Origin of the sequence: Notoacmeibacter marinus, assembly GCF_002238045.1 — a bacterium.
GTDB lineage: Bacteria > Pseudomonadota > Alphaproteobacteria > Rhizobiales > Rhizobiaceae > Notoacmeibacter > Notoacmeibacter marinus.
Window position 1 is genome coordinate 1,580,001 of the sequence record NZ_NBYO01000001.1, and the last position, 114,787, is coordinate 1,694,787.

The 114,787-nt window shown below is 59.9% G+C and carries 100 protein-coding genes, 1 tRNA gene, 2 rRNA genes and 2 pseudogenes; 53 read left to right on the forward strand and 52 right to left on the reverse strand.

Features of this window, described 5'->3' with window-relative positions:
• Positions 1-284: 284 nt before the first annotated feature.
• The 3 genes from B7H23_RS07610 (at position 285) to B7H23_RS07620 (ending at position 4,369) form a co-directional block, all read left to right on the forward strand.
• Positions 285-3,097: ribosomal RNA gene (locus B7H23_RS07610) — 23S ribosomal RNA — on the forward strand.
• Positions 3,098-3,599: 502 nt separating this feature from the next.
• A 5S ribosomal RNA gene (gene rrf / locus B7H23_RS07615) occupies positions 3,600-3,715 on the forward strand.
• A 577-nt stretch (positions 3,716-4,292) separates the two neighbouring features.
• A tRNA-Met gene (locus B7H23_RS07620) sits at positions 4,293-4,369 on the forward strand.
• A 529-nt stretch (positions 4,370-4,898) separates the two neighbouring features.
• Here B7H23_RS07620 and B7H23_RS16225 read toward each other — a convergent pair.
• The 6 genes and pseudogenes from B7H23_RS16225 to B7H23_RS07650 all read right to left on the reverse strand — a co-directional run.
• A pseudogene (locus B7H23_RS16225) lies at positions 4,899-6,020 on the reverse strand (recombinase family protein); the annotation flags it as partial.
• 183 nt (positions 6,021-6,203) lie between these two features.
• Positions 6,204-6,644 (reverse strand): hypothetical protein, encoded by a 441-nt coding sequence (locus B7H23_RS07630; RefSeq protein ID WP_094076683.1) that lies wholly within the window; start codon positions 6,642-6,644, stop codon positions 6,204-6,206.
• 11 nt (positions 6,645-6,655) lie between these two features.
• Positions 6,656-6,952: a hypothetical protein gene (locus B7H23_RS07635; protein WP_143534739.1), complete on the reverse strand. Its 297-nt coding sequence runs from the start codon at positions 6,950-6,952 to the stop codon at positions 6,656-6,658.
• Positions 6,945-8,657 (reverse strand): type IV secretory system conjugative DNA transfer family protein, encoded by a 1,713-nt coding sequence (locus B7H23_RS07640; RefSeq protein WP_094076685.1) that lies wholly within the window; start codon positions 8,655-8,657, stop codon positions 6,945-6,947. Before B7H23_RS07640 ends, B7H23_RS07635 begins: the two co-directional genes overlap by 8 nt.
• Entirely contained in the window at positions 8,654-9,034 is a 381-nt protein-coding gene (locus B7H23_RS07645) for a hypothetical protein (RefSeq protein WP_094076686.1), read from the reverse strand. Before B7H23_RS07645 ends, B7H23_RS07640 begins: the two co-directional genes overlap by 4 nt.
• Before the next feature lie 2 nt (positions 9,035-9,036).
• A complete protein-coding gene (locus B7H23_RS07650; RefSeq protein ID WP_094076687.1) occupies positions 9,037-9,624 on the reverse strand; it encodes a hypothetical protein in 588 nt (195 codons plus the stop codon).
• Positions 9,625-10,291: 667 nt separating this feature from the next.
• Here B7H23_RS07650 and B7H23_RS15875 point away from each other — a divergent pair.
• The 4 genes from B7H23_RS15875 to B7H23_RS07665 are packed head-to-tail and all read left to right on the forward strand — an operon-like array spanning position 10,292 to position 12,835.
• Positions 10,292-10,936 (forward strand): hypothetical protein, encoded by a 645-nt coding sequence (locus tag B7H23_RS15875; protein WP_143534740.1) that lies wholly within the window; start codon positions 10,292-10,294, stop codon positions 10,934-10,936.
• On the forward strand, positions 10,897-11,568 hold the full coding sequence (locus B7H23_RS07655; protein WP_094076688.1) for a hypothetical protein: 672 nt from the start codon (positions 10,897-10,899) through the stop codon (positions 11,566-11,568). The genes B7H23_RS15875 and B7H23_RS07655 overlap by 40 nt, the downstream gene beginning before the upstream one ends.
• On the forward strand, positions 11,568-12,467 hold the full coding sequence (locus B7H23_RS07660) for a hypothetical protein (RefSeq protein WP_094076689.1): 900 nt from the start codon (positions 11,568-11,570) through the stop codon (positions 12,465-12,467). Before B7H23_RS07655 ends, B7H23_RS07660 begins: the two co-directional genes overlap by 1 nt.
• Positions 12,467-12,835: an ankyrin repeat domain-containing protein gene (locus B7H23_RS07665; RefSeq protein ID WP_094076690.1), complete on the forward strand. Its 369-nt coding sequence runs from the start codon at positions 12,467-12,469 to the stop codon at positions 12,833-12,835. The genes B7H23_RS07660 and B7H23_RS07665 overlap by 1 nt, the downstream gene beginning before the upstream one ends.
• A 19-nt stretch (positions 12,836-12,854) precedes the next feature.
• On the opposite strand, the gene B7H23_RS07670 is transcribed toward B7H23_RS07665, so the two are convergent.
• A complete protein-coding gene (locus B7H23_RS07670; RefSeq protein WP_094076691.1) occupies positions 12,855-13,403 on the reverse strand; it encodes a recombinase family protein in 549 nt (182 codons plus the stop codon).
• A gap of 188 nt (positions 13,404-13,591) precedes the next feature.
• Here B7H23_RS07670 and B7H23_RS07675 point away from each other — a divergent pair, with 188 nt between their 5' ends.
• From B7H23_RS07675 to B7H23_RS07690, 4 genes are all read left to right on the forward strand, one after another.
• Entirely contained in the window at positions 13,592-13,939 is a 348-nt protein-coding gene (locus B7H23_RS07675) for a hypothetical protein (RefSeq protein WP_094076692.1), read from the forward strand.
• Positions 13,939-14,691, forward strand: a complete 753-nt coding sequence (locus B7H23_RS07680; protein WP_094076693.1) for a hypothetical protein — start codon at positions 13,939-13,941, stop codon at positions 14,689-14,691. The genes B7H23_RS07675 and B7H23_RS07680 overlap by 1 nt, the downstream gene beginning before the upstream one ends.
• Positions 14,692-14,975: 284 nt before the next feature.
• Positions 14,976-15,212, forward strand: a complete 237-nt coding sequence (locus B7H23_RS07685) for a hypothetical protein (RefSeq protein WP_143534741.1) — start codon at positions 14,976-14,978, stop codon at positions 15,210-15,212.
• Positions 15,209-15,823 carry a TRM11 family methyltransferase gene (locus tag B7H23_RS07690; protein WP_143534742.1) on the forward strand — a complete coding sequence of 205 codons (615 nt, stop codon included), beginning with the start codon at positions 15,209-15,211 and terminating at the stop codon, positions 15,821-15,823. The genes B7H23_RS07685 and B7H23_RS07690 overlap by 4 nt, the downstream gene beginning before the upstream one ends.
• Positions 15,824-15,877: 54 nt before the next feature.
• Here B7H23_RS07690 and B7H23_RS07695 read toward each other — a convergent pair whose 3' ends face one another.
• On the reverse strand, positions 15,878-16,702 hold the full coding sequence (locus B7H23_RS07695; RefSeq protein WP_094076696.1) for a hypothetical protein: 825 nt from the start codon (positions 16,700-16,702) through the stop codon (positions 15,878-15,880).
• 399 nt (positions 16,703-17,101) lie between these two features.
• On the opposite strand from B7H23_RS07695, the gene B7H23_RS07700 reads away from it, so the two are divergent.
• The 3 genes from B7H23_RS07700 (at position 17,102) to B7H23_RS07720 (ending at position 21,978) form a co-directional block, all read left to right on the forward strand.
• Entirely contained in the window at positions 17,102-17,665 is a 564-nt protein-coding gene (locus B7H23_RS07700; RefSeq protein WP_094076697.1) for a hypothetical protein, read from the forward strand.
• Between the two features lie 249 nt (positions 17,666-17,914).
• Positions 17,915-18,844 (forward strand): hypothetical protein, encoded by a 930-nt coding sequence (locus B7H23_RS07705; protein ID WP_206608861.1) that lies wholly within the window; start codon positions 17,915-17,917, stop codon positions 18,842-18,844.
• Positions 18,845-19,578: 734 nt separating this feature from the next.
• Positions 19,579-21,978, forward strand: coding sequence for an AAA family ATPase (locus tag B7H23_RS07720; protein ID WP_094076700.1), 2,400 nt, complete (start codon positions 19,579-19,581; stop codon positions 21,976-21,978).
• A gap of 76 nt (positions 21,979-22,054) precedes the next feature.
• On the opposite strand, the gene B7H23_RS07725 is transcribed toward B7H23_RS07720, so the two are convergent.
• The 15 genes from B7H23_RS07725 to B7H23_RS07795 form a co-directional block, all read right to left on the reverse strand.
• Positions 22,055-23,125 carry a Fic family protein gene (locus B7H23_RS07725; protein WP_240535001.1) on the reverse strand — a complete coding sequence of 357 codons (1,071 nt, stop codon included), beginning with the start codon at positions 23,123-23,125 and terminating at the stop codon, positions 22,055-22,057.
• A gap of 188 nt (positions 23,126-23,313) precedes the next feature.
• A complete protein-coding gene (locus B7H23_RS07730; protein ID WP_094076702.1) occupies positions 23,314-24,561 on the reverse strand; it encodes a relaxase/mobilization nuclease domain-containing protein in 1,248 nt (415 codons plus the stop codon).
• Positions 24,558-24,950: a hypothetical protein gene (locus tag B7H23_RS07735; RefSeq protein ID WP_094076703.1), complete on the reverse strand. Its 393-nt coding sequence runs from the start codon at positions 24,948-24,950 to the stop codon at positions 24,558-24,560. Before B7H23_RS07735 ends, B7H23_RS07730 begins: the two co-directional genes overlap by 4 nt.
• Positions 24,951-25,215: 265 nt before the next feature.
• Positions 25,216-26,226 (reverse strand): class II aldolase/adducin family protein, encoded by a 1,011-nt coding sequence (locus B7H23_RS07740; protein WP_094076949.1) that lies wholly within the window; start codon positions 26,224-26,226, stop codon positions 25,216-25,218.
• A 10-nt stretch (positions 26,227-26,236) separates the two neighbouring features.
• Complete coding sequence (locus tag B7H23_RS07745) at positions 26,237-27,742, reverse strand: glycerol-3-phosphate dehydrogenase (RefSeq protein WP_094076704.1); 1,506 nt, start codon at positions 27,740-27,742, stop codon at positions 26,237-26,239.
• A gap of 7 nt (positions 27,743-27,749) precedes the next feature.
• Complete coding sequence (locus B7H23_RS07750; protein WP_094076950.1) at positions 27,750-28,754, reverse strand: 2-hydroxyacid dehydrogenase; 1,005 nt, start codon at positions 28,752-28,754, stop codon at positions 27,750-27,752.
• 28 nt (positions 28,755-28,782) lie between these two features.
• Positions 28,783-30,348: an FGGY-family carbohydrate kinase gene (locus B7H23_RS07755; RefSeq protein WP_094076705.1), complete on the reverse strand. Its 1,566-nt coding sequence runs from the start codon at positions 30,346-30,348 to the stop codon at positions 28,783-28,785.
• Positions 30,348-31,472, reverse strand: coding sequence for an ABC transporter ATP-binding protein (locus B7H23_RS07760; protein WP_240535002.1), 1,125 nt, complete (start codon positions 31,470-31,472; stop codon positions 30,348-30,350). Before B7H23_RS07760 ends, B7H23_RS07755 begins: the two co-directional genes overlap by 1 nt.
• Positions 31,469-32,560 carry an ABC transporter ATP-binding protein gene (locus tag B7H23_RS07765; protein WP_094076706.1) on the reverse strand — a complete coding sequence of 364 codons (1,092 nt, stop codon included), beginning with the start codon at positions 32,558-32,560 and terminating at the stop codon, positions 31,469-31,471. The genes B7H23_RS07760 and B7H23_RS07765 overlap by 4 nt, the downstream gene beginning before the upstream one ends.
• Before the next feature lie 3 nt (positions 32,561-32,563).
• Entirely contained in the window at positions 32,564-33,421 is an 858-nt protein-coding gene (locus B7H23_RS07770) for a carbohydrate ABC transporter permease (RefSeq protein ID WP_094076707.1), read from the reverse strand.
• A gap of 3 nt (positions 33,422-33,424) precedes the next feature.
• Positions 33,425-34,348: a carbohydrate ABC transporter permease gene (locus B7H23_RS07775; protein WP_094076708.1), complete on the reverse strand. Its 924-nt coding sequence runs from the start codon at positions 34,346-34,348 to the stop codon at positions 33,425-33,427.
• A 116-nt stretch (positions 34,349-34,464) separates the two neighbouring features.
• Positions 34,465-35,907, reverse strand: a complete 1,443-nt coding sequence (locus tag B7H23_RS07780; RefSeq protein WP_094076709.1) for an ABC transporter substrate-binding protein — start codon at positions 35,905-35,907, stop codon at positions 34,465-34,467.
• Positions 35,908-35,936: 29 nt separating this feature from the next.
• Positions 35,937-36,899 carry a sugar-binding transcriptional regulator gene (locus B7H23_RS07785; protein WP_094076952.1) on the reverse strand — a complete coding sequence of 321 codons (963 nt, stop codon included), beginning with the start codon at positions 36,897-36,899 and terminating at the stop codon, positions 35,937-35,939.
• A gap of 268 nt (positions 36,900-37,167) precedes the next feature.
• The gene (gene glpD / locus B7H23_RS07790; RefSeq protein ID WP_094076710.1) at positions 37,168-38,745 is read right to left on the reverse strand and encodes a glycerol-3-phosphate dehydrogenase; all 1,578 of its coding nucleotides are present in this window, start codon (positions 38,743-38,745) and stop codon (positions 37,168-37,170) included.
• An 18-nt stretch (positions 38,746-38,763) separates the two neighbouring features.
• On the reverse strand, positions 38,764-39,717 hold the full coding sequence (locus B7H23_RS07795) for a sugar-binding transcriptional regulator (protein ID WP_158215791.1): 954 nt from the start codon (positions 39,715-39,717) through the stop codon (positions 38,764-38,766).
• A 170-nt stretch (positions 39,718-39,887) separates the two neighbouring features.
• Here B7H23_RS07795 and B7H23_RS07800 point away from each other — a divergent pair, with 170 nt between their 5' ends.
• The 8 genes from B7H23_RS07800 to B7H23_RS07835 all read left to right on the forward strand — a co-directional run bounded on the left by B7H23_RS07800 (position 39,888) and on the right by B7H23_RS07835 (position 49,255).
• Positions 39,888-40,763, forward strand: coding sequence for a carbohydrate ABC transporter permease (locus B7H23_RS07800; RefSeq protein ID WP_240535003.1), 876 nt, complete (start codon positions 39,888-39,890; stop codon positions 40,761-40,763).
• Between the two features lie 2 nt (positions 40,764-40,765).
• Positions 40,766-41,647: a carbohydrate ABC transporter permease gene (locus B7H23_RS07805; RefSeq protein ID WP_094076953.1), complete on the forward strand. Its 882-nt coding sequence runs from the start codon at positions 40,766-40,768 to the stop codon at positions 41,645-41,647.
• 31 nt (positions 41,648-41,678) lie between these two features.
• Positions 41,679-43,175, forward strand: a complete 1,497-nt coding sequence (locus B7H23_RS07810) for an ABC transporter substrate-binding protein (protein ID WP_094076713.1) — start codon at positions 41,679-41,681, stop codon at positions 43,173-43,175.
• Positions 43,176-43,247: 72 nt separating this feature from the next.
• A complete protein-coding gene (locus tag B7H23_RS07815; protein ID WP_094076714.1) occupies positions 43,248-43,973 on the forward strand; it encodes an SDR family oxidoreductase in 726 nt (241 codons plus the stop codon).
• An 11-nt stretch (positions 43,974-43,984) separates the two neighbouring features.
• Positions 43,985-45,070 (forward strand): ABC transporter ATP-binding protein, encoded by a 1,086-nt coding sequence (locus tag B7H23_RS07820; protein WP_094076715.1) that lies wholly within the window; start codon positions 43,985-43,987, stop codon positions 45,068-45,070.
• Positions 45,071-45,073: 3 nt separating this feature from the next.
• Positions 45,074-47,110 carry a bifunctional aldolase/short-chain dehydrogenase gene (locus tag B7H23_RS07825; RefSeq protein WP_094076716.1) on the forward strand — a complete coding sequence of 679 codons (2,037 nt, stop codon included), beginning with the start codon at positions 45,074-45,076 and terminating at the stop codon, positions 47,108-47,110.
• 109 nt (positions 47,111-47,219) lie between these two features.
• Complete coding sequence (locus B7H23_RS07830; protein WP_094076717.1) at positions 47,220-48,461, forward strand: FGGY-family carbohydrate kinase; 1,242 nt, start codon at positions 47,220-47,222, stop codon at positions 48,459-48,461.
• The gene (locus B7H23_RS07835; protein WP_094076718.1) at positions 48,458-49,255 is read left to right on the forward strand and encodes a TIGR01459 family HAD-type hydrolase; all 798 of its coding nucleotides are present in this window, start codon (positions 48,458-48,460) and stop codon (positions 49,253-49,255) included. Before B7H23_RS07830 ends, B7H23_RS07835 begins: the two co-directional genes overlap by 4 nt.
• 9 nt (positions 49,256-49,264) lie before the next feature.
• Here the strand turns inward: B7H23_RS07835 and B7H23_RS07840 are convergent, their stop codons facing one another.
• Positions 49,265-50,755: a xylulokinase gene (locus B7H23_RS07840; protein ID WP_094076719.1), complete on the reverse strand. Its 1,491-nt coding sequence runs from the start codon at positions 50,753-50,755 to the stop codon at positions 49,265-49,267.
• A complete protein-coding gene (locus tag B7H23_RS07845) occupies positions 50,748-51,710 on the reverse strand; it encodes a sugar-binding transcriptional regulator (protein ID WP_158215792.1) in 963 nt (320 codons plus the stop codon). The genes B7H23_RS07840 and B7H23_RS07845 overlap by 8 nt, the downstream gene beginning before the upstream one ends.
• Before the next feature lie 100 nt (positions 51,711-51,810).
• Between B7H23_RS07845 and B7H23_RS07850 the strand changes: the two genes are divergently transcribed.
• From B7H23_RS07850 to B7H23_RS07860, 3 genes are read left to right on the forward strand one after another with little or no spacing between them, the layout of a single operon-like run.
• Positions 51,811-53,139, forward strand: coding sequence for an iron-containing alcohol dehydrogenase (locus tag B7H23_RS07850; RefSeq protein ID WP_094076721.1), 1,329 nt, complete (start codon positions 51,811-51,813; stop codon positions 53,137-53,139).
• A gap of 3 nt (positions 53,140-53,142) precedes the next feature.
• Positions 53,143-53,937: an HAD family hydrolase gene (locus B7H23_RS07855; RefSeq protein WP_094076722.1), complete on the forward strand. Its 795-nt coding sequence runs from the start codon at positions 53,143-53,145 to the stop codon at positions 53,935-53,937.
• An 11-nt stretch (positions 53,938-53,948) separates the two neighbouring features.
• Positions 53,949-54,605 (forward strand): class II aldolase/adducin family protein, encoded by a 657-nt coding sequence (locus tag B7H23_RS07860; protein WP_094076723.1) that lies wholly within the window; start codon positions 53,949-53,951, stop codon positions 54,603-54,605.
• Between the two features lie 106 nt (positions 54,606-54,711).
• Here B7H23_RS07860 and B7H23_RS07865 read toward each other — a convergent pair.
• From B7H23_RS07865 to B7H23_RS07895, 7 genes and pseudogenes are all read right to left on the reverse strand, one after another.
• Positions 54,712-55,606 (reverse strand): annotated as a pseudogene (locus tag B7H23_RS07865) (IS3 family transposase).
• 50 nt (positions 55,607-55,656) lie between these two features.
• Complete coding sequence (locus B7H23_RS07870) at positions 55,657-56,469, reverse strand: NAD-dependent epimerase/dehydratase family protein (protein WP_094076724.1); 813 nt, start codon at positions 56,467-56,469, stop codon at positions 55,657-55,659.
• Complete coding sequence (locus tag B7H23_RS07875) at positions 56,457-57,416, reverse strand: aldose epimerase family protein (RefSeq protein ID WP_240535005.1); 960 nt, start codon at positions 57,414-57,416, stop codon at positions 56,457-56,459. The genes B7H23_RS07870 and B7H23_RS07875 overlap by 13 nt, the downstream gene beginning before the upstream one ends.
• The gene (locus B7H23_RS07880) at positions 57,413-58,408 is read right to left on the reverse strand and encodes a substrate-binding domain-containing protein (RefSeq protein WP_094076725.1); all 996 of its coding nucleotides are present in this window, start codon (positions 58,406-58,408) and stop codon (positions 57,413-57,415) included. The genes B7H23_RS07875 and B7H23_RS07880 overlap by 4 nt, the downstream gene beginning before the upstream one ends.
• A gap of 53 nt (positions 58,409-58,461) precedes the next feature.
• Positions 58,462-59,448, reverse strand: coding sequence for an ABC transporter permease (locus B7H23_RS07885; RefSeq protein ID WP_206608881.1), 987 nt, complete (start codon positions 59,446-59,448; stop codon positions 58,462-58,464).
• Positions 59,449-59,450: 2 nt separating this feature from the next.
• The gene (locus B7H23_RS07890; protein WP_094076727.1) at positions 59,451-61,013 is read right to left on the reverse strand and encodes a sugar ABC transporter ATP-binding protein; all 1,563 of its coding nucleotides are present in this window, start codon (positions 61,011-61,013) and stop codon (positions 59,451-59,453) included.
• Positions 61,014-61,158: 145 nt separating this feature from the next.
• On the reverse strand, positions 61,159-61,830 hold the full coding sequence (locus tag B7H23_RS07895) for a GntR family transcriptional regulator (RefSeq protein ID WP_094076728.1): 672 nt from the start codon (positions 61,828-61,830) through the stop codon (positions 61,159-61,161).
• A 109-nt stretch (positions 61,831-61,939) separates the two neighbouring features.
• Here B7H23_RS07895 and B7H23_RS07900 point away from each other — a divergent pair, with 109 nt between their 5' ends.
• From B7H23_RS07900 to B7H23_RS07960, 13 genes are all read left to right on the forward strand, one after another.
• Positions 61,940-62,809, forward strand: a complete 870-nt coding sequence (locus tag B7H23_RS07900) for an SMP-30/gluconolactonase/LRE family protein (protein ID WP_094076729.1) — start codon at positions 61,940-61,942, stop codon at positions 62,807-62,809.
• 26 nt (positions 62,810-62,835) lie between these two features.
• A complete protein-coding gene (locus B7H23_RS07905) occupies positions 62,836-63,870 on the forward strand; it encodes a sugar ABC transporter substrate-binding protein (protein WP_094076730.1) in 1,035 nt (344 codons plus the stop codon).
• 87 nt (positions 63,871-63,957) lie between these two features.
• Positions 63,958-65,487: a sugar ABC transporter ATP-binding protein gene (locus B7H23_RS07910; RefSeq protein ID WP_206608862.1), complete on the forward strand. Its 1,530-nt coding sequence runs from the start codon at positions 63,958-63,960 to the stop codon at positions 65,485-65,487.
• A gap of 41 nt (positions 65,488-65,528) precedes the next feature.
• Positions 65,529-66,485 carry an ABC transporter permease gene (locus B7H23_RS07915; protein ID WP_206608863.1) on the forward strand — a complete coding sequence of 319 codons (957 nt, stop codon included), beginning with the start codon at positions 65,529-65,531 and terminating at the stop codon, positions 66,483-66,485.
• A 1-nt stretch (position 66,486) separates the two neighbouring features.
• A complete protein-coding gene (locus B7H23_RS07920) occupies positions 66,487-67,275 on the forward strand; it encodes an SDR family NAD(P)-dependent oxidoreductase (RefSeq protein ID WP_094076732.1) in 789 nt (262 codons plus the stop codon).
• Between the two features lie 22 nt (positions 67,276-67,297).
• On the forward strand, positions 67,298-67,792 hold the full coding sequence (locus tag B7H23_RS07925; protein WP_094076733.1) for a lactoylglutathione lyase family protein: 495 nt from the start codon (positions 67,298-67,300) through the stop codon (positions 67,790-67,792).
• A complete protein-coding gene (locus tag B7H23_RS07930; RefSeq protein WP_094076734.1) occupies positions 67,785-68,816 on the forward strand; it encodes a C-terminal binding protein in 1,032 nt (343 codons plus the stop codon). The genes B7H23_RS07925 and B7H23_RS07930 overlap by 8 nt, the downstream gene beginning before the upstream one ends.
• A 12-nt stretch (positions 68,817-68,828) precedes the next feature.
• Positions 68,829-69,518: an RraA family protein gene (locus B7H23_RS07935; RefSeq protein ID WP_094076735.1), complete on the forward strand. Its 690-nt coding sequence runs from the start codon at positions 68,829-68,831 to the stop codon at positions 69,516-69,518.
• The gene (locus B7H23_RS07940) at positions 69,499-70,419 is read left to right on the forward strand and encodes a 2-dehydro-3-deoxygalactonokinase (RefSeq protein ID WP_094076736.1); all 921 of its coding nucleotides are present in this window, start codon (positions 69,499-69,501) and stop codon (positions 70,417-70,419) included. The genes B7H23_RS07935 and B7H23_RS07940 overlap by 20 nt, the downstream gene beginning before the upstream one ends.
• Positions 70,416-71,042 (forward strand): 2-dehydro-3-deoxy-6-phosphogalactonate aldolase, encoded by a 627-nt coding sequence (locus tag B7H23_RS07945; protein WP_094076737.1) that lies wholly within the window; start codon positions 70,416-70,418, stop codon positions 71,040-71,042. Before B7H23_RS07940 ends, B7H23_RS07945 begins: the two co-directional genes overlap by 4 nt.
• A complete protein-coding gene (locus B7H23_RS07950) occupies positions 71,039-71,740 on the forward strand; it encodes an SDR family NAD(P)-dependent oxidoreductase (RefSeq protein ID WP_094076738.1) in 702 nt (233 codons plus the stop codon). Before B7H23_RS07945 ends, B7H23_RS07950 begins: the two co-directional genes overlap by 4 nt.
• Positions 71,741-71,750: 10 nt before the next feature.
• Positions 71,751-72,266: a 2,4'-dihydroxyacetophenone dioxygenase family protein gene (locus tag B7H23_RS07955; protein ID WP_094076739.1), complete on the forward strand. Its 516-nt coding sequence runs from the start codon at positions 71,751-71,753 to the stop codon at positions 72,264-72,266.
• Positions 72,247-72,660 (forward strand): methylglyoxal synthase, encoded by a 414-nt coding sequence (locus tag B7H23_RS07960; RefSeq protein WP_094076740.1) that lies wholly within the window; start codon positions 72,247-72,249, stop codon positions 72,658-72,660. Before B7H23_RS07955 ends, B7H23_RS07960 begins: the two co-directional genes overlap by 20 nt.
• Positions 72,661-72,683: 23 nt before the next feature.
• Here the strand turns inward: B7H23_RS07960 and B7H23_RS07965 are convergent, their stop codons facing one another.
• The 4 genes from B7H23_RS07965 to B7H23_RS07980 all read right to left on the reverse strand — a co-directional run bounded on the left by B7H23_RS07965 (position 72,684) and on the right by B7H23_RS07980 (position 76,734).
• A complete protein-coding gene (locus B7H23_RS07965) occupies positions 72,684-73,829 on the reverse strand; it encodes an alpha-hydroxy acid oxidase (RefSeq protein ID WP_094076741.1) in 1,146 nt (381 codons plus the stop codon).
• Positions 73,830-73,876: 47 nt separating this feature from the next.
• Positions 73,877-75,160, reverse strand: a complete 1,284-nt coding sequence (locus B7H23_RS07970) for a TRAP transporter large permease (RefSeq protein ID WP_094076742.1) — start codon at positions 75,158-75,160, stop codon at positions 73,877-73,879.
• A 10-nt stretch (positions 75,161-75,170) separates the two neighbouring features.
• Complete coding sequence (locus B7H23_RS07975; RefSeq protein ID WP_206608864.1) at positions 75,171-75,632, reverse strand: TRAP transporter small permease; 462 nt, start codon at positions 75,630-75,632, stop codon at positions 75,171-75,173.
• Positions 75,633-75,735: 103 nt separating this feature from the next.
• Positions 75,736-76,734 carry a TRAP transporter substrate-binding protein gene (locus tag B7H23_RS07980; protein ID WP_206608865.1) on the reverse strand — a complete coding sequence of 333 codons (999 nt, stop codon included), beginning with the start codon at positions 76,732-76,734 and terminating at the stop codon, positions 75,736-75,738.
• Between the two features lie 124 nt (positions 76,735-76,858).
• Here B7H23_RS07980 and B7H23_RS07985 point away from each other — a divergent pair, with 124 nt between their 5' ends.
• The 3 genes from B7H23_RS07985 (at position 76,859) to B7H23_RS08000 (ending at position 81,023) form a co-directional block, all read left to right on the forward strand.
• On the forward strand, positions 76,859-77,530 hold the full coding sequence (locus B7H23_RS07985; protein WP_094076957.1) for a GntR family transcriptional regulator: 672 nt from the start codon (positions 76,859-76,861) through the stop codon (positions 77,528-77,530).
• Positions 77,531-77,985: 455 nt separating this feature from the next.
• On the forward strand, positions 77,986-80,103 hold the full coding sequence (locus tag B7H23_RS07995) for a 4Fe-4S binding protein (RefSeq protein WP_206608866.1): 2,118 nt from the start codon (positions 77,986-77,988) through the stop codon (positions 80,101-80,103).
• Positions 80,100-81,023, forward strand: a complete 924-nt coding sequence (locus tag B7H23_RS08000) for an FAD:protein FMN transferase (RefSeq protein WP_094076745.1) — start codon at positions 80,100-80,102, stop codon at positions 81,021-81,023. The genes B7H23_RS07995 and B7H23_RS08000 overlap by 4 nt, the downstream gene beginning before the upstream one ends.
• Positions 81,024-81,122: 99 nt before the next feature.
• Here B7H23_RS08000 and B7H23_RS08005 read toward each other — a convergent pair whose 3' ends face one another.
• Positions 81,123-82,844 carry a PQQ-dependent methanol/ethanol family dehydrogenase gene (locus B7H23_RS08005; protein WP_206608882.1) on the reverse strand — a complete coding sequence of 574 codons (1,722 nt, stop codon included), beginning with the start codon at positions 82,842-82,844 and terminating at the stop codon, positions 81,123-81,125.
• 420 nt (positions 82,845-83,264) lie between these two features.
• Here B7H23_RS08005 and B7H23_RS08010 point away from each other — a divergent pair, with 420 nt between their 5' ends.
• The 3 genes from B7H23_RS08010 to B7H23_RS08020 are packed head-to-tail and all read left to right on the forward strand — an operon-like array spanning position 83,265 to position 85,610.
• Positions 83,265-84,236: an ABC transporter substrate-binding protein gene (locus B7H23_RS08010; RefSeq protein ID WP_094076960.1), complete on the forward strand. Its 972-nt coding sequence runs from the start codon at positions 83,265-83,267 to the stop codon at positions 84,234-84,236.
• The gene (locus B7H23_RS08015) at positions 84,217-84,987 is read left to right on the forward strand and encodes an ABC transporter permease (protein WP_094076746.1); all 771 of its coding nucleotides are present in this window, start codon (positions 84,217-84,219) and stop codon (positions 84,985-84,987) included. Before B7H23_RS08010 ends, B7H23_RS08015 begins: the two co-directional genes overlap by 20 nt.
• Complete coding sequence (locus B7H23_RS08020) at positions 84,984-85,610, forward strand: ABC transporter ATP-binding protein (protein ID WP_094076961.1); 627 nt, start codon at positions 84,984-84,986, stop codon at positions 85,608-85,610. Before B7H23_RS08015 ends, B7H23_RS08020 begins: the two co-directional genes overlap by 4 nt.
• Here the strand turns inward: B7H23_RS08020 and B7H23_RS08025 are convergent.
• Genes B7H23_RS08025 through B7H23_RS08050 form a run of 6 tightly spaced genes read right to left on the reverse strand, consistent with a single transcriptional unit; the run spans position 85,607 to position 90,539 of the window.
• Positions 85,607-86,215: a tetratricopeptide repeat protein gene (locus B7H23_RS08025; protein ID WP_206608867.1), complete on the reverse strand. Its 609-nt coding sequence runs from the start codon at positions 86,213-86,215 to the stop codon at positions 85,607-85,609. The genes B7H23_RS08020 and B7H23_RS08025 overlap by 4 nt on opposite strands.
• A gap of 47 nt (positions 86,216-86,262) precedes the next feature.
• Positions 86,263-87,036 carry an ABC transporter permease gene (locus tag B7H23_RS08030; protein ID WP_094076963.1) on the reverse strand — a complete coding sequence of 258 codons (774 nt, stop codon included), beginning with the start codon at positions 87,034-87,036 and terminating at the stop codon, positions 86,263-86,265.
• A gap of 44 nt (positions 87,037-87,080) precedes the next feature.
• Positions 87,081-87,806 (reverse strand): ABC transporter ATP-binding protein, encoded by a 726-nt coding sequence (locus B7H23_RS08035; RefSeq protein WP_094076747.1) that lies wholly within the window; start codon positions 87,804-87,806, stop codon positions 87,081-87,083.
• 12 nt (positions 87,807-87,818) lie between these two features.
• A complete protein-coding gene (locus tag B7H23_RS08040) occupies positions 87,819-88,340 on the reverse strand; it encodes a cupredoxin domain-containing protein (RefSeq protein WP_206608868.1) in 522 nt (173 codons plus the stop codon).
• A gap of 20 nt (positions 88,341-88,360) precedes the next feature.
• Entirely contained in the window at positions 88,361-89,335 is a 975-nt protein-coding gene (locus B7H23_RS08045) for a YVTN family beta-propeller repeat protein (RefSeq protein WP_094076748.1), read from the reverse strand.
• A gap of 1 nt (position 89,336) precedes the next feature.
• Positions 89,337-90,539 (reverse strand): ABC transporter substrate-binding protein, encoded by a 1,203-nt coding sequence (locus B7H23_RS08050; RefSeq protein ID WP_240535006.1) that lies wholly within the window; start codon positions 90,537-90,539, stop codon positions 89,337-89,339.
• A gap of 162 nt (positions 90,540-90,701) precedes the next feature.
• Between B7H23_RS08050 and pedF the strand changes: the two genes are divergently transcribed.
• From pedF to B7H23_RS08065, 3 genes are all read left to right on the forward strand, one after another.
• Positions 90,702-91,415: a cytochrome c-550 PedF gene (pedF, locus tag B7H23_RS08055; RefSeq protein WP_173861888.1), complete on the forward strand. Its 714-nt coding sequence runs from the start codon at positions 90,702-90,704 to the stop codon at positions 91,413-91,415.
• Positions 91,412-92,311 carry a substrate-binding periplasmic protein gene (locus tag B7H23_RS08060; RefSeq protein ID WP_206608869.1) on the forward strand — a complete coding sequence of 300 codons (900 nt, stop codon included), beginning with the start codon at positions 91,412-91,414 and terminating at the stop codon, positions 92,309-92,311. Before pedF ends, B7H23_RS08060 begins: the two co-directional genes overlap by 4 nt.
• 78 nt (positions 92,312-92,389) lie before the next feature.
• On the forward strand, positions 92,390-93,091 hold the full coding sequence (locus B7H23_RS08065) for a response regulator transcription factor (RefSeq protein WP_420814468.1): 702 nt from the start codon (positions 92,390-92,392) through the stop codon (positions 93,089-93,091).
• Positions 93,092-93,111: 20 nt separating this feature from the next.
• Here B7H23_RS08065 and B7H23_RS08070 read toward each other — a convergent pair whose 3' ends face one another.
• The 6 genes from B7H23_RS08070 to B7H23_RS08095 form a co-directional block, all read right to left on the reverse strand.
• Entirely contained in the window at positions 93,112-94,467 is a 1,356-nt protein-coding gene (locus B7H23_RS08070; protein ID WP_094076751.1) for an ATP-binding protein, read from the reverse strand.
• Positions 94,464-95,639 carry an FIST N-terminal domain-containing protein gene (locus B7H23_RS08075; protein WP_094076752.1) on the reverse strand — a complete coding sequence of 392 codons (1,176 nt, stop codon included), beginning with the start codon at positions 95,637-95,639 and terminating at the stop codon, positions 94,464-94,466. Before B7H23_RS08075 ends, B7H23_RS08070 begins: the two co-directional genes overlap by 4 nt.
• 386 nt (positions 95,640-96,025) lie before the next feature.
• Positions 96,026-96,457, reverse strand: coding sequence for a universal stress protein (locus tag B7H23_RS08080; RefSeq protein ID WP_094076753.1), 432 nt, complete (start codon positions 96,455-96,457; stop codon positions 96,026-96,028).
• Entirely contained in the window at positions 96,454-99,063 is a 2,610-nt protein-coding gene (locus tag B7H23_RS08085; protein WP_094076754.1) for a TRAP transporter permease, read from the reverse strand. Before B7H23_RS08085 ends, B7H23_RS08080 begins: the two co-directional genes overlap by 4 nt.
• Positions 99,064-99,177: 114 nt before the next feature.
• The gene (locus B7H23_RS08090; protein WP_094076755.1) at positions 99,178-100,146 is read right to left on the reverse strand and encodes a TAXI family TRAP transporter solute-binding subunit; all 969 of its coding nucleotides are present in this window, start codon (positions 100,144-100,146) and stop codon (positions 99,178-99,180) included.
• A gap of 32 nt (positions 100,147-100,178) precedes the next feature.
• The gene (locus B7H23_RS08095) at positions 100,179-101,081 is read right to left on the reverse strand and encodes a MurR/RpiR family transcriptional regulator (protein WP_158215793.1); all 903 of its coding nucleotides are present in this window, start codon (positions 101,079-101,081) and stop codon (positions 100,179-100,181) included.
• A 177-nt stretch (positions 101,082-101,258) separates the two neighbouring features.
• Here B7H23_RS08095 and B7H23_RS08100 point away from each other — a divergent pair, with 177 nt between their 5' ends.
• Genes B7H23_RS08100 through B7H23_RS08110 form a run of 3 tightly spaced genes read left to right on the forward strand, consistent with a single transcriptional unit; the run spans position 101,259 to position 105,000 of the window.
• On the forward strand, positions 101,259-102,041 hold the full coding sequence (locus B7H23_RS08100; RefSeq protein ID WP_094076967.1) for an enoyl-CoA hydratase/isomerase family protein: 783 nt from the start codon (positions 101,259-101,261) through the stop codon (positions 102,039-102,041).
• Between the two features lie 13 nt (positions 102,042-102,054).
• Positions 102,055-104,199 (forward strand): acetate--CoA ligase family protein, encoded by a 2,145-nt coding sequence (locus B7H23_RS08105; protein WP_094076757.1) that lies wholly within the window; start codon positions 102,055-102,057, stop codon positions 104,197-104,199.
• On the forward strand, positions 104,200-105,000 hold the full coding sequence (locus tag B7H23_RS08110) for a crotonase/enoyl-CoA hydratase family protein (RefSeq protein ID WP_094076758.1): 801 nt from the start codon (positions 104,200-104,202) through the stop codon (positions 104,998-105,000). It abuts the gene before it with no gap.
• A 7-nt stretch (positions 105,001-105,007) separates the two neighbouring features.
• On the opposite strand, the gene B7H23_RS08115 is transcribed toward B7H23_RS08110, so the two are convergent.
• The 3 genes from B7H23_RS08115 to B7H23_RS08125 form a co-directional block, all read right to left on the reverse strand.
• Positions 105,008-107,287: an NADP-dependent malic enzyme gene (locus B7H23_RS08115; protein WP_094076759.1), complete on the reverse strand. Its 2,280-nt coding sequence runs from the start codon at positions 107,285-107,287 to the stop codon at positions 105,008-105,010.
• A 185-nt stretch (positions 107,288-107,472) separates the two neighbouring features.
• A complete protein-coding gene (locus B7H23_RS08120) occupies positions 107,473-110,913 on the reverse strand; it encodes an indolepyruvate ferredoxin oxidoreductase family protein (protein ID WP_094076760.1) in 3,441 nt (1,146 codons plus the stop codon).
• 141 nt (positions 110,914-111,054) lie between these two features.
• Positions 111,055-112,005: a LysR substrate-binding domain-containing protein gene (locus B7H23_RS08125; protein WP_094076761.1), complete on the reverse strand. Its 951-nt coding sequence runs from the start codon at positions 112,003-112,005 to the stop codon at positions 111,055-111,057.
• 98 nt (positions 112,006-112,103) lie between these two features.
• Between B7H23_RS08125 and B7H23_RS08130 the strand changes: the two genes are divergently transcribed.
• The 3 genes from B7H23_RS08130 to B7H23_RS08140 all read left to right on the forward strand — a co-directional run.
• Positions 112,104-113,168, forward strand: a complete 1,065-nt coding sequence (locus tag B7H23_RS08130) for a saccharopine dehydrogenase family protein (RefSeq protein WP_094076968.1) — start codon at positions 112,104-112,106, stop codon at positions 113,166-113,168.
• The gene (locus tag B7H23_RS08135) at positions 113,158-114,351 is read left to right on the forward strand and encodes a pyridoxal phosphate-dependent aminotransferase (protein WP_094076762.1); all 1,194 of its coding nucleotides are present in this window, start codon (positions 113,158-113,160) and stop codon (positions 114,349-114,351) included. The genes B7H23_RS08130 and B7H23_RS08135 overlap by 11 nt, the downstream gene beginning before the upstream one ends.
• Positions 114,348-114,787 (forward strand): acyl-CoA dehydrogenase family protein (locus B7H23_RS08140; RefSeq protein WP_173861889.1); only part of this gene is annotated, 440 nt, incomplete at its 3' end. The genes B7H23_RS08135 and B7H23_RS08140, both read left to right, overlap by 4 nt.

Sequence of the window (114,787 nt, forward strand, 5' to 3'; positions counted from 1 at the left end):
GGGTGTCCGGTGCGCATTGCGGCATGCTCATTAGCCGCATGCATATGTTCGCCACTTAACCGCGGCGATCGGGCGGATCTCTGGAAGCTGGTCTTTCTGCTGATGATCATAGAGCGCTTCGGTCTGCACCTGATCTCCTAATGGAGGTCTTGCGGCAGCCAGAGCGCAAGCGCGCGACGTCGCTTATGCGACGCGCCGTCCGCAGGCCAGGCACCGATAAGGTGCCGAACGGCCGTGAGGACATGAAAATCGCGCGTAGCGTGATGATCATTGGCAATGAGAACGATCAAGTGTCTTAAGGGCAATTGGTGGATGCCTTGGCATGCACAGGCGATGAAGGACGCGATACGCTGCGATAAGCGTCGGGGAGCTGCGAATAAGCTTTGATCCGGCGATTTCCGAATGGGGAAACCCACCCTTGAGCCATAGAAAATCGGATGAGCCGTTCGCACTTTGTTGCGGGTGGCTCATGCGGTTTCTATGGTTCGATATAAGGGTATCTAATGCTGAATACATAGGTGTTAGAAGCGAACGCGGGGAACTGAAACATCTCAGTACCCGTAGGAAAGGACATCAAACGAGACTCCGCTAGTAGTGGCGAGCGAACGCGGATCAGGCCAGTAATCATGGTGAGCCAAGCGGAACTGTCTGGAAAGGCGGGCCGTAGTGGGTGACAGCCCCGTACGCATAATGCGAACCATGGTTCTTGAGTAGGGCGGGACACGTGAAATCCTGCTTGAATATGGGGGGACCACCCTCCAAGCCTAAGTACTCGTGCATGACCGATAGTGAACAAGTACCGTGAGGGAAAGGTGAAAAGCACCCCGACAAGGGGAGTGAAAGAGTTCCTGAAACCGGTTGCCTACAAACAGATGGAGCCCGCAAGGGTGACATCGTACCTTTTGTATAATGGGTCAGCGACTTAGTGTGTCGTGCAAGCTTAAGCCGATAGGTGAAGGCGCAGCGAAAGCGAGTCTGAATAGGGCGAACAGTACGACGCATTAGACCCGAAACCGAGTGATCTAGCCATGGTCAGGCTGAAGGTTGGGTAACACCAACTGGAGGGCCGAACCCATACACGTTGCAATGTGTCGGGATGAACTGTGGCTAGGGGTGAAAGGCCAATCAAACTCGGAAATAGCTGGTTCTCCGCGAAATCTATTTAGGTAGAGCGTCGCTTTTATACTCTCGGGGGTAGAGCACTGGATGGGCTATGGGGACTCACCGTCTTACTGATCCTAACCAAACTCCGAATACCGAGAAGTACTGAGCGGCAGACACACGGCGGGTGCTAACGTCCGTCGTGGAGAGGGAAACAACCCTGACCTCCAGCTAAGGTCCCCAAGTCACGGCTAAGTGGGAAAGGAAGTGAGACTCCCAAAACAACCAGGATGTTGGCTTAGAAGCAGCCATCATTTAAAGAAAGCGTAACAGCTCACTGGTCTAAATAAGGGGTTTTGCGCCGAAAATGTACCGGGGCTCAAGCCGTGCACCGAAGCTGAGGGCTTGTCTTTATGGCAAGCGGTAGCGGAGCGTTCTGTAAGTCTGCGAAGGGATAGCCGTGAGGCGTCCTGGAGATATCAGAAGTGCGAATGCTGACATGAGTAACGATAAAGGGGGTGAGAGACCCCCTCGCCGAAAGTCCAAGGGTTCCTGCTTAAAGTTAATCTGAGCAGGGTTAGCCGGCCCCTAAGGCGAGGCCGAAAGGCGTAGTCGATGGGAACTGGGTGAATATTCCCAGGCCAGGTGGTAGTGACGGATCGCGTATGTCGTCAATCCTTAACGGATTGGTTTGGCGGCGAAGCGGTCCCAGGAAATAGCTCCACCATGAGACCGTACCCGAAACCGACACAGGTGGACAGGTAGAGTATACCAAGGCGCTTGAGAGAACTATGTTGAAGGAACTCGGCAAATTGCACGCGTAACTTCGGAAGAAGCGTGACCCTTTTTTACGCAAGTGAAGGAGGGTGGCACAGACCAGGGGGTAGCGACTGTTTACCAAAAACACAGGGCTCTGCGAAGTCGCAAGACGACGTATAGGGTCTGACGCCTGCCCGGTGCTGGAAGGTTAAGAGGAGAGGTGAGAGCCTTGAATTGAAGCCCCAGTAAACGGCGGCCGTAACTATAACGGTCCTAAGGTAGCGAAATTCCTTGTCGGGTAAGTTCCGACCTGCACGAATGGCGTAACGACTTCCCCGCTGTCTCCAACATAGACTCAGTGAAATTGAATTCCCCGTGAAGATGCGGGGTACCTGCGGTTAGACGGAAAGACCCCGTGCACCTTTACTATAGCTTTGCACTGGCATTTGTGCCGACATGTGTAGGATAGGTGGTAGGCTTTGAAGCCTCCGCGCCAGCGGGGGTGGAGCCACCCTTGAAATACCACCCTTGTCGGCATGGATGTCTAACCGCGACCCGTTATCCGGGTCCGGGACCGTGCATGGTGGGTAGTTTGACTGGGGCGGTCGCCTCCTAAAGAGTAACGGAGGCGCGCGATGGTGGGCTCAGAACGGTCGGAAATCGTTCGACGAGTGCAATGGCATAAGCCCGCCTGACTGCGAGACTGACAAGTCGAGCAGAGACGAAAGTCGGTCATAGTGATCCGGTGGTCCCGTGTGGAAGGGCCATCGCTCAACGGATAAAAGGTACGCCGGGGATAACAGGCTGATGACCCCCAAGAGTCCATATCGACGGGGTTGTTTGGCACCTCGATGTCGACTCATCGCATCCTGGGGCTGGAGCAGGTCCCAAGGGTATGGCTGTTCGCCATTTAAAGCGGTACGTGAGTTGGGTTCAGAACGTCGTGAGACAGTTCGGTCCCTATCTGCCGTGGGTGTAGGAATATTGACAGGATCTGTCCCTAGTACGAGAGGACCGGGATGGACGTATCTCTGGTGGACCTGTTGTGGCGCCAGCCGCATTGCAGGGTAGCTATATACGGACGGGATAACCGCTGAAGGCATCTAAGCGGGAAACCCACCTGAAAACGAGTATTCCCTATCAGGGCCGTGGAAGACGACCACGTTGATAGGCCGGGTGTGGAAGCGCTGCAAAGCGTGAAGCTTACCGGTACTAATTGCCCGATCGGCTTGATCGTTCTCATTTGCCAATGATCATCGTGAAACGATGATCATTGGACCGGCAGCGACCTGGAAAGTTGCAGACTTTCTGGATCAGGACTGCCGGCCATAAAAGATCATTGTTTGTTTTGTCCTCGCGGATCGTATCGCACCCTGCCGGGTGCTGATCCTCCGGACGGGGTGCGCCACAAGGCGCGGCGGCCCTTGACCTTGCGGACCTTTTGGTCCGAAAGATCAATCGCCGGACGAAACGACTCGTCGGACCTCCGGTCTGGCGGAGCGGCGCAAGCCGCCGGAAAGACACCAGCTTCCAAAATGTTCTCAGCCTCGGTCGCGGTACGTGCAAGCGTCCCGATCAAAGGCGGATCGCCCGGACACAGATCCCGTGTCCGAGCCCGCAAGGCGGGCCGGAGCTTTTGCTCCGCGTGGTTCGCAGGCTCAGCGCCCGGTAGGGCGCGGTATGAGCCGTGAGAACGAAAACAAAAGGCTTCGCTTGGCGAAGCCGATGCATTTTATCGACCTGGTGGTTCTTGCGGAGCTTCAAACACCCGACCCCATGCCGAACTCGGCCGTGAAAGGCTCCAGCGCCGATGGTACTCCGTCTTAAGACGCGGGAGAGTAGGTCGCTGCCAGGTCTATAAAGTGCATCGGTCGCCGTTCCGGCCATCGTCAAACGATGGCTGGCCAATGACGGCAGCCCCCGGGCGCACCCGCTTCCAATATCTTCTCATCACAATCGCACCTTGCCGGAAACGACCCTTTGCCGTCTCCGGCCTGCCGGACGAGATCCATTCTCGCCGACGGGGTGTCTGTTCGAAGGTCCGAAAGCCCAACAAGGGGCAAGGACCAGCGGTCACAGGCGCAGACAAAGACCGGGCACCACACACCGCCCGGTAGAAATGGTGACGCGGGCGAGGAGCCGCCCCGCACCGCCCGCAGCAGGCAACGCCCTGCCAGGACGGGCAGACGAAGAAGACGGGCTGCCTCACAGCGCCCGAAACTTGGTGACGCGGGCGAGGAGCCGCCCCGCACCGCCCGCAGCAGGCAACGCCCTGCCAGGACGGGCAGACGAAGAAGACGGGCTGCCTCACAGCGCCCGAAACTTGGTGACGCGGGCGAGGAGCCGCCCCGCACCGCCCGCAGCAGGCCAGGACCTGCCAGGACGGGCAAACGAAAAAGACGGGCTGCCTCACAGCGCCCGAAACTTGGTGACGCGGGGTGGAGCAGCCCGGTAGCTCGTCAGGCTCATAACCTGAAGGTCGTAGGTTCAAATCCTACCCCCGCAACCAGCGTTTCCTGCCACATGGATATTTCCTTTAATTTCAAAGGATTATCCTTATGCGCGGCGAAGTTCAGAATTCCCGCAAGATCGCCGTACAAGTCTATCAGCAGCCCGGTTCCGTCCGGGTCCGGCTTCAGGACAATTTTATCGACAAGCTTGCGAAGAAGCTGTGACGCTTCCGCGCGATGATCGGGATCATTCAGGGTTCGGACAAGGTTTGTTACCTCCTCTTTATATCGCAACGCCATCGAAGGATGCAGGATCGGCGGCGGCGCTGCCAGGTTTGTCAGTAGAAGTTTCAGCTCGCTTTCGCGTTCACAGATGGAGTCCAGCTCCTCTTTGAGGCGCTGGTTGGCGAGACCGGCTTTAATGGCTTCAATGATGTTATCGGTCTGCTTGTCGAGCTCGCGAAGTTCCCGCTCGTATCGCGCCCGCTGCGTCGTCCGCGATTTGATCAAGTGATTCATATGCGCGGTATATTCCTCGCAAAAACGCTCGCAGAGTTCCGCATCCATCAAGTGCGTTCGTAGCGCGTTAATCACCGCTTCTTCCAGCGCATCCTGCTTGATCGCGCGGCGATTGGTACATGTGGCTTTGTTGCGCGCTGTCGAGCAGCCGTAATGGGTATTGGAGATTTTTGAGAAGCCTCCACCGCATTCGCTGCATTTGAGAAGATGGGAGAGAAGTTTTGGCGGTCTTGGGCATTTTCTGAAATCGCCCTTCTCGGCAAGCTCGTCCTGAAGCCCTTTGACCCGCTGCCAGAGTTCGTCATCGACAATGCGCAATTCCGGTACGTCGGTCGTAAGCCATTCGGATTTTGGATTGAGGCGTGAGACGCGTTTTCCGGTATCAGGGTCCTTGATATAGCGAAGCCTGTTCCAGACCAGCTTTCCGATATAGAGATCGTTATTCAGAATTCCGTTGCCGCGCCGACGATTGCCATAAATGGTCGATGCCCCCCACTCTTTTCCCCGTGGTCCCGGAATCTTCTCCTCATTAAGTCCTGCAGCGATCGCGCGAGGCGAATGTCCGGCAGCAAATTCCATGAATATACGGCGGATGATTTCGGCCTCTTCCGGAATGATTTCGCGGTCGCCACGGATCGGCTCGCCTTTCGCGTCCAGCTTCTTGACAACCTTATAGCCATAGGAGTTGCCACCCCCGGACTTGCCAGCCTCTACACGCCCACGCAGGCCACGCCGCGTCTTTTGCGCAAGGTCTTTCAGGAACCGGGCATTCATCGTGCCTTTCAGGCCAATATGCAGATCGTTGATCTTGCCGTCCGACAACGTATGGATCTCAATATCGGCGAAGCTCATCCGCTTGTAGAACCCGGCAATATCCTCCTGATCGCGCGACAGCCGGTCGAGGTCTTCGGCCAGCACCACGTCGAAGTTGCCTGCCGCGCCATCCTGCATCAGCATTTGAATGCCGGGCCGCATCAGGCTGGCCCCGCTGATCGCGTGGTCGGTATAGCAGTTGATGACAGCCCAACCTTCACGCTCCGCACGCTCGCGGCAAACGCGAATCTGATCCTCGATCGAGGCTTCGCGTTGCTGGTCGGAAGAATAGCGAGCGTAAATGGCGGCGCGGATCATATCAAAAGGTGTTCCTTTCTGGCTTATCGACGGCTCCCCGGTGCTTCTCCTCCCAAGCATCGTAATCGGATTCGGCAGCGCGACGAGCCATGAAGCGCACAAATTCGACGAGACGGGAATCGAGGCCCAAAGGATTGGCCTTCATGTTTCGTTGTTTATTATTGTCGCTCTCTCTCGTCATATTAGTCAAATCTTTCAATACAAGTATTATAGGAATATTTACTTCATGTCAAGAAGTAATTCCTAAGTATTGATTGTGAATGGCGGCGTTAAGTCATCCGGTTCGGGGCCATGAGGCGTTCCACCAAGTTTTACGCGCATACCTTGTGCGGTTTCGCTCAGCTTCGATAGCCGTTTGCTACAGCGGGCCTCCACCTCTTTGACGGCGCGCTGCGTCAGTCTCGCCTTCGAATAATAAGGACCCGCGCTCCCGGCGATCATGTTGTAGTTTTTCTGGAAGATCGTGGGATTTTTCTCGCTGATTTTCTCAAGCTCCTTGGCTTCCCACGCGGGAGAATGCTTTTCGAGATGAGACTTCAGTTTTTCCTGCACGTGGCGGACGCGCTGGTCATGGGCGACAAGCGCCTTTGGTTGATGGGGATAGTACGGCCCCTCTTTCCTGGCTTCGTCAAAAGCCGCGCGCACCTCGCTTTCGCGCGCGGACGTAAAGAGGTCATCGGCCATGTCAGGCTCCTCTATTCAGCAATCATCTTGATAAGCGGACAGCGGCCATCGCCGGGGCGAACCTGACGGCTATGCAGTCCGAAATAGGCGCAGTGCGTATAGAAGGGTTCGCCGCCGCGCTGGTAATACTCGTAGCTCAGCAGGACATGCGGCGTGCCTATCTGCCCCACCGCGAAAGGCAAACAAAAGAGAGGGACGATCCAAACGAAATAGCGTCCGCCACGCCAAAACCGGGCGAGAAAGCTATCCTTGGTCTCCGTTCGATACGCCCGTCGGTAGTCGACACCGGTGATTTTCATCTCACGCATCGCTTGTCTCCCCGTATTCGATTCCGAACCGCGTAGGCGCTTTGAGGGGCGGCCCCTCCAGCGGGTTGTCGGCAACCCAGCCATCCCGCCACGGGGAGACTTCGCCATAGTGGATAAGCTTCAGGCGCATCGGCCGCAGGCCCTTCACAAACACCCATGCTTCATCCTTCGACATGGCGAGGGTTTCGTCAGGCGTCATCAAACGGCGTGCATGTTCCTTCGAGCTGACATTAAGGTCGTCAGGGTGCAGCTTGTGGGAGTAATCCTGCGATCGAACCGTCATGTCCGAGAGCATGTCCGAAACGGCTTTGGCGCGTTCGTACGAGTTCAGACCTGCGTAGATCTTCAAATCGCAATAGTCATTGATCGCGGCAGCCGTCTCCTTGCCATACTTCCGCACCAGTCCGGAAAACGACTGGATATAGAAATCCGCCGTCATCTTCAGGCCCCGCATCGTCTCCAGGTCGGAGGCGATATCGGCGAATTTGAAGTTCAGGAATTCATCCACGATCAGCCGGATGCGTCTGCCGTTGGGATATCGCTTGGCCGCCGCCATCAGATTATTGTTCAGCATCGAAGTGAAGGATGCGAATTCCCGCGCATGGCTGAGCGGCGTCATGATGAAGACGATAATCTGCCGCTCGCGTAGATCGGCGATGTTGAAGAACGCGGTCTCGCCATATTCGGCCAGGCGGCCCGCTTGGTGATACGGGGCAAGCGCCTGCGTGGCCCATTCAACAAAAGAACCGAATTGCTCTGCGTTGTTTTTCATCAGGCCAAGCAGGCTGCTGGCCTCGCTTTTAAGATACCGAACGACCGGATCGTCCTTGCGCATGCCGGTCAGGTGATCACGCACAAATCGAAGTGTCTTCTCCAGATTCTGCGGATCGTTCAGAAGGTCATGACAGTTGGCGGGCGTGCATTTCGACGGGTCGGTATAGGCGAAAAAGACCGGCCCGAAGGTGAGCAGCTTCTGCGCGCCGCCGACGAAAAAGCTGTTCTTCTCGTTACCCTTGTCACTGGGCAATTTGAGGATCGCGAGGTCGCGCGAAATCGAAACGGCATCCTTGCGAAACTCATCGTCGGCGCATACCGCGTCGATGACGGCCTGATAAGGATTGATTTCGACGATCGGCAAATCGCCGGACTGGATGCCCAAGGGATCGACGCACCACACTTCGTAGCCAAGCTTTACAAGCTGAGGGACGCACATGATCGCCAATTCGCGCTTGATGTCTGCAACAGCCACACTCTCGCCCCGCATCGCGCTCTGGAAAATATTGGCAATGACCAACTTGATGCTCTTGCCGCCGCCGGAGGTGATTTCCGTGAGGCTGAAGGGCGCATCCTGCGGCGCAAAGACGGGATACAGATTGCGATAGAGACCGAGAAACGTGCCGCTGGCCGGAAGCGACATTCCCCGCGCAACGATCTCTTTCCAAGTTGCCTCGCGCGCGGAGCCGTGACTGTCCGTTGCCTCGCGTGATTTCCGGATGGCGCCTTGCAGCCGCGCATCGCGATAGAGCTTTTTCAGCGCATCGAAACCCGTGAGAAACGCGCCTGCCGCGAACATGTACGGGAAAAGGCATTCGTAAAACCCGTATGTGTCGGGCCAGAAATACCATGCGGCCCACCCAAGCGTGGCGGCAATGAGAAACTGTCCGTTGATCTGCCACGCCCCCGCGTGGCCCGCGCGCGCACTCATGACGCCACCTCACGGCGCTCATCCATCGCCTGCTCTATCGCGCGGCGAACCTGCAGCAGCCGTGAAAACCGGCCATAGATAGTGCCGCCTTCGTCGTCGCGCAAAGCCAGACTGTCGACCTTGAGCGTACCCACCTGCCAGGTCACGGCCAGCACCACAATTGGAAGCGCGATCAGCGCGACCTGCTCGCCCGCATACAGATACCTCCAGAAAGAGAGCCCCAACCCCAGCAGACCAAGCGACGGAAGCGCGCACATCAGGAAGAGATTGCGCTTGAGTGAAACGGACTCGATCTTCCCGACATCAAAGGATTTCTTCGGCGTCCGCACGAGGCGGTGGGTCACCTCCCAGCCGCCGCCTTTGTAAAATACGGTCATGGTCAGCCTCCCGCTTTCTGGCATGCGCCGCCACGGGCAGCGTTGCTCATCAACTTTCCGATGTCGGTGATGGCGGGGGGCTTGTAGAAGGTCAGCGTCCCGGCATAGATCGCCCAGTCATTACGGTTGTTTTGGACGACTTCATCGGCAAGGCATCCACAATATCCCGCCGTCTCGCCCATCCGGCTTGCGGTAGCGGCTTTCACCGCATCGACTTTGTCTTGATAGGCCTGCTGCGCCCCCGCCAGAGGGGCCGTGGCGATCGCGCCGATCGAGTCCGTCGAAAGCCCGCTCTGTCCCAGCACATCATTGAACTGGCGACCGAACTGCGATTTGCTGAATGCATCCAGAAAGGCCAAGCCGGTCTGCTGCTGCGGGGTCAGCATCGGCTTAGGGATATTTCTGATGGCAGCCTCGGCCTGCTCTTCGACTTGCTGCTCGACCAGCTTCGTGCAGCCGTTCAGATAGCCGTCAGCGCGGATAATGCGGGAGCCGAGTTCCGGGCCGGTTATCGCCCAAGAAACGGCTCCGTAAACAAGCGCACCGGCGATGACGGCCTTGGGCGCGATGTCTCCAAATTGGGAAATCATGACATACCTCCTCTGTTCGCTTCAAAGGACTCAAACCTCAGAAGACGTTGGGGGAGGCGGCGGAACTCACCGCCGCCTAGTTGTGCTGTGTTCAGGACTGGCGGACTAGAAGTGTCCAGTGTTGCTCAATGCAGTAAAGATCTCTGGCGGTCTTTGATGCGTCACACATTCGGCAGGGTTCATCACCGGCGGAACGACGATCACAGCCGATCCCAGGTGTGAACTCCGGGCAACGCCGGGCGCGGCGGTTGCGCTGTGGAAAGCCGGGAGTTACTTTCTTGCTCATCAAATTGGTCCTTGCGTGGATCTGATTTGATTAGGTCGGCCAACGGTGCCAGCCGCTGGTCGACCGGCTCGCTCTACTTTTTAGAACCCGCTGCGTATCCTTTGAGGTAGTTCTGACGCGCAAGGTAACTCTCGTTGCGCTGCGGCCTGATGGGGCGGGCGAGTTCGGCGTCACTTTTACCGTTCGAGTAACTCATGATATTGTCCTTTCTGACCAGCGTTACTGTTCCAATTTAATCCGCAGACTATCTATGACTGCGATGTACGCCGTACCGGGAAATGAACTCCAGAGCCGACGAGTTTTGTCTGATAGCGCAAAAAATGTAGCGCTACCTGGAAGCCAGTTGGAAATTCGTTTTGCGGGTCGTGACGGAGAATAGCCTTGGTCAATTCGCGCGAGCAGTTCGCAGAGCTTTTGGAAGCCTTTCACGAGGCTTGGGCTGAAGAAGGTAAGCCGGCGGACATGGCGACGCCAGCACTCAAGACTTTTGTAGAGGACTCTCGCCCGTTTAAAGGAAAAGGAGAGCGATTTCTCGCCGGTAAAGTACCTAATATGCAATCAGCATTTGAACGAGGTGAGTTTCAAACAAGCGGAATCGCAAAGGCGAAAGAAAGGCCTGACCACGATCCGACCATTCTAGAGATTGCATGCGGCTTGGGAGCAAACTCTCAGTTAGAAAAGCTCATGGCGCGAGTTGCGGTTTATGCATCCCAACATGCGCGTGATGAGGCGAATGCTGTGGCTTTCAGCACCTTTATCACGGTAGATGATCAGTATCGTCAAAATTTTTTACGAAAAATTTTCTTCAGAAGCCGCAAGGCGCGCTATCGACTAATGAAAGATTATCTTCAACACCTTGTTGGGCAAGATGGTGAGCATTATTTGTCAATGTTATTTCCTACAACGATCAAAAATTTCAACATCGAACACGATGGTTTCACAGCTGTAGTAATTGCATGTGTTGAATTCTGGCAGGAGTACGGTGAATGGCGAGAAGTATCCTTATCCGGATCTGGCAGTGGCTGAGAAAATCAGCCGACAAATCCGTTGAAGCAGACGAAGCCGACGATTTTACGCCAAAGACAGCTATTACGATGGTAACTTTGGCTGGATGGACAGATTGGAAAAAGTTTGGGCGTGCAGTCCCTGCGAATAACATGCCCCCGATACGAGTTTTCCATCGAACCTCTGCGAAAAACATACAGCGAGACCACAACGTAATCTACGTGGAAGAGTTTTCGTCCGATCAGCTTCAGAAACAGATTGACGCCGCTATGGCATCGCTGAAGAAGGCGCAGATAGATAGTCTCCCTGTAAAAGAACGCAGTCAGGTGCTGAAACTCTTATCGCATCTAAGGTCGGAACATGGTGACGAGGGATGCAAACGGTTTTGCGAGCTGTCTCATCTCGCCTTTCGAGAAATCGCGGAAAACGGAATGGCAAACGAAGACCCATTGGCCTCTTTCTGGGCCGATTTTCGTACTTTTATTGACGTAGAGAAAGCCACTCAGCGCGGACACCCTTTTAGTATCGAGCATTTTTCCGGCGAGATATTTGTCATTAATGACGAAAAAGGTGCGCGGTTTGAACATAGCAGCGGCTCATCAATTCAACTAAGTGTCTTACAGCAAATGATGCGCGGTCAAAGCTCTATATAATGAATTTACGAATAGTACCGAGCAGAAAAGAGATAATTCTTCGGCATAGCTACGACGCCTGCACCAAATTTGATGTTATCAAAAGATTTACTGCAGAATATCAGCGATTTTTGGCTTTGGACCTCCGCAACGCTGGCCGGGAAAGCTTTAAGGAATATGTATGCAGCACCATACATTCACATCTGGAAGTTGAAAAATTTGTTGACGCAGAAGGTAATATATTTGACCTTGATCCCGAAGAGGATGTTACTGCTGAGACACTAAAAAATTTACTTACCAAAAAGAGTGATCAAGTCGCTCGTATCCATGATGCGACAATTCGTATAATTCACGCGTTTAACTCGGTGGTTAGTGGCATGAATGTTGGTTTTAACAGGCCCTCTTTCGTGGAAACGTTGGGGGCCTCGACTTCTATGCAATACGCTTCGCCGATCTCTGTGAGCGATATTGACGATACGATGAAGCTCTTTGACGACAAAATCTTCATTTATAAGGGGTCGACATCGTCGTTCCCAGCCTCACTAGACTCGGAATGTGTTCTGATGTGGTTTCGCCAGCTGCCGGCTGAAAGTTTTCTCTATACACGCTTCATAGCCAGCCCCTCTGCGCTTGAGTTCTCTCACTTTCTGATGACGAAGGCGGACCGCAGTGACTGGCAGGACAATCATTTCACAGGTGTGGCCGTCCGTACTCGGGAAGGTTTAAGCTGTCATTTGGCAAGTCTCAACCTGCGTATCCCAGCCTATGCGCTTATAAAAATCGCTGAAACCGGCGGATTAACTTGCGCTCTTCATTCTTATCAGACGCCAGGATATTTATTAGATTATTCTGAAATATCGCCTGTCGAAGATGATGATGTATTAGAAAAATTTACGCATTGGCCTTGGAAAATTTTATAATGTATAATTTAGTCTTAGACCTTTCACATTTAATTACAAATAGAGGAGTTGTGGAAAATAATATATTGGAAGCTGCACATTACGGAGATTTGGATACGATAAAGGCGGCTGTTGCCGAGAACGCGGATTCCGTTAATTTTTTCGATAAATTTACAGGTAGCACCGCTCTGCATATATCGGCAGGATCTGGTAATTTTAGCTGCGTTGAATTCTTGGCAAAATGTGATGGAATAGATCTCTTCCGCGCTGACAATGATGGAAAGGAAGCCGTTCACTATGCCTATGAAATTGGACACTATGTTATCGTGGATTTTCTAATGGATAGAATGTATCCCGCCCGTCTGAAAATTAACAAACTGGACTTTTAGAGAATTACTATTCAATTTATTAAAGTCTTTTAAAGTTTCGCCGAAGAGTACTGGAATGTACTCCGAGTTTGCGGGCCAAAGTGGAAAGGCTTTTGCGTCCCGAGCCGCATTGGGCGGCAGCTCCCTTTACTTGAGATTTAGTTAGCTTGTAAGGGCGACCAAGTCGTACTCCTCTTCGCCGCGCGGCTACCAATCCCTCCTTCGTCCTCTCGGAAAGCCGGTTGCGTTCATGCTCCGCGAAGGCGGCGATAACGGTGAAGATGAGTTTGCCGTCTGCAGTTGAGGTGTCCACGCCAAGATTGACGATCTGGAAATGTACGCCGCGTGAGCGCAGGGCTTCGGCCTGGGTGAGGGCGTCCACTGTGGAGCGAAAAGCACGGTCGAGGCTGGCAACGACGAGTGTATCCCCGGGAGCTAACGACGCCAACAGCTCATCGAAGACTGGGCGTCTTTCGGCCACAGCCGAAACGGTTTCGATATGTAATCGATCGCAGAGCAGCCTCAAACCATCAATTTGTCGGTCATGAACCTGTTCTTTTGTGCTGACGCGTATATATCCAATTTTCATATAAATTCAATGCCTTACGAGGTTTCAGAACACATCCGTATGTCACGAAAACGTTCCTTTTCTCGCTTAGCTATTCGTAAAGGCAGGGCGGATGTTCTGATCTCGCTAAGGCCTTGTTATTTCAATATTATAGAACAATTATAGCAAATTTCGGAGCCCAATGTAAAATATTGCGTAATCGAACGATTATGCACCGCTCGAAAGACAGCAAATCTCTGGTACCTGCATTGCCTGCGGCTTCCATCGCGCTTTCCCTTGCTGTTGCGCCGGCCAGCGCACAAACCGCTGGCGACATTATGAGCAAGCTAGAGCCGGAGAAACGCTACAGCTACGTCACCGGCGTTATCGAGGGATTGGCCATCGCCCGCTACCAGAATGACAAGCCGGACGTGACCGGTATGAAATGCATTTATGACTGGTTTCATTCTGATGCGAAACGCCAGTGGGAAGTCATCCGGACCTGGTTTGAACGCCATCCCGATCAGTCGCCCGGGGCACTCTTGTTTGTGCTCACCAAAAAGGAATGCGGGGCGTAATGATTCAACTGGCCAGCCACTTCAGCCATAGCGTAGCAAATTCGACGCTCCTTCAGCAGCAGCGTACTATTGAGTTCGCGCGGGTGTCTCGGGAACGGGACCGGAAGAAAGACGAGGCCGCCGATCGTAGCGAAGCCGAACTCATGGATCTGGCCGGTACCGTCCTCATGGCCACCGATCAGCAGATCGCGGAATTTGAAGTGAAGCTGGAGCGCTATGATGAGGCCACGGTCAAAGCTCTCATGAAAAACGGTGAACGTATCGAGGAATTGCAGGCCGAGCGCCAAGCCATGCTTGAGGACGCGCATGTGCTGGAAGATGGCCGCCGCGTGTTTAAGACGGAAGACGGAACGCGAGTGTATGATGAGCACGGCCAGCGTCTTTCTGAAGAGTCAGTCAATCCTGACGCAATCGCCGACTACCGACCGCGGGCGGAATCGTATCTCGAAAATGAAGCGGCCCTAACATCCTTGGAGCAACAGCGCGCCGCTATTCTCGAATTCCAGAACCATGTCGACGAGGCGCACGAACAGATCGCCGAAGGCGGGATTTCGGAAAAAGACCTGGATGAACTCGATAGCGAGCTGAAGGAAATGATGCCCGATGCGGTTCGCGCCGAAATGCCTGGCTACGTACCGGCAGAACCTGTTCAGAAACTTGGCGGCCAGTTTACGAAAGCCGCTGCTCCGGTGATGCCTGCTGACCTCAATCCCGCGAACATAGTCCCTGATATGCAGGGGCCTGGCCTCTAACGGGTAACGGCCTCAACCCTTTTCTCTGCATTGCCCATCAATGCTGAGCGTGCATAACGCGGCGGTTTTCCACTCATATGAGCCCATCACCTTTTCGGCTTGCCGGACCGTCCTCATCCGACCGTATTCGATGCGCGTGACCGACGGCGCCGACGCGTCAATGTCCTGCCCGCTCCATTCGCCCTTCGGGCTCCCGTGTTGTCCGTGACGCGGCGGCTATGCCGCGCGGTCCTTTCCGCTGCATCGGCCGGATGGTCCGGCCGGACAAACGAAAGGAAAATGACATGACTACAAAGAAAGAAAAACCACCTTACCGACTGACCTTCTCACGTATCACCGGCAAGGACGAAAGTGGCCAGGATGTGCTCTCGCGCCCTTACGAAATCGGCGTTGCATGGGCTCGCAAAGGCGGCAAGAAGGGATGCGTCATCTCGATCGAGATTATCCCGACCGACCTTGTGAACCGAAACGGCGTCCTGTTTCTGGTGCCTACCGAGCCGGATGAACGGGGGTTCGCATGAGCCTCCCTCAACCTGAAACCTTGCGCTCGCCATTAATGGCGGGCGCAAGCCTCGGTCCCAACCGCGCAGCGAACGAATATTACCCGACACCGCCGGAGGCGACCCGCGCCCTGCTCAATGCCGAACACTTTGAGGGATCGATATGGGAACCCGCTTGTGGCGAAGGCTGGATCTCAAGCGAACTGACAGCGGCGGGATATTTCGTCGTATCAACCGATATCGACGATTACGGTTTCGGCACGCCCGACACGGATTTTCTAAGCACGCGCATACCGCGTGGGAAGAACATCATCACCAATCCGCCCTATGGTCGCGGCCTGGCCGATCGGTTCGTCCGGCAGGCGCTCCATTTCTGCGAAGGGACCGGTGGGCGTGTGGCCATGTTGCTCAACATCGCCTCGCTCTGTCATCCGGACCGCCACGGCAGTTTTACCCGGCGTCCGCCCTCGGTTATCTACGCGCTCGATGATTGCGTCTGCTATCCAAACGGAAAACCGGAACAAGCAACCCGCTATACCAACACGCACCGATATTGCTGGGTGATATGGGAACCGGAGCACACGACCCGAACGGAATTCCGCTGGCTCTCCACTGCACCGTTCAGGAACTAGGCGAACTATCTTCCAATGCAGCGACCACCCCGCCGCTGCATCAGCCTTGATAGATCATGCGGTCAGTTCCGTCACTTCCGCAGGACATTTGAAGAAAAATACTCGGTCAAAATCTGTGTCAATCGGTGTTGGCACTGATACCCCGTAAAAGGTCGATGCCATGGAAGGGAGCAAAATTTTCGGCGGCTCTTCGAAAAGATAAATGGGCGGCACCTGACCTGCCACAATGATGAGCCATTGCTCATCGCATTGGCTATAGCCTCTAAGCGCGTCATGCTTTCTCTCCAGCACGCTCCTCAGGTCGTCTTCAGTATAATCGTGCACAGTTCCCCCACGACTCCCCGAGATCGAAGTAAACGTCTGCCCGTCGTTGAATAATTGTATATGCTGGAGAAAGGCCGGAATTTCGGGGCAGACATGTTTCGGATGGTCGCTGAAAGAGATGTCATCTTCGGCGCGCACAAGCAGCTCTACCGAATGACCCGCCATTCCACCTGATACTTCATCGATTAAATCAGCGACAATGCCGAGCGCTCGTTTCGCGCTTGGTTTGTCAACAGCGACCTCATCGTTGAGTATCAACCCGATGTCTAAGTGAAGTTTTGGAGCTACGGCCTTCAGGAGCTCTTCAGCGAACTGTCTTTGGGCTGCTTCAATTTGATATGCTGGAAAAGCTGACCCAGGTAACGATCGCTGTGCCATCGTAACTTCGACGCCAATAGACTGCTCACCACGTTTCATCACAAAATCAGGGCGTTCGCTAAGTGCGAGGTAATCGTATTCGACGTCCCACATTTTGCTGAACCAATGAAAGGCGGCAAGCTCCTCCATTTTCTTCGGATCTTCTGTGGCGAGCTTCTTCAAGTCGAAAGCCATCATGTGGCTAACTTATCGAAACTTCGCATGATTGTCTCGCCCGGCATCCAACCTTTGCCGCGCTCGCGGCAACCGGTCATCCGACCGGAAACCATTTTGCGAGGACCGAGAGGAAGTCTTCACTCTTGCGCATATTGCAAGCTCAGTGAACCGTCGCACGACAATGTTTGATCTTCAGATTCCTGAATTAACGCGCTCCGCAAGATGTGTTTTGTAGTACAAAACCCCCTTGGGAAGGGGGCCCGCTGCGCGCCCCCGTTCCATCCCCCCGGCCCTTGGCTCCTCTAAGGCATTGAACCCAATTCAGAGCCAGTAGACCGTATCGCCGATTTATCGCAATGCAGGTTGAATTCGTCAGCAGAAGAAAGTTTTAAAATAAACCTTCCAGAGGTAGAGTACCGCATGACCGATACTACCGAAGTGCTTTTGGATGCGGAGACGCTTGCGCCATTATTCAAGCGCGCCCTAGAGAAGTTTGTGCATGGCGAGCGCGATCATATTCTTAGCGGCGTCTCGGAGCAGAACTTGTGCTTTCGGCTAGCTCTGGCGCTGGAGCACGAGCGTGAGGCTGCTGGACTTGCTGACTATGCGGTGGACACAGAGCATAATCGCAATGGCGGACAGCTCAAGACGATCCTCGACGATCAGATGCATCCCATTTCGATCCGCGTCGATATCATTCTCCATTCGAGGGGCAATGTTCGAGTCCAAGACAACCTCATTGCTGTTGAGATGAAGCGTCTTGAGCATCCGGCGGAAGAGAAAGAAAGGGACCGCATGCGCCTTCGAGCTATGACGAAGGCGAGTTACGACAATCTATGGTCTGCTGACGGTGTCACCCTCCCTGAACACGTCTGTGGCTACGTGCTCGGCTATTATCTGGAACTTGATAGGTCCAAACCCGCTTTTGCTGTCGAAGTTTTTGAAAAAGGCAACCAAACTATGACGTTCGAGGTCGCATTCTAATTAACAATGTAAATTTCAGATATCATTCCCACCGACGGCCAACCACAGCGCATCTATTGCGACAACTGTAAGTCACACTCCGAGCTTGCCTATATCGACTTCAACGAAATTGTCTCAGGTGTTTCGATTAGCATTGAAGGTTTACCGGTTTTGCGGTGTCCTAGCTGCGCCAATGAGCAGATGCCAGATCGATCGCGCTTCGCAATAGTGCAACTCCATCAAGACGCCGTTCGGCGGTCGGCCAACAAGGTGACCGTAAACCGCAAGAAGGATGTTACTGATTTTGGATTTACGAAAATCCGATTTCTATACGATCCTGACGAATATTTCTATTTTCCTGGCCTCTATCGTTCATTCGATGAAGGATTCTTGCAGCCTGTATATTTCAAGCGACAGGTGCTCTTCAAGTACGACAACACTCCCGGTAATCGGGTGAAATTCGCGTCCACCACTTACGGTACAATTGATGCTGAGGACAACTACATAAGCTTTGGCATCAACCGTCACGGCAATGTCGTCATGTGGCTGGGCGACATTGCAAAGCTGCCGGAGAGCGAACAGTACTACCTCCGCTCGGAGAACATCCCCTCCGACCACGCGCTCGGTAGCGAATTCTATGACGGCCAGATCGAGTTGGTCTTCACGCCCAAAACCAAGGAAGACAAACTATTCAGTCTACGGTCGATTTTTTTAGACAAGTGTCTGACGCGCTTTGGAGTGTCCTTTGGTCACCTGGAGGCGGAAGCCTTTGATCTTGCCCTTTCCTTCAACCCGCCCCTCGTGGACACTCTGAAGGAACGCAGGCACGTCGCCGATACACTCAATAAAATTTACCTTGAATCGCTCGACAGCAGTGCGCTCGGAAAAGTCGTCACAAGTCTTGGCGCCAAATCACCAGGCACTGGCAGTCTCAAGCAACTGCAAACTATTCTCCAGACGATCGCTCCCAACGATGATATTGGGACTCTCATGTCGCCCCTCTACGTCCTCTATGACCTTCGTGTAGTCTATTCCCACCTGACCAGGGGCGCGATTCCATCCCAGCTTCTTGCAGTTACAAAACGACTTGATCTCGCACCCGACGCCTCTCTTGCCGACATCTATGCCAAGCTTACCGATGGCCTTGTCGACACCTTCACTGGAATGGTGAAGGTAGTCGACCCTAGTTTTCTTGCGTGATGTAGAGGTGGCTACTTGCCGCGCCTGTTAGTTTTAAGTCAGCCTCTAGCTGAAGAAATCCCAGTCCACCTCGGCCGAAATACCATTCGATACATCTGCTATTTCGCGTCCGCCCTGGCCATTGCAGATAGGATACGATCCATGATGACTGAGGAAATTACTCAAGAAAAATCGCTCCATATCATAGATATTTTCTGGGCCGTAACTCCGTAATACATCTGCCGAGTAGTATGTGAATTTTAAATTGTGGGTATTGGCATAGTTCATAACGCCGAGGTTGCCCGATTGGCCTGTTAAGTGTCCCCGAAGTCGCATTGCTATGCTGTTTTGATTGGATCCGCTCATCCCGATGTAAATCAAGCGCGAACTTGCAAAAGGATACGTTATGCCTGGAGTCGCCAGAAATATAAAGTAGATACCGACTACCCCGCGAACAAGCTTGATCTCATGCTCACTTAGGTTGTACATTTGTGCGAATAGTATGCGCATAATATTATTATAGGGGAGGTAAAAGATTGTGACTACTGAGAAAATCAAATCGGCTAGCGAAGTTCTCACAGACTTCCTGGATGCGCAGGCAAAAAAGGCGGGAGTGGACTCAGGGACGATTGTGGCCATACGTGATTTGCGATCCGAGAGCAAACTCACAAAGACAAACCTTCTTCGGAAGCTTGAAGACACCCGAAAAGCCGCGCTGAAAGGTGCGAAACCGCCAGCCGAGGAGGATGCGGGGAATGACTAAGCTCAGGCACCTGAAAGCGTCGGCCTTTCGGGGCGCGAGGTTCGATCTCCCGCTCGATTTCTCCAAGGAGAATAGAAGCGTAGCGATATTCGGCGAAAACGCGGCCGGCAAAAGCACGATAACAGACGCGCTCGAATGGTTCCTTTATGATCGTGTGGACCACCTATGGCGCGAAGACTGCAAACAAGATTCACTCCGTCACGTCCTCACAGACGACGCCGACGCCAGCGTTGTTGAGATCCAGTTCGACGGCAAAGATCAGCACGGAACAAAAAGCCTATCGGTCGATCTGAAGACGACTACGAGTTACGCCAACGACAATGCTGGATCGTTGGTAAGCGAACTCAAAGGCGACAATATCATTCTGCGACACGCAGATATCGTCAATTTTCTAGACCGGGCTAAAGGCAGCAAGCGCGAGGCAATTGCTAAGATCATAGGCTATGAAGAAATCACGCAGTTCAGGTCGGTGATCCAACAGGCAAGAAACAGCCTTCAAAAGGAAGGAGCCTATACGACTGCGAAACAACAGTCTCAAACGCTGCAATCCAATATGGTCGAAGCTACCGGCCAGATAGTCCCGGATAGGGCAGCATTTCTTGAAATTGCAAAAAGCGTTGTTGAGCCATTCGGACTCAAGACATCCATAACGGATGAAAAATCCTACGAAGACGCTTTGAAAGAGCTTCGCGGTCATGGCAGTAGCGCCGATAAGATCAAAGCCGCTGAGCGTCTAGGCCAGCTCGAAAAGGCATGCGACGCCCTTAAACGAGACATCGACCAACTTCTGAAAGGTGCCGAGGCTTTTGCCGGCGGTTTTAACGCGCTTGCGAAGGAGCGAGAGAACGTTAACCAGCTTCGACTCAGCGACTTTCTCGCTAAGGGCAAGGCTGTCATCGATGAAGAAATCTTCACTGATGAGCAGTGTCCTTTTTGCTTAAGTCCTTACGACCTTTCCGATCTTCAATCCGAGGTGGCGAAACGGCTTGCCGAAATGGCCGAACTTCAGACCAAACTGGAGGCCACTAAGGCCCTGAAAGACACCCTGATTGAATCAGTTAACAGCACGGGCCTCAAAGCGAAGGCGTTGGTCGCAGATCATGCCGACCTGGACGGTTTCTCTGAATTAATTGATTGCGCGAAGGCCGCATTGGGCATGCTCCGCGATTACCACAAAGCCATAACATCTGCGTTTGCGGCCATCGAAATATTTGAGCCCCCAAACGACTTCAGCGGCACAATCACCGATCTTCGTGTTAAATGCGAAGCGTCCCACACCAAGGCGCGCGAAAGCGCGAATAAGCTCGATCTGACCGATCTTGAAAAGCAGGTGGCAGAGGCACTTACAAAGCTTCAAACCCTAAGCCAACAAGTTGACGCCTATGAAAAGTGTCGGGGCGTCATCAGCGCTTACGAAGCGCAAATTATCACTCTTTCTACGATTTTCGACGAGTTCATACTTGTTCAGAATGCAGCGCTACAAGCCGTGCTCGATAAGATCAGCGACGATGTCGGCATCTTCTACCGGAAGCTTCACCCAAAGGAGGCGGTAGATAATGTCCGTCTTGCGATGGTAGGGGAAGAGGGGGTCGAATTTGAATATTCGTTCCATGGTAAGGCCACCCAACCGCCGCGCAAATATTTGAGCGAAAGCCATCTGAACAGCTTAGGTATCGTTCTATTTCTGGCCAACGCCAGGATATTTAACAAGAAAGCAAAATTCCTGGTTCTTGATGATATCGTTACTAGCTTCGATACAAACCACCGGCGACGCCTGCTGCGACTGCTCAGAGACGAATTTTCCGATTGGCAGATCATTATCCTTACACATGAAAATATCTGGTTTGATTTAATCAAGAAAGAAATGGATCACAAAAGCTGGCGCTTCCGGGAGGTTTATGCCGACGACGATAACGGCATTCTGGTCGATGAAAGCCCAGCGACGCTGACAGCGATTATCGAGAAAAAGAAGGGCAAAGAAGACGTCACCAATGACCTTCGAAAGCTCCTTGAAGCTGTACTGAAGGAAATCAGTTCGGCCCTTGAGGTCAAAGTTTCGTTTCGGTTCAACGAAACCAACGAAAAACGCATGCCTGACGAACTCCTTGGCCGCCTTCGCGCAACCTTGAACGAGAAGTCGCCGGAGTTGGCTAAAAACAAGCTATTCTCCGATCTTGCGGGTTCGACGTTGATCGCCAATCTGGATTCGCACGATAATCCTGGCAAAATCACAGGCGGAGACATCGACGTTCTCCTAGAGGACATCGAGAAGCTTTCATCGCTCTTCATATGCGCGGATTGTAACCGGCCCGTGCGTGCCGACATTCCTGTCGCAGGAGCAAAGGAAGTTTCTTGCAAGTGCGGAAAGGCCAAAATTTCTTGGAAGCGGTAAATTTCAACAGGCTGTGTGTACTTCGTGCAGTATTGTCGCCGGCTGCTTCCACTTTACCGACGTTAATTATTCATCGTCACCGTTGCGGATCTCCTTGACTATACCACGTTCCCTTGCCAATGCCATGCTGCACAATGTGATTGGCTGCAACCAATGCGGCGAGATGTTTCTTGATCGTGTTGCGGTTGGCTCCGGTGATCTTGACGATCTCGCCGATGGTGATGTGGCCGCGATCTTTGACAGCTTCGAGGATCTGAAGCGATAGCTCCGGCAGCGTATCCATGACGATGCGCTCACGCTCAATCTTCTTCTGCAATCGCTGTTTTTGCTGCTGAAGCGCACGCAGGAAATAGACCGTCCAGGGTTGCCAGTTCGGTTTGGGGCTGCGGATTGTCCGCTGCGTCTGGCGGAGGGCGAGATAGTAGCCTTCCTTGCTGTTCTCCACGATGCTTTCGAGTGAGGAATACGGCACATAGACATATCCGGCGCGCAACAGAAGCAGCGTCGTCAGGATGCGGGAGAGGCGGCCGTTGCCATCCTGAAACGGATGGATCTCTAGGAAGACCACCGTGAAGATGCCGATGACGAGCAGCGGATGAAGTTTGGCTGTGTCCAGGGCGGCGCTGGTCCATTGGATGAGCTCTGACATCAAGCGAGGCGTATCGAACGGCGTCGCCGTCTCAAACACCACGCCGATTTCCTTGCCCTCCTCATCGAAGGCGCTCACATGGTTCGTATTGGTCTTGTACTCACCGCGGTGCCGTTCGTCCTTGGCGCTATGCGCCAGCAAATCCCGGTGAAGCTGCTTGATATGGTTTTCCGTGAGCTCGATCGCGTCGAAATTCGCGAAGACGGTTTCCATCACCTGGGCGTAACCGGCGACTTCCTGCTCGTCACGCGTATCGAATTTTCTGATTTCGATATTGGTGAGAAGCTGCTCGACTTCCTTGTCGGAGAGTTTCGCACCTTCTATACGCGTGGACGAGCCGATGCTTTCGATGGTGGCCACGCGCCGAAGCGCTGAGAGCCGCTCCGGTGCTAGGGTGCCGAGCGCCCGCCATGCTCCCTTGAATTCATCGATCTCAGCGATCAGAGAGAGAATTTCCGGCGTAATTTCCAGTGTGTCGGCTTGCAGACCCATACCCATAAATTTACCCAAAAATACCCAAAGATGCAACTGGAATAGGATCTATATCCAAATGTTGACCCGCAAATACCCAAACGGGAGCTAGGATCAGGGTTTCCGGCTCACCAAAAAGCAAGCCAAATTGCTTTTGCGGAGCCACCCCACGACGGGCGAAGGCGGCTCCGAAAAGCAATTTTCGACCAGCACCATCATTGACGCAATTCAGGCTTGTGATCTGCCCTCGCGGGTTTGAGCGTCGGGCTGAATTTGAACGTATCGGCGATGGCAACCATCTCCTGTTCATACAGCCTCTTCACCTGCTGCATCTCTTTCAGAAGCTGACGGCGGTGCCGAAGGTGGGCTTCGATAACGGCCTGCTTTTCCACGAGCAGCTTTTCGCGCATTAAATCCGCCTCAGCCTTATTTTGCTGGCGGATACGGGCATATCGTCCGGTCAATCTGAACCAGACAGCCTTTAGACCGTGCGGCAGGCGCGCCTGTCGAATCTTGGTAGCCGCTACCCAACGGCTGCGCTGATCGGTCTTCAACTCTGCCCTTTCGGTTCGCTGTTTCTGCAAAAGCTTATCCCGTTTTGCCTGTATTCCCTGGGAGGCTTGCGCAAAATGCTCTTCGGCTTCGGATTTGAGACGCAGGCGTGTTCGCTCGTTCGTTTCGACCAGTCGGGATTTGACCATATCGACTGATGGCAGATCAGTCGGGTTTCCCAGTTTGGCCTGGACTTCCTTGGACCTTTTTCCGCACCAGCGGCCGACCGCGTAAACCTCGCCCCGCCAGTCGAGCGCGACAAAGCCCCGTCGATCACCTTTCGCCAGATAAAAGCCCCGCGCTTCCAGCGCATTGCGAAAAGCTTTGAGGCCGTCCGACGTCGCCCAGCAATCGAGGAAGACATCCTTGATGGCTTTGGGGTTGAGTTTCAGCCGCTTCGCCTGCTGCCATTCGGCCAGTGAAAAATTAAGCGGGTTCACCTCCTCGCTGTTCATGAGCCCCATCGGCAAATTCCAATCGTTGTCGATGTAGAGTTGCCGCGACACGTCCCGCAATTTCAGTTTGAAATATGGAAGGTTGATTGCCCTCATCGTGTCGGCATCGATACGCGACCAAACACAATGAGCGTGACGACGGCCTTCCTTCTCATGAAAAACAACGGCACGTGGCTGGCCGGTCAAGCCAAGCTGGTTTTCAATATCGGCGAGTGCTTTCTCGAAGACCTTGATCGGCACGGCCTCCGATTGCGGAGGACTCAGGCTCAGCGAAAAGAGGAATTGCTTGCAGCGCGTCCCGCGACTGATCGCGTAAGCTTCTTTCAGAGCGCCCGTCAGATTTTGCGCAAGAAAGCCCCGGAGCTCATGCAACTCGACATGATCGTTCTCATCCGTCCTGAGCAAATGAGCTGCCAACTGACCGCCGCCGCCTCGTTGCGTTCCCTTTAAAATCATTCTGTCCCTCCTTCCTTGAGGCCAAGAGCCTGCAAAAGAAGGGAGCGAATTTCCGCAATATCGGCGCAGGCGCGGTGGATGGACGCGACCGTCTCATCATCCAACAGTAGCGCCCCGTCACGCGCGTCCTCGGCGAGTGATTGCAAACTGGCGCCCAGGCCGGAACGGCCAAGCCGCGCGAGAACCTGGGCAAGATGCGTCTCGCTGGCGATCGGATCGCGTGTCCGGTTTTGCCGGAGCGTCGTCGCATCGCCGAACAGTTTCTTCCGGGCGTACACGGAGAGCGCGGTGCCATTAGCGGCTTTCAAAAGCGCCGTACGCTCGGTGTCGCTAAGACGGATCGAAAGAGGTGAATTTGCCTTTGAATTTGATTGGGTTTGGGTGGTCATGTGCCTGCTCGCAAGCAATGACCTGAAACACCGACAGGATGTCGCGCCGCACGAGCACGAGCGAGTTATCCAATGAAATCATGGATGTGGGCCAGGTTTCAGATCAATGGATGAGACTAGCAGGTCCAGCGTATTGCGAACCCCCGCAACCAAACATTCCCCCAAGAATACAACTACCTCCAGATGTCGCATCGGTAACGCCGACATCGCTGAAATCCCAGATTATCGCTATCCCGGCCGTGCCGACAGCGCGGCGAAAAACAGTTCAGGCGTTCAGTTTCGACCGGTATTTTTCCGCGTCCCAGTCCAGCAACTCGGCATTCTGCTCAAGGGTGAGATAGTTGAGAGTGGCTTCGCGCGGCACCCGCAGCAGGACATTGCCGAGGCAGTTCATCAGGGCTTCGGCCCCTTGCGAAGCATCTGCGCGCAGGACGGCGCCCCGACCCGGAACCAGAACGAAGACCGGCGCCTCGGGTGCATCGGGAAGATCGGCTTCGGCCACGGTCGCGCCGATGCCGCAGAAAATGACGTGATCGGGATAAAGGCTGCCGCCGCAGGCCTGGCGCATCCGGTCCGGATCGAGCGCCAGCTGATGGACCGCAGCGCCCGGCTCCGCCACGCGCCAGCCGGGGGTGAGGAGGGTTTCCAGAGCGCCGGTATAGACGGCCCTTGACGGGGCCGGCATCACCCTCAGGGCGTCCACCACACGGTTCAGAAGCTCCTGCGTTTCGGCGACGGTCTCACCGGCCACGATGAGCCCGTGATTGACCAGAAGGACCACATTCGTCTTCGGTCCCAGCCGGGTTCTCACCTGTTCGGCTAGCTGGGCTCCGGGTTTCGTATAGGGCACCAGGCACCAGTCGAACGTTGCCAGCCGCCTGTCCAGCAGGGTCCCGGCGTCCTGCCGCACCACATGGGCGAGAGTGTTCACGCAATGGACATGCAACACCACGCGCTGCGTAAAGACGGCGTGCAGGCTTGTCTCGATGGAGGGGCGAAGACTCGTGTCGCCGAGGGCAAACCGTTCCGTCCGGTCGGCATCGGCGTCGGGATCGTCCAGCGCGGCTTGCATGGCTGGCAGATCGACAGGCACGAAGATCTCCCTGTCGAGGGCCTCGGCCAGCCGGGTACCCGACGCCTTGATCCACATGATATCGCCGTCCTTGACCGAGGTGTTTCCGCCCGCCGCCTGAATCAGGAGCGGATCGGACCCCACGCGGGCCGAGAGGATCGCGAGATCGTGAAGATCGGCGGGTTTCGTCGGATTGGTCGTCATGTCCATCCCTTCATGCGGATTTTGCCAGCGCGCCGTCGAACCAGTCCGTGAATGCGCGTTGCTCGTCGCCGCTCATGTGAAGATAGGCCTTCGTCCGGCGGAACAGGATGTCCTCGGCCGTCAGCGCCCATTCGTTCTCCGCCAGATAGCGGGCCTCGACTTCGTAGAGCTGCCCGCCGAAATGCCGTCCCAGCCCTTCCACAGAGATTGCGTCCCTGACGATCCGGCTCGTGCGCGTGCCATAGGTGCGGGCGAAGCGGGTGCGCAGCGGCCGGGGCATCCAGGGATAGTCGGCCTTCAGCCTGTTGAGGAAGGTGGCATAGTCAGCATTCTCGATGTCGCCGCCGGGCAGGGGGGCGTCACGGGTCCAGTCTTCCTTCATGTCGGGGAAGAATCTGGCCAGCCGCTGCATGCCGCGCTCGGCCAGTTCGCGGAATGTCGTGATCTTGCCTCCGAAGATGTTCAGAAGCGGCGCGCCCCCGGTTTCGTCGATGTCGAAGACATAGTCGCGCGTGACGGCCGAGGGGTTGCCCTTGCCATCGTCGAAAAGCGGACGGACGCCGGAAAAGCTGGCCAGAATATCCCGGCGGTCGAGCTTCTCCTTGAAATAGCGGTTCACGACGTCGATCAGATAGCCGATCTCGTCGTCCGAAACGGCGACGTCCTCGGGCGCGCCGTCGAAGGCGACGTCCGTGGTGCCGATCAGGGCCATGTCGCCCTCATAGGGGTTCACGAAGATCACTCGCTTGTCGTCGTTCTGGATCAGATAGGCGTGCCGACCCTCCCAGAATTTGGGCGTGACGATATGGCTGCCCTTGACCAGCCGCACGCCGCGCGACGAATTGGCGCCGGCGACCTGCGCCACCACGTCGCCCACCCACGGACCGGCCGCGTTGACGAGGACGCGCGCGCGATGTGTCGCGGTCTGTCCGGTCATCTCGTTGCGGGTGGTGACCGTCCAGACGCCATCCTCGCGGCGGGCGCGGGTCGCGGCATGGCGCGTCAGTATGGTGGCGCCGCGCTCGGCGGCATCCAGCGCATTCAGCACCACGAGGCGCGCATCGTCGACCCAGCAATCGGAATATTCAAAGCCGTGCGTGTAGCGGTCGAGCAGCGGCGCGCCCTGCGAATCCCGCCTCAGATCGAGGCCACGCGTACCGGGCAGTTTCTTGCGGCCGCCAAGATGGTCGTACAGAAAAAGGCCCAGCCGGATCAGCCAGCGGGGGCGATCCTTTGGGCTGTGCGGCAGAACGAAGCGCATCGGCCAGATGATGTGCGGCGCGGCGTTCATCAGCACCTCGCGCTCGACCAGCGCCTCGCGCACAAGCCGGAACTCGTAATATTCGAGATAGCGCAGGCCGCCATGGACGAGCTTGCCGGATCGCGACGACGTGCCTTCGGCCAGATCGCCCTTTTCGCAGAGCACCACGGACAGGCCGCGCCCGGCGGCGTCGCGGGCGATACCGGCGCCGTTGACGCCGCCGCCAATGATGAAGAGATCGACCGGCTCGCTCATGGTCGCTTCAGCAAGGGTTGCGCGGCGGTTCGCCGGCGAGGAAGCGCTTCACCTCTTCCGCCGCCTGCTCGGCGGCGAAGGTGACGGTGCGCACGGAGGCGCCCGCGATATGCGGCGTCAGCGTGACATTGGGAAGCTGCAGAAGCGGCCAGTCCTCCGGCACTGGCTCGACCGCGAAGGTCTCCAGCATCGCGCTGCCGAGGGGACCGGTTTGCAGGGCTTCGGTCAAGGCGGTGTAATTCACCAGCGGGCCGCGCGCGGTGTTGACGAACAGCGAGCCGGGTTTCATGGCGGCGAAGGCGGCGGCATCCATCATGCCTGCCGTCTCGTCGGTCACCCGCGCATGGACCGTCACCACGTCGCTCTGCGCCAGCAGGCGGTCGAACGCGACCAACTCCACGCCGGCCGCCAGATCCTCCGGTGACAGTTGAACATAGGGGTCGCTGACGAGCACCCGGCTGCCGAAGGCGCGCAGAAGCCGCACGACCTTGGTGCCGATATTGCCGTAGCCGATCACGCCGACGGTCATCTCGCTCAATTCGCGACCCGTGGTGTCGGCGCGGTAGAGATCGCCACGCCAGTGTCCCCTGCGCAGGCCCTCGTGTCCTTCGCGGATCTTGCGCGTCTCGGCCAGAATCGCGCCGATGGTGAATTCGGCGACCGCGGAGGAGTTGCGACCCGGCACGTTGACGACCAGCACGCCGCGATCGCGGGCGGCGGCCATGTCGATATTGACCGGTCCGCCGCGGGAGACGGCGATCATCTTCAGTCCCGGCAGCCGTTCGAACATCCCGCGCGACATCGGCGCCAGATGGGTGACCAGAATGCTCGCATCGCCCACGAAATCCACCACATCGTCGGCCGCGCCGAGATATTCCTTCAGACCGTCCATGCCGGCGGTGGCGTAGCCGTGTTCCATCGGCACGTCCGGCCAGTCGTCCTTGCGCAACCGGGTGGCGATGGCCTCGCCGCACGCCTCGCGAAGCTTTTCGTCAAAGACTTCGGGCAGCATGAAATGATCGCCGATGATCGCTACTTCACTAGACACTATCGTCTCCGTTCCCTGAGAGTGCGCTCCATACCGGAGCAAGAGCCGTCCGCGCGTCCCGATAGGCGGGGAATGTCCGGTCGTATATCGCCGCCAGCGCCGGGTCCGGCGCTTCAGGCTCGCCGAGGCGCGGCGAAACCCAGTCGGCGATGCAAGCGTGGATGTCCGGATAGGCGCCCACTGCCACGGCGGCCATCATGGCGGCCCCGGCCGCCCCGGCCTCCTGGCGGGTTGAAGTGCGGACCGACGCGCCGACAGCCGCTGCAAAGATGCGCCGGAGCGCGTTCGATCGCGCCGCGCCGCCGGTCAGCCTTATCTCGCAGGGAACGGCACCCATGGCGCCGTAACAGTCGCGCGCGGCAAGCGCGAGGCCCTCGATCACCGCGCGGATCATGTGGGCGAATCCGTGCTCGGTCGACAAGCCGATGAAGCCGGCCCGGGCGGCGGCGTCGACGAACGGTCCGCGCTCACCGGCCTCGGAGATATAAGGGTGGTACAGAACCTTCCCGGGTTCGCTTGCGGCCAGCCAGTCCTCGATACGGTCGATCAGTTCCGCCCGGTCGGGGGCTCTGCCAAAATCGCCCAGCAGCCCCGCCCCAAGGTTCAGCAGCCAGTCGATATTGAGCGTCGATGCCATGTTCGACTGGATCTGCGCCACCATTCCGGGGATCGGCAGCGGCATGATGTAGCCGGTCAGATTGTCGTTGAAGAAGACGTCGCCCTGGTTCGTGGCGCGCATATGCATGCCGGTGGAGCCGATAATGGTGCAGCCCGCCGGGCGACCGTCGGTATGAATGCCTCCGCCAACCGCCGTGCAGGCCACATCCAGAAAGCCCAGCACGATGGGCGTGCCGGCAAGCAAACCCGTCGCCTCGGCTGCGGCGGCGGCAAGCGGATGGGTGGTTTCGGAACCATCCAGAATGTCGGGCAGCAGCCTTTTTTCCGGCAAGAGGCCCAGAACCTCAATGACGCGGTCATCGTAAGTGCGCGTGCGAAAGTCGCCGAATGTGAAAACCGCTTCGCACGGTCCGGTGGCGCGCACGCCGGTGAGGTTGAGATAGAGCCAGTCCTTGCAGTGAAGCGCGGCATCGGCCTGTTCGACCGCTTCGGGCATGATCTGCTTCATGCACGCCAACTGCGCCCCCATCTGGCAGGCGTTCAGTCCGGTGCCCGTGATGGCGAAGCGCTCACGGTCCGCCGCGCTTCCCCGCACCCGTTCCGCCAGCGGGGCGGCGCGGGCGTCGAGCCAGAGCCAGGCTTCGGTCACCGGGCGGTTGTCGCGATCGATCAGCCAGGTTCCGTCGCCCTGACCTGTCACCGCAATGGCGGCCGTGCGCGCGGCAAGATCGTCGACCTTGCCGCCGAGATCGCGAAGGGTGCGGACGCAATCGGCCCAGGTGTCGTCCATGGACTGAACCGCCGCGCCGTCCGGGCGGGTCCGGTAGCGGTTCGGAACGGAAGCCACGGCGATCTGGTTGCCGGTCAGGTCGAACGCGGTCGACTTGATCACGGACGTTCCGGCATCGATGCCGATCAGGATGTCGCCACCCTCGTCCATCAGGCGAGACCCCTCCCATGGCTGATCGCCATGCCGGTCGCCGGGTCGAAAATGTGCAGGTCCGATGGATCGAGCCGAATTGCGATCCGGTCGCCGACCACGACATCGGCCCGGTCGTGCTCCACCAGAACGACGGTCGCCTCGGCGAAGCTGGCCGCGATATGGCTCTGATCGCCGAGCCACTGATTGGTCAGCACCGTGGCCTCGACGCCGGATTCGTCCCGGCGGACGGTATAGGGGCGCACGCCGATCACGATGTCCCGACGCGTCATGATCGCATCGCGGACTTCCGGGGCAAAGGCGTCTTCGGCATAGACCAGCTCCTTTCCTCCTTCGAGCGCCATATGCAGCTTTCCGCCCTCGACCGACACCCTGACCGGAAAGACATTCATGGGCGGTTCGCCCACGAACGTTCCGGTGAACAGGTTCGCCGGACGGTCCTTGATCTCGGCGGGGCTGGCATATTGCTGCAGCATCCCGTCTTCCATGACCGCGATCCTGTCAGCCAGGGCGTTGGCTTCTGTCTGGTCGTGCGTCACGAGGATCGCCGTCATTCCCCGTTCCTTGAGGAAGTGCTTGATCCGTCCACGCAGAAGGGTGCGAAGCTGCGGTTCGAGTTGCCCCATGGGCTCGTCCAGCAGAAACAGATCGGCGGAGCGGATCAGGGCGCGGGCCAGCGAGGCGCGCTGCTGCTGGCCGCCCGACAGCGAATTGGGCGAGCGGTCGAGAATATCGGAGATTTCCAGCATCTCGGCGACCTCGCCGACCTTGGCGTCGACCTCCGACGCCGGCAGCCGCGCCGCCTTCAGGGCAAAGGCGATGTTGTCGCGCACATTGACCGTCGGATAAAGCGAATAGCCTTCGAAGGCCATGGCGACGTGTCGCTTGACCGGGGGAAGCATCTGTACCTCCCGGCCCGCCAGATGAATCTTGCCGCGACTGGTCGCCTCGAACCCCGCGATCATCCGAAGTGTGGAGGTCTTGCCGCAGCCCGAGGAGCCCAGAAGCGCGATGATCTCGCCCTTCGCCACATCCATGCTGACATTGCGCACCGCATGAACGCCCAGATCGATGGGGCCATAGAACTTGTCGACATTTTCCAGCCGCAGATACTTGTCCGTCACGCACTCTCTCCCGGATGGATACGCTTGCCCGTGGCCTGGTCGAACAGAAGGGCGCCGCTGGGATCGATGGCGATATGCGCCGTGCCCCGATCCGGGCCGGGCGTGCCGGCGGGCCGCGAGATCAGGATCTCCCGTCCGGCCCTGGTCGCGGCAAGCGTGACGGTCTTTTCGTTGAGCGGCGTTTCGGCCTCGATCTCGACCGGGATCACACCGGGTGCGCCAGCCTCGGTGAAGCGGATGGTTTCGGGCCGGATACCCAGGATGCACGGACGCCCGACCACGCCGGCATAGGCCGTATCGAGCGGCATTCTGGCGCCCGAAAGCTGGATTTCGGGGCCGCCGCCGCCCTGCTCGGGAACCACATCGAGAAGGTTGATCGCGGGGTCGCCGAACAGCCGCGCAATGGTTGTATCGGCCGGTGTCAGATAGATGTCCTCCGGTGTGCCGACCTGGGCGATGCCATGCGCGCCCATCACCGCGATGCGGTCGCCAAGCGCCATCGCCTCCTTATAGTCCTGGGTGACGTAGATCACCGTGGCTTCCTGCGCCTTCAACAGGCGCGGCAGTTCCAGCCGCATCTCGAAGCGCAGCTTGGCATCGACGTTCCGGAGCGGATCGTCGAGCAGCAGGATCGACGGTTCGGCGGCCAGCGCGCGGCCCAGAGCGGTGCGCTGCTTCTGGCCGTTCGACAATTCCTTGGGCTTGTGGCCGAGAACGTGCCGGATCTTCAGAAGCTCGGCGACCTCGTTGACCCGGTCCTCGATGTCCGCCCTGGTCCGGCGCCGCGCGGTCAGCGGGCTGGCGATATTGGCATGGGCATCCATGTGCGGGAACAGCGCGAAGTTCTGGAAGGCCATGCCGATGCCGCGCTCCTCCGGTTCGACGCCCTCCATGTCGACACCGTTGATGACGATCCTGCCCTCGTCGGGATCGATCACCCCGGCGATCAGTCGCAACAGAACGGTCTTGCCGGCGCCGGAGGGACCGAACAGAACCAGTGTCTCGCCTCTGGACACGCCCAGCGACAGGCTGTCGAGCACCCTGTCCGTCTTGAAAGACTTGACGATATCGGTCAGCTGGATCGACATGACCTACCCTTTCACCGCACCGAGCGACAGACCTTCGACGAGGTATCGCTGCGCGTAGAGCGCCAGGCCCAGGGTCGGCAGGATCGACAGGACGATACCGGCGGCGATCTGGCCGTACTGGATACCGGAGGCCGTCACGAAGGCGAGCGCGCCGACCGTCACGGGCTGCTTGTCGGCGGAGGCCAGGACCAGCGCGAAGATGAAATTGTTCCAGGCGAAGATGAAGGCCAGAAGGCCCGCCGCCGCGATGCCCGGCATGGCCAGCGGCAGTGCGATCTTGAAGAAGGTCGCCCAGAAACCGTGACCGGCAATGCGGTACGCATATTCGATGTCCGCCGGAATATCCTCGAAATAGCCGCGCACGATCCAGAGGATCAGTGGCAGGACGATCAGCTGATAGACCCAGATCAGGCCGAAATAGGTGTCCGCCAGTCCGAGTTTCTGGAAGTAGATCGTCAGCGGCAGCAACACCAGCAGGGGCGGTGCGAAGCGGAACGACAGAAGCGTGAAGGCGATGTCCTCGGAGCCACGGAACTTCAGCCGCCCGAAGGCATAGGCCGCCGGAATGCCGAGGATCAGGCCCAGCGCGACCGAGGCCGTCGACAGATAGAACGAATTGAACAGGTTCGACATGAAGTCGAATTCGAGCTTGCCCGCGGCGGTGTCCAGTTCGCCCGTGATGAGCGCCTGGTAGTTCTGCAGCGTCGGCTCGAAAACGATGGAGGGCGGCACCCGCAGGATCGTCTCGTTGGTCTGGAAGCTCATCAGCACGATCCAGAAGATCGGGAAGATGAAGAAGAGGATCACCAGTGTGATGGCGATGGCGCGCAGGACGCGTTCGAGCGTGCTTGTGTGTTCCATGGCTCAGGCCTCCCCTCGCTGTTTCTCGCGCAGTTTCAGCCAGTTCTTGATGAAGATGCTCGACAGCACGTAGGTGATCGCCCAGAGAATCATCAGCAGCGCCGCCGACCGGCCGACATTGGTTGACTGGAAGAAGTTCAGATAGGCTTCGACCTGGAAGACCGTCAGCCTGTCGCCGGGACCGCCCTGGGTCATGGCGTAGATGATGTCGAACTGCTGGATCGACTCGATGACGCGGAAGAGCGTGGCCGTCAGCAGGAAGGGCGTCAGCATCGGCAGGGTGATCCGCCAGAAGACGAACAGCCGCGGCACGCCGTCCAGCGCCGCCGCCTCGAATGGCTGTTGCGGCAGCGAACGCAGGCCCGCCAGCAGCAGGATCATGATGAAGGGCGTATAGACCCAGATATCGACCAGCACGACCGTCAGCATGGCGGTGGAGGGGTCGGACGCCCAGCGGAAATCCTCGAACCCGATGAGCGAGGCGAAATAGCTGAGAATTCCGAAGCCCGGATTGGTCATCAGCTTCCACATCAGGGATGCCAGGGCCGGCGCCGTCATCAGCGGCATCAGAAGCATGATGGAGACGAAATTGTTGAAGCGGGTGCGCTTTTGTAGAAGCAGCGCGATGCCGAGCCCGAACATCAGCTCCAGGCCGACCGTCAGGAAGGCATAGGTCAGCGAAACCTGCAGCGTGTTCCAGAACGAGCTGTCGGAGAGGAAATTCCAGTAATTCTCCCCCCAGTTCCATTTATGGGCCCAGGGCTGGGACAGGCGATAGCGCTGCAGCGAATAGGCGACGGCTGTGAAGAAGGGGATCAGAATGCCGATGCAGGCCAGAAGCGCCGGCAGACTCAGGACATAGGGCAGCCAGCGACGACTGATGCGAAAGCCCCTGCGTTTGGGCAGGCTGGCGGCGGCATCTGACATGGAAAAACTCTCCCCTGCGTCCGGCCAGCAACCCGGTCCGCCTGTCCCACTCAATGGTATCGGTGTGCGATGGAGGGATGCGCCCGCCCTGACGGGCGCATCCCTGGTTCAGGCCGTCAGCCGAGCCCGGCGTCCTTCAACTGGGAATTGACGCTCTCGGCCAGCTGATCGAGACCCTCGTCGACCGGGATCTCGTTGGCCACCATCTTCTGCATCGTGGCGGCCCATTCGGTCGTCAGATCGAAGAACAGCGGCTGCGCCGTGAACTTGATCGAGGCGCCCGGCGCCGACACGTCATGCATCTCCACATAGCCCGGATAGGAACTGGACAGTTTCTCGCGGAACGTCTCGTCGGCCCAGACGCTGGACCGCGCGGGATTGACCAGATCCATCTCGCGGGCGCCGAACAGGCCGTGCTCCGGCCCGGTCACCCACTGCAGGAAGTACCAGGTGGCGTCCTTCTGCTTGGAGAAGGACGACATCGACATGGCCCAGATCCAGATATTGGGCGTCGGAGCGGCCGCATCGGGGTTGGCCGCGAAGGGCGCGAAGGCCAGATTGCCGGCCTCGGCCGTGCCCGCATTCATGAAGTAGCCCAGAATGTCGGCGTCGAACATCATCGCCGACTTGCCCGCGCCGACATCGGTGCCGACCTGGTACCATGTGTGGGTCGACCAGTCGGGCGCGCCGGAGTCCTGGATCATCTTCACCCATTTGGCGTGATAATCCTTCGACACATCCGTGTTCATGGCGGCCGACAGGAGCCCGTCTTCGGAGACGTTCAGATCCTTCTGGCCGAAATTGGCGTAGCCGGAAAGGAAGCCCGGGTGGATCGTCGCCCAGGACCGCGAGCCGCGCACGCCGATACCGTAGCCGCCATCCATGGCGCCCTTGGCAGCCGCCGCGGTGTCGACCAGTTCGTCGATATTGCCCGGGATCGAGAGCCCGGCACTGTCGAAGACCCGCTTGTTGTAGGTCAGGTTGTTCTGCTCGTAGGCCAGCGGAATGCACCACTGCTTGGCATCGTCCGAGCCGAGCTCGCCGCCGGGCTTTCCGTTCCATGCGCAGGACTTGCGCACGCCTTCCAGCACATCCTCCCAGTTGTAGTCCGGATTGGTCCTGGTGTCGTCCATGATGTATTCGTTCAGATCGTCGACCCAGCCCGCCGGACCGTAGGTCCAGGTCATGTAGGCGCCGGTCATGAAGGCGTCGTATTCGCTTGAGCCCGAGGACAGCGCCGCGGTCACCTTGTCGAAATAGACATCCTCCGGGAAGACGTCGTATTCGACGTTCATGCCGGTCAGTTCCTTGAAGTTCTCAAGGTTGGCGATCAGCGCATCGGCGTAAGGATGCTTGTTGAGCAGAAGCTTCACAGTGGTGCCGGAATGCTTCTTCCAGTCGAAGCCGTTCTGGGCGAGCGCACGGGTTGCTGCGGCATTGACCAGCACACCGGCCGTTGCGGCCGTTATGCCCATCGATCCGAGCCCCTTGATCAGGCTTCGACGGCTGACCGATCCACGCATGAAGGCGTCGATCAGCTTGTTTTCCTTTTCGTACATTTGGGTTCCTCCTCCCCTTAAAGTCCACCTCAGGACAATTTCTGCTTGACCAGCGCGGTGGCTGTGCGCTCGTCGGTGATAAGGCCGCTCAGATACCCACTCCCAAGGGCCGATCTGATCGCTCTTCTCTTCTCTTCGCCGCCCGCGACGGCGATGATCTGCGTGTCGTCGAGACTGCTCAGCCCGACCGACATCGTGCGGTCGGTCAGCGGCGTCTCGACCTTCGCGCCGGTTTCGTCGAAGAAATGACCCAGCAGTTCGCCGACGCCGCCCCTGGTCTTGATGTCCTCGATTTCGGAAGGTTCGATCATCCCGCTCGACACGGCATAGGCGTCGGTCTCGAGCGCTCCGATGCCCACCAGCTTCAGGGACGATTTCGCCGCCATGTCCAGCACGTCGCGGACGCCGCGCTGCGCCAGAAGCACCTCGCGATCGCCGGGGCTGTTGGCGAAGAAGGGTACGGGCATGAAATAGGCTTCGGCGCCGGTCTTGTTGGCCAGGCGATGCATCACGTCATGCGGATTGGCGGCGTAGTTCCGGTTCAGCCCGCCGAGCAGCGAGACGAATTTGGTCTTCGCCGCGTTCATGCGCGGCAACTGGTCGACGACGGCGGCAAGGGTCCGGCCATGGCCGAAGCCGATCAGATCGCTGTCGCCGCGCTCCAGTTCGCGGCGCAGATAGCCGGCGCCCGCAATGCCCAGCGCCCGAAGGGGCAGGGCGTCTTCGTAGAGATCGGGCGTCACCTCGCAATAGGACAGGCCGAACAGTTCGGTCAGCCGGTTTTCCAGCGAAACGCATTCGGCGACGTCACCATCGATGATGACCTTGACGGCCCCGGCCTGGTTGGCCCGCGAGATCAGCCGATGCGCCTTCACTCCCGGCACACGCAACTTCTTGGCGACCTCGGCCTGCGTCAGGCCGCCGGCATAGTGCAGCCAGGCCGCCCTGATCGCCAGACTGTCTTCACCGATCTTCTGAACTGGGCTGGTCATGACGTCCTTTGGTCGGGCGATTGAATTTTTTTTCACCATTAGAAAAATTCTACAGTTGGGTGTTTCTGTCAATCCCTGTTTCGTCATTTGCGACCGGAGATACGCCGGCGGCCGGATCGGCAGAAGAAAGGCCGCGAGAAAGGCTTTGGCGGCCTTCGAGAATCGGCTTTGCGAAAGGATGCGGACGGCCCGACGGTGCGCCAAGGCGATGCGCTGGCGCTGGCAAATGTCGAAAGCAAGCCGGTCGGGCGCCGGCGTCGCATGGCCCTTATTCCGCGGCGCTGCGCCTTGTCTGGCGGTCCATGTAGTCGCTCAGGCGTGCGACCATCGCGGCATCGAAACGCAGCCCAAGCTTCGATCGTCGCCAGAGAATATCGTCGGCCTCGCGGGCCCATTCCTTCTCCACCAGCCAATCGACCTCGCGCTGAGTCAATCTGGCTCCGAAATCCCGGCCCAGATCGCCTGCATTTCGGGCGTCGCCCAAAAGGGTAAAGGCGTCCGTACCGTAGGCGCGGGCCAGTCTCCGCGCCCAGCCGATGTCGAGGAAGGGGTATCGCTGCCGCAATGCCTCCACCTGGCTGTCGAACCCATCGACCGGGAAATCGCCGCCCGGCAGGGCGACGCCGGCAGTCCATCCTGGCGCGATGTCCGGCCGGTGCGCGGCGATCTTGTCGAGCGCATGTTCGGCCAGTTTGCGATAGGTGGTGATCTTGCCTCCGAATATGTTGATCAGCAGCGCGCCGTCGGTGTCGGCCTCGATCACGTAGTCCCGCGTCGCGGCCGCCGCAGTCTGCGCGCCGTCATCGTAGAGCGGCCGCACGCCCGAATAGGTCCAGACGACATCGCCGGCGCCTAATTGCCTGTCGAAGTAGCGGTTCACGAAGGCGAGAAGGTAGTCGCGCTCCTCATCGGTGCAGTGGGGACGCTCGCCCATATCGGCGTGGTCCACATCGGTCGTGCCGATCAGGGTGAAATCGGTCTCGTAGGGAATGGCGAAGACGATGCGCCCGTCGCTGCCCTGCAGGAAATAGCATTTGTCGTGATCGTAGAGCCGCTCGACGACGATATGGGAACCGCGGACGTGGCGCAGCCTGGCGGAGGCGCCTTGCCCGATCGTTGCCGTCACCGTTTCGGCGGCCCAGGGTCCGGCCGCATTGACCAGCATGTCGGCCGTTGCGCTGTGCGTCTGCCCGCTATCCTTGTCGACCATTTCGATCAGCCAGTGGTCCTTCATGCGCCGGGCGGACGTCACCTCCGTGCGCACCATGATGCGGGCTCCGCGCTCGGCGGCATCGCGGGCGTTCAGAACGACCAGGCGCGAATCCTCGACCCAGCAGTCGGAATATTCGAAGGCAAGCCGGAACCTGTCCTGCAATGGCTGGCCTTCCGGCGAATCTGCCAGATCCAGTCGCTTCGTGCCGGGCAGAATCTGACGCCTGCCGAGACTGTCGTAGAGGAAGAGGCCGAGGCGGATCAGCCAGGCCGGGCGGCGCCCCTTCATGCCCGGCAGGATGCGCGTCAGAAGCCGCGATGTCGGCGTCTCGCTGTCGAAGCGCATATCGGGGTGATAGGGCAGTACGAACCGCATCGGCCAGGCAATATGCGGCATGGCGCGCAACAGGGTCTCGCGCTCGATGAGGGCGTCGCGCACCAGGCGGAATTCGAAATACTCCAGATAGCGCAGACCGCCGTGAAACAGTTTGGTCGACGCGCTGGAGGTGGCGGATGCCAGATCGTTCCTCTCGGCCAGGCACACCGACAGGCCGCGGCCCGCCGCGTCGCGTGCGATGCCGCAGCCATTGACGCCACCGCCAATAATGAAGAGATCGAAGTCGGACGACCGCATGAACAATGGCCTCGGCGCTCAGGTCAGGGCTTTCGCTGTGTCTTCATCCGTCACCAGGATGGTCGCGGCCTCGCGCCGCAGCACCGCGCCGATCGCGGCGACCTTGTGCTTGCCGCCGGCGCACAGGACGCGAACCGGTATCTGGCGGATGTCTTCGGGTCCGATGCCAAGGCACAAGGCGTTGAGCGGATGGTCGATCACCGCCCCGTCCTTTCCTATGAAGCGGCCGAGGAAATTGCCGATCGCTCCGGCTTTGGTGGCGCTGTCGTAGTCGGCTTCGCTCGCAACGCCAGCAAGGCGCAGGCTGCTCATTTCCGAGCCGCCTATGCTGAGCAGGGCAACATCGGCCTCCTTGGCCTTCTTCATGGCGGTCTGAACGACCGGCTGGCTTTCGATCGCCTTCTTGGCATCGACATTGTCGCAAAGGATCGGGCCGGGCAGATAGAAGCATTCGGCACCGATCCGGTCGGCAAGCACCGATGCCGCCTCGTATTTGTCCTGGCTGGAGCGGGTCGATAGCGACCCGATCATCGATACGACCGACAATTGCTGTACCGCGCCGGGGTCGATCGATCTGGCCAGCGCCAGCAGGGTCGAACCCCAGGATGTCGCGACAGTCTGGCCGTCGCGCAGCAGGTCGTTGACGATGCCGCTTGCATACTGGCCGATCACGATGGGGAGCGGCATGTCCTCGGTCTCGTCCGAAGGGCAAACGAAGGCGGCAGTCAGTCCGTAGCGTTCCATGAGGGCGGCTTCGAGCTCCAGCCTCTCGGCGAAGGGAACGTCGATCTCGATACGCACCATGCCGGTCTCGCGGGCCTGTGCCAGCAGGCGGTGCACCTTGAAGCGCGTGATGCTGAGCCGCTTGGCCACTTCCGCCTGGGTCAGGCCGAGAACGTAATAGAGATGGGCTGCGCGGGCCAACGTCTCCGATGCCGCATTCGGCACTGCCCGTCCCCAATGTTTGGTCATGTGTGTCGGCCCCATTCGCGTCCACCCTCCCATGGGCGGCGCTGCCAAATCGCCCATTTGCTAAGCCATTAGCACCCAGATGCACAAATGTGCAATGTATGAAAAAATATTGCACAAATGTTTCGGACGTGCAATCTAGTGCACAGAACGCTCGGAATGGGAGGGGTGGTTTGCGCGTTGGAGTGCTATCATGGGACCGGCCGTGGATCTGGCTGCTGCCGCTGACCGCGATGCTCGTCGCGTTCACGATCATGCCGCTGCTCTACAATATCTGGCTGAGCTTTCACGAGTACCACACCTTCAGCCGCGAGCTGCGCTGGGTGGGCGGCGCCAACTGGGCGCAGCTCGTCGCCGATGCGCGCATGTGGGAAGCGCTCGGCATCACGCTGTTCTATTTTGCCGTCACGCTGACGGTCCAGGTCATTCTGGGCATGGCGATCGCGCTGCTTCTGGATGACGATGAAATCGGCTTCGGTTTCCTGCGCACGCTTCTGACGCTGACGCTGGTCGTGCCGCCCGCCATCGCCGGCATGATGTTCCTGCTGATAGAAGACCCGGAATTCGGCGTTCTGACCTATGTGCTGGAACAGCTCGGCCTGCTCGACAAGACGACGCCGATACTGGCGACGGCCTCGACCGCGATCTGGGGCGTCATGCTGGTGGACATCTGGCAGTGGACGCCCTTCATGGTGCTGATCTTCCTGGCCGGCCTGCGGTCGCTGCCGCCCGAGCCCTATGAAGCGGCCATGCTGGACGGCGCATCGGCCTTCACCGTGTTCCGCCGTATCACGCTGCCGCTGATGCAGAAGGTGATCGCGGTCGCCGTGCTGATCCGCGGAATCGATATCTTCCGCATGTTCGACTACGTCTTCGTGATGACGTCGGGCGGCCCGGGCACGTCGACCTATACGCTGTCGCTCTATTCCTGGCAGCAGACCTTCAGCTTCATCAAATGGGGTTACGGCGCCACGCTGTCGCTGTTCACGCTTCTCATCATCCTGATCGTCGCCAATCTGTTCATCTGGGTCGCAAAGGTGCGCTGGTAATGATGGTCCGGTCGAAATCCTCGCGCGTCCTGCGCTCGGTCGTCGCATGGGGAACGGTGCTGCTGTTCGCCTTTCCGCTCTATTACTGGCTGACGGTGGCGTTCAAGGACGGCAAGGAGATCTTCAACTACCCGCCGCAGGTATGGTCGTTCTCGCCGACCGTGCGCAATTTCGAGGAAATCTTCGGCATCTCGCTCGGCTTCGGCTTCGGCGAGCAGCGCGAGGTGCTGCCGGGCGGCGGCAACTGGCGCATGGCGCCGCGGCTGTGGGACTCCATCGTCATCGCGGTCCTGTCGACCGGTATCGCCGTGTCGATCGCCACGCTTGCCTCCTACGCGCTGAGCCGAATGGAGTTCGCCGGCCGTCACCACTTCGTCTCATGGGTTCTTTCGACCCGCATGATGCCGCCGGTCGCCGTCGCGATCCCGGTCTTCTTCATCTACAAGGAACTGTCGCTGCTCGACACCTATACCGGCGTCATCCTCATTCATGCGCTGATGAACCTGCCGCTCGCGGTTCTGCTGATGAAGAGCTTCTTCGACGACATACCGCACGAAATCGACGAAAGCGGCATGATCGACGGCGCATCGCGCTTCCTGATCTTCCGACGCATCATTCTGCCGATGGTCAAGGGCGGCGCGGCGGCGACGGCCGTCCTCTGCTTCATCTTTTCATGGACGGAATTTCTCTTCGTCCTGACACTTACGCAGACGGGTTTGAAGACCGTTCCGGTCGTGTCTTCGACCTTCGTGACGTCCACCGGAACCGCCTGGGGCAATATGGCCGCGCTCGGCGCGGCGGCGATGCTTCCGGCCTTCTTGTTCATCTTGCTTGTCCAGAAACATTTGGTCCGGGGGCTCACCCTCGGCTCTGTCAAGCAATGAACTGCTGTAACAACCATACGGGAGGAGTGTTATGCGAGACAGTGACCGCAAATTCTACAGGGCCAAGATAGTCGACGACTATGTCCGTGGCCGTCTTGATCGGAGAAGCTTTCTGAAGGCCGCTTCGGCGCTCGGCCTCGGCGCCGGTCTGTTCGGCACCGGCATGGCGCGCCCCAGGCCGTCATTCGCCGCCTCGGGAACGCCGACGCTCGAGCCGTCCGCGGATGTTCTGGCCTGGGTGAAGGAGGTCTCCAAGCCGTTCGCCGGAACGACGTTGCGTCTGGCCACGGAGTCCACCCCGCCATCCAACGCCATCAACAGCCAGTTGAAGAAGTATTTCGAGGAAGCTTCCGGCATGACGGTGGAGATCGAGGTGCTGCCGCTGGAGCAGGTGCTCCAGAAGCTGACGCTCGACATCGCCTCGCAGCTCGGCACGTACGATCTCTACTATATCGATCAGTCATGGGCGGCCTCCGTCTCGCGCGACGTCTTCGACCCGCGCGAGCAGATGGCCGAAAAGCCCGATCTGGCCATGCCGGACTACAATATGGACGATTTCCTGCCGGCGCTGGTCGACGGCATTGCGAAATATGAGGATCGCTGGGTCGGCGTGCCGTACGACATCCCGATCTTCATCATGCAGTACCGCAAGGACATCTACGACAAGATGGGCTTCAAGGCGCCCGAAACGCTCGAGGAGTATTACGAGCAGGCCAAGGCCATCACCGAGGAGATGGGCCCGAACATGTTCGGCTCCACCGGCCAGATGAAGTCCGGCCACTACTCGCTGGAATGCGACTGGACGGCCTGGCTCTGGGGCCATGGCGGCTCGATCTTCACGCCGGACCGCAAGTTCTCCGGCAATGACGAAGCCGGCCTTGCCGCCATGGAGTACTGGGACCGTCTGAAGACCACCATGCCACCCGGCGTGACCGGCTGGACATGGGACGGTCAGGGCCAGTCTGTGGCGCAGGGCGTCGCGGCCACGATGATGTCATGGGGCGAGTTCTTCCCCTATTTCGACGATCCGAACGCCACCAAGGTGTCCGGCCTCATGGAAGCGGCGCGATGCCCCAAGCCGAAGGCGCTTCGGACGGTCTCCGAAACCGGTTTCGGCGAGATTCCGGGCGTCGGCCACCAGGGCGGGTCCTCGCTCGCCGTGTCGCGCAACTCAAAGGCGCCGGACGCAGCATGGATCTTCATGCAGTGGGCGACCTGCTACGACACGCAGGTGCTGATCACGGCGCTCGGCGGCGGAACGGGTCCGACACGCGAAAGCGTCTATGACGATGAGCGCATCATCGCCAATCGCCGCGTCGGCGCCGGCACGACCCGTCATCTCGACGTCGTGCGCGAAACCATCGCCAAGGATATGGGCTCGGAGCCCGATCTGCCGCAGTGGGCGGAGCTTTCGAACGACACGATCCCGGTTCGTCTCGGCAAATATTTCGCCGGCGAATACAGCTCGGCGAAGGAAGCCATGGACGATATCGCCCAGGCGACCGACAAGATCGTCTCTGCCGGCTGATAGCCCTCCCAGGGTGCGCGGCGGCCCCATTGGCCGTCGCGCATTTTCAACGATCCGTTTCGAGGCTTTGAAATGACTGACAAACCGCTTGTTGCGATAACCGGCGCCAGCTCCGGCATCGGCGAAGCGACCGCCCGCGCTTTCTCGGCTGCCGGCCATCCCGTCCTCATGATGGCGCGACGGGTGGAGAAGATGGAAGCGATGGGCCTTGCCAATTCCATATGCCGCAAGGTCGATGTGCTCGATCGCGACCAGATCAACGCGGCCGTCGCCGAGGCCGAAGCGCAGTTCGGTCCCGTCGACATGATGTTCGCCAATGCCGGCATCGCCAGGCTCGCCGATATCGGCCGCCAGCCGCCGGAGGAATGGGACGAGATGATCGACATCAACACCAAGGGTGTGATGAACACGGTCAAATCCGTCATGAACGGCATGATGGAGCGCCGGTCCGGCACGCTCGCCATGATGTCGTCGATTGCCGGCCGCAAGGTCTATCCGGATCACACCGTCTATTGCGGCACCAAGTTCTTCGTGCACGCGATCTCCGAATCGCTGCGCGAATATCTGTCGGATTACGATGTGCGCGTGCTGGTGCTGTCGCCGGGCGTGATCGAGACCGAAGTGCTGTCCGGCGTGCTCGATGAGCAGACGCTCGCCGCCTACAAGGAAAACAAGGTGAAGATGGGCGGCGGCATCGGTGCCGATATTGTCGGCGATCTCATCCTGAATGCCTATCGGCTACCGCAGAACGCGCTCGTGCAGGAAATCTGCATCACGCCCACACGTCAGAAATTCTAGGGACGATTGCGATGGCGAATGTAGAATACCGCAGCGTCGGAAAGAACTTCGGCACGGTGCGCGTCCTGAACGAGCTGTCGCTCGATATCGGCGAAGGCGAGTTCGTCGTGCTGCTCGGTTCGTCCGGCTGCGGAAAGTCGACGCTTCTGCGCATGACGGCAGGGCTGGAGACCATCTCTTCGGGCGAGATCGCCATCGATGGCAAGGTCGTCAATGGCGTGCATCCGCGCGATCGCAACATCGCGATGGTGTTCCAGAACTACGCGCTCTATCCGACGATGAAGGTGCGCGAGAACATCGCGTTCAGCCTCGAAGTGGCGGGCAAGAGCCGCGACGAGGTCAACGCCAAGGTGGAGGAAGCGGCGCGGGTCCTCAGCCTGACCGACTATCTCGACCGCAAACCCTCCGAACTGTCGGGCGGCCAGCGCCAGCGCGTGGCGATGGGGCGCGCGATGGTGCGCGACGCCAAGGTGTTCCTCTTCGACGAGCCGCTGTCGAACCTCGACGCCAAGCTGCGCGCTCACATGCGCGTCGAAATCCGCCAGTTGCACGACCGGCTGAAGGCCACGACCATCTATGTGACCCACGATCAGATCGAAGCCATGACCATGGCCGACAAGATCGTGCTGATGCAGGGCGGCGGCATCGTCCAGGTGGGGACGCCGGACGATCTCTACGACCGGCCCGCCACCCGCTATGTGGCGGAGTTCATAGGCTCCCCTCAGATCAATTGCCAGGAGGGCGAGATCGTCTCCGATGGCGCCGATGTGCATTTCAAGAACAGCGAGGTGAGCCTGCCATTGCCCGCCGGCTATGCGGCTCATGGCGGCACGAAGGTCACCTGCGGCATCCGTCCGAACGATGTGCAGCTGAGTGAGGAGGGCGCGATCGTCGGGCGGCTGAAGATCGCCGAGAAGACCGGTGCGGACAAGCAGATGCATCTGGACGTCAACGGTTCGGAGTTCGTCGCCGTGACGCCGCGCAGCACGGAGGGCGTGCCGGGCGATGACATGCGCTTCGCCGTCGATCCGGGCAAGGTGCACATCTTCGACCAATCGAGCGGCCACCGCATCACAACAACACTGTCCGGAGCCTGAACCATGAAATCGCGTTGGGACCAGTGCGAACTGGATCGTGTGACTGCCGACTATGCCAAGGCGGGGGTGAGCGCCGACCTCGCCATCCGCACCTACACCACTCGCATTCTGGGCCAGGAGCCGCTGCTCGTTCTGCACGGGGGTGGCAACACCTCGGTCAAGACGACCATGACCGACGCGCTCGGCGATGAATACGAGGTGCTCTGCGTCAAGGGTTCCGGCTGGGACATGGGTTCGATCGAGCCGGCGGGCCTGCCCGCCGTTCAGCTGCAGCCGCTGGCGGCCCTGGCGCGGAAGGAGGCCCTGTCCGACGAGGATCTGGTCGCCGCGCAGCGCCGGATGCTGCTCGACCCTTATGCGCCGAACCCGTCGATCGAGGCGGTCCTGCATGCGATCATTCCGCACAAGCATGTCGATCACACGCACGCCAATGCGATCATCTCGCTGACCAATCAGCCCGATGGCGAGGCAATTATCCGCGAGCTGTTCCCCGACACGACCATCGTGCCCTATGTCATGCCGGGCTTCGTGCTCGCCCAAGAGGTGCGGCGCATTCTTGACGAGACGCCGGATGCCAAGCATCTGATCCTGATAAACCACGGCATCTTCACCTTCAATGACGACCCGCGTCAGTCCTATGACGACATGATCGCCATGTGCGACGCCGCTGAACAGAGGCTGGCCAGGGGCAATCCGCGGCCGTTCAAGGGGGCCTCGCTGCCCGGCGGCGCGGCGCTGGCCGAGATCGCCCCGATCGTTCGCGGCGCACTGGCGCGCGAGACCGAGATCGAGGGCCGCCCCGACCGCTGGGTGCTCGACTTCCGCACGTCCGGGCAGATCCGCCATTTCGTCGATGGCGAAAACGTCGGCGACTACGCCATGCGAGGCAATGCCGCGCCCGACCATTCCATACGGATCAAGCGCTTTGGCATGGTCACGTCGCCGGCCGGCTGCGATGATTTCGCAGAAAATCTCAAGGCCGCGGTCGCCGCTTTTGCGGACGAGTACATTGCCTATTACCAGCGGCAGAACGCACGGGCCGGCGGCGGCTTCAAGCAGCTCGATCCGGTGCCGCGCATCGTCTATGTGCCGGGCCTCGGTCTTTTCGGCGTGGGCAAGACGGCCAAGGAGGCCAGCATCTGCGCCGATATCGCGGAGGCAACCGTCGACGTCATCACCAAGGCCGAAGGCATCGGCCGCTTCGTCACCCTGTCCGAGGACGATCTGTTCGACATCGAATACTGGTCGCTGGAGCAGGCGAAACTGGCCAAGGCGGTCGAAAAGCCGCTGAACCGCCAGGTCGCCATCGTCACCGGCGGTGCAAGCGGGCTGGGTCGCGAAACCGCGGCCATGCTCAGGAAAGAGGGCGCCGAGGTCGCGCTGTTCGACATCGACAGCGATGCCGTCGCCAGGGTCGCGGAAGAGATCGGCGCGATGCCGGTGGTCTGCGACGTCACCGATCCTTCCGCCGTCGATGCCGCCGTCGCCAAGGTCGTCGAGGCCTTTGGCGGCGTCGACATTCTGGTGTCCAATGCGGGCGCGGCGTTTCAGGGCCGGATGCTAGAGGTCGACGATGCATACTTCCAGAAGGCCTTTGCGCTGAACTACTGGTCGCATCACTACATGGCGCGCGCCTGCGTGACGGTCATGCGGGCGCAGGGCACCGGCGGTGCGCTGGTCTTCAACGTCACCAAGCAGGTGCTCAATCCGGGTCCCGATTTCGGGCCGTACGGCACATCGAAATCGGCATTGATGGCCCTGGTGCGTCAATATGCGATCGAACATGGCGCCGACGGCATCACCGCCAATGCGGTCAATGCCGACCGTATCCGCACCGGTCTTCTGACCGACGCTTTCGTGGCCGAACGGGCCAGGGCGCGTGGCGTATCGAGCGACGAGTATATGCGCGGAAATCTCATCCGCCGCGAGGTAACCGGCACCGACGTCGCCGAGGCCTTCCTTCATCTGGCCAAGGCGCGGAAGACATCGGGCGCGATCCTCACCGTCGATGGCGGCAATGTCGCGGCGATGGTCCGTTGAAGCCGGCGGACCCGAACGCCGTGCCGGCCATGTCCGGCAATAGCCGCCGGGCGGCAGGCGTCCTTGCCGGGGCAGGGCGTAGCCATGGCCGGACCGGGCCACTTCTCCGATGAGCGGCCGCCTTCATCTCGGTGTCGACATCGGAACGTCCGGGGTTCGGGCCATCGTCATCGACGATGCGCGCGATGTCCAAGGCGAAGCGGCCATGCGCTTCGGCGCCGATCCGAAATCGCCATCGACATGGCTCTCCGCCCTCACGGACGTGCTGCTGACGCTTTCCGCGGAGGTGGACCTTTCGCAGACCGTGTCCGTCGCCGTCGACGGCACATCCGGCACGATGCTGGCGGTCGGCGCCGACGGAGCGCCCGTTGCCGGTCCGTTGATGTATGACGAGGCGATCGGCGATGCCGAAACGCTGGCCGCGCTCGAGGCCCGCCAGTGCGGCCATTTGGCGGGCATGGCTACGGGACGGGCTTTCCACCTGGCACGTCGCGCGCCGCACGCCCTCATCGTCCATCAGGCCGACTGGCTGTCCGGCCAGTTCAGCGGCCAGTTCGGCATCAGCGACGACAACAACGCTCTGAAGACAGGCTTCGACCCGCAGTCCCGGCGCTGGTCCGGAGAGGTCGAAGCGCTCGGCCTTTCCGCGATGCTCCCGCAGACCGTGCTGGAGCCGGGCACGCCCATCGGCCCCGCTATAGGCCCGCTTTCGAAAACATTCGGCCTGTCGGCCGATGCGACGGTGATCGCCGGGACGACCGATGGCTGCGCGGCTTTTCTGGCAAGCGGGGCCGGGCGGGAGGGCGATGGCGTGACCTCGCTCGGCTCGACGCTGACCCTGAAGCTGCTCTCGGCCAGGCGGATCGAAGACCGCGCATCGGGGATCTATTCGCATCGTCTGTTGGGGCTGTGGCTGGCGGGCGGTGCATCGAATTCCGGTGGCCGCGTGCTTGCGCAGCATTTTTCGACCGACGAGATGGAGGCGCTGTCGCAAGGGCAGTCAGCCGCGCCGCCGACCGATCTGGACTACTATCCGCTGGTTGCTCCGGGCGAACGGTTTCCGGTCAACGATCCGCAATTGCAGCCCCGCCTGGAGCCGCGTCCCGACGACGATGCCCTGTTTCTGAAAGCGATGCTGGAAGGCCTGGCGCAGATCGAGGCAAGCGGCTATCGACGCCTGGCGGAGCTCGGCGCACCGCCCGTGAGCCGCATCTTCACGGTCGGCGGCGGTGCGGCCAATCCGTTGTGGACCGATATCAGGGCCATGGCGCTCGGGGTCGATCTGGAACAGCCGATTTCGGCGGAAGCCGCATTCGGCGCGGCGCTTCTTGCCAGAATGGGCGTGTCATGATCCGCTTCGCCAATCTGCTGACGCGCTATGACGGCTTCATTTTCGACCAGTATGGCGTCCTGCACGATGGGCAGAAGCAGTATCCCGGCGCCGTCGAGGCGCTCGGTGCCTGCGCGGCGGCAGGCAAGCCGGTCGTCCTCGTGACCAATTCCGGCCGAACCGCCGATGCCAATGCCGAGCGGCTCCATCGCCTCGGCTACGACCCGTCGCTCTTTGCCGCGATCGTGACCTCCGGTGACCTGGCGGTAGACAAAATTGAGGCGCTGGCGCCCCGCGCCGTCTTCACCATAGCGCGCGGGAGCGAGCCGGTCCGCGGCGTCGCGCATCCGACGAGCGATGCCGCGAAAGCCGATCTTCTGCTGATCGCCGGCAGCGAGGCAGATCGTGTTTCGGAAGCGGATTATCGGGCGATGCTTCAGCCGCTCGTCGCGCGCGATGTGGCCGCGCTCTGCTCGAACCCCGATCTGCAGATGCTAACGGAAGACGGGCTGAAGCCCGGCGCCGGACAGATCGCCGCCTGGTATGAAGAGATGGGCGGCCGCGTCACCTATGTCGGCAAGCCGTGGCCGCAGATTTACGAGGCGGCGGAACGGGCTCTCGGACTGCGCTCCGGCCGGCGCATCTGTTGCGTTGGCGACAGCATGCATCACGACATAGCGGGTGCCGGGCGCGCGGGTCTGTCGTCGGCTCTCGTTCTGACCGGCATCAGCGCCGCGCTCCACCCCGACGATATCGGGCGCATGGCGCGCGACGATGGCCTGAGGCCGACGCACGTCCTGCGGTCGCTGGCGTGACCGCTTCTGCTATCGCGAGCGGCTGTGCTCCACCACGATCCGGTTGAGCGCGCCCTGCCGCTCCAGCAGCGCGTCCCATTGCGCGCGCGTCGAAGACGAAGGTTCCTGCGCATCGCGCGTCGACGTCATCGCCGCCGCCGCGCTGTCGAAATCGGAATACCATCCGAGGCCGACGGCCGCCGTGATCGCGGCCCCGAGTGAGGACGCCTCAATCGTGCTGGAGATCTGCACCGGAACGCCGGAAGCGTCGGCGATCATCTTGAGCCAGAAATCGGAAACGGCGCCGCCGCCGACGGCGACCACCGAGTCGACTTCCACGCCCTCGGCCTTCATGTCGCGGATCGAGCGGGCGATTTCGCCGGTCAGGGCTTCCAGCACGGCGCGATAGAGATGGCCGGGCTCATGCTGCGGCGTCATGCCGAAAAAGGCCGCGCGCGCATCCATCGACCAATGCGGGTTCATGCAGCCGGAAAGATAGGGACTGACCAACAGGCCCTCGGAACCGATCGGCAGACGGGCCGCCGCTTCGGTCAGTTCCGCGAAGGTCTCGGCATCGGGTGTGCCGCGGGCGACATTGCGCACGAACCAGTCCACGAAGAACGTACCGGCCCGCAGCACGCCTTCCAGGAAATAGCCATCGCCCGTTGGCGATGACATGGTGCGCCAGGATTTCGAGACACGCGGCTCCCTGGACCAGGCGCCAACGATGATCGCCGTGCCCAGATTGAGATAGGCGGTGCCTTGCCGGACGGCATTGCCGCCAAGACCGGCGCACTGGCCGTCGCCGCCGCCGGCGATGATCGTCAGACCCTGCGGCAGACCCGCCGCATCGGCTGCATCGGCCGTGACCGTGCCGGTCTTGCAGCCCGGAGCGACCACGCTGGCAAACCGCGTCTCATCGAGGCCGAGGGCATCGAGCACATCGGGCGACCAGCGCTTTCGTGCCAGATCGAAAACACCGGACGGGTCCGCGCTGGTCCAGCTGGCGGTCGCCTTACCGGTCAGTCGGGATGTCAGATAGGCGTTGACATCGAGAATTTTTGCCGCCTTCGCCAGCATGTCCGGTTCGTGGCGGCGCAGCCATTCCATCCTGTAGACCGGGGGCGTCACGTCTACCGGCTTGCCGGTGATGGCGTGAAGCTTTTCGGCGCCGACCCGGTCGGCGAATTCATCGATGAGATAGGTGGCCCGCTCGTCGAGCCAGACCATGCCGGGGCGCACCGGCTTTCCATCCGCATCGAGAAAGCCGATGGTCTCCCGCTGGTTCGAAAGCGAAAGCGCGGCGGCCCTCGTCAGATCGACGGACTGCCCCAATTGCCGGACCGCTTCGCAGAAGGACGCCCACCAGTTTTCCGGGTCCTGCTCGAACCAGCCGTCCTGTGGGCGCGACATCTCCACCGGAGCACGCCCTTCGCCAAGCGCCTCGCCCGTTCGCGACCAGGCGATGGCCTTGGTCATCTGGGTCGAACTGTCGACACCGATTACGAATTCGTCATCCATCTCCTTCCTCCCCGACAAGCATTTTCGCCAATGCGGTATCCAGGACAAGGTGCGTGATCATACCCGCCGACAACGCAGCGCGCAGCGCATGGATTTTCTGTGTGCCGCTGCAGACGGCCAGCCGAACCGGAATCGTGGCGGCTGTCGCGAAGTCGATGGCGATGGTGCGCTGGAGCAGCGGCCCTTCGGTCTCGCTCCCGTCCGGTTCGAAGAAGCGGCCGAAGGCGATGCCCACCGCTCCGGCCTTCAGATAATGGTCCCGCGTTCTGTCATCGAGGTAATCGGGCTGATCGAACACGGTATCGGGCGACAGGTTGCCGATGCCGAAAACCAGAAGGTCGGAGCGTGCGACCATATCGAAATGGCGCCGGAGCGGCGGCTCGGCGCAGAGCGCGGTACAGAGCGCCTCCGTCGTCAGATAGGTCGGCGCCAAAAGGTTGAGACAACGCGCATCGAGCGCCGTCGCCACCGTCGCCGCACAGATTTCGGGCGAATGGTCCGAGGGATCGATCGAGCTTCCCGAGACCTGGATGACCGCCGCATCGTCGAGCCTGAACGGTCGGAGCTGATCGGCGAGCGCGCTCAGCGTGCGCCCGGACGATACGCCGATGGTCATGCCCGGTTCGACGAGTTCCGCCAGCACATCGGCGCCGGCGCGGCCGACATGTTGGCGCTCCTGCGCCTGCGACTCCGGTGAGGGCACGATATGTGCCGCGACGAGTCCGTATCGGGTCCGAAGGGCTTCGGACAGTGCATTGTGCGCCAGAATATCGGGAGACAGCGAAATGGAGACATGGCCGGCGCTCTTGGCTTCGGCCAGATAGCCCGCCGCCGTCTGGCGGCTGACGCCCAGCGCCTCCGCCACTTCACTCTGGGTCTTGCCGAGGCCGTAATAGAGCCAGGCCGCCGTGCGGATCACATCGCCCGCGAAGTGAAGTCGCCGTTCCGCTGCCAAGTCGCTCTCCCGCGTCAAGCATGCTTGACAAATGCTATCACCAACATGCATTTGTCAAGTCGCGCCGATGACGCCACCCGACGCGACAAAGGGAATCCCCATGCCGAGCCCGACATTCAACTGGACGGAACTGATCGACGACATCTGCGCGGGCACATGGATCAGCCCGCTGACCGGCAAGCGCTACCCCGCCGCGCCCTATGACAAGATCGTTTTCGCAGAGACGCTGAAGGGCCGGGAGGCCGATCTGGTCAGTTCGCTCGGCTTCGAGGGACCGTTCGCAGTCGTGTGCGATCCCGCCACCTTCAAGGCGATGGGCGCGCGTGTCGCCAAGGCCCTGCGGGGGATCGGCGAGGTGACCGAGATCGTTCTGGACCATCCTCACGCCGACATGGCGACCGTGCGCGATCTGCAGGAGCGGCTGAAGCCGTTCCCGACGGCCGTAGCGGTCGGCTCCGGCTCGATCAACGATCTGACGAAATTCGCCACATTGCAGAACGGTCGCCGCTATTGCGTCTTTGCGACTGCCGGTTCGATGAACGGCTACACCTCGTCGACGGCGTCGATCACACTGGATTCCGGCCTGAAGGTCTCGCTACCAGCACAGGTGCCTGCCGGCTTCTTCGTCGATCTGGACGTCTGCGCCGCCGCACCAGCCTGGCTGAACGCCGCCGGCTTCGGGGATTGTCTCTGCCGGTCCGTCGCGCAGATCGACTGGTGGATGTCGCATCGCCTGCTCGGCACAATGTACCGGCACGAGCCCTATCTGATCGAGATTCCTGACGAAATTCGTCTGATGGAGCAGGCCCGCGGCATCGCGGCCGGCGACATTGAGGCCATCGGCACGCTGTTCCGGGTGCTGACCCTGTGCGGTCTGGGCATCAATTTCACCGGCGTCTCCAATCACGGTTCGATGGGCGAGCACCAGATCTCCCATTACATCGACTGTTTCGCGGGCGAGCGCCATCCCGGCTCTACCCATGGACAGCAGGTCGGCGTGACTACCCTGACCATGGCGCGTCTTCAGGAGCATTTCCTGTCGCGCGAACAGGCGCCCGAGGTCGGCCCTACGCAAATCGACGAAGCGGATATGGCGCGCCGCATGGGCCCGGAAGTCGCCGCGCAATGCGCCGAATATTACCGCAAGAAGGCCTTCGACCAGAAAGCCGCCGACGCATTCAACGAACGGATCGGCAATCTCTGGCCCGAACTGCGCGACGAATGCATCGAAATGCGCGTCGGCCCGCAAAGACTGGCCAAATATCTGGAAGCGGCAGGCGGTTCGATTACGGCCGAAGCGCTTGGCATTCCAGTAGAATTCTACCGCGAGGCGGTCAGCCACGCTCACGAGATGCGCGACCGGTTCTCCTTTGCCGATATCGCCTGCGACAGCGGTGTGCTGAAGCAGCTTGCATCCGCCGAAGGTTGAGCCATGCGACCGATTGCCGAGATGCCGAGGGACGTGGCTGCCGCGGTGAAGGTGGTGTTTTGCGACATTGACGACACGATCACGACCGATGGACGCTTGACGGGCGCAGCCTATCAGGCCCTCGAAGACCTCAGTGCGGCCGGGATCGCCGTGGCGCCGATCACCGGGCGGCCCGCGGGCTGGTGCGACATGATCGCGCGCTTCTGGCCGGTGAGGGGCGTCGTCGGCGAGAATGGTGCGTTCTATTACGCCTATGACTGGGACGCGCATCGCATGATCCGGCAGCTGCATCCGGTCGTCGAAGAACATGTCACCAATCCGCATCGTTTCGAGCGTATCAGGCAGCGCGTGGAGAACGAGGTGCCGGGGGCGGCGATCTCGGCGGATCAGGCGTTTCGCCTCGCCGATCTGGCAATCGATTTCTGCGAGGACGTACCGGCGCTTTCCGATGATGAGGTGGAGCGGATCGCGGCGATCTTCGAAGAGGAAGGCGCCATCGCCAAGATATCGTCCATCCATGTCAATGGATGGTTCGGCGAATATGACAAGCTCACTACGTCACGGCAGTTCGCAACGGATATTCTCGGTGTCAATATCGACGATGCGAATGCTCAGATCGTCTTCGTCGGCGACAGTCCGAATGACGCGCCGATGTTCGGTTTCTTCGAAAACTCCTGTGGCGTCGCCAATGTACGCGCCTTCGAAGGCCGTCTCGATGCCACGCCGTCCTGGATCGCCGACCGCGTAGGTGGCGCCGGGTTCCATCAGATTGCCTACCAAATTTTGTCATTACGCTAAGGAGAGAAGTCATGGCCACAGAAGCCAATATCCGCCGGGACATTATCGACGCCTGTCTGGAAATGAATGCCTGCGGTTTGAATCAGGGCACGTCGGGAAATATTTCCATTCGCCACGAGGATCGGATGCTGATCTCGCCCTCGGCCACGCCTTACGCGAAGATGAAGCCGGAGATGATCGCGTCGATGGATCTGAGCGGCGAGATGAAGCATGAGTGGGATGGCCCGCTCAAGCCGTCGACCGAATGGCGCATCCACTGGCAATTGCTGAAGGACCGCCCCGACATGTCGGCAATCGTCCATGCGCATCCGACCTACTGCACGGCGCTTGCGATCCTGCGCGAGCCGATCCCGGCCTGCCATTATATGATCGCGGCCTTTGGCGGCATGGATGTGCGCTGTGCCGGCTATCACACCTTCGGCTCGCCCGAACTGGCGAAAATGACGGTCGATGCGATGGATCAGCGCACGGCCTGCCTGCTTGCCAATCACGGCATGGTCGCCGGCGGAATGGGGATCGAGCAGGCGATATGGCGCGCCGTGGAACTGGAGACCATCGCCCGGCAATATTATCTGGCGCGGCGAATGGGTGAACCCGTGCTACTGTCGAAAGAGGAAATCGACGACACGTTCCGGATGTTCGCGGGATACGGGGTGCAGGACTCCTAAACGCCGATCGCAGAACCCGCCCATGCGGCAATCGACCAGCACGCTGAGCTGCCATCGATTGTCGCATGAGACGGCAATGGACTTGCCCGGATTTAACGGAGAGCGTCTAGCTCACTTCCTTGGCCTTTCGCTCGAAGGCGATGGGGCTTGGAAAGCCGAGCGATGAATGTCGCCTGACGGGATTATAGAACCCGTCGATGTATCTGGCGATGCCGTTTTCGGCTTGCTGGCGGGTTTGCCATGCGATCGGCCAGATCAGCTCCGGCGCAGGGCCGCGCTTCAGCCGATCACTCGCTGCCCAGCCAACAACCCGCCGCGAGTGGAGATCGAGCACGACCGCGAGATAGAGCCAGCCCTGCGCCGTTCAGATGTAGGAGATGTCGGCGCCCCATTTCCGATCCGGCCGTTCGGCTTCGAAGTCCCGGGCGAGCAGGTTCGGGGCGACCGGCCAGGCGTGTTCGCTGTCCGTGGTCCGCTTGAACCGCCGCTTTTGACGGGCCACGAGGCCATTCTCTCGCGTCAAACGGACCGTTCGGTGATGCCCGATCCGGTGGCCGTCGTCGATGAGATCCAGGTGCATCCGCGGGCGGCCATAGGTGCCGTTCGACAGGGTGAAGGCCGTGCGAATATGGGCAAGACAGACCAGATCCTGCTTCTGACGCTGACAAGCCGGGTGAGGAACCCACTCTGGCAGACGCCCAGAACACGGCACATGCAGCTGATGGGAAAGCCGGCCTTCTGTGCCTCGATGAAAGCGAAGCTCATCGACTTGCGTCTTTCGCGAAGAGGGCTGCGGCTTTTTTTAGGATGTCGCGCTCCTGTTTCAGCACTGCGTTCTCGCGTCGCAACCGTTTTAACTCGGCATGCATGTCGACCGAAGCCTCGACCGGCTCACTGGCATCCCGCTCCCGACTGAGCCATCGCGTCAACGTCGAAAGTCCGATCCCCAGATCTTCCGCGATCTCCCTCCTCGGCCCACCGCTGGTCAGGCCCAGCCCAATTCAACGCCCTTCAAAGACGAGACGTCGTGACAGCTTTCGGGTTGTGCGGCTTACCAATCCGATAGTCGGGTCTCGAAAAACCTTGGAACCCGGAAGGAGAAGAACTCCTTCATCGCGGATTTCAGGGCAATAGTCGGTGAAATCTTTGCAGGACTCCCATCTTGTGGATCGTAGCCGATCAACTGTCTGGTCTTTTCGATGTCCCACCGCATTCCCGGATTGTCCGACATCAGGTTCAAGGCAGCAAAAGACACATCCTTGGCGTCGATCGCCGCGCGCATCCCGCTCAAAAAGTCCCGATCGCTCAACCACATCTCCTGACCCCACCGGCCCATCGCCATATGGGATCCGGGCTGGTTATCATGTGTCCATTGCGTCCAGCCGATGCGTAGACAGATAACGGAAAGGCCGTGATGCGCGGCGAAGTAAGCGCCTGTGCGTTCGCAAAACAGCTTCGACATTCCGTAGGCGTTCACGGGGCCCGGTGGCGTCGCACTGTTGAGGGCGTCATGCGTGAACCTCTTGTCGCCATGGATCCAGTTGGAACTGGCAAGAACCACGCGGCCGACGCCCTGTGCGGCTGCATGGTGATAAAGCGAAAGTGTCGCGTCCATATTGTGCTTGATCGCCGAGGGCCATGTGGCGGCCGGTTCCCGGTCGCCGGCAAGATGCACGATGACGTCGACATCCTTCAGCAAGTCGATCCAACTGGTGGTGTGTGCGGACAGGTCTGCCTTATGAATGTTCGGGTGATCGACAGGTCGGATGTCGATCCCGGAAACCTCATAGGCGGGATCGCTTTCCAGCGCGTCAAACAGTTTGCGGCCCAAATGACCGCCGGCGCCCGTGATCAGGACATGCACGACTGGAATTCCTCGTGTGTTATGATGCTTTCTGGCGCATCCGATGGGTCCTCGTCCGTCCAGATTCGAAACTCCTGCTGAAAGTTCAGGGTGTCACCTCGCATCAGCTTGACCGCCGGCGAATGCCATTCGGCCTCGCAGTAGGCATAATCGCCTGAATTGAAGACTTCGACCGGATGTCGATGCGCATATCGGTCACCCTGCTCCGCTTTGGGAACTGAGCACATCATCCACAACTCGCCTTTGTCAAAGCCGATCAGGGTTTCACCGCCCGGATTTGGCAATCCGACTTTGAATTCCTGTTTCCTGGAGCAATTCGCGACGACGCAACCTCGATAACGGGAGACCAACGGTCCGGCGCTGCCGAATACAGGATGAATGGTAGGATTTTCCATGGCGACGCCGATCCTGGCGGGCGCATCGATCATCATGACAGACCATATGCCTGTCAGGCGGGGAGAGTGTCCATGGTTGGTCACGGCATGGTCGATCGTCCATGAATTCGCTGTCTTCAAAGTAATGCGGCGCGTCACCGCCAGATGGCAGATCGGACAGACGGGGCTGGTCATTTCGACATGGTCATCGCTGCTCGACGCGACCTGATAGGCCCCACTGTCCAGCGCAGGATACGGTGCTCCATCCGTCCATGACGTGTCCGGGGCGATCCATGTCTTTTCGCCGCCCCAAAGAGGAAAGCCGAATTGAGGGGAACGGGTCGGCAAACCGGCAAGGTTCGCTTCGTCGATGGGCAGACCGTCAAGATCGGGGTTCTGAAAAAGCAGGGAACGTCCCTGGAACGTCACGTCCCATAGGCGGCCACCAATACCGGGAAGCATTGTCAGATCCAGATCATTCATCTGCAGCTGCAACACAGCCCATCTGTCCGACATGGCTTTTTCTCCCGCGGCGTCCCGGCGCATATTGGCTGCGCCGGGATTGCAGATCATCCGTGTTTGAACTGCGCGACGTTCTCGGCGGTGATCTTCATCACCCCGGTTTCCACCCGCTCGGGAAGTGGATTGATCCCAGCGGCTTTCCAATCGGGCAGGACCTTCAGCGCATCTGTGTTCTGCCAGTGCATCATATGGAAGGCCAGGAAGATCTCCAGATAGGATTTCTGCGCGACAGCACCGTAGATCGTGCCGTCTTCGATATAAGGAAGCATGTCATCGTTGCGGTCCATCGCAACGATCTTGATGTCCTTGCGACCCGCCTCGTTGACGGCAATCGCAGCTCCTTTGCCGCTGTCGCCGTCGGTGCCGCCGATGCCGACAATATCCGGATTGGCCTGAATGGCCTGAAGATAGGCTGTCGGCGCGTAGGACGGATCGGCTTTGTCGTTGACCACATCGACCACTTCGATATCCGGGTACTTCTCCGCGAAGATCTGCTTGTAGCCCTCGACCCGTTCCAAAGTGGAGGGCGCCGGGAACGTGCCGAGGATGACCTTGCCCTTGCCGCCAATGGCTTGTGCGAGCATTTCTCCACCGACACGCCCGGCGTGGACACCGTTGATTCCAAGGAAAGTGGAGCGGGGGCTGTCAGGAATATCGCCGATGCAGCAGGTGACCGGAATGCCCGCTTCGACCGCGCGTTCCACGCCGGGGGCCAATGTGGCTGGATCGCCGGGGAAGATGAGAATGCCGGCGGGGCGACGGGCAATCAGCTCGTCGAGCTGGCGGGCCTGAGCGGCGGTGTCGAAATCCAGCGGGCCGGTAAAAGTCGCCTTGATGCCCATGAGGTCCTCAAGGTCCTCCATCGCGTTGCGATAGTCTACCCAGAATGGCACCTGCGTGACGATGGAAAGGAAAACATATTCCTTGCCAGCCGCTTGCGCTCTGGCTTCCTTCGACAGAACGGGCAGTCCGAATGCGGCGGCCAGGCCTGCCGTGGTGCCCATAGTCAGCAAGTTGCGCCGGTTTACACCCATTTCAGCCATCGTGATCTCCTTTTTGGATCGCTGGTTGTTCTCGGTTCGTGTAAAGTATCGGTTCAGCCCCGTTTGCTTCGGATCAGCATGTCCAGAGCGACAGCCGAGACGAGAACGCCGCCGATGACGATCATTTGCCAATAGATCGACACCGCCTGCATGGTCATCGTGTTGTTGATCAGGGCGACGAACACGACGCCGAGAAACGCACCCAGGATCGTGCCTTCGCCGCCGCGTAACGATGCCCCGCCGATAACGGCTGCTGCGAGAACCTGCAGCTCTATGCCGTTGCCAGCCGTTGGCGTGCCGCTCATCAGCCGAGATGCCAGCAAGACGCCCGCCAGAGCGGCCAGAATGCCGGTAAGGGCGTAAAGGATGATGCGAACGCGGGTGACATTGATGCCCGACAGCACCGCTGCCTTTTCGTTGGCGCCGATGAAATAGACCTGACGGAAGAACCGGGTGTGGCGCACGGCCAGATCAAACAGAATGACCAGGATCACGGTGAGTATCACGATCACCGGAATGCCGCCGATATCGGTTTTGCCGATCCAGCCGAAGGATGCCGGCAGGCTGGATACCGAGAAACCTTCAGTCAGGACAAGAGCAATGCCGCGTGCGATCGACATGGTTCCGAGCGTTGCAATCAACGGGTTGATGCCAAGGCTCGTCACCAGCACACCATTGACCACACCAACGGTGCCGCCAAGGATCAACCCGCAGATGACCGCGAGCGGGATTGGCATGCCGGTCAGAAGCAGCATCGCCACAACGGTGGAAGACAGGGCCATGACCGACCCGACCGAAAGATCGAACCCTCCGGATGCCAGCAGTATTGCCATACCGATGACGATGATCGCTGTCGGGGCCATGCCAACGGCCACGGCGCGGAAGTTCGAAAAGCTGAAGAAATAGGGATTGACGTTCGCCATCACGATGATGATCGTGACTATCAGGACGATCAGCGTCAGTTCCCGAATATCGACGAAGGCCTGCAGGACACGGCGAAAGAATGGCCGCTTTTCAGAGATATCGGCTTGAACGGCCATGGTCACGACGCGACTCCTGTATGACAGGTTTGGGAAGCAGCTACAGGAATTGCGTTTCCAGCGGCCATTTGAAGAAGTGTGCTTTCAGTTGCCTCAGCGGCGACGATACTGCCCATCAAGCGGCCTTCGTGGACGACGAGAATGCGTGTCGAAAGCGCGACGAGTTCGGGAAAGTCGGATGACACGACGAGTATGGCCATGCCTTCGGCCGCGCAGCGCAACAGCTCTGTGTGGATCTGGAATTTGGCCCCGACATCGACGCCCTTGGTGGGCTCTTCGATAATCAAAAGGGCAGGGGCACGCTTCAGCCACTTGGCCAACATAATCTTCTGCTGGTTCCCGCCCGACAGATCTCCTATCTGCTCTGCGATACCGCGTGTCCTGACATTAAAGGCATCGATGGCGGCCATGCTTGCCGCCTTGATCGACTCGTTGCGCATGAACCCAAAGGCCGTGTGTTCCGACAGGCTGGCTGCAATCAGGTTGTTGGCGAGAGACTGTTGAAGAAACAGGCCCTCCGTCTTGCGCTCTTCAGGCACAAAGCCAATTCCCGCGCGCATCGCCTGGCGCAGGGATGCAAATTTGACCGGCTTTCCATGAAGCGACACCTCGCCGGTTGCGCCGTGCATCAAGCCGGCAATGGACCGAACGATCTCGCTGCGGCGGGCCCCCATCAGCCCGGCCATGCCGATGATTTCACCGGCTCCTACTGAAAACGAGATATCCTCGAATTGGTCGGGCAGGGAGAGGTTCTTGACGTTCAAGACCTCTTCCCCGCTCGCTTTGCCCGAACGGTTGATATCGCCGGGATGCGCTCCGCCGATCATCTCGGCAACGACCTGTTCCTGTGAGGTGTCAGACACTGGCAACGTGCTGATATGGCGGCCGTCTCGCAAAACAGTGATGCGATCCGAAATCCGGAAAATCTCGGTCATGTGGTGACTGACATAGACTATGCCAATTCCCTTTTTCGTAAGCCCACGCAGCACGTCGAACAGCGCGTCCACTTCGTCGGGGGCCAGGGCTGACGTCGGCTCGTCCAGCAGAAGCACGCGGGAGTCCAGCGATAGAGCTTTGGCAATCTCAACAATTTGACGGGAACTTATCGGAAGGCTGTCGACCGGCATCGAAACGTCGATATCCAGACCGAACTCCGCCAATAGCGTCTCGGCGCGTCGGCGCAGTTCGGGCCAGTTGACCACGCCCAATCGGGTAGGGGCGCGCCCGGCATAGATGTTTTCGGCAACCGAAAGCGCGCCTGCGAGGCTGAGTTCCTGAAAAACGCAGCCGATACCAAGGGATTGGGCGTGGGACGGGCTCTCGATCCGCTGCTCTATGCCATCACGCAGAATTTTTCCGGCGGTTGGCTGATGAAGACCATAGAGCAGGCCGAGACAGGTAGATTTGCCAGCGCCGTTTTCTCCGCAGAGCGCGTGCACCTCGCCAGGCTTCAATGCAAAGTCGATACCGGTCAGAACAGTGTTCGTCCCAAAACTCTTGCCGACCCCACTCAGCTGAATGAGCGGCTGCGCGTCGGGCGCTTCCAGACCTGATACTGACGTCATGCACAACTCCTCCTAAGCGATAATTGACATCTGAGATATCAGATGTCAATCCGCCAGATTGGAGAAGCCGACGGGTCGAAGAAGGGCGGACCCGGCCTGGCCCGCCCTTCAGAAGACTTTGTTATTTGATCGTCCGGTCTTGACCTTAAGAAGCAATAGCGGCTTCCAGAACGATCGCGGCGCTTTTGTAGGCTTGCCGCGTCCGGTCGATGTGTTCCTTGAGTAGGGATTTGATCTTGGCCATATCCCCTTCACGCACGGAGACTGCGATTTTCTTATGCTCGTCAAAGGACAGTTCAGTGTGCTTCGGGAGCTTGGACAAATGGGTGCGCAGGGCCGCAATCTTGCCGATGTAGCGCGTGTAGCTTGCTGTCAGATAATCGTTTTGGGCGTGTTCGAAAATCAACTGGTGGAATGAGGTGTCGAGGGAAAGGTATGCCTTCTCGTTACCTCGCGCGCGTTCACGCTCCATGTCGTTTACAACGCGCCGCATGTCACGCGCCAAGCCGTCGGGGTCACGCGACAAGGCCAATTCAAACGCCGCTGTTTCAATCGCCTGTCTGAAGTCGCAAATCTGGGTCACTTCCGGTTCGGATAGAGAAAACACGCGAGCCCCTTTTTGAGGCTCGATGCTTACAAGTCCCTCATCACGCAATTGCGCCAGCGCCTCGCGTACCGGAGATTTCGAGACGCCCAGTTCTTCGGAAATTTTCCTCTCCGATAGAACCTGGCCCATCTTCAAAGAGCCATCGATAATGCTGTTCCTCAGATGCTCCAATGCCAGTTCGCGAAGCGATTTAGGTCTCTCAAGAGGCATCGGTGAAAGTCTCCAAAAAAATATGTTGCGCGCCTGAGATTATCTGATACACCAGATAAGGCAAGCTGGTATATCAGATATCACAACGTGAGTGCGGGAGGCTACATTGTTGCGTGCAGAGCTGATTGTCGACTGCAAGAACAAGCACGGGGAGGGGGTCTTCTGGAACCCTTCAGACGGGCTTGTCTGGTGGACCGACATCGAAGGCTGCGCGCTTTGGTCTTTCGATCCGGCAACTTCGCAAAGCGCCTCGCACGAAATGTCGGAGCGCGTTTGCTGTTTTGCCCCGCGTGCTTCGGGGGGCTTGATCGTTGCCTATGCCGATCGCGTCGTTCTGTTCGACCCGCTCACGAAAGAAGAATCCCTCGTCACCCGGTTCGAGCCGGAAAATCCGCAGACGCGGCTCAATGATGGGCGCACCGATCGTCAGGGGCGGCTGATTGTGGGTGGCATGAACGAAGTGTCAGGCAAGCCCGACTCGTCGGTCATTCGCATCGATACCGACTTGAAGGTGCAGGAAATCATCGGTCAGGTTTCCTGCGCCAATTCGACATGCTTCTCGCCGGACGGCTCCACGATGTTCTTTGCCGATACCCCGGATCGGGAAATCGTGGCCTATGACTACGACACACAAACGGGCTCGGTTTCGAACCGGCGCGTTCACGCCTCATTCAAAGATGAACCCGGCTTGCCCGATGGGTCCTGTGTCGACGCCGAAGGCGGTGTCTGGAATGCCGAATGGGAAGGCCGCCGTGTTGTGCGCGTGGCTCCGGACGGCACGATTGACCGCATGATCGATGTGCCGGTCTGGAAGCCCACCTGCTGTGCTTTTGGCGGCCCCGACCTCGACACGCTTTTCATCACGACCTCGCGGCTGATGAGCGACGAAGCCGCACTGGAGAAAGAACTGGAATCGGGTGGCCTTTTCGCCGTGAAACCCGGAATTCGCGGCGTGATCGACGTGCCATTCAACGGATAAGCAATTCAATTCTGGAGGAGGAGACTATGCTTAAACACCTGATGAATACGACCCTTATCGTGGGCTTTGCTGTGCTGGCTTCTGTCGCACACGCTGAAGACTACCCGACGCCGGTTCCGCTGGCTGACGGCGCTCAGGCGCCCATCGATGCGATCAAACCGAAGAACGAGACGTTCCGGATCGCCTACATGCCGCCGGCAACCGAGTTCAACTACTACATTGCCATCGGCGAGGGCATCAAGGCGGTCGCCAAGGAAGAGGGTGTGGAGGTTTTCATGCTCGCTCCCCAGTCCGGCGCCGACATCAACGGGCAGATGGGGATGATTCAGGACGTCCTGACCCAGGATGTGGACGCGATCATATTCGGCACCCATGATGAGTTTGCCGCGGCCCCGCTGCTCAAGCAGGCGGTGGACAAGGGCCTCGCTGTCGTCATGATCAATTCCGACATCCCGAACTTCCCGACACCCATTCATGGCGTCGTGGGATATTCGCAGCGCAACGGCACGCACAAGCTGGCCGATTGGGCGATCGAGAATTACGGCGATGAACCGCTCAAGGTTGGCGTCATCGAAGGCCAGCCGGGTTACCACTCGACCGAACGCGTCGGCGGTTTCCTTGACGGTATCGAAGGCAACGAAAACTTCGATGTGGTCGTGTCTATTGACGGCAAGTGGAATGTCGAGGGCGGAAACACCGCCGGCATGGATATTCTGCAATCCCATCCCGATCTCGACATGATCTTCGCGGCCAACGACTACATGATCATCGGCGCTTCCTATGCGGCCAAAGCGCTCGGCCGCTCCGATATCGTCCTGCTCGGGAATGATGGGGACACCTCGGGACTTGAAGAAATCGCCACCGGGAACGTCACCGCGACCGTCAACACGTCGCCGTTCCTGATGGGTAAGGCGGCGATGCATGCCACGCTCGATGCGCTTGAGGGCAGCTATCCAGGCGGATGGATCGAGACCCCCACGTCCATCGAGGACAAGGATGGCGCGATCGCCGTGTTGCAGGAGCCCGAGAAGCTCTTCCCCCAGCCTTCCAAGGAGTACTGAACTGTTCTCCCGGTTCCCTGGCGGTGCGCGTTTGCATCGCCGGGGAGCATTCACCCGCCTTTCAAACTCCCCAAACCTGGCGAGGCTATGATGATGGCAGCTACGACGCCCCTCTGGGAATTCGTCGATATCTCGAAGGCCTATCCCGGCGTTCTGGCCAATGACGGGGTATGTATCAAGCTCATGGCGGGCTCGATCCACGGACTGTTGGGCGAGAATGGTTGCGGCAAGTCGACGATGATCAAGACTCTGTCCGGCGTGCAACAGCCAGACAGCGGCACGATTTTGCACAAGGGCAAGACGGTCACGATCTCAGACCCCCAGGCCGCGCGGGAACTTGGCATTGCTACGGTCTTTCAGGAGTTCTCGATCGTGCCCACGCTTTCGGTGGGGGAGAACATCTTTCTGGGCAATATGCCACGAACGAGGTTCGGGGTCATCGACTGGAAGAAAATACACGCCGATGCAGCGGCGGTTCTGGCCGGGATGAATATTGAAATTCCGACGGAGGCGATCACGGGTAGCCTCTCGGTTGGTGAGCAACAACTTGTCGAGATCGCAAAGGCGATCGCGATGAAGGCCAGGATGATCATCCTTGATGAGCCCACGGCTGCGCTGGGCGAAGATGAGATCGAGCGCCTTCACCAGCTTCTGCGCGACATGCGCGCGGATGGTACCGCCATTCTCTATGTTTCGCACAGGCTCGATGAAGTCGAACGTATCGTAGACGAGGTTACGATCCTTCGAAACGGGCGCGTGGTCCGCGCCAGCGGCGAGACGGATATCAACGTAGCCCAGATCGTCAGTGCGATGGTGGGCGAGGATGTCGGCGAACATTATCCAAAGGAGCACAACGCGTCTGAGGAAGTGGTGCTGGAAGCACGCGGAATCGCGACGAAATCCGGCGTCGCCGACGCCTCGTTTGATTTGAGGAAAGGTGAGGTTCTCGGCCTTGGCGGCGTTCTTGGATCGGGGCGCACCGAAATAGCACGAGCGATCTTCGGGACCGACGAATTCATCCGGGGCGAATTGCTTCTGAATGGCCGGCGCGTACGGTTTCGCAGCGAAATCGACGCGATCCGGGCCGGCATCGCCCTGGTGCCTGAAAATCGGAAATATGACGGACTCTTCTTCAATTTTTCGGCCAGCGGCAACATTACGGCCGCTTCGCTCGGCGCACTGTCGCGTTTCGGAGTCCTGAACCTCAAGGTCGAGGCGCAGGCGACCCGCGACCTGATTCGGGACCTTGAGATCTCTCCCCAGGCAGAGGAGAAAACCGTCAACCTGCTGTCCGGAGGCAACCAGCAGAAGATCGTCATCGCGCGCTGGCTGTTCTCGCAATCTCAGGTCCTGATCCTGGATGAGCCGACCCAGGGGATCGACATCGGCGCGAAGATTGCCGTCTACCGCCTGATCAACCAGCTCACACGCGCCGGCAAGTCGATCATCCTGATCAGTTCCGACCATGACGAATTGTTGGCCATGAGCGATCGGATCGCCGTCGTTCAGCATGGCGCGATCCGGCGCATCGTCTCTGCCAGGGAGCTGTCTCACGACGCGCTCGTGCGCGCATCCGCCGAAACCGCAGATACCCCGAAAGAGGAGGCTTTCGCATGAAGCGGGTTTTCGACACCCAACTGATCGGGCCCTTTGCGGCCATGATCATTGTGGCGGTCATCGTCGCTCTGACGACCGATCGCTTCCTCAACCCCGGCAATCTGTCGAATCTATTTCTGCAGGTCAGCATCGTCGCGCTGATTGCCATCGGGTCAACGGTCGTGATCTTCGCTGCGGGGATCGACCTTAGCGCTGGCTCGATGGTGGCGCTGCTGACGATGATATTGGCGCAGATGCTGAAGTTCGTCGGTATTCCGCTTGTGTTGGCCCTACCGCTCATTCTGGTGACGGGTGGCGTATTCGGCCTGTTTCTTGGCTTGATCACGGCCTACGGGCGCATCCCGTCATTCATCACCACACTGGCCGCGCTGATCGCGTTCCGCGGCCTGGCGCTGACCTTCAACAACGGTTCACCGATCTTTTCGCTCGACCCTGCGCTGGAGCCGATCTTTTACGGCAAGCTCGCCGGGATCCCGCTGCCATTCTTCTATCTTCTGTTCTTCTACGGTCTGGCAGCGTTCACTATGAACTTCACCCGGCTTGGACGTGAAATCTACGCGGTCGGCGGCAATCCCGCAGCGGCGGTTCTGACGGGGATCAATGTCAAGAAAGTTCAGACGATCACGTTCGTCATTGCGGGTTTCATGACGGCCGTGGGCGCGGTGCTGATGTCGGCGCGGCTGAACTCCGGCTCACCGAATTATGGCCAGACTCTGGAGTTGCAGGCGATTGCCGCCGCTGTTGTCGGCGGAGCAAGTCTGGCGGGCGGGCGCGGCAATATCCTGGCCACCTTCATGGGGGCGATGACGATCGTGATCGTTCAGAACGGCCTCAACCTCAATGCCGCGCCGTCCTCGGTGCAAAGTATCGTACTGGGGCTCATCATCCTGCTGGCAGTGGGCATCGACATGTGGCGCGCGGAAATCTCGGCCCTCATGCCCCGCGCGTTCGGGCGTCGTGAAACATCCGCAAAGGCCAGCAGCAGGGAGGTGACCTGATATGGATTTGGGACTGAAAGACAAGCTGGTTCTGGTCACCGGGTCGGGATCCGGGATCGGAAAGGCGACTGCAAAACTCTACCTCGAAGAAGGCGCGCGTGTGATTGTGCACGGCTTGACCGAAGCGGAAACAGCGGCCTGCGTGGACGATCTGTCGTCGCTCGGCGACGTTAAAGGTTTTGCCGCCGATCTGACGAAAACTGCCGATGCGGCTTCGCTGGCCGAATTTGCGCAGGCGCAGGGCGAAGTCGATATTTTGGTCAACAATGTTGGCATCTTCTCGGTGAAGCCCTTTGAAGAGCTCACCGATGAGGACTGGCTCCATTATTTCAATACCAACGTTCTGTCCGCCGTCAGGATGAGCCGGACTTTCCTGCCTGCCATGCTGAAACGGGGGGAAGGGTCAATCATCAACATGGCCAGCGAAGCGGCCGTGAAACCATTGCCCCAGATGGTCCATTACTCTGTCTCAAAAACTGCCATATTAGGTCTGACCCGCGGCATGGCAGAATTGACCAAGGGTACGAAGGTGCGGGTCAATTCCATTCTGCCCGGCCCGACATGGACCGAAGGGGTCGAAGCCTATTTCGACGGTCTTGCCGATCAGAAGGGCAAGCCGCTCGACACCATTGTAGACAACTACTTCAAATCGGATGAGCCAACCTCACTGATCCAGCGTTTCGTCCAACCCGACGAAGTCGCTCGAATGATCGTCACGATCTCGGCCAGCACCGCCTCCAACGGCGCTGCACACCGGATTGAAGGCGGCATTGTTCGCAACATTCTCTGACAATTGCGCAAGGGAGCCTCTCATGGTCGCACTTACATTTTCTCACATCGGCATCACGGTTCCGGATCTGGAAAAGGCGGTTGAGTTCTATTCCAAGGCATTCGATCTCTACGTCCTGATGGAGCCCACCGAAATTCTGCACGACGACAGCGCCATCGGTCAGATGTGCGACGATGTCTTCGGCGAAGGGTGGGGCAAGTTTCGGATCGCGCATCTTTCCATGGGGGACGGTGTCGGAATCGAATTGTTCGAGTTTCCCAAAACCGTCGAAGAGGAACGACCCTTCGAGTATTGGCGCCGCGGACTGTTCCATTTTTGTGTGCAGGACGAGGATCTGGAAGGGCGCATCAAGATCATCGAAAATCTCGGCGGCAAGCAGCGCATGAAGCAGGTGCGCAAGTATTATCCCGGCGAGAAGCCTTATCGGATGGTCTATATGGAAGACCCGTTCGGCAACATTTTCGAGCTCTATAGCCACTCTTACGAATTGACGTATTCGGCCGGCGCTTATGACTGATCGCGCTAACGTCATACCCAGAGCGGACAAACCAAAGGTCGTCATCACCGATTACGATTTTGGCGATGTCAGCGTTGAGACCGAAATACTGGAAGCCGCAGGCGCCGAAGTCATCGCGCTTCAAGCCAAGTGTGAGGAAGACCTGTTTGATGTCGCACCGCACTGCGCTGCGATGATGAATCAATACGCCAAGATCGGGAAGGAAACGATCACGCGGATGAAAAGATGCGAAGTCATCGCGCGCTACGGTGTGGGTGTCGACATTGTGGATGTCGGGACGGCGACTGACAAAGGCATCCTTGTGACCAACGTCCAGAACTACTGCACCGAAGAGGTGGCGGATCACGCTGTTGCCCTTTGGCTGGCGCTTGCCCGCAAGCTGCCCGACTATGACAGGGCAACACATGCCGGGGTCTGGCAATGGCAAAGCGGCGAACCCGTCTATCGTCTGCGCGGGCGTACGATGGGTGTCGTTTCGCTGGGAAAGATCGGGCAAGCAATCGTCACCCGGACGCAAGCATTCGGGGTCAACGTCATCGCGTATGACCCGTTTCTGCCAGCCCAAGTCGCCGAAAAGCTTGGTGTCGAGTTGGTGGACAAGGCCGATCTGCTGGCTCGATCCGACTACATTCTGATGCAGGCGCCAATGACCCCGGACACGCATCACTTCCTGTCGGATGCGGAGTTCGCCGCCATGAAGCCTGGCGCGATCCTGGTGAATACGGGGCGCGGGCCCACGGTCGACAACAAGGCGCTTTTTCGTGCGCTGAGCGAAGGGCACCTGGCCGCAGCCGGTCTCGACGACACCGAAGAGGAGCCGGCAAAACGGGCCAACTGGAGACCGGACGACAACCCGCTTTTCACATTGCCCAACGTCCTGGTGACACCGCACGCCGCCTATTATTCCGAGCAATCCATTCACGCGGCGCGGGTCACCGCGGCCACGCAGGTGGCCAAGGTGCTCACCGGACAAAGACCAGACTACACCGTCAATGCCGAGGCATTGGCCGTATCAACCGCATAGTAGGAAACCAAAATGCCAGAAGCCTGCAACGAGCTGAGAGTCTTCAATGACTTCGAACGCAATCCAGAACTCCTGACGAAGTTCGACAAGGTGCTTGAGGCCTATTCAGCGGCCGCAATATTTGCCGATGTGCAGTATCGCACCGGCGTCATGGACAGCGCCATCAAGCCGGCCTTTCGGTCCAAGGTCACGGGGCAGGCCGTCACGGTGCAATTGTCCAAAGGGGATTTGGTGGATCCGCTAAAGGCGCTCGAAATGGGCCAGCCGGGCGACGTGATCGTCGTCGATGCGGGCGGCGATCTGAACACCTCTGTGTGCGGCGGGCTGATGGGCGGCCTGGCCAAGAACCGCGGTATTCGCGGCATGATCGTGGACGGCGCCGGTCGCGACACGGACGAGCTGGAAGACATCAACTGGCCGATCTGGACCCGCGCGATCACGCCGCGTGGGACCCACACCATGTTCTCGGGCCGCAAGGAAGAGCTGTCGATCAACGTACCCATCGCATGCGGCGGTGTCGTGGTGAACCCGGGCGATTTCATCGTTGCCGATCTGATGGGTGTCGTCGTCGTGCCGCTCGGGATTGCTGAAGAGGTCGTGAAACTCGCTCAGGAGCAGGCCGACCGCGAAGTTGCAACGCGCGAATGGGTCGCCAAAGGCAAGACAGTCGAGGATCTTCTGAATGAATTCGGCCGTATCTGAGCCGGCCCTCATCGGTATCGATTGGGGAACGTCGTCCTTTCGCGCCTTTCTCATCGGCGCGGAAGGCGAGGTCATCGTCAGGGTCTGGTCACCCGATGGTATCATGCAGGTTGCGGGACAGGGCTTTGAGGCGGTTTTCGATCGTCTCGTCGGCCCTTGGCTTGCCCAGGCCAAGCTGCCGATCCTTGCATCCGGCATGATCACCAGCCGGAATGGCTGGGTAGAAACGCCCTATGCCGAAATGCCGCTTGGGGCCAGCGATCTTGCGCAGGCTCTGGTGCCGCATGAAGTCGCAAGCGGGACCTTCATCCACTTTGTGACGGGCGCCTCGACCGAACACGCGGGGGGACCTGACGTGATGCGCGGCGAAGAAACGCAGATCATCGGCGCGTCGGCGCTCGGCTTGAACGAAGGTACGTTCGTGATGCCTGGCACACACAGCAAATGGGTCCAGGTTGCGGACGGGAAGATCAAGGACTTCTCGACTTACATGACGGGTGAGGTTTTCGCAGTCCTGAAGGAGCACACGATCCTTGGAACCCTGATGGAAGACGGCGAATTCAGTGAAGAGGCGTTCGAGATGGGTGTAACCGCGGGCCTCGATGGCGGGTCGAACCTGTTGCACAACCTGTTTCATGTGCGGACACTCCCGCTCATGGGTAAAATTGCCAAGGTCGCCACGGCTGATTACATGTCTGGCCTACTGATCGGCGCCGAAGTTGCTGCTACGACCCGCGATATCGAAGATGCCGGCACGATCACCATCGTCGGGCGTCATGATTTGTCGGACCGCTACGAAAGCGCTCTTCGTACCGCAGGGTTCAAGAGTCGTCGTGCGCCGGATGACATCGTTGCCAAGGGCCATTTTCTGATTGCGCGCGCAGCGGGGTTGCTGGGATGATCGACCTTGTAACGGCATTCGCAGCAAACCCTTTGATTGCGATATTGCGAGGGTTGGAGCCGAGAAATGCTCTTCCGGTTTCTGATACGCTCATCGAGGCCGGGTTCCGGATTATCGAGGTGCCGCTCAACTCTCCAGACCCATTTGAGTCCATCCGTCGGATTGCGGAGCGCCATTGCGCTCAGGCTATCGTCGGCGCAGGCACTGTGTTGACCGTCGAGCAAGTCGAAGCCGTGGCAGATGCAGGCGGGCGGATCATCGTTTCGCCCAATATGAACCCAGATGTCGGACGCGCCGCAGTCGCGCGGGGCCTGTATTGGTGTCCGGGTGTCATGACACCATCCGAAGCATTTTCCGCCCTTGATTTCGGGGCCTCGATTCTCAAGTTTTTCCCGGCTGAAATGGTGCCGCCCAGGGCTATCGCCGCCATGCGCGCAGTTTTGCCCCAGGAGGCGGTCATCGCAGCAGTCGGGGGAATTTCTCCGGATAATATGGCGCCGTATCATGCTGCGGGTGTGAATGGGTTCGGGTTGGGATCGGCTCTGTTCAAACCGGTTTATACGCTGGAGGATATCGGCTCGCGCGCACGCGCCTTCACCGATGCGTTGAAGGACCTGGAATGAAGAGCGCGGTGGTCACCGGAGGCACACGTGGGATCGGTGTGGGTGTGGCGAAATGGCTCGCCAATGAGGGCTGGTCCGTCATCGCGGCATCTGCGTCGCAATCCGAACTGGATGCATTTGCACCTGACGACAGGATGGTCGTGAGATCCCTGGATGTCACCGATCAAAATTCCGTCGATGGCCTGTTCGGCGGCCTTACGCGGCTCGACGCTCTGGTGAACTGCGCGGGTATTCTGCTGCGGGGTGAGGAATACGACATCGATGTTTTCACAAAGGTTCTCGATGTGAACCTGACCGGCACGATGCGATGCTGCCTCGCGGCTCACCCCTTGTTGGCCGAAACGGGCGGCGCAATCGTCAATACCGCCTCCATGCTCAGTACCTTTGGTGGGCCATTGGTGCCTGCCTATTCCGCCTCGAAAGGTGGCGTGGCGCAACTGACCAAAGCCCTGGCGGGTCGCTGGGCTGAAGACGGCATTCGGGTGAACGCCATCGCGCCGGGGTGGATCGAGACAGAGATGACTGAGGGCCTTCGGGAAGACCCGGTTCGAACCGAAGCGATCATGGCGCGCACGCCGATGAAACGGTGGGGAAAGCCCGAGGAGGTCGGCGCGCTTGTTCACTGGCTCCTGAGTGAAAATGCAAGCTTTGTCACCGGTTCGGTCTATCCGGTCGACGGTGGCTATCTGGCAATGTGATGAGACCGATATGACCGAAGATACCAGCCGTATGCCCTACCAGCTGCCGTTCCCAAGGGACGCGCAAGCGGAGATCGTAATCCCGAACGCGGCGGATTGCGATGACCGGCTCTGGGTGCCGCAGGCCAAGAACGTATGGTTCCGTCCGCTCTGTCTGAACCGATCGCAGGGCTACTGGATGAATCTTTTGAAGGTGCGCAAGGCCGGTGTCCTGTCGCGCCACCGCCACCCGCAGCCCGTCCACGGCTTCGTTCTGAAAGGCCGATGGCATTATCTGGAACATGACTGGATCGCCGAAGAGGGCGGCTATGTCTACGAGCCGCCGGGCGAAACGCATACGCTGGTCGTTCCGGACGATGTCGAGGAAATGATCACTTATTTCCAGGTGAACGGCGTGATGTGCTACGTCGATCCCTGGGGCAGTGTGACCGGCTACGAAGACGTTTTCACCAAGATCGATCTTTGCCGCAAGCACTTTGCCGAAGCCGGTCTTGGGGAAGATTACGTTGACCAGTTTATCCGCTAGGACCCCGCGGTTTGCGCTTGTTGCCCACGATGCGCGAAAAGACGAGATCGTAGAGTGGGTCGGCCTTCAACTTGTCCCTCTATCGGGCATGCATGTGTTTTCGACCGGGACGACCGGCAGCCTTATCAAGACGGCTTTTTCGGAACTGAATGTGACCTGTCTGAAAAGCGGTCCCCTCGGAGGAGACCAGCAGATCGGCGCCATGATCTGCCAAGCCGAGCTCGATGCGCTGATCTTCTTCGTCGATCCATTGTCACCCATGCCCCATGATGTCGATGTCAAGGCGCTGACCCGTTTGGCGACAGTCTACGACCTGCCGATGGCGTGTTCGCGTTCTACGGCCGATCTGATCGTGGACGGTCTGCTCGGAGAGAAAACTGACGAGCGCTTCTGATCGGCTGCGCACTGGCAGCCTGATCAGTCGCTCTCCAGAAGGTAGCCTGCCAATTCGTCGATCTTTTCGGCCCCAAGCTGGCTCATATTGGCCTCGATGTCGGCTTTCAGGATATGCATCAGGTGATCGACGCCACGCGCTCCGAATGCTGCGACGGCATATTGGAATGCCCGTCCGACCATGACGAAATCGGCGCCTTTGGCCAAAGCGCGCATGACGTCCAGCCCCCAGGCCACACCGGAGTCGTAGATGAGGGGCACATCCGGTCCGACAGCATCACGGATTTTCGGCAATTGTTCGATCACGGCCGGTCCCGCTTCGAATTGACGCCCTGAGTGGTTTGACACCCAAATGCAATCCACGCCTTCTTCTGCCATTCGTTTGGCGTTGTCTGGCCGCAGAACGCCTTTGACGACAAGATGTCCCTCCCACTCCTGACGCAATTCGCGCAGGTAGTGCCAATCTGGGATGCCGCGGATCAAAGCGCCGGCATGGGTAAAGCTTTCCCGACCTCGCTGAGGGATGTAGTCGTCGAAGAACCGCATCCTCGGGACGACGCCTTCACGCAGATGCGCAAGACACCAGGCAGGCCGAGATGCCATTCCAGCCAGCGTACGAATGTCGGCCTTGGGCGGGACGGTCAAATTGGCGCGTCGCTGCCGCTCGCGCCGGCTCTCCTCTGGCACGTCCACGGTGATGATCAGCGTGTGAAATCCTGCGTCTTTGATGCGTGGCAGCATTTTTCGACGTAGGTCTCCCGAATTGACAGGATAATGCTGGAACCAGCCATTGTTGCCGATGAAGGGTGCGACGTCCTCGGGTGATGCAACCGCGACGCTCGACAGGCAGAACGGAATGTTGTGTGCGACAGCGGCCTGCGCCAGAATCCGCTCCGCCCCGGCCCACATCAGCCCTGACATGCCTACGGGCGCCATCCCGAACGGCAGATCGTATGTTTGTCCCAGAAGTGTTGTTTGAAGCTCCGCCTTGGTTCGGCCGCACAGAACGCTCGGCATGAAACCGATGGCGTCGAGCGCGTCCCGGTTGACCTTCAGTCCCAGTTCCCTGCCGGTCGCACTGTCCAGATATTCGAAGGCGAATTTCGGGATGCGTTTGCGCGCTGCGTTCCGAAGGTCCTCTATCGATGGGCAAGACAAGTCCAGATCCATCGGTATCCTCCAATTCTGTTGCATTGCGCATTGCGACGTCGGGCGGGTCACCAAAGAGATGGCAAAGCCAGGGAAATTGCCGGCACATAGGTGATAAGCATCAGCAGAATGAGCATGCCTGCGAAGAAGGGCAGGATCGCTCGGCTGAGGCTCTCGATGGAGACCTTCGAGATGCTGCTGGCCACGAAGAGGTTCACACCCAGCGGAGGCGTGCAGAACCCGATGGCCAGGTTGACCGTGAGAATGACGCCGAAGACGATCGGGTCGACGCCCAAGGCAATGGCAACCGGCAGAAGGATCGGCGTCATGATGATGATCGACGAGATCGTCTCCATGAACATTCCGATCACAAGCAGAAGCACATTGATCAAGAACAGGATGACGATCGGGTTGTCTGACAGGCCGGTGATCGTCGTGGCCAGCTCCGTTGGAATTCGGGCGAGGGTTATCAGCCTGCCAAAAGCGGTAGCCATGATCACGAGCACCAGAATGGTACCGCTGGTTCTGGCGCTGCCCGCCAGAATTTTGGGCAGGTCTCTGACGGTGATATCGCCGTAAACGAAGATACCGATGATGGCGGCGTACACCACGGCGACAGCGCCGGCTTCGGTCGGTGTGAAAATACCGCTGTAGATGCCACCGAGAATGATACCCGGCACCAGAAGCGCCCATATTGAAGCACGGAAACTCTGCCAGACACCCACGCCTGAAAATGCGGTGGTCGATTCCTGAACCGTCGTTTCACGGCGAAGAAGGAGCCGGGCAACCAGCATGAACATCAATGCAAACAGAATACCGGGCACCACACCGGCAAGGAACAGCTTGCCGATCGAAACTTCGGCTGTGACGCCATAGATGATGAATGGGATACTAGGCGGGATCATCACGCCGATCATGCCCGAGGAGGCTGTCAACGCGCCGCTGAACTTGCGTGTGTAGCCAACCTTTTCCATCTCGGGGATCATGTTCGATCCGATGGCCGCCACGGTCGCCGGAGACGACCCGGAGATTGCCGCGAAGAACACGCAGGCCAGCACGTTCACATAGGCCAGCCCACCCCGGATATGGCCGATCAGCGCATTGGCGAAATCGACCAGACGGCGAGACATGCCGCCGTGCTGCATCAGATCGCCAGCCAAGATGAAAAGCGGCACGGCGATCAACGGAAACGAGTCCGCACCTGTCACCACTGACCGGGCCAGTAGCACCATGGGCGGCGTACCGTCGACGAAGACCATCACGATCATCGTTGCAAGGCCCAGGCAGATGCCGATCGGCACGCTGAAGAGCAGAAGGGCAAGCAGCGTCAGGAAAAGGGTCGTCGCAAGCATTGGAGAGCCCTCACGCCTTGGTGGCTGCGATGAGCCGCAGGGTTCGTATCAAATGCTGGACAACGCGGATGGCGGACAGGCCTGCTCCGATTGGCGCCGAGGCGTAAAGGATCGGGATCGGCAGCCCAAGAACGACCGACGTCTGGCTGGCGACGAAGGGCATCATGATCAGCTTGATGCATTCCACTGTGAGAACAAGGAGAAAGCCGAGCACCAGCAACGCGATCACGGCATCCACATAAAGCCGAGCCCGTTCGCCCAGCACGTCCCGAAAGACTGTAATGCGCACATGATCGCCCGTGTGAAAGGCGTAGCTGATGCCGAGCCAGACAAACCAGACGAACAACCAAAGCGTCAGCTCTTCGCCCCAGGAGAGAGAGGCGTTCATGATATAGCGCATGAACACATTGCCGAAGATCAATAAGACGATCGCGGCCAGCAACAGGCTTGCCAAAGCCTTTTCTGCGTTCAAATCTACCCACCTGATAACCGACATCGTATACCTCCCCGGAAACGAAGAAGGCACCCGCACCGTGCCTAGCGCGAGTGCCCTTATTGGTTGAATAGACCGAAGATCAGCCTCCGCTCGCTGCGGCCACTGCCGCGACCCAGGCGTCATAGGCCTCTGCGCCAACTTCTTCGCGGTACTGCAGGCGCACGCTTTCGGTCTTGTCGGCGAACGCCTTGCGCTGCTCCGCCGTCAATTCCAGAACCTCAACTCCGGACGCGCGGATCTCTTCAAGTTGCGCGGCGTCTTCGGCAGCGACGATTTCGGCTTGATAAGCGCGGGCTGCCGCCATCGATTCGCGGATCAACTGCTGGTGTTCGGCAGAAAGCTCATCGAAGAATGGCTTCGAAATCACAGGCATATAGACGGCAAAGACGTGCCCCGTGGTCGACAGATATTTCTGCACTTCGTAGAAGCGCTGAGAGGTGATGATCGCAAGCGGGTTTTCCTGACCGTCGATGACGCCCTGCTGGAGCGCGGAATAAACCTCGCCGAAATTCATCGGCGTCGGGTTGGCCCCAAGCGTTTCAAAAGTCGCGACATGGGCGGGCACCTTCATCGTGCGCAGCTTGATACCCTCGAGGTCGTCCGGCGAAGCGACCGGGCGGACATTGTTTGTCACGTTGCGCACGCCCAGTTCCAGCCAGCCGAGGCCTACAAGGCCCTGATCTTCGACCCGGGCCAGCATTGCCTCGCCTGCCTCACTGTCCAGCACGTCAAAGGCAATGTCCTTGGATGCGTACATGTAGGGAAGTTCGATAACCGCAAATGCGGGGTCCCAGCCTGCGAAGAAGGAGGAAGGCGGGATGGCCATTTCGAGAACGCCGGTCTGGACACCTTCGATCATCTCACGGTCGGGTCCCATCTGCGAGGAGGGGAAGATCTGCACATCGATCTCACCGTTCGAGCCAGCCTCGACCAGTTCTTCGAATTTCACGAGTGCCCGGTGCATATGAAAAGCTTCGGCGGCGCCGTGTCCAACCTTGATGACCGTTTCAGCGGATGCTGCGAAAGTAAGCCCGACGGCCATTGCGGCGCCGAGCGCGAGTGTAGAGTTCTTGAACAAGGTATCCTCCCAAGGATTGACTGTAAGCGATATTCCTACCCTCAATCTGACATATCAGATACAATGTAGAAATCAAGGGCAGGTGTCCTATCTCGTTTCGAGGATGCTGGAGGATAAAGCGAATATGGCCGATCCATTACAGATTAAACGCCCGGATTCCTTAAGTAAAATCGCTGAAAATCATATCCGGCAAGGTATTCTCCGGGGCACATTTGGATTGGGCGAGCCGCTACCGGAAGTGAAGTTGTCGATTGCTATGGGGATCAGCAAAACACCGATCCGCGAAGCCCTAGCCGCCCTGAATCTTCAGGGTTTGGTCCAGATCGTTCCTCAGCGCGGGGCCTTTGTCTTCAGCCTGTCCGAAGAAGACGTCGTACAGCTCTGCCGGTTTCGACTGATCCTCGAAACAGCAGCCATGGATCAGGCGATCGACCTAAATCCCGCTGCACTTCTCGATGAGCTTGGGGACATTGTTGGCAGAATGTCAAAGGCCCAGATGGCCGATGCATTCGACCAATATCTCGATCTGGACGCAGATTTTCACGACGCCTTTTTCAAACATTGCGGCAACAGTTACCTGCGGGAGGGATATCGAAAAGTCAGCGACATCGTTAGAACGATGCGGACGCATCTTTCCAAACGCCCTGAACGTACGGCGAAATCGTTCGAGGAACATGCGGCGATCGCGACGCATCTGTCCGACGGCAAAATGAAATCAGCAAAGAACGTGCTGAAACGGCAAATCACACGTGGCGAGCGTTCTTACTCGGATCTGACCGGGGTTGGACAGGATTAGAAACACAACTCCAAACATGGCTCGGAGCCAGCATTGCCTGCCCTTGTCGCGATGGCGCGGGAATGAGAGATGTCCGTCTCGCGGGCGTTGGATTGATCATTCTGGCTGTTGTAACCATCGCCGACGCGACGCCCAACCGACGAAAAGCCATGCGAGTATGAGGACATGATGTTTCGCTGTTCCTCCCTGACGAGAATTGGAATTGTCAGCATCGATGTTACACGACCGTATTGCGGCTGCTTGAACGTTGTGCGCTTGGCGTGCAGATCGGCGCGTCGATCATGCCACGGTAGTGTGCAATGGACATCCATTCGCGACGTTCAATTTTCGGTTGCGAGCCGCAAAACGAGAACCGTTCCCAGTCACCCTTTCGCCTTGCCCCATGTCCTAAAGTACAAGGCGATTTGGCTGCTTTGTCGATTGAAAAGCCTGTGACCTGGTGTGATCCTCCCTGAATGGAGAGGAGACTTCGCACGCTGTTCCGGGAGGTGCTGCGCGCTTTCATCATCGTTGTGGCAATGGCTGCGCCGCAGGTCGCGGCCGCCGCGTTCACGGCGGACGAGGCCTCCAGATTCATTGAGCCACCCTATAGTCTCGGCGAGGAATTCGCCGAGGGCAGCTGGGAGCTCGTCAATCTGGACGGACGCGTCGCAGGCTATGGATTCGCCTCCGTGCCGCGAGCGCCCTTGCCGGGATTTTCAGGCGTGCCGATCAATCTTTTCGTTCAGGTCACGGCCGAAGGCCGCTTCATCGATGTCGACCTGATCGAACATAATGAGCCGATCTTCGTATCCGGGCTCGGCGAAACGCCCTTTCGCGAGTTCGTCAGCCAGTACAAGGGACACTCGATCACCGATACGCTCGTCGTCGGTGTTCCCTACGGCGCGTCCAGCGAAGGCTCATCGCTCGTCTATCTCGATGGCGTCACCAAGGCGACGGCCAGCGTCCGGATCGCGCATGAATCCATTCTCGGCGCAGCCTTCTCGGTCGCTCGGGAGAAAATGCAGGGCGTCGGCACATCCTCCGCCGCCAGACCCGACCTAACCTATGAGGAAGACCTCACTTGGGACGATCTGGTCAAACAGGGATTGGCCAGCCGCCGCATCGTTACCAATGCCGAGCTTCAGCAGGCCTATGCCGGAACGATCTGGGAGGACGACGACCCGGAAGCGGTCGGCGATCCGGATGGCGTTTATCTCGATCTATGGGTGGTCGATATCGGCCCGCCCGCCATCGCAAAGGCCGTCCTGGCCTCCAGCACCCTTAGGGAACTACAGAATTTTCGTGAAGTGTCGGAGCATGACGAACCGATCCTGCTCATCGAAGCCGGACGCCACGGCCTGATCGGCGACGCGTTCGTCCGCAACACCAGCCCCGATCTGATCGCGGCGGAACAGGGCGGCCTTCCCATCGCCCTGCGCGACGCCGATTTCCTGATCGATCTGAAGCCCGACGTCCCCTCCGGCACGGCTCTCGTGCTGCGAACCGACCGGCGACTCGGCTTCAATCCCATCGACGAATGGACGCTGTCGGTCAGGGCGATCCGCGAGCATGGCTCCTTTCAACCGGAAATCGGTACGATCGACTTCACGATTCCGCACCAGACGGACGAACGGTTCTTCGTCGTCGACCGTCCACCCGATCCGCCGCCGGTCTGGCTCCAGGCCGTTCAGAACCGCAGCACCGATCTTGCCGCGCTCGGCGTCGGGCTGGCCGGTCTGTTCATCCTTCTTGGTCCCAATATGCGGGCCTTTGCCGGTCACCGGCACTTTCCAACGTTCCGGCTGGTCGTATTGGCGGTCATGACAGGCTTTGTCGGCTGGTGGGGACAGGGCCAACTGTCCGTCGCCACGCCGCTCGGCGTGACACGCGCCGTGGCCGAGCAGAAATCGCTCGCCTTCCTCCTCTACGATCCGTTTTCGCTTCTCATCTGGCTCGCGACAATCGTCGCTTTCTTCTTCTGGGGCCGCGCCGTCTTCTGCGGATGGCTCTGCCCGTTCGGCGCCATGCAGGAATTCACGGCCAAACTGGCGCGTCTTCTCCGTCTGCCGGAGATCGACGTGCCGGATCGCTACGACCGGATCCTGTCCAAGCTAAAATATGTCGTGCTGGCGATCATGGTCGGCGCCGCACTTTTCGCGCCCGGCCTGAACGACAGGTTGATCGAGATCGAGCCCTTCAAGACGGCGGTGACAACCTATTTCGTCCGCGAATGGTACTACGTCGCCTATGCGGTCGGACTGCTCATCCTTTCCATGTTCGTCTTCAAAGGCTTCTGCCGCTATCTCTGTCCGCTTGGCGCGGTAATGGCGATCGGCGGCATGCTGCGCATGCGCAAATGGATCGACCGGCGCGTCGAATGCGGAACGCCTTGCCAGCTCTGCAAGGTCAAATGCAGCTACAACGCCATCGCGAAGGATGGCCGCATCGAATATGACGAATGTTTCGGCTGTCTGGATTGCGTCGCGATTCATGACGATGCGGAGCGCTGCGTTCCCCTGGTTTTGGCGGCCAAGGGCAGGAAACGCACGCTCAAACCGTCATCCGCCACCGAACCGGTACCAGCGGCATGAATGGGGAAAGGCTTACACGGCGGCGCTTTCTCGCCATCTTCGCGGGTGCCGGCATGGCGGGGCTGGGCAGCGCATCGTCTGTTCACGCCGTCAGTTGGCAGGGACGCGCACTCGGCGCAGACTGCCGCATCGAGATCGCCGGTGGCGCTGATGGCCATGATGAAGATGCGCGACGCGCCCTCGCGGCCGCCCGCGATACTTTGCGCCGAATGGAGGCATTGTTCTCGATCTACGATCCGGCGAGCGAGATCAGCCTGTTCAACTGCACGGGACGGCTTGAGATGTCGCCGGAGTTCGGCCGGCTCCGCCAGATCGTCTCCAGAATGCATGAGCGGACCGGTGGATTGTTCGACCCGGCCGTGCAAGGCCGTTTCGCCGCGCGGATGAGGAACGAACCCGAACCGCCTTCGTCCACCCTTTGGCGGGATCTGCGCGTAGAGGGGCGAACCCTTCTTGCACCACCGGAAGGGGCGACCATCACCTTCAACGGTATCGCCCAGGGGTTCGCCTGCGACCGGATCGGTCAAACGTTGGCGGCCCACGGGATTCACGATGTGCTGATCGATGCGGGCGAATTCAGCGCCAGCGGCCGGACGCGGCGTCTCGGTATATCGAACGGGCGCGATCTGATCGGCCATCATGCGCTGCGTGATGCGGCGGCGGCGACCTCGACCCACGACGCCTTTCTCTTTCCCGATGGCGGCGGACATCTGTTGCATCCGGTTACAGGCGACGCCTCGCCACCCTACTGGCAGACCGTCTCCGTGGTTGCGGAGGACGCGGCGACGGCGGACGCCGCCTCGACAGCCTTGGCACTGACATCCGGCCGGGACGAGATCGAAGCGCTGGCCGCTGCCTGCAAACTATCTCGCGTGGTGGCGCAGGATCGTCACGAAGAGGTTTTCTCCATCGATCTCTGAAGGCGTCCGGCCAGTCGCCTCCTTGACCTCACGCCTTTTTCGGCAGACGCAAAAAAGAAGGCGCCTTGCGGCGCCTCCAAGTCGCTTGGGAGAAAGAGCTTATTGCTGGGAGGCCAACTGCTTCGGCAGCTTGAACGTCCAGATCATGCCGCCCTGATTGAGGTAGTTGACCTTCTTGGCGACTTCGCCACCCCAGAGCGGCACGGCGCCGCCCCAGCCGGACGCGACGGCGACATATTGTTCGCCGTCCATTTCCCAGGTCACGGGCTGTCCAACGATGCCCGAGCCGGTCTGGAAGCTCCAGAGTTCTTCGCCCGTATCGGCGTCGAACGCCTTGAACTGCCCTTCCGGCGTACCGGTGAAGACAAGGCCGCCGGCGGTGGTCATCACGCCCGCCCAGAGCGGGGCGTCGTTCTTGTATTCCCACTTGATCTCGCCGCTCGTCGGATCGATGGCTTTCAGCGAACCGATATGATCTTCGAAGATCGGCTTGATGGTGAAGCCGGAACCAAGATAGGCCGCGCCTTTCTTGTAGGAGACGGGCTCGTTCCAGATATCCATGCCCCATTCATTGGACGGCACGTAGAAGAGGCCGGTATCCTGGCTGTAGGCCATCGGCATCCAGTTCTTGCCGCCAAGGAAGGACGGGACGGAGAAGACGACCTCGCCCTTGCCGCCATCGGCAGCCGCCGCCGGATTGCCCGGACGGTTGTCCTCGTTGAAGATCGGACGCCCGTTCTCATCGATCCCTTCGGCCCAGCTGATATTCTTGACGAACGGCGTGGCGTTGACGAAAGCGCCGTCCTCACGGTTCAGCACGTAGAAGAAGCCGTTCCGGTCTGCCGTCGCCCATCGCTTGTTGCCTTCGCCATCGGTGAATGGGACAACTTCGTTCACGCCGTCGAAATCCCAGCCTTCGCGGGGCGTGGTCTGATAATGCCACTTGATCTCGCCGGTCGCCGGATCCATGCCGATCCGCGATGCGGCGTAGAGATTGTCGCCTTCGTTGCCTTCTGGATTGCCTGCGCCGCGAAGCCAGGAATTCCAGGGAGCGGGATTGCCGGCGCCGAAGACGATTGTATCGGTCTCGGCATCGTAGCTGCCACCGAGCCATGTCGCGCCGCCGCCTGTCTTCCACATGTCGCCGGGCCAGGTGGCATTCAGTTCGCCCGTCATCGAGCTTTCTTCGCCCTTGAACGTGCCCATGTGACCTTCGATCACCGGACGGGTCCAGACCAGATCGCCGGTCTCCGCATCGCGAGCCTGCACTTCGCCGACAATGCCGAATTCGCCGCCGGAATTGCCGGTGATGACGAGCCCGTCTACGATCAGCGGTGCTGAGGTGTAGGAGTAGCCAGCGCGGTAATCGGCGATGCGGTCGCGCCAGACCACGTCGCCGGTCTTCATATCCAGAGCGACGAGAGTGGCGTCGAGCGTGCCGAAATAAATCTTGTCGCCGAAGATCGCCGCTCCGCGATTGATGACATCGCAGCAGGGCAGAATGCCCTCGGGCAGACGGGCATCGTACTGCCAGAGTTCCCTGCCGGTCTCCACATCGATGGCATAGAGCCGCGAGTAGGAACCGGTGACATACATGACACCGTCATAGATGAGCGGCTGCGTTTCCTGGCCGCGCTGCTTCTCGCCACCGAGCGAAAAGGCCCATGCGGGAACGAGGTTCTGCACATTGTCCTTGTTAAGCGTCGACAGCGGTGAATAGCGCTGTAGATGACGGCCCATACCGTTCGTCAGAACATTGTCGGTCGTTTGCGTGTCGTTGGCGAGGTCTTCCTCCGTCACCGGTTTGGTTTCGGTCGCCATCGTCTCTTCGGTATCGGCGGCTTTGGCCGGTTCCGTAGCGTCTTGCGCATAGGCGGTGCTGCTGGCCAGCATCGCGGCGAACGCCAGAATGAAGCTCTTCTTCATCAGGTTCCTCCCAGGTTGAAGTGCATCTCGACGGGTGCGTGGTCCTCCCCGGAGGCACCCTTGAAAACGGAGCGTACCGTATTCTTCCCCAACGCTAAGTCGAATTGCGCCGGACGGCTATTGTACCAAGGTGCAGACCCCAGTTGCCCCGCGCACGATCCAAGCAAAGCGAGCATCTTGCTATGCCGATGCGACTGCTCTCGCTGAGGTGTGCACTAAGGTACCGCTTCCGGTTCCGGCGGGATTATACTCTCATGGGGCGGGAGTTGATCGATCCGGTGCGCAGCCTGCGACGGGTCAAGGGAGGATATGATCATGAAGCTGAAGCGTCTCGTCGCCATTGCGGCGGCCAGCCTTACCCTTCTATCGCCAGCGGTCGAAGCGGCGGAAACCCTTCGCGCTGCCGTTCTGCAATCTGGTACGGTGAACTGGGAGCTTGACACGATCCGCCATTACGGCCTCGACGAGAAAAACGGGTTCAGGCTGGAGGTGGCGGGAATGGCCGGCAACCCGGCCACCCGAATCGCATTTCAGGGCGGAGAAGCCGACATCGTCGTCGCCGACTGGATCTGGGTTGCCCGCCAGCGGGCCGCCGGCAGGGATTACGTCTTCATTCCCTATTCCAGATCCGTAGGCGATCTGCTCGTCGACCCGGACAAGGGCTTCGACGATCTGACGGATTTGAAGGGCGCCAAAATCGGTATCGCAGGCGGGCCGGTCGACAAGAGTTGGCTCATCATGCGCGCCTATGCCCAGCAGAAATACGGGTTCGATCTTCTGGCCGAAACGGAGCAGGTCTTTGGCGCGCCGCCACTGATCATGAAGGCTGCGCTCTCCGGGGAGGTCGATGCCGGCATCAATTTCTGGCATTTTGCGGCCAAGATGAAGACGAAAGGCCTGACTTCGCTGGTCTCCGTTTCCGAAGCCGCCGAGGCGCTCGGCCTTGATCCGCAAATGCCGCTTCTGGGCTATGTCGTGAAGGGCGATATGCTTCGCGATAAACCGGATCTGGTGGCTGGGCTTGCGGCGGCATCGCGCGCCGCCAAGGAAAAGCTCGCGAACGATCCCACGGCGTGGGAGCGCATACGCCCTCTCATGCGGGCTAAGGCCGATGCGGAATTCGAGGCATTGAAAGAGGGGTTCATCGCGGGCATTCCCGCGCCGGGAGCCGTAGACCGGCAAGCCGCCGCGAAGGTTCTCGAGGTGATGAGCGAACTGGGCGGCGCCGAACTGGTGGGCGAAGCGACCAGCCTGCCGGAGGGCGTGTTTGTCAGTTTCGGCAACTGACCGGCTGCGCCGGTCGTCGCTTTATTTCGTTTCCCTCCTCGGGCTGATCGCCACGTGGCAGATCGCCGCCACGGTCGCGGGCGATCCGGCACTGCTGCCTGCTCCTTTGCCTGTTCTGACGGCGATGGGCGGCGAGTTGATCAGGGGTGAGCTGCTTCATCATGTCGGCATTACGCTGATGCGGGTGCTCGCGGCGTTCGTCCTCGCCATGTCCATAGGCATCACGGTTGGCGTTCTCATGGGGCGAGACCGTACCGTCGACGGTCTGCTCGATCCGGTGTTGATCGTTCTTCTCAACCTGCCGGCTCTCGTGGTAATCGTTCTTGCCTATCTTTGGATCGGCCTCACCGAGGCCGCAGCCATCGCGGCGGTGACGATCAACAAAGTCCCTCTGGTCACGGTGATGCTGCGCGAAGGCGCCCGTGCGCTCGATCCGCAGTTCGATGCGCTAGCCTCGATCTACCGCATGAGCCGCTGGAAACGCCTACGCCATATTCTTCTGCCCCAACTGGCGCCCTACATCGCCGCCGCCGCACGATCCGGCATCGCGCTCATCTGGAAGATCGTTCTGGTGGTGGAGCTGCTTGGTCGATCCAATGGCGTCGGCTTCAAGATCCACCTGTATTTCCAGCTTTTCGACGTGAAGATGGTGCTGGTTTATGCGATCAGTTTCGTCTTGGTCATGCTGTGTGTCGAAGCCTTCGTCATGCGCCCGGTCGAAACCGCGGCGAACCGGTGGAGATCGGCATGAGCGACAGTGCATTCGGTGATCGCGCCGTGCACATTCGTATCGATGGAAAGCGCTTCGGCGACACCGCGGTCCTTGGGTCGATCGCACTCGATGTCGCGTCAGGCAGGACCGTGGCGATCACGGGGCCGTCCGGGATCGGCAAATCGACGCTATTACGGATCGTCAGCGGTCTCGACCATGATTTCGAAGGGGAGGTGAGGGCGCCAGCGCGAATTTCACCGGTCTTCCAGGAGCCAACATTGCTGCCTTGGCTGACGGCGCTGGACAATCTTACGGTCGTCACGGGCGCGGGCACCGAAGAAGCCGAGCGTGTCATGCAAACGGTCGGGCTTGAAAACAAGCAGGCGCACTACCCCCATCAATTGTCGCTCGGCCAGCAAAGACGGCTTTCCCTGGCGCGAGCCTTCGTATCGAACCCTGAGCTTTTGGTGATGGACGAACCGTTCGCATCGCTCGATGAGCAAAAGGCTGATGAGATCATGGCGCTGACCCGCCGATTGATCGAAGATAGCGGGGTCACGGCGATCCTGGTTACTCACGCCCTGGCGGAAGCCCGTGCGCTGGGCGCTGAGACTTTCCACCTTTCGGGCCAGCCTGCGACGCTGACAAAAGGCATAGTCTAGAAGAGGTTCTTGTCGTACCGACTCTCATCGGCGTCGGGCGTGACGGCCCGATAGTCATAATCCGACCTCTGCAATTCGATGGCCGACCGGTCGCCCGCGGTTGCCGCCCGGTCGACCCAACGCTGCCCCGCTTCGGGGTCCGGCGCAACGCCGCGCCCGCGCAGCAGGTCGAGCCCGTAATTGAGCTGCGCGACAGGGTCGCCCAGATCGGCAGCCTGCCGGTTCCATCTCGCCGCGGCTTCCGGATCGATGCCGTCACGCCCGAAACCGTTTTCCTCCATATAGGACATCCAGGTCATCGTGCCGGTGTAGCCAGCCTCCGCACATCGGCGAAAAATCGTCCGCGCATCACCGTGATTGCCCATCTTCGTCATGAGGTAACCCTGAGCGCAGGTCATCATGTCGATCTTCCCGCGTGTCGCATTGTCGATCGCGCGATTAAGGGTCATCTCGTCGGGGTTCAGCGTGCCGAATTCGTCTGCATTTTCGGTCCCGGCATCCAGTTGCCAGATGTCCCTTTCCGACGTCGTTTCATCGGCGGCCAGGGGCGGGCACAGAGCCAGGGCGGCGGCAAGCGCCGTGCAAACCGGCAGGAAATTCGTCATGATCCTCTCCTCCTGCCTGCGACTATAGTGGCATGAGGCTAAACCGCCTATCGGGCCTTTCGTACCATCGACCCCTTGGCTGGATCGTAGCCGATCAGGCTGATGGCGAAAAAAACGGCGAAAGCCATGCCTGTCCAGCCAAGGCTTGCCCAGTTGATATCCAGGTGCAGCGCGAAGCGAATGGCTTCTACCGCGTGGCTGAACGGGTTCAGCGCGCAGATGTCGCGCAGAATGGGAGAGGCTTCGGCCATCTTCCAGAGGGGATAGAGCGCCGTCGACAGGAAGAACATCGGGAAGATCACGAAATTCATGATGCCGGCGAAGTTCTCCAACTGATCGATTGTCGACGAGAGCATCAAGCCAAGCGCACCGAGCATCAGCCCGGACAGCACGAGAACAGGTAGAATCGCCAGATAGCCTAGCGGTGAAAAACGGATATCGAACAGCGCTGCGAGGGCCAGAAAGGCATAGACCTGAACGATTGAGATCGCCGTGCCGGCCAGTAATTTCGAAAAAAGCAGCCACCAGCGTGGCATCGGGCTGGTCAGGAGAAGGCGCATCGACCCCATCTCGCGATCATAGACGAGGCCGAGCGACGACTGCATGCCGTTGAAAAGCTGCACCATGCCGATCAGGCCCGGTACGATGTAGGTCTCATAGGTGATGTAGGTGTCGTAGGGCTCCTGAATGGAAAGCCCGAGCGCAGCGCGGAAACCGGCAGCAAAGACGATTAGCCAGACCATCGGGCGCACGAGCGACGACAAAAAGCGACTTCGCTGACCAACGAAGCGCAACGCCTCGCGATTGACGATCGCCATCATGCAGATCGCAAATTCGCGAAAAGAAATCCCGGCGCGCTGCGGTGTCACGACATGGGCCCTTCGGTCAGCGATAGGAAGGCATCGCCAATGGTTCGCTCGCCACGTACGGCCCCTGCTTCACCGTCGGCGCGAACCGCACCGCGATGCAGCACGACCAGCCGGTCGTCATCACGGACTTCATCGACGAGGTGAGTTGCCCAAAGGACAGTCAAACCCTGCTCTGTGGCAAGCGCATGAATATGGTTCGTGATACTCTGCCGGGTCGCGGCGTCGAGACCGACGGTCGGTTCGTCGAGCAGCAGGATCGCCGGACCGTGCAGCAGGGCACGGGCGATCTCCATGCGCCGCCGGTGCCCTCCATTCAGCGCGCTGACCTTTTCGCCGGCGCGTTCGGCCATGCCAAGCCTTTCGAGCGCCTCAGCGATACGCTGGTTCGCTTCGCGCCCGGCAATCCCATGCAGCGCGGCGTAATATCGAAGGTTTCGCTCGACCGACAGATGCAGGTCAACTGCCGGCTGCTGGAACACCACGCCGAGCGCAGCAAGCGCCGAGCGCGGCGTCCGGCGCATATCGTGCCCTGCAATGCGGATCGTTCCCGAAGGGGTCGTGAAAAGCCCCGTCAAAAGGCCGAACAGGGTGGATTTTCCTGCCCCGTTCGGGCCGAGAAGCGCGCAGAACCGACCGCGTTCCACATGGAAGCCGACATCGGACAGCGCCTGTCTGCTGCCGTAGGAAAAGCTGACATTCTCGACGACAAGCCCGTCGCTCAATGATTCACACCGCTATTCGATTGTGATGTCGATCTTCTGAAGGCTCGACCCCGGCACCTGTAGCATATAAGCGCCCGGCTTGATGGCGATGAAGGAGATTTCCGCTGTGCCGGCCTCATCGAACTCCAGTGAATCGATGGCCATGGGCCGAATCTCAATGCCTTCGATAACAATCTCGTCGATCCAGATGGCGCGGAAAAAGCCTGAACCGACCAGCGCCAATTCCTGACTGCCATCGGCCTCGATCTCCATTTCGTAGTAACGACCGGACTTCAACTTCCATTCGCCGCTGTCCGCCAGCGGCATACCCGCGCTCAGCGTCAGCGTCGGCAGATCCTCCCTATTGCCGCGCGACAGCAGACCCGCTGCGCCGAAGCCGGTTTCGCTCTCGTCATTGTCCTCAATGTCCATGACATGTTCGGCGGCGTTTCTTTCACTACCGGCGGCGCTTTCGGCATGATTGTCGGCCAAAGCGAGCGGAGCGGAGCCGAAGACCAGGGTCAGGGCCAGTATGGCGGTCAGCGTCAGATGCATGGGTTCCTCCTTGAGATTGGCTAGGGTGTCGGGCGGAAGGCCGCGCCCCAGGGAAAGCGCCCGACCTTGATCGTCTTGACCGGTTCCATCTTCGCCACATCGATCACGGTCACGTCTCCGGACACGCCGTTCGTCGTGAACAGAAGGCTCTCATCGCCATTGAACGCCATGTGCCAGACCCGACGGCCGACCAGCAGATAATCGATCACTTCGTAGGTCTTCTGATCGACAACGGCGATATGGTTCGACGGGCCGAGCGCGACGAAGACATAGCGACCGTCCTTCGTCATCTCGAAGCCAACCGGCTGGACGCGGTCGGGGTGGACGCCTTTCACCTCGAACCCGATTTTGGTTTTCTCGCTTTGGGTGGCGACATCAAACACGGTAATGGTGCCGCCGATTTCCGCCGAAACCCAGAGTTCGCTGCCATCATGGGTAAATTCGGCATGGCGGGGCCTCTGGTCGACCAGCGTATTGGCGAAGAGTTTCTCCGTTTGCGTGTCGATCCAGTGCGCCATGTTTGTCGTTTCGGACGTGGTGATGGCAATCTTACCATCGGGCGAAACAGCCATGCCCTCCGGCTCCACGCCGACATCGATCTGTTCGATGACGCGGCGTGTCTGCGTATCCACGACCGTCGTGATCGCATCGTCCTCATTGGCGATGTAGAGGCGGCGATTGTCAGGGTGCAGCACGAACTGTTCCGGGTCTTCGCCTGAAGGCAGGTCGTGCAGAATCTCGCCCGTTTGCGGATCGATCACCTGCACCGCATCGCTATCCGACGCGCAGACATAGACAACCTTATGATCCTTTGAAAACGTGATGCCGCGTGGCCGTTCGCCGACCTCGATGGTACGGCTGACCGTCATCGTTTCGATGTCGATGACGGAAACCGTGTCGTCCTTCTCGTTCGACACCCATATCTCATCGGCAAACGCGGGACCGGCGAAAAGCACGGCCGCAAGTTGGACCGTTTTCGTTATGTTGCCGAGCATCTCATCGCTCCTTCTCGAACGCATCGCAGCCGGACTCGGCCTGGTCCAGCCCGAGCGTATCCAGCTCGTTGCGTCGGTGCAGAAAACCTTCCAGCGGCGCCATGGCCACCAAGGCGCGGGGGTGGGTGAGCGGTATCGGTTGGCGCAACTGTCCGTTCCACCGGCGGAATGTGAGCGGGCGGCCCTTGAAGCCGGCCAGTTCGAATTCATCGGACAGCATATATGCGCGTACAGTTTCACCCTCGGCAGACTGGGAACGCGTCACCGCTTCGCCGACGGCTCGAATGGCCGCCCAGGCTGCATAATCGACGGAGCGCATGTCACGGCCGGTCAGATCGGCGAACCGGCTCTGCAATTGCGCCGCGCCATGCTGTTCGACCGAGGCGCTCCATGCCGACGGGACCACGCCTTCCGAACCGCCGATCGGGCGCGGCAGCCATGTATTATAGAGAACGTAGCGACCGTAATCGTGCGCTTCGTCCGCGATGACGAGCATATCGTGATCGGGCGCGTCCTGAAGGAAGAGCGGTACTTCCGCTGCGGCGTTGCGGCGCATGTCGGCCTCGAAGCTCCAGCTCAGGCGCTCGCGCAGCTTCAGGCGGAACTTGGCGGCAGCGCGCTCGAAACTGTCGGCGAGCGCCATGTCGGCTTCGCTCTTTGAACTGATCAACACCCAGTCCGTCCAGCGCTTCTTTGTCGCGAACTGCGCCAGCGCATCGGCCAGCATGGCGCGGGAGGGGATCGTATGCAGTAGGTTGGGACGACATGCTTCGCCACGGAGATCGTTATCGGGCAGGCTGGCATTGACGAGGATCGCCGTCCGGGCTTCCGGCATATCGGCGAGCGCCAGCAGGTCTTCGCGCGGCGCCTTGACGACAAGGTAAGGCGTCCGGTCGAGCAGGTCGCGCGCGGCCTGCAGGAAGTCGTTCTGCGGCGCGACGATGGATGGAGACAGTGTCCAGGATTGATTGAGAAAGCGTCCTGTCGTCGCATTGTCCTTTATGGCGAGGCGGGCGCCTGCGAGTCCAAGATCGTCGGGCGTCTCTTCCAGATTGGACAGTACCGGCGGCGGCGGCACATGCCGTTCCAGATAGCCGACGAGGATGGACATTTCGCCCTCGGCGCGCGATGCGCCATGGCCGAGAACAAGCAGCGCCATCAGCCCCGTCATGGCCGCCAGCAAAGCGCGTCCTGTTCTTCGCATGTCGCCGCTCCTCCCAATGCTGCAACGGACCGAGCATGGCACTGCCAGCGTATCCGGTCGCTTGTTCTTAAGTACCAGACAAGTTCGGTTGTGCTTAAGTACGAATGCGAAACGGCGACCCTGCCGGTATATCGTTACGGCAACTGGATGGGAGGATGCCGGATGCAACGCAAGACTTTAACGGCCGTGATCGTGACAGGTGCCTCTGTCGCCGCGATGACGATGAACACCATGGCCTGGGCGCATGGTGATGTCGCGCCTCAGGCGGTCGATACATCGGCCCTGCCCACCCTTGAAGAGGGCGACTGGCTGCTGGAAAACCCCTGGCGCGACCCGGAGGGTGAAAACTGGGCAGCGGCGGTCAAGGTCGGCGCATCCGGCTACAATCAGAACTGCGCGCGCTGCCACGGGCTGGAAGCCATCTCCGGCGGGCTCGCCCCCGATCTGCGCTATCTCGAAGCCGACGAATTCGGCGACGAATGGTTTCTGGAGCGCTTCCGCCACGGCTACACCCAGAACGGCATCACCAAAATGCCGGCGTTTGGCGATCTTCTGGGTCAGGAAGCGGCCTGGGCGATTCGTACCTATATCGAGACCCGCCCGGACGATGGCGCACTCGACGATCACGACGACAGGCTGCACGACATTCTTGGTGAGTTGCAGGCGATGAACGGTCAGGGGGGTGAGGGCGCCAACGCCGCGCTCGACGAATATCGTGAGGAACTGAAGACGATTGCCGCCGAGGTGGGGACGGCTTCCGGCGCACCGCGCGCCGATTCGGTTGCTTCGCGGGCCGCTGCCGCACTCGATGGCTCGGAGAAGAATCTGGACGAGACAGTGGAAATTCTGACCATCGGGCTGTCCGCAGCGCAATGATGCGCGGACTGGTTCTTGCGATCTTCATGGTCTGGGCGTCGGTTGCCGGCGCACAGAATTGCCGTGACGTGAAGTTCGGCGACCAGGCGCCACGCCCGCCGCAAAACGCCTCCCGCGATATTGTCGGCCAAAGCCTCGATGAGATCGTAGAGCGCGGCTGGATACTCTTCGCCGTCTACGACGAATTTCCGCCCTTCGTTTTCAAGAAAGACGGCAAGGCTGTCGGGATCGATATCGACCTCGGTCGCCTGATCGCTGAGACGCTCGGCGTCGAAGCGCGGTTCAATATCGTCGGCGCGGGCGAGAATGTCGATGCGGATCTGCGCAACAATGTCTGGAAAGGGCCGCTCGTCAGCGGGCGCGTTTCCAATGTCATGCTGCACATCCCTTATGATCGCGAATTGCAGTGCCGGAATGAACTGGTGGTTCTGACCGGTCACTATTTTCAGGAGACGATCGCGATCGCCTATCGCAAGGCCGACTACCCGGACGGTGGTCCGACACCGCCCTATTTCCGGTACGATTCGGTTGGTGTGGAGAACGATTCACTGGCTGATTTCTATCTCAGCGGCATAGCGAACGGCCAGATCATACCGAACATGACCCGCTATGATTCGACCGAGGACGCGATGGCCGCTCTGCGCGAGGGCGAGGTTAAGGCTGTCATGGGGCCGCTAACGCAGCTTCAATTCGGCAAAGATGCGCAGGTCGCCGTCCACCAGCCGCCCCTGGTCGGTCTGTCACGGGGAAAATGGACCCTTGGCGTTGCGGTGCGTCACAGTTGGCGACCGCTGGGATACGCTGTCGATGACGCCATACGCGCGGCGGTGGAAGACGGTAGAATGGCCAAGATTTTTGGCCAATATCGCGTAGAGTACAACGCGCCGGAATGGTGAGAGGAGCAAAGCGGCTGGCGACGACGCATTTCGTGGCAGGGAGGAGGACCAGATGAAATCATTTCGAAAGACGCACCTTTGTTGTCCGCAATGGAGGTGATCGAGACGTCGAAGATACGTTTCCTCGTCATCGACGATCACCCGATGTTCCGCGAGGCGCTTCAGGCCGCCATTCGCGCGGCTTACCCGAAATCGGAGATCGTCGACGCCGCATCGCTTGCCGAGGCCAATAGGGCCTTGAACGAGAACGCCAATTTCGATCTCGCCCTACTCGATCTCGCCATCCCCGATACCGAGGGCTATTTCGGGCTGCTGGAACTGCGCAATCAGCATCCGCGCATGCCCATCGTGGTCGTTTCCGGCCATGAAGACCCGCATATCATCCGTGACGTGATGGCGCAGGGCGCATCGGGCTTCGTGCCGAAGTCGACGCCGCGCTCTACACTGACGCACGCCATCGAATCCGTCATTCAGGGCAACATTTATCTTCCCGAAGACTATTCGGTACCGGACGAAACGGGCGATCCGGAGCAGGACCGGCTGGAAATTCTGGAGAAGCTGGCGTCGTTGACGCCGCAACAATTACGGGTGACGCGCATGGTGCGTGCCGGCCTTCTGAACAAGCAGATCGCCTATGAGCTGGGTGTCGGTGAAACGACCGTCAAGGCGCATGTTTCCGCCGTTCTGCGCAAGCTGAACGTCTATAGCCGTACCCAAGTGGTGGTCGAACTCAACAAATTAGAAGACAGGGACATCAACCGTTTCATGACGTCTGACTGACAGCCACAGGCCAGTGGCTCTCAACTCGCCCGGTCGAACCTGCTGCGGTTCAGGAGATGGCTCATCAGGGCCCGCAATTGGGCCGGTTTAACGGGCTTCGGCAGCATTTCCATCTTCATCTGGCCGACGATAACCTCCAGTTCCGTGCACGGGTCGGCGGAGACGATAATTGCGGGAATGCGCTGTTTGCTGAAGGCGCGAATGGCCGCCACGGCCGAGGTGCCCAGTTCGTCATTGTCCAAATGCTGGTCGGCAATGATGAGATCGGGAACCACTTTCTTGTCGAGCACGAGCCGCATGGTTTCATCGAGACCTGTCACCGTGGAGACCTTCAGGCTCCAGGAACGCATAAGCGACGTCATGGCGCGGGCGACGGCCGGATCGTTTTCGATCAGAAGCACCACCTGTCCGGCCAGCGGCGCTTTCCCCTCTGGAACTTCCGGCATGCATTTTTCCGGTGGGGAGACGCGGCGGCTGGCCTGCTGCGGCAGTGCAAGGCGAAAGCGCGTTCCCTTGCCGGGTCTGGAAGAGACGGTAAGCTCATAGCCGAGCGCATCGACCATCCGCCGGACGATCGACAGGCCGAGCCCAAGGCCGGCTTCGGTATTGTCCGGATTGTTGCCGCGATGGAACTCCTCGAAAATGCTCTCGATATCGCCTGCCGCGATCCCGCAGCCCGTATCGTAGACGTCGATGACAATGCCTTCGGCCCGCTCCCGCACGCCCACCAGAACGCCGCCGGATATCGTGTAGCGCAGGGCATTGGAAATCAGATTTTGAAGGATTCGTCGGATCATCGTCTTGTCGGTTCGAACCGTCAGGGCCCGCGAAACGACCCGGAATTTCAGCCGTTTCAGGTCGGCAAAGGGCCGAAAGCTCTCTTCCAGCGATCCGATCATCTGATCGAGCGAAACTTCGGAAATCCGCGTCTTTACTGCACCAGCATCGAATTTCGAGATCTCCAGAAGCGTGCGTAGCAGTTCCTCGATCGATGTGAGCGACCGGTGCATCTGTTCGACCAGGCGCTGTCCCTCATCTGTCCGCTGCTGGTCTTCCAGCAGGGAAAGCGAGAGCAGGGCAGCATTCAACGGTTGCATCAGATCGTGGCTGGCAGCTGCGAGAAAACGCGTCTTGGACTGGTTCGCCTCCTCTGCTTCCTCCTTGGCGGCGGCGAGTTCCTGATTGATTTTTTCCAGACGCGTAAGGGTGGACGACAATTCGGCGGTTCGCCGTTTCACCTGACCTTCGAGATTGAGGGCTGTCTGGAACAGTGAAAACGAGTTGCCGTGATGATTGATGTCGCTTTCCACCCGGTCCATCAGCACCTTGTTGATCCGCTGAAGCCGCGCGACGTCCGTGATCTCTTCCATTCTCATTCTGCCGCTTCTTTCGTCGCCACGGGAATGCCGAACGCCACGCCTGCAAGTGTCTGATTCAGATGCATGGAGCGATACTGTTCGCCATAGGTGTTGAAGCCGATAACCCGGTTTTCCGCATAGAGCTGGGAGATCTTGTGGGTCACCTGGCGGTTGCGGGCATCGATACGCCGCAGAACGCAGTCGAAACCCAACACGAAGTCGATCTCGCCGATCGTCTCGCGTACGCTGGCAAGAACATCGGCCGTACTTCTGGCCATTCCCGTCGGCTCGGCCACCGTCAGGACGATACCGTCATCAATGGCGCAGAAAAAGGAAAGCGAGCCGTCCTCGTTCACCTTCTGGATAGACCGGCAATACATTTCGTTGCCGATCCGCAGCACCAGCGGGTGCGAAGCGAATGTCATGGGTGAGAGCGATTGCGGATCGACACCGACCACATCGGCATAGACATGGGCCGCATCGGCCGCATTGAACTCATAAACGATCCTCCGCTCCGGATCGGAGCGCGTGACGACCAGCTTTTGCGGGGTGGGTTCGAAGTTCTCGGTCTTGAAGATCTGCAACGGAAGGTCGCAGTTGACCAATAGCAGGATCGTGCCGTCGGTCAGAATTTCGCCGTTGAGGATCAGGCAGGTGCTGTTGAAATCCAGCCCGTCCCCCGCCGATCCGCCGAGGAGCGGCAGATCGTCAAGTCCCCAATGAAGCGCGGCGGCGACCGCTTCCTCATCGAAGGAAAGGCCATCCGTAATGCACATGGCGAAATTTCGGCTGGATTCGGACTCTTCGTGTTCGGCCTGAAATAGGCAGCGGAAAGTTGCGACATCCGCCGCCGCTTCATCCAGCCGCCGTGTTCGGTCGATCCGCATCGGGGCAGCCGCTACGTTGAAATGGTCCTTGGGCAGAAGAATGATCATGATCTGGCCCTCCGCGGCGCCGTTCGGCGTCAGCTCGCCCGCGGTCGAACAGGCCGCGTAAGGCAGATCGGGCACCGATCGCGCCATCAGCGCGATGATCGTTTCGGAGTCCACCCGCGATTTCGAGAAATAGATCAATGCGAACGTCGCGTTCGATGCAGCTTCGGAGAGCGCTTCTTCGAGCTCGTCCACCGCATCCTCAGCCGTAAAGAGACACATTGCGCCGCATCCGTATTGGACCGTCAGAACCTTCATCCATTCCTCCCAAAGACGTCAGGACGCCCTCGACAGTCATGCTAGTCCCGCCACCGGGCGCAGGCGAGTGTGCTAAAGTACACTATACATCCGCTTCTTCGCCAAACATCTACAGAGCCGGAAGAATGGTCCGCCATTCCGGTCGGTGCAAGCTGACAGAACGAGGGAAGGGCGGCATGGCGATGATGCGGTCAACGTAGCTCATCGGAAGAACCGCCCGTGCCGTGATATTGCATATGGCGGCTAACTGTTCTGCACTAGCCCATCCTGCCGACGCGCCGCACCTATGTGGGCTCTGCCCAAGTACGTGCCTTCGTTCGGACTTGCCGTACCGATATTTTACCGCGCAACCGGCCGCAGGGCACCTCGCCCCACGAAGGCAGGGACTACCGCACGACCAGGACAGAGCAGGCCGAATGCCGCACCACGCGCGCCGCATTGGGCCCGAGCAGGTAGTCCTTGAAGTCCGGGCGGTGGGCGCCGATCACGATCAAGTCCGCATGCGACAGTTTGGCGGCCTTCAGCACCTCTTCATAGGCGCTGCCCACGGCGACGATGTGCCTGACGTCTTGATTGGCTTCGTCGCCCAGCACGTCGCCCGCGAATTTTTCCAGCAGCTCCGCCGCCCCGTCCTTGGCCGTCTTGATATGATGATCCTCGAAATAGGCGCCGACAATGGTGGCCCCGAAATCCGGAACGACAGTGATCACGTCGAGCTGCGCATCGTCCAGTTCGGCCATCCTCCTGGCCGCTTCCAGAACGTGCCGTTCTTCCTTGGGGCGGTTTATGTCGACGGCACACAATACTGTTTTGGTCATGCCGTTGCTCCTTCGAGGACAGGTGTTGCGCGGCGCGATTGCAACCAGGCGATGAGACCCAGCAGAAGCAGGGCGGGGATGAAGATCAGTTCTTTTGGCCACTGATCGGCGCTCGCCTTCACGCTGGCGATCTGAACGGGCTCGTCGGCGTAGAAATCGAACCCGCTCAGGGCCTCACCGAGTTCCGTGCCGAACATCGGCTCGTCCAATCGCTGAACATCGTCCTCGGGAACGATGATGAATCCCAGCGCTTCGAGACGCGCATCGGCGCCTTCAGCGTCTGGCACGGTCACGGGAACGGTTACGTCCTTGACCTCGAGCGTGTCGAAGTCGGGACCGGAAATCACCGTCCGCAACTGGCTGCCGGGCCGGGCTTCGCCCAATGCTTCAGCAAACGCGGCGGGCGGAATGTTTTCGAATGGCGGTTGAATCCGGTCCATGAAGAAGCCCGGCCGGAACAGAGCGAAGGCGATCAGCAACAATGCCACGGTTTCCCAGATCTGGTTCCTGGTGAGGAACCAGTTCATCGTCGCGGCGGTAAAGACCAAGATGCCGATGGTCGCGACGATGAAGACGATGATGCCCTGCATCCAAGTCACGTCGATCAACAGGAGATCGGTGTTGAAGATGAACACGAAGGGCAGCGCCACGGTCCGCAGACTGTAGAAGAAGGCGGTGAAGCCGGTGCGGATCGCGTCGCCTCCCGATACGGCCGCCGCGGCGAAACTGGCCAGTCCCACGGGTGGCGTCACATCGGCCATGATCCCGAAATAGAAGACGAACAGATGCACCGCGATCAGCGGCACCACGAGACCGGACTGCGCACCCAGCTCGACGACAACCGCAACCATGAGCGACGATACGACAATGTAGTTCGCCGTGGTCGGCAGGCCCATGCCGAGGATCAGCGACAGGATGGCGACGAAGATCAGCATGAGGATCAGATTGCCGCCCGAGAGGAACTCGACGAAATCGGCCATCACCTGGCCGATGCCCGTCAGCGAGACCGTGCCGACGATGATGCCGGCGGTTGCCGTTGCCAGGCCGATGCCGATCATGTTGCGGGCGCCGTCGATCATGCCTTCGACCAGATCGACCACGCCGTCCTTCAGGCGGCCGATTGCGTCGCTCTGGCCACGGAAGAAGGCCTTGAGCGTCTTCTGCGTCAGCAGGATGCCGAACAGCAGGAAGGTGGCCCAGAACGCCGACAGGCCCGGTGATTTGCGTTCGATCATCAGGAAATAGACCAGCACGATGATCGGCAGCAGATAATAGAGGCCGGATTTGTAGATCTTCGCCACATCCGGCAGTTCGACCACTTCGGCATTGGGATCGTCCGGTTCCAGGTCGGGGGCCTGCGCGGCAAGATAGACCAGCGCGATATATACCGCCCCCAGCAACACCGAGAGGATCAGTCCCGAGCCTTCGGGGAACATTGAGACGATCCAGCCCACCGGATATTGCGTGGCGTAGCACAGAAGGGCGAAGCCTGCGAAGAAGCCGAACATGCCCAATATGGTGTTGAAGAGATTGACCACCTTGTTGCCGATGGTCGGCATGTTGTTCTTCACCGCTTCGAGGTGAACGATATAGACCAGCGCGATATAGCTGATGATGGCGGGCAGGAAGGCGTGGGTGATCACTTCGACGTAGGAAATGCCCACATATTCCACCATCAGAAAGGCAGCGGCGCCCATGACCGGCGGCATGATCTGGCCGTTCACCGACGATGCGACCTCGACCGAACCGGCCTTCTCGGCACTGAAACCGACCCGCTTCATCAGAGGAATGGTGAAGGTGCCGGTCGTCACCACATTGGCAATGGACGAGCCGGAGATCAGGCCCGTCGCGGCCGATCCGACGACGGCAGCCTTGGCAGGCCCGCCGCGCAGATGGCCAAGCGCGCCGAAGGCCATCTTGATGAAGTAGTTGCCGGCGCCGGCCTTGTCGAGAAGGGCGCCGAACAGCACGAAGAGGAAAACGAATTTCGTCGAGACGCCCAGCGCGATGCCGAACACGCCTTCGGACGTGATCCACATATGGCTCATGGCCTTGCGCAGCGACGCGCCGGCCCAACGGATCTGATCGGGCACGACGTCGGACGCGCCGAAAAAGACGTAGGCCAGAAACACGACCGCCAGAAGGACCATGATGGGCCCGAGAACGCGGTAGGAGGCGATGAAAAGAAGGATCAGTCCGGCCAGCGCGAAATAGGCGTCGGACGTATCTGCCAGACCGCCGTTCTGGACGATCTTGTCGTAGAAGAAATAGCCATAGAGCGCGAGGAACGCGCCGGCGATACCCAACGCCCAATCATAGAGGGGGATGCGGTCGCGCGGACTGAACTTGAAGAGCGGGTAGGCCATGGCGGCCAGGAAAATGGCAAAGGCCAGATGGATCTGCCGCGAATTGTTGATCAGATCGCCGGGCAGGATGTAGGGGGCGACGGGTGACGCCAGAAGCACCTGAAAGATCGACCAGGCCAGAGCGACTGTTGCAATGAAAAGTCCGACCGCGCCTTTCGGTTTGCGGGCGCCGCTGTCACTGGCGGCGACAAGTTCTTGCAGTTCCTCTTCGCTCAACCGGCGGTTTTCGGTGTTTGACATAGGTCCTCCAGCGCCGGTCCCCGGCTCGTGTTGGCTTCAGGTCGCGCCGCCGGAACGGGCGGAGGTATCCGAGGGGCGGCGCGCCGCCCCCCGAACGTCTTCGAATGGGTTGGCTTATTCGAGCCAGCCTTTCTCGCGATAGTAGCGCTCAGCGCCGGGGTGCAGCGGCGCGGACAGACCGGCCGTGACCATCTCCTCGGGCTTGAGGTTGGCGAAGGCGGGGTGCAGGCCCTTGAAGTCTTCGAAATTCTCGAAGACCGAGCTGACCAGCGCATAGACGACATCGTCGGACACGTCCGCCGAGGTCACGAAGGTGGCGCCGACGCCGAAGGTCTGCGTATCCTCGTCATTGCCGCGATACATGCCGCCCGGAATGGTGGCCGTGCGGTAGAAGGAATTCTCCGACACCAGGCCATCGACGACATCGCCGGAGATTTCGACCAGCACGGAATCGCAGGCCGTGGTGGCTTCCTGAATGGAGCCGGACGGATGACCGACAGTGTAGACCATCGCATCGATCTGGTTGTCGCAGAGCGCGGCGGACTGCTCGGCGGCCTTCAGTTCCGTCGCCAGTGCGAAGTCGCCGGTCGACCAGCCGAGGGCCTCCATCAGAACTTCCATCGTGCCGCGCTGGCCGGAGCCGGGGTTGCCGATATTGACGCGCTTGCCCTTGAGGTCTTCGACGGTCTTGATGCCGCTATCGGCGCGAGCCACCACCGTAAACGGCTCCGGGTGCACCGAGAAAACCGCGCGAAGGCCTTCGAACGGACCTTCCTCCTCGAAACGGGACGTGCCGTTATAGGCGTGATACTGCCAGTCGGACTGCGCCACGCCAAACTCCAGTTCGCCTTCGCGAATGGTGTTGATGTTGTAGACCGAGCCGCCGGTGGATTCGACGGAGCAGCGTACGCCATGGTCGCGGCGGCCTTTGTTGACCAGCCGGCAGATCGCGCCGCCGGTCGGATAGTAGACTCCCGTCACGCCGCCCGTGCCGATCGTGATGAACTCCTCGGCATATGCGGCCGGCGCCATCATCGCAGCGACCGCTGCGCCGGCTAGGCCGAACTTGATCTTGGAAAACATGGGTTTCTCCCTTTTTTGGCTTGTTGGTTGTCTCATTCAATCGCCACCAGCTCGCACAGGTCGCGATTATTTTCTTCAACTTCGGCGATGCGCCGTCGGGCTGAAGATCCTGCTCGCCGGACAAACATGCTCATAAGCGTTTCTGCCAGGAACATGGTCGGCACGTATGAGGAAAAGAAATGCGGGCTTTCAGTTGGGACCACCAGTCGGATCGTTGCGTGTTTCAGGGCCGGACATGCCAAGCTATCGGTGATGACGATCGCCTGACAACCCCGCTTCACAGCAAGTTCAACGGCTTTGATCGTGCCGGGCGCGAATGGCGGCTTCGTCACGACCAGAAGCACGTCCCTTCTGCCGATGTCGGCCAACCCGCTGCCGAGCGAGGCCCCCATCCGGTTCAGCATGAACCAGTTGCCGGCACAGAAACTGCCCATATACGCCAGATATTCGACGATACCGGTCGAACCCAGCGCCCCGACCAGATAGACGTTGCGTGCCTGGAAAAGGATCTCCACGGTCCTGTTGAGGAGCGTCTCGTCGAAATCCTGGGCGGTGCGGGCGAGGTTGGACTGGCAGGCCGTGAGATGGGCGCGGATAAAACTTTCTTCGCCTTCGCCATGATCATGCTGAAGCCGTTGGGCACGATCGGCGAAATGGCTGACGCGCTGCCCGATCTTGCTTCTCATCTCTTCGCGCAGAACGTCGAAACTCTCATAGCCGAGCGCTTTTGCCAGCCGCGAATAGGCCGAGGCGGACACGCCGCTTCCGAGCGCGACGGCGCGTAGCGGGCGTGTCGCGACATCCACCGGATTTTCTTTCAGGAAATCGGCCGCCTTCTGCAGCGTATCGGAGAGCGAACTGTAGCGAGCGGCAAGCCGCTCTTCGAATGGTTCGTCCAGGAAGACCTCCCTTGAGACAAGGCTCTTTCTGCTCACCCCGCGTTCCCCTTGGCGCGGATTAGTCACTTTGTTTCATTCGTTGTCAAGCATTGACGAATTTGTTTCAATCGAACATATGGCGCTGCGCGGATCGGCCCCGTGCCGACGCGCCTTCGGTGAGGCCGCGCTGGCCCGCCAGCCGACGAAACCATTTGGCACCCGGTGGAGAACGACATGGCGTTTGAGACGATCTTCTATGAGACGGCAGGCAAGGTCGCGACCATACGGTTCAACCGTCCTCACCGGCTGAACGCGGTCGTTTCCGAACTCTATTCGGAGACCATCACGGCATTGAAGGAAGCCGAACGGGACCCCGCCATCGCCGTCATCGTTCTGACTGGAGAGGGGCGCGCCTTTTGTGTCGGCGCCGACCTCAAGGAGCACAAGTCCGGTTCCCGCACCGAACTGGAAAAGCTGCAATATCTGCAACTCGGCAACGATATATGCCGGACCATCCGCGAGCTGGACAAGCCTGTCATCGCGGCCGTGAACGGCTATGCGCTCGGCGCCGGGGCGGAAATCACCTGCTCGGCCGATTTCATTCTAATGAAGGAATCCGCCCAGATCGGATTTCCGGAAATCTCCATCGGAACGCATCTGGGCGGCGGCGTGACTGAAATCATGCCCCGACTGGTCGGCCTCTCCAAGGCCCGCTACCTGATCTTCAGCGGCGAGCGGATCAATGGGGCGGAAGCCGCCCGCATCGGCCTTGCCACCCGATCCTTCCCGGACGAGGCCTTCGAGGCGGGCGTCGCGGCGTTCGCGGCGATGATCGGTGCGAAGGCGCCCTATTCGATGAAGTTCGCCAAGCGGCTTCTCAACGATGCTCAGCAGGATTTCGATTCGCGGCTGACCGCGGAGCTTTCGGCGCTTCGCACCTGCATGCTGACCGAGGACTGGCGGGAGGGCGTCGAGGCTTTCGCCGAGAAGCGGGCGCCGGTCTTCAAGGGTCGTTGAGGGAAACACGGGCATGAGCGAAGCACTTGACCGCATCTTCAAGGCGCGCTCGATCGCGATTGTCGGCGCATCTGGCGATCCCGCCAAGCGCGGCAACCAGGCGACCCGCAAGCTGCAGGCCGACGGATATGACGGGGCGATCTTCCCGATCCATCCGAAGGCGGATGAGATACTGGGCCTCAAGGCCTACCCGTCCGTTCTGGATGTGACCGCGCAGATCGATGTCGCCCTGATCTGCACGCCCGTCGGAACGCTGCCATCGGTTCTGGCGCAATGCGGAAAGAAGAAGATACCGGGCGCGGTCGTCCTGGCGGCCGGTTTCTCCGAGATTGGCCCGCAGGGCGAGCGGATCGCGGCGGAAACGCTGGAGGCGGCGCGGGCGCATAATGTCCGCCTCGTCGGACCCAACACCAACGGCGTGTTCAACCTCCACAACAGGATGAACATGGTCGGCGTGCAGGACGCCGTCCCCGGCAATATCGGCATCTGTAGCCAGTCGGGCAACATGATGCTCGGTCTGGTGACCGAAGCGAAACGCCGGGGTGGCGTCGGCTTTTCCTCCTATGTCGGGGTCGGCAACCAGCTCGATGTCAGCCTGGCCGAATATCTCCGCTATTTCGGACAGGACGACGACACCCGATCCGCGGTGTTCTATGTCGAAGGCTTCAGGGACGGCCGCGCCTTTCTCGATACCTGTCGGGACGTGACGCAGACGAAGCCCGTGATCGTCTACAAGTCGGGCCGCACAGAAGCGGGGCAGGTCGCCGCCAGCTCCCATACCGGATCGCTTGCTTCCAGCTTCACCCTGTCGCGCGATCTTCTGAGGCAGGCCGGCGCGACGGTCGTCGAACAGTCCGACAAGCTTCTTTCCGTGGCCGAAGGCCTTTCGAAACTGCCGGTCCCCAAAGGCGGCAAGGTCGCGATTCTGGCGGATGGCGGGGGCCATGCCACGGTGACGGTGGATGCGCTGGTCGATGCCGGCGTCGAACTTGCGCGATTGTCGGAGCAAACCGTTCGGCGATTGCGCGATGTGCTGCCGGCGGCGGCGTCCTGCGTCAATCCGGTCGATGTGGCGGGCGGGACGGATGACGACCCTTCGGTCGCCGCGCTCTGCGCGGACATTCTGCTGGGGGACGACAGCGTCGATCTTCTGATGCTGATCGGCATGTATGGCGGCTTCGCCGCGCGCTTCAATCCAGCCCTTCTTCAGAACGAGATGGCGACCTCGCGCCGCCTTGCGGACATCGCGGCGCGGCACGGCAAGCCGCTGCTGGTCCAGAGCGTCTATGCCGCGTTGCGAACCGAACCGATCGAGGTTCTCAAGGACCTTGGCGTGCCCGTCTTCGTCTGGCCGGAACCGGCCGTGCGATGCGTGTCCGAACTGATCTTCTATGCCAGGGCGCGGGATCGCAATGCCTCCTTCCCCCTGCTGGAGCCCGGCGAGCCCGAGCGCGAAGGATCGGACATTCTGGCCGCGGTTCTGGCCGATGGGCGGGACGCCTTTTACGAGCATGAGGCCAGGGATCTGCTCTCGGCCTATGGCATCGGGACGCCGCCGCAGTTTCTGGCGCGCAGCCGGAGCGATCTGCACGAGGCGGCGCGGGAGCTGGGAGACCGGCCCCTGGCAATGAAAATCGTCAGCCGTGACATCCTCCACAAGTCGGATGCCGGCGGCGTCAGGCTGAATGTGCATGGCGAGCAGGCGCTGTCCGACGCCTACGGGTCGATCGTCGCCAGTGCGAAGGCCTATGATGGCGACGCCGACGTGCATGGCGTCCTCCTGTCTCCGATGGCGCAACCCGGCGTGGAGGTCATTATCGGCGTCGTTCACGATCCGATGTTCGGGCCGGTCATGATGTTCGGCCTTGGAGGCATTTTCGTCGAAATCCTGAAGGATGTCGCTTTCCGGTCGCTGCCCATGAGCCGGGCGGATGCCGGCGAGATGATCGACGATATTCAGGGTTCGACGATGCTGGACGGCGCGCGCGGCCAGTTGCCGGTCGACCGAACGGCGTTGATCGATCTGATCATCCGTGTCTCCCGACTGGCGCTTTGCCACCCGGACATCGTGGAAATCGATCTCAACCCCGTCATTCTTCGCCATGACGGCTACGATGTCGTCGATGCCCGGATGATCCTGAAAGCGAAAGGCCACTGAATGTCCGAGAAACTGCTTTACCAACAGGCCGGTCACGTCGTCACGCTGACCCTGAACGCGCCCGAAACCCGCAATGTGATTACCGATCGGGACATGATGGACGCGGTCGCTGAAGGCTTCGAAAGGGCCGAGGCCGATCAATCCGTCCGCTGCATCGTTCTGACCGGCGCCGGCAAGGCGTTCTCGTCGGGCGGCAATCTGCGTCACATGAAGGACAAGACGTCCATTTTCGGCGGCACGACGCTGGACGTGCGCGACGGCTACAGGTCCGGCATCCAGCGCATGGTCCGAACCGTCTGGAACTGCGAGGTGCCGATCATCGCGGCGGTGAACGGGCCGGCTTTCGGGGCCGGCTGCGACCTGACCGCCTTCTGCGACATCCGCATCGCATCGACGACGGCCGTCTTCGCCGAAAACTTCGTGCGCGTCGGCATCATTTCCGGTGACGGCGGCGCCTGGGTCTGGCCGCGCCAGATCGGCCTGTCGCGCGCCGCCGAAATGCTGTTCACCGGCGAGCCGATCGACGCGCAGACCGCGCTGGAATGGGGGCTTGTATCCTCGGTGGTCGAACCGGACGAACTGATGGAAAAGGCGTACGCCCTGGCAGAGCGGATCGCCTACAATCCGCCGCGTCAGCTTCGCCTCAGCAAGCGCCTGCTGCGCCAGGCAATGACCGCACGCCTCGACGATATTCTCGAACTGTCGGCCATCTATCAGGGGGCCTGCCACCAGACCGACGATCACGCCGAAGCGGTCGACGCACTTCTGGAAAAGCGAGACGCCAGCTTCTCCGGCCAGTGATGGCGCTTTATCCGTAGCTGGACACGTCGGCGCCAGCGAGCGCGGCGATGTTGAGCAGGCCGCGTGACGTCACCTCCGGCGTCACGATATGGGCGCGGTTGCCCATGCCCATCAGGATCGGGCCGACTTCGAGGCCGCCGGCCGCCGTCTTGAGCAGATTGCGCGCCGCGCCGGCGGCGTCCGTGCTGCCATAGATCAGCACATTGGCCTTGCCCGTCAGCCGGTTGCCCGGCAGCAGGCGCTCCCGCAGTTCGGGATTGAGCGCGACATCGGTGTTCATCTCGCCCTCATACTCGAAGTCGCATTCGGTGCGGTCGAGGGTCTTGAGCGCGCCGCGCATCAGCCGTCCCGTCCGGCTGTCTAGATTGCCGAATTGCGAACCGGAACAGAGCGCGATCTTCGGATCGATGCCGAAACGGCGGACATGGCGCGCCGCCGCGATCACCGTCCAGGCCAGTGTTTCTTCGGTCTGTTCGATATTGACATGCGTGTCGGCGACGAACAGCGGCCCGTCGTCCAGGATCACGAGCGACAAGGCGCCGGCGGGCGACAGATCGTCGGTCTCCAGCATCTGCCGCACATAGTTCAGATGCCACAGATACTGGCCGAACGTGCCGCAGATCATGCTGTCGGCGTCGCCGAGGCGGACCATGACGGCCGCAATGGCGGTGGTGTTGGTGCGCAGCACGGCCTTTGCGAGGTCAGGCGTCACCCCGCGCCGCTTCATCGCCTCGTGATAGGTCTGCCAGTAATCGCGGTAGCGCTCGTCATTCTCGGGATTGACGATATCGACATCCTGATCGACCACGAGCGTCAGGCCCTCGCGCTCGATGCGGGCGCGGATGACGTCGGGGCGCCCAACGAGGACGGGCTTGTCCGAACGATCGGCCAGCATGGCCTGTGCTGCGTGGAGAACGCGCACATCCTCGCCCTCGGCAAACACGATCCGCCGGTGCGACTGCCGCGCCGCGTCGAAGACGCCGCGCATGATCATCGACGAACGGAAGACCTGGGCTTCCAGTTTGCGGCGATAGTCGTCCAGATCGATGGTACGGCGCGCGACGCCCGAATCCATCGCCGCCTTCGCCACGGCCAGCGCGATGGTCGGCAGCAGCCGCGGATCGAACGGTTTGGGAATCAGGTAATCCGGCCCGAAGGACAGGCGTTCCCCCTCATAGGCGCGGCCGACCTCCGCCGTGGTCGTCTTGCGCGCCAGAGAGGCGATCGCCTCGACGCAGGCCAGTTTCATTTCATCGTTGATCTGGCTGGCCTCGACATCCAGCGCACCCCGGAAGATGAAGGGGAAGCACAGGACATTGTTGACCTGGTTCGGAAAATCGGAGCGGCCGGTCGCGATCATCGCGCCGGGGGAGGCGGCCCGCGCCTCCTCGGGCATGATTTCCGGCACCGGATTGGCGAGCGCGAAGATGATCGGCTTGTCCGCCATGCGCGAGACCGCCGCCGCCGGCAGAAGGCCGGGACCGGACAGGCCGAGAAACATGTCCGCGCCGTCCAGCGCATCGCCGAGGACAGTGTCCTTCGGCGCATGGGCAAAAGCCATCTGTTCCGGGCAAAGATCGGTCCGGCCGGGATGCAGAACGCCATCCTTGTCGAAGACGGTGATCGCCTCCTTCGGCACGCCGAGCTTGTGCAGCATCGTCAGGCAGGCAACGCCCGCCGCGCCGGCGCCCATCGCCACGATGCGAATGTCCTCGGGTCGCTTGCCGGCAAGGTGCAGCGCATTGCGCGCCGCCGCGGCAACCACGATCGCCGTTCCGTGCTGGTCGTCGTGAAAGACGGGAATGCCCATGCGCGAGCGGCAGATGCGCTCCACCGCGAAACATTCCGGCGCCTTGATGTCTTCCAGATTGATCGCGCCGAAAGTGGGTTCCAGGCGGCAGACCAGATCGGCGAGCCTTTCGGGGTCCGCTTCGTCGACCTCGATGTCGAAACAGTCGATTCCGGCGAATTTCTTGAAGAGGACCGCCTTGCCCTCCATCACCGGTTTGGAGGCCTGCGCGCCGATATTGCCGAGGCCAAGAACTGCCGTGCCATTGGTGATGACAGCGACGAGATTGCGTTTGGCCGTGAAGCGTGTGGCCGCGCTGGCGTCCTCGGCGATGGCCATGCAGGCATCGGCGACGCCGGGCGAATAGGCGCGCGCCAGATCGCGATTGGTCGCCATCGGCTTGGTGGGCCGGATTTCGAGTTTTCCCGCCCTTGGGAACTCGTGATAATCCAGTGCCGCCTTGCGCTCGGCCCCTCTCTTTGCATCGTCGACGGACATGAAAACTCCCACCCAGCGCCCGACCGGTAGATCGGGCCGTTTCGATCAGCGATTGTGAATGCTCTCGCGGCCCTTCTCGTGCGCGGAGATCGAAGAAAACGCAAGGGCGACCGGCCTTCGGTTCATCCCCCAATTCGTCGAAGCGTCAGCCGAGCGGATACAGCAAGGCGCGCGCGTACGGTGGATCACAGACCGAGTACCTCCAGTTCCGCCGCGATCTGCGGACGCACCTTCGCCACGGCTTCCTCCTTGACGGGTCCGAAGCCGCGAATTTCCATCACGAGCGCGGCGATCCGCGCTGCATCGGTCAGATTGTCCTCGGTCAGTCCGCCGATCAGACGATCCAGAAGGTCGCGATAGTCTGCGATCAGCTCGCGCTCCATCCGCCGCTCGTCGCTATAGCCGAACGGATCGAATCTGGTGCGGCGCAGGCCCTTCATCTTCGCGAGTTGGCCGAAGACCGGCCGGATCCAAGGACCGAATGCGCGCTTCAGCGGTCGCCCCCGCGCGTCGTGCTTGAAGGAGAGAATGGGCGGCGCTAGATGGTGCTTGACCGAGTAATCGCCCTCGAAACGGTTCTTCAGCCCTTCATGGAAGCCGGTCTGGGTGTGCAGCCGCGCCACTTCGTACTCGTCCTTGTAGGACATCAGCTTGAAGAGGCCCTTCAGCGCCGATTCGGTCAGAGCGCCAGCCTGTCCGGTAACATTCTCCTCGGCTTTTCGAACACGGGCGATGTCGGCGCGGTAGCGGTCCGCCCAGTCCGCATCCTGATAATCGGTCAGGAACGCGGCCCGCCGCTCGATCATCTGATCGAGCGTCAGAATCGCGGTGACCGGCAGGCCAGCCGCGGCCTCCAGCGCCTCGGGATTGTCGATGGCGATGCGGCCCCAGGTGAAAGCGTCCCTGTTGAGATCGGGCTTCACGCCATTCAATTCGATCGCGCGCATCAGCGAGGCTTCGGATAATGGGACCAGGCCCGCCTGCCAGGCGGCGCCGAGCATCATGACATTGGCGAACACGGCTTCGCCGAGCAGCGCCTCCGATAGCGCGTTGGCATCCAGCGTGCGCAGCGTTTCGCCATTGACGGTCTCGGCAATCGCCGCGAGGCGCTGGCCGGCGTTCAGATCGGCATCGCGGTTCTGAACGAGGTCGCCCGTCGGCATGATGGCCGTGTTGACCACCGCGCGCGTCTCGTTCTTGCGATAGGTCAGCGATGCTTTCGGTGAGGAACTCACCACGAGGTCGCAGCCGATCAATGCGTCAGCCGAACTCGGCTCGATCTTCACCTGATTGACGCCGTCCTCGTCCTCCGACATGCGGATATAGCTCAGCACCGGGCCGAACTTCTGCGCAAAGCCCATGAAATCCAGAACGGATGTGCCCCGGCCTTCCAGATTAGCGGCCATGGCGATCAGTTGCCCGACCGTGACGACGCCGGTGCCGCCGACCCCGGTCACCAGAATATCCCAGGGCTTATCGAGCGCCGGCAGTTCCGGCGTCGGCAGTGCCGCGTTCAGCGCATCGAAGCCAGAGGCATCGCCCGACGCCTTCGTCTTTTTCAGCGTCGCGCCCTCCACGGTCACGAAGCTCGGGCAGAACCCGTTCAGGCAGGTGAAATCCTTGTTGCAGGAGTTCAGATTGATCTTCCGCTTGCGGCCGAACTCCGTCTCGATGGGCTCGACGCTGAGGCAGTTCGATTCGACCGAGCAGTCGCCGCAACCCTCGCAGACCAGTGGATTGATGACCGCGAAGCGCTTCGGGTCGACCATCTTGCCGCGCTTGCGGAGCCGGCGCTTCTCAGCCGCGCAGGTCTGCTGGTAGATGATCGCCGTGGTGCCTTCGATCTGACGCAATTCGCGCTGGATACGATCCAGTTCGCGCCGGTGCTCGATCGGCACGCCCTTCGGAAAGTCGGAGCGTCGGAAATTTTCCGGCTGGTCGGAGACGACCACCAGCTTTTTCACGCCTTCGGCGACGAGGCTTTTCGCCACCGCCTCGACTGTGAGCGGGCCGTCCACCGTCTGGCCGCCTGTCATGGCGACGGCGTCGTTGAACAGAATCTTGTAGGTGATGTTTGTGCCGGCGGCGATGGCCTGGCGAACGGCGAGCGAGCCGGAATGGTAGTAGGTGCCGTCGCCGAGGTTCTGGAAGATGTGCTTGTTGCCGTTGAATTTCGAGCGGGCGACCCAGTTCACGCCTTCGCCGCCCATCTGGATCAGCGAGGTCGTGTTGCGGTTCATCCAGCTGGCCATGAAATGGCAGCCGATGCCGGCTAACGCCTGACTGCCGTCCGGAACCTTGGTCGAGGTGTTGTGCGGACAGCCGGAGCAGAAATAGGGCGTTCTGGCAGCGCCCGGCACATCGATGGGATTCGGCGCCGGGACGATCGACTTTGCCTTTTCGGCCAGGTTCAACCCTTCGAAGTTGAGGTCCAGCCGTTCGGCGATGATCTGCGCCAGCATGACGGCGCCCAATTCGCGCGTCCACGGCACGAGGCGCTCGCCCTTCTCGTTGCGCTTGCCGACCATGCGTTGGGGCTTCTGGCCCGGAAAATCGTAGAAATATTCCTTCAGCTGGCTTTCGATGATCCCGCGCTTTTCCTCGATGACGAGGAGTTCCTGCTTGCCGACGGCGAAATCGAGCGCGCCGACATATTCCAGCGGCCAGACCATGCCCACCTTGTAGATATCGATGCCGAGTTCGGCGGCCCGTTCGCGCCCGATTCCGAGAAGCCGAAGCGCTTCCAGCACGTCGAGATGCGATTTGCCGGTGGTGACGATACCGAAACGGGCATCGCCATGGCCCCATTCCACCCGGTCGATCGGATTGGCGCGGGCGAAAGCCAGAACCGCGTTCTTCTTGGCTTCCATCCGCTCTTCGATCTGAAAGCCCGGCAGATCGGGCCAGCGATAGTGAAGGCCCGTTTGCGGGGGCTCGTAATCGGGCGTGACGAACTGCCGATCCTCCGGCAGTTCGAACGACATGCCGGATTCGACGGTCTCCGAAATGGCCTTGAAGCCGACCCACATGCCGGAGAAGCGCGATAGGGCGTAGCCCCATTCGGCGAAGGGCAGGAACTCGGCGACATTGGCCGGATGGATCGTCGGCATGAAGAAATTCATGAAGGCCACATCGGACTGATGCGGCATCGAGGACGACACGCAGCCATGGTCGTCGCCGGCAACCACCAGAACGCCGCCATGGGGCGACGCGCCATAGGCATTGCCATGCTTCAGCGCATCGGAGGCGCGGTCGACGCCCGGCCCCTTGCCGTACCAGAGCCCGAAGACGGCCAGGCACTGCTTGTCCGGGTCGGTCTCGACCTGCTGCGTCCCGATCATCTGGGTGGCGCCGAATTCCTCGTTCACCGCCGGCAGAAACTCGATTCCCGCATCGGCGACGATCTGGCGATTGTTGCCAATCTCCAGATCGATGCCGCCGACCGGCGAGCCGCGATAGCCGGAGACGTAGCCGCGCGTATCAAGCCCGTTTTGCCGGTCGCGCCGCGCCTGATCGAGAACGATGCGGACGATGGCCTGCGTGCCGGTCAGGAAAACCCGCCCGCTTCTGCTCGTATAGCGGTCGATCAGTTCGTAATTGTCCAGAACCGGTGTCTGGTCAGTCATGGTTCTTCCTCCCAGAGCGCCATGGCAGAGTATTCGACGATTGTAGAACTATATCGATCGCGAACGAAATGCCTCGTCACTGCGGTAAGAGGAAACCGAATGCCGTCAACCTCCGGTCCAGCCGCCGACCCATACGTTATTCTACGTGCCTGGGTTGCTTATGCGATTGCCGGGCGTATCGGCTGCTATCCGACTCAGTCGCGACTGGCCGACCTGTCGACGAAGCCAGTTGGTGAATTGCATCGTTAGCGGTTTGTTCAAGCCTGCGGGGGTGGCGATATAATAGCTCCGACCATAGGCGTCCGGCACGGATGTCAACTCGACGAGCGCGCCGGCAGCCAGCTCTTCTTCAATGAGGTATATGGGTAGGATCGCCGCGCCAAGCCCGGCGCTGGCCGCAGCGATAATCAGGGAAAACTGATCGAAATAGCTGCCCGTGCGGCCCGATCCGGTGGTTCCCTTCAAAGTCTGTCGAAACGCTTCCCAGAGCATTGGTCGTGACGTCAGGTGAAGAAGCGGAACGTCGAAAAGCCGAGCCGGCTCGTGCAATTCGAACCGGCGCACCAGATCGGGCGCAGCGACAGCGACAAGTTCTTCCTGGCAGAGCGGCGTCAGCTGCATTCCCGGCCAGTCGTCGGTGCCGAAATGAATGGCAAGATCGATCCGACTTTCCTCCAGATCGAAAGGCTCGCTTCGGCTGTGGACGACCAGTTCCAGATCGGATCGCTCGGCGCGGAAGTGTTTCAATCGCGGAATGAGCCATCGTGCTCCGAAGGTCGGAAGCACTGCTATGGAGAGGATCTCCCGGGAGCTGCCTGCCGCCACCGCATTGCCGATGGTATGACGGAGGCGTTCCAGATCGAGGTAGAGACGACCGGCAAGACTGCGACCCGCATCCGTCAGCCGAACGCCACGCCCTTCGCGCCTGAACAGCGCCGCACCGATCTGTTCCTCCAGCTCCTTCACATGCCGACTGACGGCGCCCTGCGTCAGCCCCAGTTCCTCGGCGGCGGCGGTAAAGCTCTGATGTCGCGCCGCGGCGTCGAAACATCGGAGAGTCGCAAGGCTTGGTAGAGGCAGCGCGCTTTGCATGACGATTCCATTACAATTACTCATGGAAAAATGCAGGAAGATACCGTTTTCTGCAATGGAAAACCGACTAATGTCTTGCCGATCACAGGGTGGATAGGCTGGACATGAAAAAAATCGCTGTTCTCGGGTTGGGCAAGGTCGGTGCGCTCGCAGGCGCCTTGCTTCATGACGCTGGCTTCGATGTGGTCGGTTTCGATACAGCGCCGCAAGACACTACGCTGCCATTCGAAACACGGCGGATCGATGTGGCCGACACCACAGCGCTCGGATCGGCGCTAGCCGCATTCGACGCCGTTCTTTCCTGCCTTCCCTATTCGTTCAACATCGAAGTGGCCCGGCAGGCGCACGCGCTCGGTCTGCATTATTTCGATCTGACCGAGGATGTGCCAACCACGCAGGCGATCATCGAACTGTCGAAGACGTCGAAAGGGCTGATGGCCCCGCAATGCGGCCTTGCGCCCGGCTTCGTCGGCATTGTCGGCGCCAGTCTCATCGACCAGTTCGACGCATGCCGGTCCTGCCGCATGCGCGTCGGCGCGCTTCCCCAGCATCCCTCCGGCCTCATGGGATATTCTTTCAACTGGTCGCCGGAAGGCGTCGTGAACGAATATCTGAACGATTGCGAGGTGCTGGAAGACGGCGTGATCAAATCCGTCTCGCCGATGGAATGGGTAGAGAAGATCGTGATCGGCGGCATCGAACTTGAGGCCTTCACCACATCGGGCGGCCTGGGCACGATGTGCGAGACCTACAGGGGACGGGTGCCGAACATGGACTACAAGACGATGCGTTATCCCGGCCATGTCGCGCTGATGAACTTCTTCTTCCACGAATTGCTGATGCGGGAGCGGCGGCAGGAGGCCGGCGATATTCTGGTCAACGCCAAACCGCCCGTGAATGACGACATCGTCTATATCCACGTCTCTGCGGAAGGCATGTGCGGCGATCGGCTGGAGCGGCGCGAATTCGTGCGTGCGCTGAAACCGATCGAGATCGGCGGGAAATTCCGCACGGCGATTGCCTGGACCACGGCCTCGTCCGTCGCGGCGGTCATGGAAATGGTTCGTGACGGAACATTGCCGAACAAGGGGTTCCTGAAGCAGGAGGATATCCCGCTTGACGCCTTTCTGAAGACCCGCAACGGCGCCCGCTATGCAGCTTGAAGCAACCGGAAAATTCCAGCCGGCAACGCGTATGGACGGACTGGCCCTGTCCGAGATCGTGCAGATATCGGAAAGAGCCGCGGAGCTGCGCGCGGAAGGCCGTGATATCGTTGCTCTCAGTACGGGCGAGCCGGATTTTCCGACGCCGCCCTACGTCATCACCGCCGCGCGGGATGCGGCTCTTGCCGGCCAAACACGATATACGCCAACGGCCGGCACCGCGATGCTGCGGGACGCCATAGCCCATAGGGTGGGGGCGGCACGCAATAACGTCATCGTCTCGACCGGTGCGAAGCAGGTGCTCGCCAATGCTTTGATGGCGACGCTCGATCCGGGCGACGAGGTTATCATCCCTGCACCGTACTGGACCAGCTATTCCGATATTGTGCGTCTTTGCCAGGCGCGAACGGTCACGGTGCCATGCCAGATGACGGACGGCTTCAAACTTTCGCCGAAGTCTCTGGAGCAGGCGATCACGCCACACACACGCTGGCTGATGCTCAATTCGCCATCCAACCCGTCCGGCGCCGTCTATTCGGCTGACGAGTTCGTTGCGCTCGCCGCAGTGCTCGAGCGCTATCCAGACGTGTGGGTGATCTCCGACGAAATCTACCAGCATCTGACCTATGGCGAATTTGCCTCCTTTGCTGCCGTCGCGCCGGCACTGAAAGAGCGCGTATTGACCGTCAACGGGGTGTCGAAGGCCTGGTCGATGACGGGCTGGCGTATTGGCTGGGGTATCGGCCCCTCCGCGCTTATTGCCGCCATGACCGCCGTGCAGGGGCAGTTTACGTCGGGCGCCAGTTCCGTCTCGCAGGCTGGCGCGCTGGCCGCCATTCTTGGCGACCGAGCGCTGCTGGCTGAGCGCTGTGCGGTCATGAAGGGCCGGCGCGATTACGTCGTTTCCGCGCTGAACGAGATGCCCGGTCTGCAGTGCGCGGTGCCGGACGGTGCATTTTACGCTTTTCCATCCTGCGCCGGGCTTCTTGAAGATGCGGGTGGACCTTTTGATAGCGATGCGGCGTTCTGCACATGGCTTCTGGAAGAAGCAGGCGTCGCACTGGTACCGGGGCGGGCCTTCGGACTGCCGGGGCATGTCCGTCTTTCCTTTGCCTATTCCGACACGGAGTTGTCGGACGCGCTCGCACGCATGGCCAAAGCTTTGAGAGGATTGACGCGATGAGTACGACCCGCGATGAGGCCCTGACATCCTTCCTCTGGTCCGATCCATTCCTCTTGGACGCCCAGTTGACCGAAGAAGAGCGGATGATCCGCGATACGGCGGCGGCCTTCGCCGAGGACCGGCTGCTGCCGCGCGTGACCGACGCCTATCTTGAGGAGACCACCGATCCGGCGATCTTCTCCGAGATGGGGCAGGCGGGCCTGCTGGGCGTGACGGTGCCGGAAGAGTATGGCGGCGTCGGCGCGGGCTATGTCGCCTATGGCCTCGTCGCCCGCGAAGTGGAGCGCATCGATTCCGGCTACCGCTCCATGATGAGCGTGCAGTCCTCGCTCGTGATGCATCCGATTTATGCCTACGGTTCCGAAGAGCAGCGCAGGAAATACCTGCCGAAGCTGGCCTCGGGCGAATGGATCGGCTGTTTCGGCCTGACCGAGCC

Excerpts from the sequence above, each read along its gene's own strand:
- B7H23_RS08025 (WP_206608867.1), bottom strand. The coding sequence starts at position 86,215 with ATGACGAATTTCCTGCCGGTTTGCACGGCGCTTGCCGCCGCCCTGGCT.
- B7H23_RS08135 (WP_094076762.1), top strand. The coding sequence starts at position 113,158 with ATGCAGCTTGAAGCAACCGGAAAATTCCAGCCGGCAACGCGTATGGAC.
- B7H23_RS07745 (WP_094076704.1), bottom strand. The coding sequence starts at position 27,742 with ATGAGCGAGCCGGTCGATCTCTTCATCATTGGCGGCGGCGTCAACGGC.
- B7H23_RS07810 (WP_094076713.1), top strand. The coding sequence starts at position 41,679 with ATGCGAGACAGTGACCGCAAATTCTACAGGGCCAAGATAGTCGACGAC.
- B7H23_RS07655 (WP_094076688.1), top strand. The coding sequence starts at position 10,897 with ATGGCGAGAAGTATCCTTATCCGGATCTGGCAGTGGCTGAGAAAATCA.
- B7H23_RS07730 (WP_094076702.1), bottom strand. The coding sequence starts at position 24,561 with ATGATTTTAAAGGGAACGCAACGAGGCGGCGGCGGTCAGTTGGCAGCT.
- B7H23_RS07840 (WP_094076719.1), bottom strand. The coding sequence starts at position 50,755 with ATGGATGACGAATTCGTAATCGGTGTCGACAGTTCGACCCAGATGACC.
- glpD (WP_094076710.1), bottom strand. The coding sequence starts at position 38,745 with ATGCGGTCGTCCGACTTCGATCTCTTCATTATTGGCGGTGGCGTCAAT.
- B7H23_RS07925 (WP_094076733.1), top strand. The coding sequence starts at position 67,298 with ATGGTCGCACTTACATTTTCTCACATCGGCATCACGGTTCCGGATCTG.
- B7H23_RS07885 (WP_206608881.1), bottom strand. The coding sequence starts at position 59,448 with ATGGCCGTTCAAGCCGATATCTCTGAAAAGCGGCCATTCTTTCGCCGT.
- B7H23_RS07875 (WP_240535005.1), bottom strand. The coding sequence starts at position 57,416 with ATGATCTGCAATCCCGGCGCAGCCAATATGCGCCGGGACGCCGCGGGA.
- B7H23_RS08105 (WP_094076757.1), top strand. The coding sequence starts at position 102,055 with ATGAGCGAAGCACTTGACCGCATCTTCAAGGCGCGCTCGATCGCGATT.
- B7H23_RS07935 (WP_094076735.1), top strand. The coding sequence starts at position 68,829 with ATGCCAGAAGCCTGCAACGAGCTGAGAGTCTTCAATGACTTCGAACGC.
- B7H23_RS07970 (WP_094076742.1), bottom strand. The coding sequence starts at position 75,160 with ATGCTTGCGACGACCCTTTTCCTGACGCTGCTTGCCCTTCTGCTCTTC.
- B7H23_RS08115 (WP_094076759.1), bottom strand. The coding sequence starts at position 107,287 with ATGTCCGTCGACGATGCAAAGAGAGGGGCCGAGCGCAAGGCGGCACTG.
- B7H23_RS08030 (WP_094076963.1), bottom strand. The coding sequence starts at position 87,036 with ATGATGGCGATCGTCAATCGCGAGGCGTTGCGCTTCGTTGGTCAGCGA.
- B7H23_RS07955 (WP_094076739.1), top strand. The coding sequence starts at position 71,751 with ATGACCGAAGATACCAGCCGTATGCCCTACCAGCTGCCGTTCCCAAGG.
- B7H23_RS07670 (WP_094076691.1), bottom strand. The coding sequence starts at position 13,403 with ATGAAAATTGGATATATACGCGTCAGCACAAAAGAACAGGTTCATGAC.
- B7H23_RS08060 (WP_206608869.1), top strand. The coding sequence starts at position 91,412 with ATGATGCGCGGACTGGTTCTTGCGATCTTCATGGTCTGGGCGTCGGTT.
- B7H23_RS08110 (WP_094076758.1), top strand. The coding sequence starts at position 104,200 with ATGTCCGAGAAACTGCTTTACCAACAGGCCGGTCACGTCGTCACGCTG.
- B7H23_RS07785 (WP_094076952.1), bottom strand. The coding sequence starts at position 36,899 with ATGACCAGCCCAGTTCAGAAGATCGGTGAAGACAGTCTGGCGATCAGG.
- B7H23_RS07910 (WP_206608862.1), top strand. The coding sequence starts at position 63,958 with ATGATGATGGCAGCTACGACGCCCCTCTGGGAATTCGTCGATATCTCG.
- B7H23_RS07675 (WP_094076692.1), top strand. The coding sequence starts at position 13,592 with ATGCACCGCTCGAAAGACAGCAAATCTCTGGTACCTGCATTGCCTGCG.
- B7H23_RS07695 (WP_094076696.1), bottom strand. The coding sequence starts at position 16,702 with ATGATGGCTTTCGACTTGAAGAAGCTCGCCACAGAAGATCCGAAGAAA.
- B7H23_RS07750 (WP_094076950.1), bottom strand. The coding sequence starts at position 28,754 with ATGCTGCCCGAAGTCTTTGACGAAAAGCTTCGCGAGGCGTGCGGCGAG.
- B7H23_RS07650 (WP_094076687.1), bottom strand. The coding sequence starts at position 9,624 with ATGATTTCCCAATTTGGAGACATCGCGCCCAAGGCCGTCATCGCCGGT.
- B7H23_RS07635 (WP_143534739.1), bottom strand. The coding sequence starts at position 6,952 with ATGCGTGAGATGAAAATCACCGGTGTCGACTACCGACGGGCGTATCGA.
- B7H23_RS07825 (WP_094076716.1), top strand. The coding sequence starts at position 45,074 with ATGAAATCGCGTTGGGACCAGTGCGAACTGGATCGTGTGACTGCCGAC.
- B7H23_RS07880 (WP_094076725.1), bottom strand. The coding sequence starts at position 58,408 with ATGGCTGAAATGGGTGTAAACCGGCGCAACTTGCTGACTATGGGCACC.
- B7H23_RS07770 (WP_094076707.1), bottom strand. The coding sequence starts at position 33,421 with ATGGAACACACAAGCACGCTCGAACGCGTCCTGCGCGCCATCGCCATC.
- B7H23_RS07915 (WP_206608863.1), top strand. The coding sequence starts at position 65,529 with ATGATCATTGTGGCGGTCATCGTCGCTCTGACGACCGATCGCTTCCTC.
- B7H23_RS07630 (WP_094076683.1), bottom strand. The coding sequence starts at position 6,644 with ATGGCCGATGACCTCTTTACGTCCGCGCGCGAAAGCGAGGTGCGCGCG.
- B7H23_RS07820 (WP_094076715.1), top strand. The coding sequence starts at position 43,985 with ATGGCGAATGTAGAATACCGCAGCGTCGGAAAGAACTTCGGCACGGTG.
- B7H23_RS07890 (WP_094076727.1), bottom strand. The coding sequence starts at position 61,013 with ATGACGTCAGTATCAGGTCTGGAAGCGCCCGACGCGCAGCCGCTCATT.
- B7H23_RS08070 (WP_094076751.1), bottom strand. The coding sequence starts at position 94,467 with ATGAGAATGGAAGAGATCACGGACGTCGCGCGGCTTCAGCGGATCAAC.
- B7H23_RS07775 (WP_094076708.1), bottom strand. The coding sequence starts at position 34,348 with ATGTCAGATGCCGCCGCCAGCCTGCCCAAACGCAGGGGCTTTCGCATC.
- B7H23_RS07660 (WP_094076689.1), top strand. The coding sequence starts at position 11,568 with ATGAATTTACGAATAGTACCGAGCAGAAAAGAGATAATTCTTCGGCAT.
- B7H23_RS07795 (WP_158215791.1), bottom strand. The coding sequence starts at position 39,717 with ATGACCAAACATTGGGGACGGGCAGTGCCGAATGCGGCATCGGAGACG.
- B7H23_RS07945 (WP_094076737.1), top strand. The coding sequence starts at position 70,416 with ATGATCGACCTTGTAACGGCATTCGCAGCAAACCCTTTGATTGCGATA.
- B7H23_RS07995 (WP_206608866.1), top strand. The coding sequence starts at position 77,986 with ATGGAGAGGAGACTTCGCACGCTGTTCCGGGAGGTGCTGCGCGCTTTC.
- B7H23_RS07665 (WP_094076690.1), top strand. The coding sequence starts at position 12,467 with ATGTATAATTTAGTCTTAGACCTTTCACATTTAATTACAAATAGAGGA.
- B7H23_RS07780 (WP_094076709.1), bottom strand. The coding sequence starts at position 35,907 with ATGTACGAAAAGGAAAACAAGCTGATCGACGCCTTCATGCGTGGATCG.
- B7H23_RS08075 (WP_094076752.1), bottom strand. The coding sequence starts at position 95,639 with ATGAAGGTTCTGACGGTCCAATACGGATGCGGCGCAATGTGTCTCTTT.
- B7H23_RS07755 (WP_094076705.1), bottom strand. The coding sequence starts at position 30,348 with ATGGACGAGGGTGGCGACATCCTGATCGGCATCGATGCCGGAACGTCC.
- B7H23_RS07950 (WP_094076738.1), top strand. The coding sequence starts at position 71,039 with ATGAAGAGCGCGGTGGTCACCGGAGGCACACGTGGGATCGGTGTGGGT.
- B7H23_RS08090 (WP_094076755.1), bottom strand. The coding sequence starts at position 100,146 with ATGTTTTCCAAGATCAAGTTCGGCCTAGCCGGCGCAGCGGTCGCTGCG.
- B7H23_RS07765 (WP_094076706.1), bottom strand. The coding sequence starts at position 32,560 with ATGTCGATCCAGCTGACCGATATCGTCAAGTCTTTCAAGACGGACAGG.
- B7H23_RS08020 (WP_094076961.1), top strand. The coding sequence starts at position 84,984 with ATGAGCGACAGTGCATTCGGTGATCGCGCCGTGCACATTCGTATCGAT.
- B7H23_RS07645 (WP_094076686.1), bottom strand. The coding sequence starts at position 9,034 with ATGACCGTATTTTACAAAGGCGGCGGCTGGGAGGTGACCCACCGCCTC.
- B7H23_RS07740 (WP_094076949.1), bottom strand. The coding sequence starts at position 26,226 with ATGACGACCAATCCGACGAAACCCGCCGATCTTCACGATCTCGCGATC.
- B7H23_RS07725 (WP_240535001.1), bottom strand. The coding sequence starts at position 23,125 with ATGGGTATGGGTCTGCAAGCCGACACACTGGAAATTACGCCGGAAATT.
- B7H23_RS08040 (WP_206608868.1), bottom strand. The coding sequence starts at position 88,340 with ATGCATCTGACGCTGACCGCCATACTGGCCCTGACCCTGGTCTTCGGC.
- B7H23_RS07640 (WP_094076685.1), bottom strand. The coding sequence starts at position 8,657 with ATGAGTGCGCGCGCGGGCCACGCGGGGGCGTGGCAGATCAACGGACAG.
- B7H23_RS07680 (WP_094076693.1), top strand. The coding sequence starts at position 13,939 with ATGATTCAACTGGCCAGCCACTTCAGCCATAGCGTAGCAAATTCGACG.
- B7H23_RS08000 (WP_094076745.1), top strand. The coding sequence starts at position 80,100 with ATGAATGGGGAAAGGCTTACACGGCGGCGCTTTCTCGCCATCTTCGCG.
- B7H23_RS07685 (WP_143534741.1), top strand. The coding sequence starts at position 14,976 with ATGACTACAAAGAAAGAAAAACCACCTTACCGACTGACCTTCTCACGT.
- B7H23_RS07735 (WP_094076703.1), bottom strand. The coding sequence starts at position 24,950 with ATGACCACCCAAACCCAATCAAATTCAAAGGCAAATTCACCTCTTTCG.
- B7H23_RS07920 (WP_094076732.1), top strand. The coding sequence starts at position 66,487 with ATGGATTTGGGACTGAAAGACAAGCTGGTTCTGGTCACCGGGTCGGGA.
- B7H23_RS07965 (WP_094076741.1), bottom strand. The coding sequence starts at position 73,829 with ATGGATCTGGACTTGTCTTGCCCATCGATAGAGGACCTTCGGAACGCA.
- B7H23_RS07815 (WP_094076714.1), top strand. The coding sequence starts at position 43,248 with ATGACTGACAAACCGCTTGTTGCGATAACCGGCGCCAGCTCCGGCATC.
- B7H23_RS07985 (WP_094076957.1), top strand. The coding sequence starts at position 76,859 with ATGGCCGATCCATTACAGATTAAACGCCCGGATTCCTTAAGTAAAATC.
- B7H23_RS08085 (WP_094076754.1), bottom strand. The coding sequence starts at position 99,063 with ATGTCAAACACCGAAAACCGCCGGTTGAGCGAAGAGGAACTGCAAGAA.
- B7H23_RS07855 (WP_094076722.1), top strand. The coding sequence starts at position 53,143 with ATGCGACCGATTGCCGAGATGCCGAGGGACGTGGCTGCCGCGGTGAAG.
- B7H23_RS07830 (WP_094076717.1), top strand. The coding sequence starts at position 47,220 with ATGAGCGGCCGCCTTCATCTCGGTGTCGACATCGGAACGTCCGGGGTT.
- B7H23_RS07895 (WP_094076728.1), bottom strand. The coding sequence starts at position 61,830 with ATGCCTCTTGAGAGACCTAAATCGCTTCGCGAACTGGCATTGGAGCAT.
- B7H23_RS08050 (WP_240535006.1), bottom strand. The coding sequence starts at position 90,539 with ATGCGAAGAACAGGACGCGCTTTGCTGGCGGCCATGACGGGGCTGATG.
- B7H23_RS08120 (WP_094076760.1), bottom strand. The coding sequence starts at position 110,913 with ATGACTGACCAGACACCGGTTCTGGACAATTACGAACTGATCGACCGC.
- B7H23_RS07850 (WP_094076721.1), top strand. The coding sequence starts at position 51,811 with ATGCCGAGCCCGACATTCAACTGGACGGAACTGATCGACGACATCTGC.
- B7H23_RS07720 (WP_094076700.1), top strand. The coding sequence starts at position 19,579 with ATGACTAAGCTCAGGCACCTGAAAGCGTCGGCCTTTCGGGGCGCGAGG.
- B7H23_RS07930 (WP_094076734.1), top strand. The coding sequence starts at position 67,785 with ATGACTGATCGCGCTAACGTCATACCCAGAGCGGACAAACCAAAGGTC.
- B7H23_RS07690 (WP_143534742.1), top strand. The coding sequence starts at position 15,209 with ATGAGCCTCCCTCAACCTGAAACCTTGCGCTCGCCATTAATGGCGGGC.
- B7H23_RS07835 (WP_094076718.1), top strand. The coding sequence starts at position 48,458 with ATGATCCGCTTCGCCAATCTGCTGACGCGCTATGACGGCTTCATTTTC.
- B7H23_RS07805 (WP_094076953.1), top strand. The coding sequence starts at position 40,766 with ATGGTCCGGTCGAAATCCTCGCGCGTCCTGCGCTCGGTCGTCGCATGG.
- B7H23_RS07905 (WP_094076730.1), top strand. The coding sequence starts at position 62,836 with ATGCTTAAACACCTGATGAATACGACCCTTATCGTGGGCTTTGCTGTG.
- B7H23_RS07940 (WP_094076736.1), top strand. The coding sequence starts at position 69,499 with ATGAATTCGGCCGTATCTGAGCCGGCCCTCATCGGTATCGATTGGGGA.
- B7H23_RS08100 (WP_094076967.1), top strand. The coding sequence starts at position 101,259 with ATGGCGTTTGAGACGATCTTCTATGAGACGGCAGGCAAGGTCGCGACC.
- B7H23_RS08080 (WP_094076753.1), bottom strand. The coding sequence starts at position 96,457 with ATGACCAAAACAGTATTGTGTGCCGTCGACATAAACCGCCCCAAGGAA.
- B7H23_RS08125 (WP_094076761.1), bottom strand. The coding sequence starts at position 112,005 with ATGCAAAGCGCGCTGCCTCTACCAAGCCTTGCGACTCTCCGATGTTTC.
- pedF (WP_173861888.1), top strand. The coding sequence starts at position 90,702 with ATGCAACGCAAGACTTTAACGGCCGTGATCGTGACAGGTGCCTCTGTC.
- B7H23_RS08010 (WP_094076960.1), top strand. The coding sequence starts at position 83,265 with ATGAAGCTGAAGCGTCTCGTCGCCATTGCGGCGGCCAGCCTTACCCTT.
- B7H23_RS08045 (WP_094076748.1), bottom strand. The coding sequence starts at position 89,335 with ATGCTCGGCAACATAACGAAAACGGTCCAACTTGCGGCCGTGCTTTTC.
- B7H23_RS08005 (WP_206608882.1), bottom strand. The coding sequence starts at position 82,844 with ATGGCGACCGAAACCAAACCGGTGACGGAGGAAGACCTCGCCAACGAC.
- B7H23_RS07860 (WP_094076723.1), top strand. The coding sequence starts at position 53,949 with ATGGCCACAGAAGCCAATATCCGCCGGGACATTATCGACGCCTGTCTG.
- B7H23_RS07700 (WP_094076697.1), top strand. The coding sequence starts at position 17,102 with ATGACCGATACTACCGAAGTGCTTTTGGATGCGGAGACGCTTGCGCCA.